This is a genomic window from Lysinibacillus antri (assembly GCF_003977595.1).
In the GTDB taxonomy this organism is placed as follows: domain Bacteria; phylum Bacillota; class Bacilli; order Bacillales_A; family Planococcaceae; genus Ureibacillus; species Ureibacillus antri.
Genome location: NZ_RYYR01000003.1, coordinates 57,672 through 173,014, shown reverse-complemented (window position 1 = coordinate 173,014; position 115,343 = coordinate 57,672). Strand labels below are relative to the sequence as shown.

The window sequence follows — 115,343 nt, the reverse complement described above, 5'->3', positions numbered from 1 at the left end:
CACGAAGGAGCATCTTCTAGATATTGCTTTAACAAATCCAGAACAATTAAGTAACAATGTAGTAACAAGACCGTTAATGCAAGAAATGACGATCCCTGTTTTAGCTTTTGTCGGTGGTCCAGGAGAGTTAGCATATTGGGCAACGTTAAAAAATGCATTTTCCGCTCTAAATTTACAGATGCCGATTTTAGCACCAAGACTTAATATTTCCCTTATGACAAGAAAAGTAGACCAATTACTAGCTGATTTCCAGTTGTCTATGTTACAGGTTATTGAAGGTGGCGCAACAGAACAAAAAGAGCAATTTATTAACAGTGTTCAAGATGTGGAAGCAAAAAACCAGATCGAGGCGATTCACGATTCGCTACAACAGCAATATGCAGAATTAATGACACACCTAGATGCCCAACAACTAAACTTAAAGTCAATCGTTGAAAAGAATAAGGGCTATCATAAAAAGCAGCTGGATTACTTAAGTAGTAAAATCGAACAACAAGTACGGATTAAACATGACAAGACAATTCGTCAGTTTAATACAATCAGCGCGGAACTTTATCCAAATGGAACGCTTCAAGAACGAGTGTATAATCCTTTCCAATATTTAAATTTATATGGTCCATCATTAATTGAGGATTTATGTGCATTACCAATGAAAATTGCAAATATCCATTATGTAGTTCGTTTGTAACGTTCTTTCGCGATTTTTCGAGTTATCTCTAAGGGATAGCTCTTTTTTTTATGCCTAATAACTTACCTGTTATTTACATATAAAGTACTATTTTCTCAAATTATAAAAATTGGGTTACAAAGTCTTTAAAACTGTGGAGGAAAGTGGGGGAATGTGGTACATTATTTACTAAAGTGGGGTGAGTAGCGTGTTCATGGGGGAATTTCAACATTCCGTTGATGCAAAAGGACGTCTCATTATTCCTTCAAAGTTCCGTGATGCATTAGGTCATACTTTTGTCATTACTCGCGGACTTGATAACTGTCTTTTTGGATATCCTATGGACGAGTGGCGAAAACTCGAAGAAAAATTGAAAGAATTGCCTATGACAAAAAAGGATGCTCGTGCTTTTGCGCGGTTCTTCTTTTCAGGGGCAACAGAAGTTGAATTGGACAAACAAGGTCGAATCAACATTCCAACTCCTTTGTCTACATACGCAAAACTTGAAAAAGAATGCGTTGTGATAGGGGTTTCAAGTAAAATTGAAATTTGGGCTAAAGACGCTTGGGAATCTTATTTCAATGAAGCAGAAGAATCTTTCAATGATATTGCAGAAAATTTAATTGGCTTTGACTTCTAGAAAAAGCACAAGAAGGAGAATGGTTTATGTTCGATCATACAACCGTGTTATTAAAAGAAACCGTTGATGGCTTGAACATCAATCCAAATGGGATTTACGTAGACTGTACTTTAGGTGGCGCTGGCCATAGTGAGTATTTAGTTTCACAATTATCACCAGAAGGACGATTGATTTGTTTCGATCAAGATATGATAGCGATAAACAATGCGAAAATTCGCCTAGAAAAATACCTAGACCGAGTAACATTTGTACATACAAACTTCCGTTATATAAAACAACAATTACAGCAAATAAATATTAATCAAATAGATGGTATTCTTTATGACCTAGGTGTTTCTTCGCCTCAACTCGACACACCAGAGCGTGGATTTAGTTATCATCATGATGCACCCCTTGATATGCGCATGGATCAAACAGCGAATTTAACTGCTTTTCATGTAGTGAACGAATGGGCATATGAAGATTTAGTGCGAATATTTTTCCGTTATGGAGAAGAAAAGTTCTCTAAACAGATTGCTCGTAAAATTGAAGAAGCAAGAAAACATGCCCCAATTGAGACTACAGGACAACTAGTAGAATTAATTAAAGAAGGCATACCAGCTGCTGCACGTAGAAAAGGCGGCCATCCAGCGAAAAGAGTGTTCCAAGCCATTCGAATTGCAGTAAATGATGAACTCGGTGCTGCTGAGGATTCATTAGTTGATGCAATCGAGATGTTAAAGGTCGGGGGAAGAATAAGTGTTATCACATTCCATTCATTAGAAGACCGTTTGACAAAAACAATTTTTAAAGAAGCTTCTTCGCTTCCGGATCTACCACCAGGTTTACCAGTGATTCCAGAAGAATTTAAGCCGACCCTAAAACTTATAACGAGAAAGCCAATACTTCCATCAGAAGAAGAACTTGAGGAAAATAATCGTTCTAGATCAGCAAAACTTAGAATTGCAGAGAAAATAAATGAAAAAGGACGTGGGTAAATGGCAGTTCGTGTTAGGCAACAATCATATATCCAACAACCTGTCGCTCCACCACAAACACCACCTTCAAAAAAACAAAAAAATAATAAACCTAATAAAATAATCACACTAAAAGAAAGACTTTTATATATCGCATTTGTCATAGTTGTTGCTCTAGTAGCAGTATCCATCCTACACAAACAAAGTACAATCCAACAAACAACGTACGAAATACAAAAAATTGAAACTGAAATTTCAGAGATTCAAAAACAAAATGTGGATTTAAAAGTTCAAGTGAGTGAGTTATCAACGTATGAAAGAATATGGGAAAAAGCAAAAGCACTCGGTTTGACTCTTAACGAGAAAAATGTAAAGGTAGTGCCGGGAGAATGAAAAAAAAGAAATTTCGATTCCAATGGGGAGCCTTTCTAATGTTATTACTATATGGAGGGCTCTTTTTTGCATTATTAATTAGGATTTTTTACATTCAAGCAACAGGTGTTGTGGATGGTCAAAAGTTAGAGGCAAAAGCAGCCGCCCTTTATGGAAAAGAGGCAGTATTAACGGCTGAGCGGGGGAAAATATTAGATCGCAATGGAAATGTGATTGCAGAAGATACGTTAAGTTATCGGTTAATAGCAGTAGTCAATCCTCAAGCAACAAAAAATTCAAAAGAACCAAGACATGTGGTAGATCCTGCAGAAACCGCAAAAGTTTTAGCTAAGCATATCCCAATGGAAGAAACGGAAATCTATAAAATTCTCACGAAAAAATTAAGCGATGGAAGACAACCATATCAAGTGGAGTTTGGTGTGGCAGGTCGCAGTATCAGTCATGACAAGATGGAAGCAATTAAAAAAGAAAAACTTTCTGGTATAACATTTGCAAGTGACACAAAACGATATTATCCAAATGGACCATTTGCATCTCACTTAATTGGCTTTGCTCAAAAGGAAAATCAAGATGATGGTACATTTCAGACAATTGGAAAAATGGGGTTAGAATCAATTTATAATAAAGAATTGTCTGGTAAAAATGGTACCTTAAAATACGAGAGTGATATATTTGGATATTTACTTCCAAATAGTGAGAAGATGGTGGAGCCAGCTGAAAATGGTGATGATATTTATTTAACATTGGATAAAACGATTCAAAATTTCTTAGAAGAATCGATGTCCAAAGTATACGAACAATATAATCCAGAATCGATTGTTGCAGTGGTAGCAAATCCGAAAACTGGTGAAATTTTAGCGATGTCACAAAGACCGACCTTTGATCCGGATACTAGAGTTGGACTTGAAAATGGCTGGTTAAATGAAGTGATCGAAAATGTAATTGAGCCAGGTTCTACTTTAAAAACGTTTACATTGGCTACAGCAATTGAAACTGGAAATTGGCATCCAAATGCAACATTCCAATCGGGTAGCTATACAATTTTAGATAGAACAATCCGTGACCATAACTATGTTGGGTGGGGGAAAATTAGTTACTTAGAAGGTTTCCAAAGATCTGCGAATACGTCAATGGCTTATTTATTGCAAATGATTGGTGATGAAACCTTTATTGACTATTTACAAAAGTTTGGTTTTGGTGATAAAACAGGCATTGATTTACCTGGAGAAGCAACGGGTACACTTTTAGCGACGTATCCGATTAACCGTGTTACGACTTCATTTGGACAAGGCTCTACAGTAACACCGATTCAACTTATTCAAGCAATGACAGCAATCGCAAATGACGGGAAGATGATGCAACCATATGTAATTAATAAAATTGTAGATGCCAATGGAAAAACGGTGAAGCAAACGGAACCTACTATGAAAGGTGAACCAATTTCTGCTGAAACGGCTAAACAAGTCCGTGAATTGTTAGCCTCTACGATTACTTCAGAAGTTGGTACTGCGAAACGATTTGCACTTGAAGGATATACAGTCGGAGGAAAAACGGGTACGGCCCAAATTGCTAGACCGGGTGGCGGGTATTTTTCAGGCAAAAATAATTATCTGTATTCTTTCTTAGGATTAGCTCCTGTTGAAGATCCACAATTAATTGTTTATGTGGCAGTGAAAAAGCCGCAGTTAGCAGTAACAGAAGGCGGATCAGAACCTGTTGCAGCAATTTTTAATACAGTCGTTCAAAATAGCTTAAAATATTTAAACATTAATCCAGAAAATGTGGCGCAAGTTGAAAAGACAAGTATGGGCGACTATATTGGGCACAATGTAGAAAGTGCTCAAGTTGAACTAACAAATCAAGGACTTACACCTATTGTCATCGGTGAAGGTGGTACCATCATTGATCAATATCCGGATAACAATCTAGCAATTACAAAAGGTAGTTTAGTATTTTTAAAGACAGATGGAGTGATTACACTACCTTCTTTTGATAAATGGTCCCTTCGAAATGTCCTTGTCTATAAGAGTATGTCAGGGTTGCCGATTGAAACTGTTGGAGAGGGGTATGTAGAAAGTCAGAGCGTATCACCTAATACGATCGTCGTCGATTCTTCGCCAATTGTTGTTAAACTAAAAACACCTGAGGAAATGTATACAGAACCACTAGAAGAAACAAGTGCAGAAGGTGAGATATTGCCACAAGATTAAACAACTGTTCGAATAGATGTCCACTTCAAATCATACTTTGTTAAAAACGAGGTGTGAATATCGAATGAAGTGGATATCTACCATTTCAAAAAAACGATTAAAACTAATTCTTTATGGTTTTATCCTTTTTGGAATAGCCGTTGTTCTACGATTATTTTATGTACAGGTTATACAGCATGATAAGTTAACAGAACTTGCAAAAGAAAATTGGGATAGAGAAATTCCCTTTGCTTCTGAGCGAGGGGAGATAACAGATCGTAAAGGAAATGTCATTGTGACAAATAAACTAGCTCCAACTCTCTATTTTATGCCTGCACAAAATGATAATGTCGAACTTGCCGCAAAACAAATCGCTCAAGTGTTAAAACTAGATGAGAAAAAGCTTTTTGAAAAGATGAACTCACGAAGCTATTTAGTAAAATTAGCACCGGAAGCAAAAAACATTTCCTATGAACAAGCAGTGCAAATTCAAGGTTTAAAAATCGACGGCTTATATAGTGGAGTTGATTACGTACGTCATTATCCGTATGGCAATTTATTATCACGATTCATTGGATTTACAGGATATGACACACAAGGGCTTGCAGGAATCGAATACCAATATGATAAAGTGTTAACCTCTAAAAGTGCGGCAATTCGTCTATTTACAGATGCGAAGGGCAATTCTTTACCTCACGTGGATGACGAATGGCGTGAAGGGGATCAAGGTGCAACCGTGGAACTAACCATTGATTTAGATGTTCAGCAAGTGGTAGAGAGAGAATTAACACAGGCAATGGAAAAATACGATGCCGACCAAGCTTTAGCTATTGCAATGAATGTCAATACTGGGGAAATATTAGCATTATCTTCTTATCCTACATATGACCCTTCTAACTTTGAGGATGTAGATTCTTCTATTTATAATCGGAATTTACCTGTTTGGATGACCTATGAACCTGGATCAACCTTTAAAATTATTACATTAAGTGCTGCTCTTGAAGAAGGGGTTGTCGACTTAGAGAAGGATACATTCCATGATAAAGGGTATACGATGGTAGAAGGAGCAAGACTTCGTTGTTGGAAACGTGAAGGACATGGTAGTGAAACCTTTTTACAAGTAGTTGAAAATTCTTGTAACCCTGGATTTATCGAATTAGGTCAACGTGTTGGACCGACAAAATTATTACAATATATTAAAAACTTTGGCTTTGGGGAAACAACTGGTTCGAATATCGCTGGGGAGGCTTCAGGAATTCTCTTCTCTGAAAAAGCGTTCGGACCCGTGGAACATGCTACAACCTCTTTTGGTCAAGGAATAGCGGTTACACCTATTCAACAAGTCCAAGCAGTAGCTGCAGCAGTAAACGGTGGGAAGTTATTTACTCCATATGTAGTATCCAAGGTTTATGACCCTGAATCAGGGAAGATCATATTAGAAAATAAACCAGAGTTAAAACGAACAGTTATTAGCGAAGATACTTCAAAGCAAGTTCGAGAAGCGTTGGAATCAGTAGTAGCGAATGGTTCAGGGCGTGCAGCCTTCCGAGATGGATTTCGCATTGGAGGGAAAACGGGTACCGCTCAAAAAGTTGAAAATGGTCGATATAAAGATGGCGATTATATCGTTTCATTTATCGGATTTGCCCCAGCAAATAACCCAGAAGTGGTTGTTTATGTGGCGGTGGATAATCCAAAGGGCTCTCTAGTATTTGGTAGTACAATCGCAGCACCAATTGTTGGACAAATTATTGAAGACATTGCACCAATCATTGGATTAGACGTAAACCGCGAAGGCCAATTAGAAAAACAATATCGATGGGGCGACCCTCTAACAGAACGTGTCCCAAATTTAGTCGGATACGAAAAAGATGAGATAATGAAATTACAATATCCATTTAAAATTGAGTTGCATGGGGAAGGGAATATTGTTACCGCACAATTACCGGAACCTGAAAACATCCTAGAACAAGATGGTACAATCCATTTGTATTTAGGAGATAACTAGTTCTTGATCAATGATGAAAAAACCTCTGTTAGTTCTCTTGCATGAACGGGTAGTCAGATTTCCACTTAAGAAGTGACTCGAAAATAGTGTGGAGGTCTACTGCCCGTCATAGCTGATTAGCTCGATTAATCATCAGAACGTTTCATAAAAAAACTTCTGATTGAAGAATTATTTTATGAGGTATCATTTTAGGAAGAACAAGACTTTAAAGGAGATTTAACATGACAATTACAACAACAATAACCATTCTAGTAGCTTCATTTTTAGCTTCAGTGGTTTTAGCTCCAATAGCAATTCCAATCTTACGTCGTATGAAATTTGGACAGAGTATACGGGAAGAAGGTCCACAATCTCATATGAAAAAGGCAGGTACCCCAACGATGGGTGGTATCATTTTTCTAATATCAATCATTGCTACGACGGTCATTGTTGGGAATATATATCATTTGTTTACAACGCAATCGGTTGTAATGATTCTTGTACTAGCTGGTTTTGGTCTAATTGGGTTTTTAGATGATGGCATTAAAGTAATCTTTAAACGTAATCTAGGATTAACTTCTTTGCAAAAGTTAATTGGGCAAATTATTATCTCAATTGCATCCTTCCTATTATTACGTTTAGGTTCATTTGATACTTCGATTAGCATACCGTATACAGATTGGTCAATTGACTTAGGGATTCTATATGTTGGCTTTTTAATTTTTTGGTTAGTTGGTTTTTCCAATGCCGTCAATTTAACAGACGGTTTGGATGGATTAGTAGCTGGTACAGCCTCGATTGCCTTTACTGCATTTGGCGTGATTGCTTTATTTAATGAACAATACGATGTGGCGTTATTTACCTTTGCAGTTACCGGCGCATTACTTGGATTTTTAATTTTCAATGCAAATCCAGCAAAAGTATTTATGGGTGATACTGGCTCACTTGCTTTAGGTGGTGCTCTTGCCCTTGTTTCTGTGTTAGTAAAAGCCGAATTATTACTTCTATTAATTGGACTTGTCTTTGTAATAGAAACATTATCGGTGATTTTACAGGTTGGTAGCTATAAATTACGGAAGAAGCGTATATTTAAAATGAGCCCAATTCATCACCATTTTGAATTATCAGGTTGGTCTGAGCGAAAAGTAGTCGGTGTCTTTTGGTCAACAGCATTATTTGTGGCGTTAATTGCAGTAGTAATGGAGGCATTAATATGATTGAATTTACAAAACTACAACATAAAAAGGTATTAGTATTAGGATTGGCTAAAAGTGGTGTTGCAGCTGCGGAGCTACTTCATCAGCTAGGAGCTTTCGTAACGGTTAATGATTCAAAGCCCTTTGATGAAAATCCTCAGGCGCAAATGCTACTTCAAAAGGGCATTACAGTGATCTGTGGGCGTCATCCAGAAGATTTGTTAGATGAAGGTTTTGAATTAATTGTGAAAAATCCAGGAATTCCTTATTCTAATCAAATTATAGCGGATGCTATTAATCGAGGCTTGCCAGTAATTACAGAAGTTGAACTTGCTTATTTAATTAGTGAGGCGCCAATTATCGGCATTACGGGAACAAATGGCAAGACAACAACAACGACATTAATTTTTGAAATGCTTCAAAATAGTAAAAAACAACCTTTAATTGCAGGGAACATTGGAACGGTTGCTTGTGGAGTAGCTGCTGAAGCGAAAAAAGAGAATATTATTGTAACAGAGCTATCATCTTTCCAATTAATGGGGACAGTGGAGTTTAAACCGCATATTGCGATTTTAACAAATTTATTTGATGCGCATCTTGATTATCATGGCACTTTCGAGGAGTACGCGGAAGCAAAATTTAATATTACAAAAAATCAAGATGAACAGGACTGGTTCATTTATAATGCAGACCAAGAATTTGTAGCAAAATTTGCGGAGCGTTCAAAGGCGAAGAAAATTCCTTTTAGTTCAAGTGGACGAACAGAAGAGGGGATTAGTGCCGATGAAGAGACAATCTATTGGCAGGGTAAGCCTTATTTAAGTCGAGCAAACATTGCATTACCTGGAAAACATAATTTAGAAAACATTTTGGCGGCTCTTGCTACTTGTATTTTATTTGATTGTGACAAAGCATCGGTAGAAGAAGTTCTAAAGACTTTTACTGGTGTTCGTCATCGTACTCAATTTGTACGAGAATGGAATGGTCGGAAAATATACAACGATTCAAAAGCAACGAATTGTTTAGCAACAAAAGTGGCATTGAATGCATTTAAAGAACCAATTGTATTAATTGCAGGCGGTCTTGATCGTGGTCATTCCTTTGAAGATTTACGAGATTCCATGCAAAATGTGAGAGCGGTAGTTGCTTATGGCCAAACAGGTGAACGTTTCATCGAATTTGCGAAATCCTGTGGTATTGAAATAACAGTTCTTGCTCAAAATGTTGAAGATGCAGTAAAGCAAGCAGCACCGATTTCAAACAGTGGAGACGTGATTTTATTGTCACCAGCTTGTGCTAGTTGGGATCAATATAAAAGTTTTGAAGTACGTGGCGATCTGTTTATCGATGCTGCAAATCAACTCTAACTTTATTAAAGTGCTTAGGATTATTGCTTAAGCTTCTAAGCACATTCCTTTAAATGTTAGATGGTATTCGTATGTTTTAGTTTGAACTGTCACTAGCTCGAGCAATTTTTCTTATTTAATAAGTTCTTATGAAAGGATGCCTTAACTGAAGTTTACTTATAAAAGGCTTTTCATTATCTCTGCGTTCCTTTTATCAATGGTAGGTATTATTTTTATTTATTCCGCTGGTACATATTGGAGTTCCATTCATTACGAAGGACAACTACCCTTTTATATAAAGCAATTAGTGTACTTGGTATTAGCGATTGCCGTATTTATGTTTGTAGCGAATATGCCTCTATTCACATTAGAAAAAACGTGGATTACTCTATATGTATTTTCGTTATTATTGCTTGTATTGGTGCTTGTTCCAGGGATTGGACTAGTGCGAAATGGTTCGCAAAGTTGGATTGGTTTAGGGCCACTCACAATTCAACCAGCGGAATTAGCGAAAATCACAACATTAATGTATTTAAGCTTCCTGTTAAGTAAGGTGCGAAATGATGAACGTGTTGTACAAATAAAGCATTTTGTGATCATTCTTCTTCCATGTGCTTTAATTATGTTACAGCCTGACTTTGGTTCTGTGTTTATTCTCGTTGTTTCCGCATTTATCTTGTTATTTATTGCGAAATACCCAATTAAGTTATATGTTGGATTTATTGTGCTTGGTGTAGTTGGATTAGTCGCTTTAATTGCTTCTGCTCCGTACCGTCTAAAGCGTATTGAGGCATTCATCAATCCATGGGCAGATGCTTTAGGAAGTGGCTTCCAAGCGGTGCAATCATTACTTGCTATTGGACCAGCTGGACTGTTGGGACATGGCTTCCAAGAAAGTCGACAGAAATTTCTTTATTTACCTGAACCACAAAATGACTTTATTTTTTCAATAATTTTAGAGGAAATTGGTTTTTTAGGTGGCTGTGTTGTTTTAGTTTTATTTGGGTTATTCATTTATTCAGGCTGTGGATTAGCTATTCAATCTTTAAAAAGTTCAGATTTTTATGCAATCTCAGCTTTAGTTGGCATGGTAGGTTTCCAAGCGGCATTAAATATTGGCGTAGTCATCGGATTAATACCAGTAACAGGGGTTACATTACCTTTTATTAGTTATGGTGGTACATCCTTAATGATTATTTGGTTTGTCGTAGCAATCGTCGTAAGTATTTCAAACCGAACCGAAAATGTATAGTTTACGAAAGGAAGGAGGAGTAAAAATTATGGACAAAGTAATTGACATTGAAGATCGTATACCAACATTAAGAGAAAAAAGAAGAAGAAGAACTAATTTTAAATTTACCGTATTAATCTTTTTGTTTTTCATTACATTATTTTTACTCCTTTATTTCCAATCGCCATTTAGTGATATAAAAAAGATTAACATATCTGGGGCAGAGCTTGTCGATAATGAAGAATACATAAACTATTCTGGTTTGCAAACTGGAGATTCAATGTGGGGTTTCCGTGAAGGAGAAGTGGAGAAAAGTATAAAAGAACAGCATTGGGTGAAAGATGTACAAGTTAAAAGAAAATGGTTAACGACGGTTGAAATAAAAGTAGATGAATGGCAAAAAGTCGCTTATATTTCAAAAGACAATGTATTTTATCCAATGTTAGAAAATGGTGATGTTTTTAAGGAACCAAGTACGATGGAGCCAATTGATGCACCATTATTCTTACAGTTTGAGGATGAAAAGTTAAGAAAACGTCTATTAAAAGAGTTAGCTAAGTTGGATACTACAGTTTTGGCATTAATATCCCAAATTAATGCAACTCCTTCTAGTGCGGATCCTTACTCTATCACGTTGTATATGAATGATGGGTATGAAGTAAGAGCAGAAATAACTACATTGGCCAAAAAATTAAATTATTATCCATCCATTGTTGCACAAATTGAAAATACGGGTGATTTTGAAAAAGGGATTATTGATATCGAAGTCGGTTCCTATTACAGATCTTATAACGACGAGTATACACAGCTTAATCTGAATTTTGAAGAAGTAGAAGCAGAAAGTGAAGGACAGGAAGTGTTGGTTGATGAAGAAGAAACCATTACACAATAAAAAAAACAAATTTACAAGAAAACAGTTCATCGTACTAATTGTATGCATCGCAACCGGATTTATGATTGGATATTCCTATAAACTTACAAAAGATGAAGTTAAAGTGAATACGTCATACCTGGAACAAGAAGAGTCCTATCGGGAAGATTTAATTTCTCAAAAAGAGCGTAATAAAGAATTAATTGAAGAATTAATTGCTTTGCAAACAAAGCGTAGGGAATATGAAAAAACATTTGCAGAAAACGAGGAAGACTATGACCACTTACTTCAAGAAGCAGATAAGTTACGCTTATTACTAGGTGAGATTCCAGCTTATGGAGAGGGAATTAGGGTGATTTTAAAGGATAGTGAATATGATCCAAATTCACCAAACCCGAATGATTATATCGTTCATGAAAGTCATGTGTTTGCTGTCATCAACGAGTTGAAAATTTCCGGCGCCGAAGCAATTACAGTGAACGGGCAAAGAATTAAAACCGATTCCTTCATTCGCTGTAATGGTCCGGTCATAACGATAGATGGCAAACAATTTCCCGCACCTTTTGTGATTGAAGCAGTTGGAGATGCTAAGGCACTTCATACGTCTTTAAAAATAGTAGGTGGCGTGTTTGATCAATTATTAAATGACCGAATTGTTGTTACAATTGAAGAAAGTAGCTTAATTGAAATGCCATCAATAAATGATAATGATGAAGGTGTAAGTTAGTTACTTTAGTACATGGTTTTTTTCGCAGCTGAATGAGCCACTTACGCATTTCTATGAAAGGAGGATTTGTGAGTGGATAAGAAAGTTATTACCAGAATTACGGTAGTGTCATTTATTGTAGGGGTCATGATTGCAGTTCAATATAATACAGTACAAATGCCAACAACAAGAGATACACGTGATATTTGGGAAATACGCCAAGAATTATCAGAAGAAAAAAAACGTCACTCCGAATTGCTCTCAGAAATTGCAACATTGAGCTCTGTAGTTGAGGAATATGAAAATAATGATACGGAAAGTCAAGCGCAAATATTAAAAGATACTGTAGAGGAATTAAAACAAAGGGCCGGTTTAAGTAGTATAACAGGTCCAGGAGTTGTATTAAACATTGTTCCAGCAGCTGAATTGCTTGAAATGGGATTTCAAATTGAGCCTATATCGCCTAATTTATTAATTCGATTAGTGAATGAGATTTACCGATATAATGGTCACTTTATTGAAATCGATGGACAAAGGCTCGTTCATACGTCAGCAATTCGTGATATAAATGGAAAGACCACTGTTAATGGTGTTCCAATCGATAGTACAAATATTGATATATACATTATTACGGAAAATTTTGAAAAAGCAGAAAAACTATATAGTTACTTATTTGCCTCTGCATTTCGTGATGATTTTTATCTCGATAATTTAAGTTTAGTCATTAATGAAGCACAACCAAGTATTACGGTAAGTGCGTATGATGGTAATTTATCCAATACTTATTTAGTTGAAAATGACAAAGGGGAATAGAATATGTGGTTACCATTTCTTGGTTTACTTTTAGGACTAGCTTTAGGTTTACTTACCGATATTCATATTCCTGCAGTATACGAAAACTACTTATCAATTGCTGTTCTTGCTGCCCTTGATACGCTTTTTGGTGGTATAAGGGCAAACTTGCAACAAGTATACGACGATAAAGTGTTTCTTTCGGGGTTTTTCTTCAATATTGCTTTAGCTGCAGGGTTAGCATTTTTAGGTGTTCACTTAGGCGTTGACTTATATTTAGCTGCCATTTTTGCCTTTGGTGTCCGACTATTCCAAAATATTGCAGTCATTCGACGAATTTTGATAACAAAATGGGAAGAGAGACATATAAAAAAAGATGAAAATGCAGTATAATAGCTATAAAATTGTATGGGGTACTTGAATTTATTTAGACAATGCATTTGAATTACAATAGAATGAACATAGCACAGTAATCGAAGGAGGTGCGGTAGGTGAATCACCAAGATATTTATATTTCACTAGATATTGGTTCAACTTCTATTAAAGTCTTGATAGGAGATATTACAGATAATCAACTACATGTTATTGGTGTAGGTAACGCTAAATCTAATGGAATTCGTAAAGGCACGATTGTTGATATAGATGCAACGGTACAATCCATTAAAAAAGCAGTAGACCAAGCGGAGCGAATGACAGGGATAAAAATAGATGAAGTAGTGCTCGGTATACCTGCAAACCAAACAACTCTCCAACCAGTTAAAGGTGTTGTCGCAGTCAATAGTGAAAATCGTGAAATAACTGATGATGATTTAGAGAGAGTTATTGAATCCGCACAAGTAATGTCGATTCCACCTGAGCGAGAGCTTGTAAATTTAATCCCACGTCAATTTATTGTGGATAATTTAGATGAAATTAAAGATCCTCGTGGTATGATTGGTATTCGTTTAGAAATGGATGCAACAATGATTACAACTTCTAAAACTTTAGTTCATAATGTTTTACGTTGCGTAGAACGAGCTGGTTTAAGAATAAGAGAAATTTATTTGCAACCTTTAGCAGCGGGCTACTTCTCTTTAACGGAGGATGAAAAAAACCAAGGTACTGCCTTTATTGATCTAGGTGGTGGATCTACAACGATTGCAGTTTTTGAAGATGGATTATTAACACGAACAGGAGTTATCCCTGTTGGTGGCGAACATATAACTAAGGATTTATCAATAGTACTAAAAACCCCTACTGAACAAGCTGAATTAATAAAAAAACAGTTTGGACATGCGTTTTATGATGATGCATCCGATGACGAGATTTTTGAAGTCCCTGTTTCAGGAACTGATGCAACAGATCAATATAGTCAAAAATTTATCTCTGAAATTATTGGTGTACGTCTAGAAGAAATGTTTGAACTTGTTTTAGACGAACTAGTAAGATTAGGGGTACGTGATTTACCTGGTGGAATAGTTCTTACAGGTGGCGTTGCCCAGTTAGAGGGTATTGCACAACTAGCAAGACAGATTATGCAAACACGTGTAAGAATTTATACGCCAGATTATATTGGTGTGCGTGAACCATCATACACAACTGCAGTCGGATTAATCAGATATGCACACTTAGAGGATGATTTTTACGGTAGAAGCCCGAGTGAAACACCTGTTTATGCAACAGCTGGAGCAGGTTCAACTCCTCCTAAGAAACAAGCGAATACATCTGAAAAAGAGAGCAACCAGAATAAAACAAGCGTAATTAACAAAGCGAAGAAACTATTTGATAAGTTTTTTGAGTAATTTCTGAAAGACTAGTGTGGCAGGAGGAGAAACGATGTTAGAATTTGATACGAGTATAGACCAACTAGCTAACATAAAAGTAATTGGCGTTGGCGGTGGCGGAAATAATGCAGTAAATAGGATGATTGAACACGGTGTTCAAGGTGTTGACTTTATTGCAGTAAATACGGATGCACAAGCTTTAAATCTATCAAAAGCAGAGTATAGATTGCAAATTGGTAATAAATTAACTAGAGGACTAGGTGCGGGGGCAAACCCAGAAGTAGGGAAGAAAGCCGCAGAAGAAAGTCGTGAACAAATTGAGGAAGTTCTACGTGGAGCAGACATGGTCTTCGTTACTGCTGGTATGGGCGGAGGAACAGGTACAGGAGCTGCCCCAGTTATAGCGTCAATCGCACGTGATTTAGGAGCCTTAACAGTTGGTGTTGTAACGCGTCCGTTCTCGTTCGAAGGTCGTAAACGTCAAACACAAGCAATCGGCGGTATTTCATCAATGAAAGATGCAGTCGACACACTAATTGTTATACCAAATGATAAATTACTTCAAATTGTTGATAAAAGTACGCCAATGCTTGAAGCTTTCCGTGAAGCAGATAATGTTTTACGTCAAGGTGTTCAAGGGATTTCAGATTTAATTGCAACACCAGGTCTTATTAACTTAGACTTTGCAGACGTAAAAACAATTATGTCTGATAAAGGTTCAGCATTAATGGGGATCGGGATTGCGACTGGTGAAAACCGTGCAACAGAGGCTGCGAAAAAAGCCATTTCAAGTCCATTACTTGAAACATCTATTGACGGAGCAAAAGGTGTAATTATGAACATCACAGGTGGATCGAACTTAAGTTTATTCGAAGTTCAAGAAGCGGCTGATATCGTTGCTTCTGCATCTGATGAAGAAGTAAATATGATTTTCGGTTCGGTAATTAACGAAAATTTAAATGATGAAATAATCGTAACAGTTATTGCTACAGGTTTCTCTGACGACATTGTGGAACAACAACGTCAAAATACACGTCCGATGGGTACAATTCGTGGTGGTAGTCAAACTTCTCAACCACAACAACAAGCACCAAGTCGTGAGCGTGTTCAAGAACAGCCTGTCCAACAACCAGAACCGACACGTCAAGTTCAACAACAGGATGATTTTTTAGAAATTCCTACATTCTTACGCAATCGACGTAATCGTGGATAAGTATTTGAATATTCGACAAAAGAAGCTTCTCACTCTATAGGTGGGGGGCTTTTTTATGGGATTTAGAGACTGAAAAGTTATTAATATAGCTTTTTAGTCTTTTTTTATTTCACTTAAATGAAGCGGTTTGATAATGAGTGATGCTTATTTCGTAGGTTAACCTACGAAATTAATTAATTTGCTAAGAAAAATGATGATTGTAACAATATGTCAAAATATTTAGATTTCTAGAATATAATGTCTAAATTATTTTTGTGTTTACTACGACGGTTTGACATTTTCTACATCAAGCTAGTGTTAATCTTTTAACTAGGAGGACGCAAAAATGATTGGAGAATTACTCGTACTATACAATACGTTGTTTAACTATTTTTTATTAAAGTTTACACAAGAAATAACGGGATTGTATGTAAAAAGGAGTAGATTACTTCTAAGTGCGTTTTGTAGTGGATTAATTGCATCTATATTTTATCAATCCTTGTTCGGTGCATTCGTTAGTTTTATCGTTTTAATTGGACTAGCTTTTTCATTTCGTTTCCAGTCGTTGTTAAAACAAGGAACAGTCCTTTTTCTCACTACGTTCTTCCTCGGTGGCGTTTTAACAAGTTTACTACCCTTTTTACTTAACCAATCCGAACTATTATTTTTTATTTTATGTACAGCGATTGCCTTTTTGAGTTTAACAACAATTCACGCTAAATGGAGACAGATGAGTAAAGCGAAAATACAGCAATCTTTTGTGGTACATTGTGAGCTTGAATTGTTCAAACAGAATTATGAACTAAAGGGTTTTATTGATACGGGCAATGAATGTATAGAACCGATGAGCGGGAAGCCAGTACATTTTCTTTCATACAATGCGGTTAAAGAGGCATTACCAAAAAATTTTAACGATGCATTATTAGCATGGGATGAGAAAAATCCGTATCAATTAAATATGTTTCCTTCAAACGTTTTTCCAAAAATCCGAATTTTGACATTGTCCACTGTGCAACAGGATAAGTCGACAGTTCTTGCATTCCGATTCGATCGGTTAAAAATTATTGGAACTACCGAGAAGGAGATCTTTGAGCAATATGTCGTGTTTACTAGACAAGATGCAAGGTATCCACAAGAAGCGCAAATGATTCTTCACGTTTTAGCGTTATGAAAATTACGCATAAAGGGGGAAAATGATTGTTTAATAGATTAATCAACCTATTTAGAAAAATTTGGAGTAAGTTTCGTACTAAAGGAACATACTATATAGGAGGGCACGATTCATTGCCAGTACCATTGACTAGAGAAGAAGAAACGACAGTTATTGAAGCCTTTATGAATGGTGATTTAAGAGCACGTGACACACTAATTGAAAGAAACTTACGTCTTGTTGTATATATAGCTAGACGTTTTGATAACACAGGTACACCGATTGAAGATTTGATTAGTATCGGTTCCATTGGCTTAATTAAAGCAATCGAAACATTTAATACTGAAAAAAATATTAAATTAGCCACATATGCATCACGTTGTATTGAAAATGAGATTTTAATGCACTTAAGAAAGACAAGCCGTATGAAAGGTGAAGTGTCATTAGATGAGCCTTTAAACTCTGACCCAGATGGTAATGAATTATTACTATCAGATATTTTAGGGACAGAAGAACAGATTATTATGAATGATGTAGAAAAGAAAATTGAACGCGCAACAATGTTCCAAGCCATTAACGGATTAAGTGAGCGTGAGCGATATATAATGGAGTGTCGTTTTGGTTTAAATGGCAAACAGGAAATGACACAAAAAGAAGTGGCCGATCATTTAGGAATTTCACAATCCTATATTTCGCGACTTGAAAAGAAAATTATTTTAGATTTACGTGAACATTTAAATCAACCCATTTCTTAAGGAATTGGATGAAATTGGACGAATAATTTGTGCATACTCTTCTTTTTTCCGGACAAACTGAAAAAACAGTTCAGAGACAAAAAACTAGTTCGGAGGAAAAGAAGATGGTTCGTACTAAAGTAGAACTTTGTGGTGTAGATACTGCTTCTTTGCCAGTTCTAAAACATGAAGAGATGAGAGAGCTGTTCGTTCGCCTACAATCTGGAGAAGAGTGGGTAAGAGATGAACTAGTCATTTGCAATTTACGACTTGTATTAAGTATTGTTGGTAGATTTTCTTACCGTGGTGAACAGGCGGATGATTTGTTCCAAGTGGGATGTATTGGTTTATTAAAGGCTATTGATCACTTTGATTTGAAACATAATGTTCGATTTTCAACGTATGCAGTACCAATGATAATTGGTGAGATCAGAAGACATTTGCGTGACCATCATGCATTACGTGTCTCACGATCATTGCGAGACATCGCCTACAAAGCGATGCAGGCAAAGGAAGCATTTATTTCAGAAAATTTATATGAGCCAACAATTGAGCAACTGGCAGAAGCAATTGAAATGAAGAAAGAAGACGTTTTATATGCTTTAGATGCAATTCAGGATCCTCTATCTCTTCAAGAACCAATCTATTCAGATGGTGGAGATGCAGTCTATATCATGGATCAATTAAGAGATGATGATGTATCAGAAGATCAATGGGTTGCGTATGTTAGTGTAAAAGAGAGCATGCAAAAATTAGATGAAAGACAGCAAATGATTCTTTCCAAACGATTCTATTATGGTGAAACACAAACTGAAATTGCAAAATCACTAGGCATTTCTCAAGCGCAAATTTCACGTTTAGAAAAGAATGCAATTGAGACAATGCAAAAGGACTATAAATTAGGATAATGACTGAGCGCACTTTTTTTAAGTGCGTTTTTATTTTGCGAAGTATAAAATTACAAATTTAGCACAGTGACTAATTTCAGCACCAAGCCTCTTTGAAACTTCAACTTTCTCCTATACATGTTAAACTCACTTGTTAGAACTCCCCAGTTTTTTTCGGGGCTGTCCAAAAAGTAAATAAATTCACCCATTAGTATCAAAAGACTAATTATTTTTGCTATACAAATTTGTTAATTGTAATGGAAATCAACAATAAGAGAACGATTATTAAATTACGAAACGCTTAGGAAGCTAACTTAAGTTAGAAAACGCGGCCTACCACTGTAAGCCGCGCACGAAATTATGAAGGATAAGTTGAAGTTATCCTATGTGAGTGGACCTTACACAAAGCATGAAGACAAGTCGTAAAGACATACACAACATGGCTTTGCGGCTTGTGTGCTAAGTCCGCTCACTAAGTAATACTTTTTTGAATTACTAATAACAATAATGAAAGTAGTTTTTTTATGTTTCATTTGTCTACCTAATTGGGAACATGCCACTTATTAAGCAGCCACTTTCTTATGAAAAGTTTTTAGTAATCGGAATTCTTTCAACATATATATGATATAAAAATGTATTTTTGAGAATTTATTATAGAAAGGAGATTTTATGCGCTTTTCAGCTGTGCAACAAAAGGAGATTATCGAAGCGGGTAATGGTCGATTTATTGGATATATTATTGATGCAGAAGTTTGTGAAAAAACGGGGAATATTATTGCCTTTCTAGTAGCAGAGCCAAAAAAGTTTATGTCGTTTTTGCAAAGTGATGAACATGTGAGAAAAGTCCTGATTAGTGATATTTTAGTAGTAGGTAAAGATGTCATTCTTGTGAGAGAGCTTTCTTAATAGGAAATAAGTATAAATTTTTAGAAGGTTGAATAGTGTCTAGCTAGAGGCGCTAGCTCCTTTCGAAAAAATTTTTGTAGCTGAGCGAGCGCCTTTCGCTTTTCTAATTAGGTCGTGCTATTCATTGAAAATTACTATACAGATTGATACAATGAAGGAAACTATTGATGTAAAGTTGGGAATAACGTGACAAAGATTATTCATAATTTGGAAAGTATTAACGAAAAAATTAATGAAGCGAAAAAAAGAGCACAAGTAACACAAGATGTGAAAATTATTGCAGTAACAAAACAAGTGTCGATTGAACGAACTTCTGAAGCAATCGAAGCAGGTTTAATTCATCTTGGAGAAAATCGTCCAGAAGGATTATTAACAAAAAAGGGCGAATTTAATAATCAAGCAAAATGGCATTATATCGGCAGTCTACAAACAAGAAAAGTAAAACAAGTGATCAATGAAATAGACTATCTTCACTCCTTAGACAGATTAAGTTTAGCAGAGGAAATAAATAAACGAGCAATCAATCCAGTTAATTGCTTTATTCAAGCCAATGTTTCAGGTGAAGAGTCAAAGCATGGACTTAGTACAGAGGAAGTTATTCCATTTATTAAAAGCCTACAACAATACGATAAGATTCGTATTATTGGTTTAATGACCATGGCACCAAATACAGACGATGAAACGGTAATACGTAAAGTTTTCCGGGATTTAAAAAATCTACAACAAGAAGTTGTTAAGTTAAGTTTACCTTTTGCACCTTGTGAGGAACTTTCCATGGGGATGTCAAATGACTTCGAAATAGCAGTTGAAGAAGGCGCAACATTTGTAAGAATTGGAACAGCTCTTGTTGGATAGAAAAGAGGGGATCGAGATTGAGTATGAAAAACAAAATTAAAAATTTCTTTTACCTTGAAGAAGAGGAAGAAGTACAAGAAGTTGAAACCTCAAATCAGCCAATTAATATCGTAAAAGAGCAACCGATCGTTAAGTCTCGACCAAAAAAGGAACGAAAAGTTGTGGAAATTGAAACGAATCATCAACATCACAATGTCGTGAGTTTACAAGCGGCTAATTCGACTAATTCATTAAAACAATCAAAAGTTGTCATTGTCGAACCCCGTGTTTATGCAGAAGCGCAAGATATTTCAGACCATTTAAAAAGTAAACGTGCGATTATCGTAAATTTACAAAGAATTGATCGTGAAGCAGGAATACGTATTATCGACTTTTTAAGTGGAACTGTTTATGCACTGGGTGGAGATATCCAACGAATCGGAAATGATATTTTCTTATGCACACCTGATAATGTTGAAGTTTCAGGCGAAATATCAAATTATTTATATGACGATCATTAACTTCATTTCTGTTAAGGATGAAGTTAGCTTCTAAATTATATGTTTTGGACATGTAATATAAAAAAGAAGCTAAATTAAAAGTAAAGAGGGTAATTTATTTTTATGGCATTTGTATCTATTCTTAATATCATTTCAATGGCCTTTTCAATCTATTCTTTTATGCTAATTATTTACATTCTTATGTCTTGGGTACCGGCAGCACAAGAGTCATCATTTGGCCGACTGCTGGGTAAGTTATGTGAACCATATTTAGGCTTCTTTAGAAAATTTATTCCGCCAATTGGCATGATTGATATTTCACCGATTGTTGCAATTTTTTTATTAAACTTTATCGAACGCGGTGTAAGAATTGTTGTGTTAAACTTATATAATATGTTCTAACATCTCCCCTACAAAAGTGGGGGTTTTTTTACATTAAAGATTTGGTAGAATGAGCCAATAGACTGCACATTTCTTATAATTTATTCTATTTGGGAAATAATATAATACATTGTATAAAAGAGAGCTGACAAAATGGAACATGTAATACAACATTTTCGCAAAGAAGAACAACCTTTTATTGAAAAAGTGATTGGGTGGCAACGAGAGGTAGAAGATCGATTTTCACCAAAATTATGTGATTTTTTAGATCCACGGGAACGGTTTATTGTGCATTCGATTATTGGGCAAAGTGGTGAGCTCCTAGTAAAATCGGAAGGTGGATTTTTGGAAGCGGAACGACAACGACTGTTAATCTATCCAAATTATTTCGAACCTACTTTTGAAGATTATCAAATTACAATATGTTCAATTCATTATCCTTCTAAATTTATTCAATTAAAACATCCGGATGTATTAGGAGCTTTGCTATCTATAGGTTTAGGGCGTAGTAAATTTGGGGATATCCATATTGATGGTGAAACAATCCAATTTGCAGTAGCAAAAGAAGTGGAAGAATACGTTAAAGTAAATCTTACGAGTATTGGTAAAGCGAAAGTAAGAGTAGAGTCAATAAAAGATGCGTCAAATCTAATTCAAATGGTCGAAGAATGGGTAGATAAATCCTATACTGTTGCTTCTATGCGTTTAGACGTAATCCTCGCTACTGTTATGAATCTTTCAAGACAAAAATCTCAAGCATTAATATTAGCAGGCAAGGTGAAAGTGAACTGGTCTGTTCGTGAAGACACTTCTTTTGAAATTCAAGAAGGGGATATCATTTCAGCAAGAGGGTTTGGAAGATTGAAAGTTCTTATGACAGAAGGACGAACAAAAAAAGATAAAATTCGACTTCAAATAGGACGTTTAGAGCAAAAATAATCAATTAAAGTAAAAAAATACGAATTTTTGATGTCATCTGTTAGTTACCGAGTTATAATATGGTTATCTAGTTTAAACGAGAAAAGGAGTGTTGACAAATGCCATTATCACCTCTTGATATACATAATAAAGAGTTTACTCGAGGTTTTCGCGGTTATGCTGAAGACGAAGTAAATGAATTTCTTGATCAGATAATAAAAGATTATGAAATCATATTGCGTGAGAAAAAAGAGCTCGAAGAAAAGGTAAAATCGATGTCCGAGCAGATGAGTCGTTACAATACATTAGAAGAGACACTGCAAAAGTCAATTGTCGTTGCACAAGAGGCAGCAGAAGAAGTTCGACGTAACTCACAACAAGAATCCAAATTAATTATTAAAGAAGCCGAAAAGAATGCGGACCGTATTGTGAACGATGCATTAGGAAAAGCACGTAAAATCGCAATTGAAATTGACGAGCTAAAAAAACAATCAAAAGTATTCCGTAATCGTTTTAAAATGTTAGTAGAGGCTCAACTTGATTTATTAAACACGGATGATTGGGATCATTTAATGGAGTATGATGTAAGTTTAACAAACATTCAAAACCATCATCGAAACGAAGATGAAGATGGATTTGAAGTATCAAAAGATGAGTTAAGTAATCTTTTATAATTTTTTAGAAAAGTGTCAAGCTTCAGGTGCTAGCCCCTTCGCTTTTCTGATTGTCTAGCTGCGAACGCTAGCTCCTCGAAAACTTCGGTGCTATCTGCAAGGGCAAAAGGCGCCCTCTTGCCAGCCCCTCCAGTTTTTTTCGGAGCTGAACGAGCGTTCTTCGCTTTTCTTTATACTTGACTGATTTTGTCGATTTCCATATACTGATATTCAAGTATGGATTTTTATATATTTCAATAGTATTGATGGAGACAGTATTTTTGAAAGTGGATTTTAGCGATTCGAGGGTGGTGAAAGCTCGAACGAAGCATTCAAAAAGAAAATCACTCCTGAACTAAATTACTGAAAAATAAATGCGTTCAGTAAGTAATTTCGTCTAACACGACGTTATAGTGTCTAAGAGGTAATTTCGATCGTTTTTTGCTACGTCGATTTTGCAAATTAGGGTGGTACCACGAGTAATAGTTTCTCGTCCCTTTTTGGGATGGGGAACTTTTTTTAATTCAATTTAATTTAGGAGGATATTGGAATGGTAGAGTATAAAGACACGTTATTAATGCCAAAGACAGATTTCCCAATGCGCGGAAATTTACCAGCAAATGAACCAAAAATGCAAGAAAAATGGAACGAGATGGATATTAACACACTCGTAAATGAACGCACAAAGGATCGCCCTCATTTCGTTTTACATGACGGTCCTCCGTATGCCAATGGAGATATCCATATCGGTCACGCGTTAAACAAAGTCATTAAAGACATGATCACTCGTCATCGTTCTATGACAGGTTATCATGTACCTTATGTTCCTGGTTGGGATACGCATGGTTTACCAATCGAGCAAGCTTTAACGAATAAAGGTGTAAAGCGTAAAGAATTAACTGTTGCAGAATTCCGTGAGCTTTGTGAAAAATATGCTTACGAACAAATCGAAAATCAAAAAGCTCAATTTAGACGTTTAGGCGTGCGCGGCGATTGGGAAAATCCATACATCACGTTAAAACCAGAATTCGAATCACGCCAAATTGAAGTGTTCGGTAAAATGGCGGAAAAAGGCTATATCTACAAAGGATTAAAACCAGTATATTGGTCACCGTCATCTGAATCGGCTTTAGCAGAAGCTGAAATTGAATATAAAGATATTAAATCACCATCGATTTATGTAAGTTTTGAAATCAAGGATGCAAAAGGGGTAGTGCCAGAAGATGCAAAATTCATCATTTGGACGACAACACCTTGGACAATTCCAGCTAACTTAGGGATTTCATTAAATCCAGAAATTACGTATGTAGTAGTTGCAGTGAATGACAAAAAATTCATTATTGCCAAAGACTTATTACAATCCGTTTCTGAGACGTTAGAATGGGAAAATCCAGAAGTTGTTCAAGAAGTAAAAGGCGAACAATTAGAATATGTCGTGGCAAAACATCCGATTTATGACCGTGACTCACTGATCATGGTTGGTGATCATGTAACAACGGAAGCAGGTACTGGATGTGTTCATACGGCACCTGGTCACGGGGAAGACGACTTCATGGTTAGTAAAAAATATGGCTTAGAAGTATTAAGTCCAGTAAATGACCAAGGTTGCTATACACATGAAGCACCAGGATTTGAAGGGTTATTCTACGATGATGCAAATAAAGTGATCACAGAAAAATTAAATGAAGTAGGCGCACTCGAAAAATTATCTTTCTTCACGCACTCATACCCACATGACTGGCGTACGAAAAAACCGGTTATTTATCGTGCGACGCCACAATGGTTCTGTTCTGTAGAGGCATTCCGTGGAGAGCTATTAAAAGCGGTAGAAGATACAACATTTACTCCAGCATGGGGTGAAACTCGACTGTATAACATGATTCGTGACCGTGGTGACTGGTGTATTTCTCGTCAACGTGCATGGGGTGTTCCAATTCCTGTGTTCTATGCAGAAAGTGGAGAAGAAATTATTACACCAGAAACGATTGCTCACGTTTCAAAGTTATTCCGTGAGCACGGTTCAAATATTTGGTTCCAACGTGAGGCGAAAGATTTATTACCAGAAGGCTTCACACACCCAGGTAGTCCAAATGGTAAGTTCTCAAAAGAAAATGACATTATGGACGTATGGTTCGATTCTGGCTCATCTCACCAAGGTGTGCTTGTAGAACGTGGCATGAAATACCCAGCGGATCTATATCTTGAAGGTTCTGACCAACACCGTGGATGGTTCAACTCTTCATTAATCACTTCTGTTGCGATTAATGGATATGCTCCATATAAAGGGCTTTTAACGCACGGATTCGTTCTTGATGGGGACGGCCGTAAAATGAGTAAATCTTTAGGAAATGTTATCATTCCTGAGAAAGTAATGAACCAATACGGAGCAGACATTCTTCGTCTATGGGTTGCTTCTGTGGATTATACAGGCGATGTACGTATTTCTATGGATATGCTAAAACAAATTTCGGAAGTATATCGTAAAATTCGTAATACGCTTCGTTTCCTACACGGGAACGTTTCGGATTTCAATCCTGAAACAAATCGTGTAGCTTATGAAGAGTTACGCGAAATGGATCAATACATGTATATGCGCTTGCAGGATGTATTGAAACAAGTGCGCAATGCTTATGATCGATATGAGTTTGCATCTGTTTACCATACGATTAATAACTTTGTGGCAGTGGAATTATCTGCATTGTATTTAGATGTTGCAAAAGATGTTGTATATATCGAGGCAGTAGATAGTAAAGAGCGTCGTGCAATGCAAACAGTAATGTACGATACACTGTTAACTTTATTAAAAGTGTTAACACCAATTTTACCGCATACAACAGATGAATTATGGTCTTACCTAAATGCAGAAGAAGCATCCGTACAATTAACGGATTTCCCAAAAGTTGACGAACGTAGTAACTTCCCAGAATTACGCACGAAATGGGAAAACGTAATTGAGCTTCGTGACGAAGTGTTAAAAGCATTAGAGGAAGCGCGTAATGCCAAAACAATTGGTAAGTCATTAGAAGCAAAAGTGACGATTTACGCAAATCCAGATGTGGCACAGTTATTAAATGATGCATCTGTTAACTTTGCACAAAGCTGTATCGTTTCACAATTAGTTGTAGTTGGATCAAAAGAGAGTGCACCAGAAAATGCCCTTATCTTAGAGCAAACTGCAATTGTTGTTGAAAAAGCAGAAGGTGAAAAATGTGAACGTTGCTGGTCATACTCAGAAACAGTAGGCTCACACGAAGCACATTCCTCATTATGTAGCCGTTGTGCAGATGTTGTAGAAAAACATTATGCATAATTAATAAAAAGTTAGTGGTCTTAACGGATCACTAACTTTTTTTGTGCTTTATAAAGAAACGAGTCTCTCTAATCCACATAAATAAAAATAACAATGTGTAATCTTGTGAGATGTTGTGGAATATATTGAATTACTAAAACTGAAGTTGGTGGTAAATTGTCACTTTCATTTGAAGAAAGAAAAAAAGTAATTTTAGACCTATTAGAATTAAATGGAAAAGTTAAAGTAAGTGATGCAGAATCTATTTTAAAAGTTTCGGGGGAAACCATTCGTCGAGATATGGAACGATTGGAAAAGGAGGGGTACTTGCACAAAGTTTATGGCGGTGCAGTGAAGGTGAAAAATCAGTTTGAACAATCGTTTGAACAAAAGGTCATGATTAATAATTTAGAAAAGCGGCTAATATGTAAAGCCGCTGCAAGTATGGTTGAAGATGGTGAAGTGATTTTTATCGGTTATGGTTCCACAGCCTATGAAATGGTTCGTTTTTTAACGGATAAAAAAAACGTAACAATCATTACAAATTCACTCCCTGTTTTACTATTGGCAACGGAATGTTTTCCAGGAAAAATACTTTTTTCAGGAGGTGAATATGAAAAAGAGCAAAAATTTACAGGTGGTCCTTTAGGAGAATTATTTTTTAATCAAATACGAGCTTCAAAAGCATTTATTGCTGCTGGAGGAATCTCATTGAATGATGGGATAACAGATTATGAAATTCCTGGTGCCAGTATTTCTAAAAAAATGATTGAGCGAGCAGATAACGTCATTATTTTAGGAGACCATACAAAGTTTGGCATTTCTACTTTTGCGAAAATTTGTGACTTAAAAGATGCATCCATGATTATTACAGACAAAAACTGTTCTATTCAATGGCAAGAAAAATTATCCAATTTACAAATTGATCTTTTAATTGCTAGTGAAAAATATGAAAATCTCATCATATAAGGGTGGCGAACGAAATGAATTTTTTCGAAAATAAAAAGGATATCTTACAAAAATCAATTAATTGGTGGAACCCAGGGAAAACAAAACAGTGGCAAGAAGATGGAATTGATCTCGTAATTGGCAAAAGAGAAGGATATTACTTCTATGATATGGATGGAAAAAAACTAATGAATGTTCATTTAAACGGTGGCACGTTCAACTTAGGACACCGAAATCCTGAATTAATTGAAGCATTACTTGAGGCAACGAATTATTTTGATATTGGGAATCATCATTTCCCATCCATTACAAGGGCACAACTTGCTGAACAACTAGCGCAATGTACGCCAGAGGGTTTAAAGTATACGATTTTCTCAAGTGGTGGTAGTGAAGCAATTGATGTGGCGTTAAAGTGTGCGCGGTATGCAACGAAACGTAAAAAATTTATATCCATTAAGAATGGCTATCATGGCCATACAGGGTTAGCTGTCTCATTAGGAAACGAACGTTATTCGAAAGTTTTCCTTAGTGAAGGGGATCCCAATGAATTTGTTCATGTACCATTTAACGATTTATCTGCAATGGAACAAGAACTTTCAAAAGGGGATGTAGCGGGTGTCATCATTGAAACAATCCCAGCAACGTATGGATTTCCACTACCATTACAAAATTACTTAGCAACGGTCAAAGCAATGTGTGAGCGCTATGGTTCCGTATATATAGCAGATGAAGTACAAACTGGGTTAATGCGAACGGGCAAGCTATGGGGAATAGAACATTATGGTGTAAAACCGGATATTTTAGTTACTGCAAAAGGTCTTGGTGGCGGCATCTATCCAATTGCGGCAACAGTGGTAAATGAACGCGCCGGTGGATGGATGAATGAGGATGGACTAGCACATATCTCTACATTTGGTGGTGCTGAACTAGGATGTGTCGTCGCAAGTAAAGTATTAGAAATTTCCCAACGTCCACAAGTAGTTAAAAATGTTGATTATGTAGCTAGATATTTAAGATCAGGACTAGAACGTATTCAACAACAATATCCAGATTTCTTTGTTGGCATAAGACAACTAGGTGTCGTAATGGGGCTTGAATTTGATCATCCAGAAGGTGCTAAATATGTGATGAGTTCTTTATACAAACATGGAGTATGGGCAATTTATTCAATGCTCGACAATCGAGTTTTGCAATTTAAACCTGGTCTATTGTGTAATAAAGCATATTGTGATGAACTACTTGAAAAATGTGAAGCAGGTATAAAAGAAGCGAGTCAACAAATAAAATATAGTTTCACACGCTAAGTCGAAAAGAGAGATAGAAACTAAAACAGGGGGATGTTTCTATGGAACAATTGAACAATATTGCTTTAGATGGGGTGTTACAAACATTTCATGATGTAGCAAAGGAATCAGTGAAAAGATATCATTTTTTAAACGGTGCACATGTAAAAATGATTGATTACTCAGAAAACGCTACGTATTTAATTCAAAAAGAAAAAGAGAAATATATATTGCGTGTGAATCGTCCAAATTATCATAGCAAAGAAGAAATAGAAGCGGAAATTAACTGGTTGTTAACATTACATGATGAATCCGCAATTGAAGTATCGTTACCGATCAAGGCCGATGATGCTACGTTTGTGAACTCGGTGGAAATACACGGTATTACTTATCATAGTTCCCTATTTACATTTGTTGATGGGAAAGCGCCGGATGAGGACAAAGAAGAAGATTTAGTAAGGCAATTTGAAACGATTGGTAAAATTTCAGCAACGTTTCATAAATATATAATTGAAAACCATGATCAATATAAAAATTATAAACGAATGACTTGGGATTGCGAAACAATATTAGGGGAAAATCCGAAATGGGGCAAATGGCAAGATGGGTTAGGATTTACGCCTGAAAGAATTGCTTTATATAACCGCGCTTCCAAAACAATTAAGCGAAAGCTAGAGAAATTTGGAAAGGATAAGACTCGTTATGGCTTGATTCATTCGGATTTACGATTAGCAAATCTACTACTAGATGGAGAGAAAATTAAAGTCATTGATTTTGATGATTGTGGGTTTTCATGGTACCTTCATGATTTAGCTTCGTCATTAAGCTTTATTGAACATAAGCCCTATGTAAAGGATCTTATACAGTCCTGGCTAAAGGGATACTCAACAATAAGAACCCTTACAGATGAGGAAATTGAAATGATTCCAACATTTATTTTAATGAGACGATTGCAGTTAATCTCTTGGATTGGAAGCCGTGATAATGATACGGCGAGATATTTTGGCGAAGAATACACGATTCAAAGTGATCCACTCGTTTTAGATTATTTAGCAAAGTTTGAAAAGAAATAAATGAAAAAATGGAAATGGGGGATTCAATGTCATCAAAAAAAGAGACAGTTTCATTAAAGAAAGCGTTAACACCTATTCATTTATGGACAATTGGCGTTGGAATAGTGATTTCAGGGAACTATTTTGGCTGGAACTTCGGACTTCTTGAATCGGGTTATTTAGGTATGATTATCGCGACCGTAATTATGGCAATTATGTATTTAACTATGACATTAGGGATTTCTGAATTAGCGACCGCATTACCTTATGCAGGTGGACCCTATTCCTTTGCAAGAAGGGCGATGGGGAAATATTTCGGATTCATCACAGGTGTCGGTGTCGTTTTACAATACGTCATTGCAGCACCGATCATTGCAATTGGAATTGGTGGATACATTAGTTTCTTATTTCCGGCTGTATCAACTGTAGCTGCTGCCGCCATTATGTATATCTTTTTCATGATTATTCACATTGTCGGAATTAAAGAGTATGCAACGCTTGAAATGATATTAGTATTTATCGCCTTAGGATTACTCGCTTTAATGTATTTTGTCGGATTACCTCAAATTCAAATGGAAAATTTATTCTCAAGTGACTCCGCATTAATTCCTGGTGGATTTGCAGGGGTATGGTCGGCATTACCTTATGCTATGTGGTTATTTTTAGCAATTGAAATGTTGCCGATGTTGTCAGAAGAGACACGAGATGTACAAAGGGATATGCCAAAAGGGTTAATTTCAGGCATGATTACATTGTTAATTTTATCCGTATTGACAACAACTGTAGCAATTGGTTTAGCAGGGATTGATGTGTTAGCAACAGCCGAAGATCCACTTCCTGCCGCATTAGCAGCAGCTTTTGGTGATACGTATTGGTTAGCTCAAATATTAGCATCCATTGGTTTAGTTGGTTTAATTGCAAGTTTTTCTGGTGTAATATTAGCCTATTCCCGTCAAGTATACGCGTTATCAAGAGCAGGCTATTTACCAAGTTTCCTATCGCTTATGCATAAAAAACGTCAAACACCATATATGGCCATTATTTTACCAGGCTTTATTGGGCTAGCATTAGTAATTTTATTTAATCCTGATGATTTAATTTTAGTTTCAACATTTGGTGCACTAATATCCTATATTACAATGAATTTATCGGTACTCATTTTAAGAAAAACAGAACCAAACTTAAACAGAACTTTTCGAACTCCTTTTTATCCATTCACGCCGATCATCTCACTCATATTAGCAATCATCGCAATCTTTGCTAGCTTCTTTGCAAATATAACGTTCTTCTTTGTATGTATCATCGTCTTTGCGCTTGCTAGTCTTTATTACTATCTATGGGCAAGACATCATATTAATGAAGATGCGCCAGAAGAACGCTTTAGTAAAGAACAAAACTCTTCAACTATCACACCAAATGATTAATCCGAATCATAACGAAAATAAAACTTTATAGGAGAAAAACTATGCCAAATGACAAATGGGTATTTTTTGACAAAGATGGTACGCTCATCGATTTGTTCAGTATTTGGATACCCTGGAGTAAATCTGTCTATTTGTATATCACAAATTCATTGGAAGAACCATTTCCGCTATCTGAAAGAGAATTTATTATGAAACTTGGCGTAAATGAGGATGAAATGTCTATTGATATTACTAGTCCGTTAGCAATTGGAAGTATTCTTGAATCGCAAATTATTACAGCCTTTATCCTCTATGAGAACGGCATTCGTTGGGATCAAGCTATGACCATTGCAAAAGGTGCTATGGACTTTGCTAATGAACAAAAAAAGGTATTAGAAGTAAAATTGCTACCTGGAGTATATGAACTTTTGCGACAGTTAAAAGCAAATGGAATAAAGATGGGTGTCGTAACAGCTGATATTACATCGAATGCAGTGTATATGTTGGAAAAAGTACAACTAAGTCACTTCTTTGATTTTATTTATGGAAGTGACTTGGTGGAAAATAGTAAGCCATCACCAGATTTAGCCTACTTAGCAGCAGAACGACATCATATTAATCTATCGAAGGTCATAATGATTGGCGATTCCAATGCGGATATGCGTTTTGCGAAAAATGCTAGGTTATTACAGGGTATTTGCATAAATTGCAATGGTCAAAATCATTCTAACAATTTCCCTGATGCTGATGTAATCATTGAAAAATATGATCATAAACTAGTTAATAGAATTTTGGGAAATGAGGGGTAAAATGGATCAACAATTAATTGCTAAAATTACAGAGCTTGTCATTTCTAAATTAACAGCAGAAATGAATGGGAATCAAAATATAAACGGTAGTAGCTTGTCAGAGAGGGAATTACAAGATTGGCAAGCGAATAATTTATTGGGAAATGGTGAGGCAAGCCAATTCTCATCAAATAAAACATATAATTTACAGTCTCTTTCACAAGAAGAGTTGAATGATTGGCAATCGTTAAATGTTTATCATTTTTCCTCGGATCAAACGAAGGAATTTCAACAAAGTACGTTAATAAAATTTAGAAAATTCAATTAACGAGAAGAGCTCGTGATAAATAACGGGATTGAAGTAGAGATGCATTCACCTGTTGGAGAAAATATTAATTCCACAATAGTTACAAGAGTAGTAGAAAAATGGAATGCTTAGAGGAGGAATTTTAAGTGGGTGTTGAAATTAACGGAGCTTTAGGAATGATTGAAACTCGCGGTTTAATTGGTTCAATTGAGGCGGCAGATGCGATGGTAAAAGCGGCGAATGTAAATATAGTTGGAAAGGTTCATGTAGGAGGAGGAATTGTCACGGTTTTAGTAACAGGGGATGTCGGTGCGGTAAAGGCTGCTACGGAGGCAGGTTCAGAAGCAGCAAGACGAGTAGGAGAGTTGCTTTCTGTCCACGTCATTCCTCGTCCCCATTCGGAATTACTGGCGATTCTACCAAAATAATTGTTGAAAGGAAGTTTAGGTGAACATTTGTCATTACGATGATGGGAACACGGAAATTCCAATTGCAGTATCTGCGCGCCATTGTCATCTAAGCGAAAAAGACTTTCATCGTTTATTTGGAGAAGGTTGCAAACTAGAAAAATGGAAGGATTTATCGCAACCTGGCCAATATGCAACACATCAGTTGATTACGATTAAGGGACTAAATGGGAAAATTGAAAACGTTCGGGTACTAGGCCCATTTCGTAATGAGACACAAATAGAAATCAGTCAAACAGATTCGATTAAGCTAGGGGTATCACCACCGATTCGATTATCGGGAGAATTAGAAGATTCGGCGCCAATTACATTAATCGGTCCTACTGGTGTCTTGCATAAACGACAAGGGCTAATCATTGCACAAGCCCATATCCATATGTCTTTTGAAGATGCACACCGTTTTCAAGTGAGTGATGGCGATGTTGTTGGAGTAGAAGTGGTTACATGCCGACCTATCCATTTTCTCAATGTAGTCGTACGTGTTTCGGAGAACTTTGTGCTTGAAATGCATATTGATACGGATGAAGCAAATGCAGCTTCTGTTGCCTCGAACATAAAGGGCAAACTTTTAAAATTGGTGTGATGAAGATGGACTATGCACAGTTAGAAAAAATGATTTCCCAAACCGTTAAGAAAGTAGTAGCAAACTATGTGTTCCATGAAACAAAGTTATTAGTCATTCATCCCAACTCTTTAACATCTAGAAATAAAATAGAACGATTACGAAAGTCATTTCATATTCATGAATGGCAAGGTGAACCGATAGATGAATTACTAGATTGCTATGACTTCATCGTGTTTTTAGAAGTCGACCAATCATTTATTGTGAACAGTGCACAAGGAATTATTCATACATCGGAAACTAAATTACTCTCACAATTTATCATTAGGGATGTGGCAACGGTGCTCGTTCCTAATGATGAGTTTTTAACTTATGTAATTCGAAGTACGTCCAATCGTCCTTATATATCTATGCTTCGAGGATATGTAGAAAATTTACGACAATATGGCTGCACTATTTGTGAATTTTCAAATGTGAAAAATCTCACTCACCGTAACCCTTCAATAAATGAAAAGGAATTAATTACGGAATCGACCATAAAAGAGTACAAAAATTCTATTTTAACTATCTCTGAAAATACTATTATTACACCACTTGCCCTAGATACCGCAAAACAAAAAGGGATTACGATTAAGCATGAATGAACAAAAACTTATTAAAATCCAGATGCAATTATGCCAAAATGGGGTAATTGATTGGGGTGCTATGAATGACACAAGCAATTGGAATGATTGAAACAAAAGGGTTGGCAATCTCCATTGTTGTTGCAGATAGTATGTTAAAAGCGGCAGATGTAAAGATCGTCAGGCAAGAAACGATTGATTTGGCTTTGGTAACGATCGCGATTGAAGGAGATTTAGAAGCAGTGCATGAAGCCATTCATGTTGGTCTTAAAATAGCAAAACAATTTAATAAATTCATTTCATACAATATTGTTCCGCGTCCTGATGACCCTGTTGTGAAGTTAGTTCGAGAAATTTCGAAAAAACCAACTTAATAAGGAGGGTGCTTGATGAAAGTAGATTTAACGGGAAAAGTTGTCATTGTAACAGGTGGTAGTAAAGGAATTGGAAAAGGAATTGCTACCGTATTTGCAAAACAAGGAGCACATGTGGTAATTGCTGCAAGAGGACTTGAATCCGCGCAACATGTTGCAGAAGCGTTAGAAAAACAAGGTTATTCTGCTTCGGCTATTTCTGTTGATGTCGAAAGCTACGATTCTGTTGAACAAATGGCAAAAAATGTGGCGCTTGAATACGGGGCAATCGATATTCTTTGCTCGAATGCGGGTATTTTCCCATCAGCAAAATTAGAGGATATGACAATAGCGGATTGGGACCATGTTATGAACACGAATACAAGAGGGACAATGTTTTCAGTAAAAGCATGTCTTCCTTATTTGAAAAAAGCAGAAAACGGACGAATTATTATTACGTCTTCTATTACTGGACCTATTACCGGATATGCTGGTTGGACACATTATGGGGCAAGTAAAGCTGCACAACTCGGTTTTATGAAGACGGCAGCGTTAGAATTAGCGCCATACAATATTACGATTAACGCAGTAATGCCTGGTAATATCGCGACAGAAGGATTAGAAGGGTTAGGGGAAGACTACTTAAAGAAAATGGCAAGTGCAATTCCTTTTAAAAGACTAGGAAAAGTTGAGGATATTGGTTATGCAGCTTTATTTTTAAGTAGCAAAGAAGCAGGGTTTATTACTGGGCAAACCATTGTAGTCGATGGCGGTCAAACTTTACCGGAAGATGCAGAAGCATTTTAACAAAGGTTAGTATGATTGAAACAACGAATTGTACTAGCCATTATATATGTAAATGAAGGTACGAATTGAATAGAATTTATTTTGTTAATCGATCATTTATTGGATATGCCCAATTAAAGTGGTCGATTTTTTATTTTTAGGCAATTTTAAAATATTGAGTGGTGGATAATACTTTAGAATTGCAAATAATTATTCTAATAAAGTATTTCTTGGTGAGCGGACTAAGCACACAAGCCGCAAAGCCATGTTGTACATGTCTTTACGACTTGTCTTAGTGCTTTGTGTAAGGTCCGCTCACATAAAATAATATCTACTAAGCGTTCCGTATTCATTTCGCAGCTTACAGTGGTAGGCTGCGTTATTCAAAGTTGGGTATGCTACTGTATCTTTAGCAAAGGATCTTATTTAACCAATTTTTATACATAGATTGGGACAAAACGATGAGTTCTCTTTTTCAATACAGCACTTCATATGTTAGAATGGGAAAGATTATAGACAAACGGGGGAATACTGTGTATAAGTATTATGGATTAGCAGCAATAGTTGTGCTATTAGATCAATGGACAAAATGGTTAATCGTTAAAAATATGGAACTTGGTGAGCGCAGTATCCTTTGGGATCCGTGGTTTGCAATCCTTTCGCATAGAAACCGTGGAGCTGCATGGGGAATGTTGCAGGGGCAGATGTGGATTTTCACAATCGTCACAATCGTTGTAATCGCTGGTATTATTTATTACTTTCACAAAGAAGCAAAAGGAAAGCCGTTATTTAGTATTAGTTTGATGATACTATTAGGTGGTGCTTTAGGGAATTTTATCGACCGAATTTTCCGTGGGGAAGTAGTAGATTTTGCCGATGTATTAATACCAATTATTAATTATGAATTTCCGATCTTCAATATTGCAGATGCAGCACTAACAATATCTGTTGTTATGTTAATTATTGTAATTTTGAAAGAAGAACGAGAAGAAAAGAAAAAGGTGAAACAATGACAGTTGTTACAATTACAATCGTAGCAGATAATGCGGGCGATCGTATCGATAAAGCATTATCCACAATAAATGAAGAATGGTCACGCTCTCAAATTGCAAGTTGGATTGCTGATGGGATTGTTAAAGTTAATGGAGAAGATGTAAAAGCGAAGTATAAGGTAAAAGAAGGGGACGTCATTGACATTGATGTTCCAGAACCACAAGTGTTAGAAGTCATTCCAGAAGAGTTGAATCTGGACATTATTTATGAAGATTCCGATGTATTAGTTGTCAATAAACCTAAAGGAATGGTTGTCCATCCTGCACCTGGCCATATGACAGGGACTCTAGTGAATGGTTTAATGCATCATTGTAAAGATTTATCAGGAATTAACGGTGTGTTAAGACCTGGTATTGTGCACCGTATTGATAAAGACACTTCCGGGTTATTAATGGTCGCAAAAAATGATCACGCCCACCATGCTTTAGTAGATCAATTAGTAAATAAAACGGTAACGCGAAAATATACTGCTTTGGTACATGGTCATATTGCGCATGATAAAGGAACAATCGATGCGCCAATAGGTCGAGATACAAAAGACCGCCAAAAGCAAGCTATTGTTGATAATGGTAAACATGCCGTAACGCATTTTCATGTGAAAGAACGTATCGGAAACTTTACTCTTGTTGAATGCCGTCTTGAGACAGGACGCACCCATCAAATTCGTGTGCATATGAATTATATTGGATTCCCATTAGTAGGTGACCCAAAATACGGACCGAAGAAAACAATTGATTTTGGTGGACAAGTTCTACATGCCGGTGTCCTTGGCTTTATTCATCCAACTTCAAAGGAATATTTAGAATTTGAAGTGCCACTACCTGACGATTTTGTGGCATTAGTAGAACAACTACGTGAAGAATTTAAACTTTCTTAAATTTTTTTAAAAACTTTGTTGACGCATGACAAGATTAGGACTATACTGACAACAGTAAATGAATTGATCTCACGAGATGGGACAACATTTCTTTAGAAGTTAAATTAAATAATTCACCTTTAATGGCAGTCCAGAGAGGCTGAGAAGGTATATGATGAAATGTGATGAAGTAACGAAATATTCTTTTGTGAACGTAGATCGTCTTGTACGATTTTTGTCGAATCACAGAAGGTATTGTCTAACTCAATGGGGTGGACTATGACTTCATAACAGACTCTTTCAACATGTATATCCCAACCTCTTAAGCTGGTGCTTAGGAGGTTTTTTATTGTTACTTAAAGACGGTAACACTCTCATTCGACTGTTAAGAAGTGGAACGAAACAATAGGGAGGAGGAACACAAAATGTCTCAAATAACAGAATTATTAGATGGACCGGCATTGAACCGAGCTCTAACAAGAATTGCCCATGAAATTATCGAACGTAATAAAGGAATTGACGAATGTATTTTAGTAGGAATTAAAACGCGTGGTGCTTTTTTAGCTAAAAGATTAGCAGAAAAGATTGAAAAAATTGAAGGGAAGCCAATTCGTACTGGAGAACTTGACATTACATTATATCGCGATGATTTATCCAGTAAAAATGAAAGTGGCGAAGCATTAGTTCAACAAGTTGATATTGATTATGTCGTGAAAGATCAAAAAATTGTACTTGTCGATGATGTGTTATACACAGGTAGAACGGTAAGAGCTGGATTGGATGCAGTAATGGATTTAGGTAGACCTTCTCAAATACAACTTGCAGTACTAGTTGACAGAGGTCATAGAGAATTGCCAATTCGAGCAGATTATGTAGGGAAAAATATCCCAACATCTGGTTCGGAAAAGATTGTCGTAAAATTATCTGAAGTAGACGGAGAAGATAACGTAACACTTCATAAATCAGAATGATCATAGATTGAGAGGGAACCCCATCATGTCAAAAGCAGTGTTAGACATCAATGACAAACCATCAGCTGGACAATTGATTACATTAAGTTTTCAGCATATGTTCGCGATGTTTGGGTCAACAATTTTAGTACCACAACTAGTCGGATTAAGTCCATCCATCGCATTATTAACAAGTGGTATTGCAACAATCGTTTTTTTACTAATTACTCAATTTAAAGTGCCAGCTTATTTAGGGTCATCCTTTGCCTTTATCGCACCCATTTTATTAGCAGCAGGTGGGCTAAATGAAAATGGACAAAGTGTAAACCCAGGGAACGCCATGATTGGAGCGATGGCGGTTGGGCTTGTGTACGGCATTGTTTCCCTACTCATATGGAAAACAGGCTATAAATGGTTAATGAGCTTATTACCACCAATCGTAGTTGCACCAGTCATTATGGTAATCGGATTAGGATTATCAGGAACAGCAGTAAATATGGCAATGAATGTAAATGGTGAATATAGTTTTCTACATTTTACCGCTGCATTAGTTACACTGTTCGCAGCAATTATCTTTAATGTTTACTTTAAAAACGTATTAAGCACAATGCCAATTCTTTTAGGCTTAATCGTTGGATACATATACTCAGCAATTGTAGGAATTGTAGACTTCTCACCAGTAAAAGAAGCTGCTTGGTTTGCTTCACCAGAGTTTTTAATACCAGGTGTGCATTACGAATTCAAAGTAACATCGGCCATTTTACTAGCAATGGTTCCAATTGTCATTGTAACGATTTCAGAACATATCGGACACCAATTAGTTTTAGGGAAAGTAGTAAACCGTAACTACATTAAAGATCCAGGTTTACATCGGTCATTATTAGGTGATGGATTAGGAACATTAGTAAGTGCGTTCATTGGTGGACCGCCAAAAACTACATATGGCGAAAACATTGGTGTACTAGCAATAACAAGAGTTTTCTCAGTGTATGTCATTTTAGGTGCTGCAGTACTAGCAATTCTCTTCTCTTTCTTTGGAAAAGCAATGGCTTTAGTTCAAACAATTCCAACTGCTGTGCTAGGTGGTATTTCAATTCTATTATTCGGGATTATCGCATCAAGTGGATTAAGAATGCTAGTTGAAAGCAAAATCGATTTTGGTAACAACCGTAACATGGTAATCTCATCCGTTATTTTAGTCGTAGGAATCGGTGGAGCAGCTTTAAGATTCAATGAGACATTTTCAATCGAAGGAATGGCTTTAGCTGCCATCGTAGGGGTAGTACTAAACCTAGTCTTACCTGGTAGAGATAAAGAAGTAAAAGATTTAGATGAATAACAAGATTCAATGACCTTTTAATAATTGTCCAGAGAGGCAAAAAAGGGGAAATATGACAAATGTACGTGAAATCGTGCATTGTACTGTCATACCCTCCTACGCCTCGTGAATTCACGAGGCGTTTTTTCTTACAAACCGATGTTTAGGAGGAAGAGGCAATGAGAAACTTACTTTCAATGGAACATTTAACAAACGATGAAATCATGTTAATTCTTGAACGGGCTGCAGGATTTGAGGCAGGTGAAATCAGTAATCTACCACGTTCTTACAATGTAGCAAACTTATTTTTTGAGCCAAGTACACGGACAAAAACAAGTTTCGAAATGGCAGAAAGAAAAATAGGATGTACAGTTATCCCGTTTGATGCAGGTTTTTCAAGTGCATTAAAAGGCGAGACAATGTACGACACAGTAAAAACATTAGAAATGATTGGGATGGATGCTGTCGTAATTCGTGCAAAAGAAGATGAATACTATAATGAATTACTCGAAGGAATTAATGTGGCAGTGATTAATGCAGGTGACGGTGCTGGACAACATCCTTCACAAAGCCTGTTAGATCTATACACAATTTACAAAGAATTCGGATCATTTGAAGGGTTAAATGTAACGATTGTAGGGGACATTTCGCACAGTCGTGTTGCTAAATCTAATGCAACATCGTTAAAAAAACTAGGTGTAAATGTTCGATTCCTCTGTCCTCCTGAATGGGCTGGAAATTTTGAAGCACACCATTCATGGGATGAGCTATTAGAAGATAGTGATGTAGTTATGTTACTAAGAATCCAACATGAACGTCATGTAATCAATAAAAGCTTTTCAAAAGAAAGCTATCATGAACAATACGGACTAACATTTGAACGGGAGGCAAGGATGAAAGAAGGAGCCATTATTATGCATCCAGCTCCAGTTAATCGAGATGTAGAGATAGTATCAGAATTAGTAGAATGTGAGCGTTCGAGGATATTTGATCAAGTACGAAATGGCGTTTTTGTTCGAATGGCGATACTTGAAACGATTTTGAAGGAGAGATAAACATGGCGAAATATATACACAATATTAAAATACTTAACGAAAATAGTGAGCTGATTGATTCTTCAGTGACAATTGCAGACGGAAAGATCGTCGCAATTGGTCAATCACAACCGGACGTGGCGGAAGTGATTGATGGAAAAGGCAACTTACTTGCTCCAGGATTTGTTGATTTACATGTCCATTTACGTGAACCAGGTTTTGAACATAAAGAAACGATTGAAACGGGTTCTCGTTCGGCAGCTAAAGGTGGTTTTACAACAATTTGTGCAATGCCAAATACAAAGCCAGTGCCAGATTCAGCTGAAAATATGAAATTAATTCAAGGGTTAATTGAAGAGAGTGCAGTGGTGCGCGTGTTACCTTATGGGTCATTAACCGTTGCAGAAGCTGGAGAAGAACGGACAAATATCGAAGAATTAAAAGAATTGGGTGCAGTTGCATTTTCTGATGATGGGGTAGGAATTCAACTAGCCTCTACAATGTATGAGCAAATGCAGGCGGCCGCAAAAATTGACGCAGTAGTCGTTGCACATTGTGAAGATAACTCACTCATTTACGATGGTGTGATGCATGAAGGAATACGCAATAAAGAACTAGGATTACCCGGTATCCCATCTATTTGTGAATCAGTTCAAATTGCACGAGATGTATTATTAGCAGAGGCAGCGGGTGCGCGGTATCATGTATGTCACGTATCAACAAAAGAATCCGTTCGCGCAGTAAGAGATGCAAAAGCGGCAGGAATTCGCGTTACTGCGGAGGTTTGTCCACACCACTTATTACTAGAAGAAATGGATATTCCAAGTGATGATGCAAATTGGAAAATGAACCCACCTTTACGAGCAAGTGACGACAAAGATTCATTGCATCAAGCATTACTTGATGGAACGATTGATTGTATCGCAACAGATCATGCACCTCACACAGTAGAAGAAAAATGTTGTGGCATGGTTGGAGCACCCTTTGGAATTGTTGGATTTGAAACAGCATTCCCACTTTTATATACACAATTCGTAGAAACAGGTAAATGGACATTAAAACAATTGATTGATTGGATGACTGTAAAGCCTGCTCAAATTTTCGACTTACCATACGGAACGATGGAAGTTGGTGCTTCAGCGGATTTAATCTTAATTGATTTAAATAAAGAGCAAACAATTCAAGCTGAAGAATTTGTAACAAAAGGACGTAATACACCGTTTAATGGCTGGGCTGCAAAAGGTTGGCCAGTAATGACAATTTTTGAAGGCAATATCGTCTATGAGGAGGCACAATAATGAAAAAAAGACAATTAATTTTAGAAGATGGCACAGTATTTAACGGGATTGCATTTGGTAGTGAACGCGAATCGCAAGGTGAAGTCGTATTTACAACAGGGATGACAGGTTATCAAGAAACATTATCAGATCCATCATTTTATGGACAAATCGTTACTTTCACATACCCACTAATCGGAAACTACGGAATTAACCGTGATGACTTTGAATCAATTACACCTGCAATTCGTGGAGTAGTTTGTCGTGAGCTTGCAAAAGAACCATCAAATTTCCGTTCAGATCTTTCATTAAATGATTATTTAGTAGCACAAGATATACCTGGTATCGAAGGCATTGATACACGAAAATTAACAAGAATTATCCGTTCAAAAGGTGCGGTAAAAGCGATTTTAACTGCAGCAGATGAAGAAGTAAACGTAGAGGAAGTCGTTACGAAATTAATCGAAACACCGCTTATTACAAATCACGTAAGAGAAGTTTCACCAAAAGCGGCATATCCAAGTCCAGGACGTGGAAAGCGTGTCGTATTAATTGATTTCGGAATGAAACATGGTATTTTACGAGAACTAAATAAACGTGACTGTGATGTATTAGTTGTTCCTTACAACACATCAGCAGAGCAAATTTTAGCATGGCATCCAGATGGCATTATGCTTTCAAATGGCCCTGGGAACCCAGCAGACGTAACGGAAGGAATTGAAACAATTCGTAATCTAATTGGAAAAGTTCCAATTTTCGGTATTTGCTTAGGACACCAATTATTTGCATTAGCATGTGGTGCAACAAGCTTTAAACTACCATTTGGACATCGTGGAGGAAACCACCCCGTAAAAGATTTACGTACTGGTCGCACGGAATTAACTTCGCAAAACCATGGTTATGCAGTTGATGGAGATTCCTTAGAAGGAACAGATTTAGAAATCACTCATATTGCATTAAATGACGGTACTGTTGAAGGTTTACGTCATACAAAATATCCAGTATTCACCGTACAATATCACCCAGAAGCTTCACCAGGACCAGAAGATTCAAATCACTTGTTTGATGAATTCATTGAATTAATGGAAAAAGAAGCAGCAAAGGAGAAACAACATGCCTAAACGTACAGATATAGAAACTATTTTAGTAATCGGATCCGGTCCAATTGTTATTGGCCAAGCAGCAGAATTTGACTATGCAGGAACACAAGCTTGTTTATCTTTAAAAGAGGAAGGCTACCGAGTAATCTTAATTAACTCAAACCCTGCAACAATTATGACAGATACAGAAATTGCAGATAAAGTTTACATCGAGCCAATTTCTTTAGAATTTGTTTCTCGTATTTTACGAAAAGAACGTCCAGATGCCATCCTTCCAACATTAGGTGGTCAAACTGGTTTAAATATGGCAATTGAATTACAAGAATCAGGAATTTTAGATGAATTAAATATCGAAATTTTAGGAACAAAATTAGATGCAATTCATAAAGCGGAAGACCGTGATTTATTCCGTAACTTAATGTATGAACTAGGAGCTCCAGTACCTGAATCAGATATTATCCATTCGATTACAGAAGCTAAAGCATTTGTTGAAAGAATCGGATATCCAGTAATCGTGCGTCCTGCCTTCACACTAGGTGGAACGGGTGGCGGTATTTGTAACAACGAGCAAGAACTAGAAGAAATCGTCGCAAGTGGATTAAAATATAGCCCTGTAACACAATGTTTACTTGAAAAATCAATTGCGGGTTACAAAGAGATTGAATATGAAGTAATGCGTGACTCGATTGATAATGCAATCGTAGTTTGTAACATGGAAAACTTTGACCCAGTAGGTATTCATACAGGGGACTCAATCGTAGTAGCACCATCACAAACGTTATCAGACCGTGAATATCAAATGTTACGTAACATTTCATTAGATATTATTCGTGCACTAAAAATTGAAGGTGGATGTAACGTGCAATTAGCGCTTGATCCACATAGCTTCAATTATTATGTCATCGAAGTAAACCCACGTGTATCACGTTCGTCAGCACTTGCTTCGAAAGCAACGGGTTATCCAATTGCAAAATTAGCAGCAAAAATCGCGGTAGGTTTGACATTAGATGAAATTAAAAACCCAGTAACTGGTTCTACGTATGCAGACTTTGAGCCAGCACTTGACTATGTAGTAGCTAAAATTCCACGTTGGCCATTTGACAAGTTCGAATCGGCAAAACGTAACCTTGGAACACAAATGAAAGCAACAGGGGAAGTAATGGCTCTAGGACGCACATTTGAAGAAGCGATTCTTAAAGCAGTTCGCTCCCTTGAAACAGGTCAAATCCATATCGAATTAAAACATGCAGACGACAACTCAGACAATTGGATTGAAAAACGTATTAAAAAAGCGGGAGATGAACGTTTATTCTTTATCGCTGAAGCATTACGTCGTGGTGTAACAATCGAACAAATCCATGAATGGTCTGAAATCGATCTTTGGTTCTTAAATAAATTACAAAACATCATTAACATGGAAACAACTTTAGCGGATAACGTAAATGATGTAGATGTATTACGCCAAGCAAAACGTATGGGCTTCGCTGATAAAAAGATTGCTGAGCTTTGGAATAAAGCGGAAAAAGAAATTTACGAATATCGTAAAGAGCAAGGAATCGTTCCTGTTTATAAAATGGTTGATACATGTGCAGCTGAATTTGAATCAACAACACCATACTTCTACGGTACGTATGAAGATGAAAATGAATCAATCGTCTCTGACAAGCCTTCTGTGGTGGTATTAGGTTCAGGGCCAATTCGTATCGGTCAAGGGGTAGAGTTCGATTACGCAACAGTACACTCTGTATGGGCGATTCAAGAAGCTGGTTATGAAGCAATTATTATTAACTCAAATCCAGAAACTGTATCAACAGACTTCTCGATTTCAGATAAGCTTTACTTTGAGCCATTAACAATTGAAGATGTAATGCACATTATCGACTTAGAAAAACCGATTGGTGTGGTTGTACAGTTCGGTGGACAAACGGCGATTAACTTAGCAGACAAATTAGCAGCAAACGGTGTGAAAATTTTAGGTACAAGTTTGGAAGATATCGACCGTGCAGAAAACCGTGATAAATTCGAACAAGCTTTACATCAAATCGACATTCCACAACCAGCTGGTGAAACGGCAGTATCAACAGAAGAAGCACTAGCAATCGGTAAAAAATTAGGATTCCCAGTACTTGTTCGTCCTTCTTACGTACTTGGTGGACGCGCAATGGAAATCGTTTATAACGAACAAGAATTAGAACATTATATGGAAAATGCAGTGGAAGCTTCTCCAGATCACCCAGTACTAGTAGACCGTTACTTAACAGGTCAAGAAATTGAAGTAGATGCAATTTGCGATGGTGAAAATGTGTTAATTCCAGGGATTATGGAACACGTTGAACGTGCAGGTGTTCACTCTGGTGACTCGATCTCTGTCTACCCACCACAAAAATTAACGGATGAGCAAAAAGCAACTTTAGTGGATTACACAACACGTTTAGCAAAAGGTCTAAACATTGTTGGATTAATGAACATCCAATATGTACTGTCACAAGGGCAAATTTACGTTATTGAAGTAAACCCACGTTCAAGTCGTACAGTACCGTTCTTAAGTAAAATTACAAATATTCCAATGGCAAACATTGCGACAAAAGCGATTCTTGGTCAATCTATTGTCGAACAAGGTTATCCAACTGGACTTGCAAAAGAACAAAAAGGTGTATTTGTAAAAGTACCAGTATTCAGTTTTGCAAAATTACGCCGAGTAGACATTACATTAGGACCTGAAATGAAATCAACAGGTGAAGTAATGGGGAAAGATGCAACATTCGAAAAAGCTTTATACAAAGGCTTTGTTGCAGCAGGAATGGAAATTAAAACACACGGAACTGTACTGTTCACGGTTTCAGATAAAGATAAAGAAGAGGCAATTAGTTTAGCGAAACGTTTTAATACAGTAGGATACCGCATTATGGCAACAGAAGGTACTGCGAAAAGCTTTGCTGAAGCAGGTATTCAAGCTGATGTTGTAGGGAAAATCGGATCAAAAGAAAAGACATTAATTGATGTAATCCAAAACGGAGAAGCACAACTGGTAATCAACACATTAACAAAAGGTAAACAACCTGCTCGTGATGGATTCCGTATCCGTCGTGAATCTGTAGAAAATGGTGTGCCATGTATGACATCTCTTGATACAGCAGAAGCAATGTTAGAAGTCATTGAATCGATGACATTTAATGCAGAAGAAATGCCAAAAGCGGAGGTATTTCACTAATGATTCAACAAGAACGAATGACCGTCGTTCGTCAAAGTGAAATTGCTCATCATATTTTCGAATTAACACTTCAAGGCCAAATTGTTCAGGAAATGACTCCTGGACAATTTGTCCATATCCGTGTATCAGATTCATTCGAGCCACTTCTTAGACGACCAATCAGTATTGCGAATATCGACAAAGAGTCTGGTGAAGTTACAGTGATTTACCGTGCGGAAGGAAGAGGTACAACTATTTTGTCCGGCAAACAAGTAGGGGATGAAGTAGATGTGCTTGGGCCATTAGGAAATGGTTTCCCAGTGGATGCTACTCCTGAAGGCGGTACTGCACTTTTAGTAGGTGGGGGCATTGGGGTACCACCTTTATATGAATTATCAAAACAACTAAATGCCCGCGGAGTCCGTACGATTCATGTGTTTGGTTTTGCTACAGAAAATGTAACATTTTATGAAGATCAATTTTCGACATTAGGTGATACACATTTTGTAACCGTGGATGGAACAAAAGGAACGAAAGGGTTTGTAACAGACTTATTAGAAGAAATGCAGCCGGAGTTTGATGTGTTCTACTCCTGTGGACCGCTGCCAATGTTACGTGCTTTAGAACATTTCTATCCGAATAAGCCTGGATTCTTATCCTTTGAAGAACGAATGGGTTGTGGAATTGGTGCATGTTTTGCTTGTATTTGCAAAACAACAGAAGACAACGAAAAAGATTATGTAAAAGTTTGTTCGGATGGACCAGTATTCCCGAAAGGAGTGGTTCAACTATGAGCAAATTAAGTATCCAATTACCAGGTCTTGATTTAAAAAACCCAATTATGCCTGCATCTGGTTGTTTCGGTTTTGGTCGTGAATATGCACAACTGTACGATTTATCAAAACTAGGTGCCATTATGATTAAGGCAACGACGGTTGAAAAGCGCTTAGGAAACCCAACACCTCGCGTAGCAGAAACACCTGCAGGGATGTTAAACGCAATTGGATTACAAAACCCTGGTTTAGATAAAGTAATGGGTGAAGAACTTCCTTATTTAGAGCGTTTTGATGTGCCGATTATTGCCAATGTCGCAGGTACATTAACAGAAGATTACGTGGAAGTTGCTCGTCGTATTTCCACTGCGCCAAATGTGAAGGCATTGGAATTAAATATTTCATGTCCAAACGTTAAACATGGTGGGATTACATTCGGTACCGATCCAGTCATAGCTCGAGAATTAGTTGAAGCGGTTAAAGCTGTTTCTAAAGTTCCTGTCTATGTGAAACTTTCACCTAATGTTACAAACATTGTTGAAATTGCTCAAGCCGTAGAAATTGGTGGCGCTGACGGTATTACGATGATTAATACATTAGTTGGAATGCGCTTAGATGAACGAACGGGTAAACCTGTTATCGCTAATGGAACGGGTGGTTTATCAGGTCCTGCAGTAAAACCTGTAGCGATTCGTATGGTGTATGAAGTATACAAAGCAGTAGAAATCCCAATTATCGGAATGGGCGGCGTAACGAACGCACAGGATGTTATTGACTTTATGTCAGCAGGGGCATCCGCGGTTGCAGTAGGAACAGCAAACTTTGTTGATCCTTTTGTATGTCCAAACATTATTGAAGAATTACCAGGGAAATTAAAAGAATTAGGTGTCACTCATATTAAAGAGATTATTGGAAGGAGCCACCGATAAATGAACAGAAAACCAATCATTGCACTAGATTTTCCTAGTGAAATCGAAGTATTCAATTTTTTAAACAAATTTAGCGAACCACTATTCGTTAAAATTGGCATGGAGCTTTATATGCAGGAAGGTCCAGATATCGTGCGCAAAATAAAGGAGCAAGGTCACGACATTTTCTTAGATTTAAAACTTCATGACATTCCGAATACTGTCAAATCTGCAATGAAAGGGTTAGCTCGACTAGGCGTAGATTTAGTCAATGTTCATGCAGTAGGTGGTATTAACATGATGGCTGGTGCTCTTGAAGGATTAGAAGCAGGAACACCAGCTGGAAATGAGAGACCAGCATTAATCGCAGTCACACAGCTCACTTCAACAACAGAAGAACAGATGCAAAAGGAACAAAAAATTAATTTATCTTTAATGGAATCCGTCCTGCATTATGCAACGCTTACGAAGCAAGCAGGATTGGATGGTGTCGTCTGTTCTGTTCATGAAGCAGGAGCAATTAGTGAAGCTTGTGGTGAAGATTTCTTGCGTGTAACACCTGGGATTCGTTTAGCGGGTGGGGAAGTCCATGATCAAAAACGTATCGCCACACCGGATGGAGCACGTAAAGATGGTTCGTCATTAATTGTTGTAGGTCGCGCAATCACAAACGCGCAAGACCCTGTTTCAGCGTATCAAATCGTCAGCGAATTATGGGAGGGCAAGTAGATGTCATTACAAAAATCAATTGCACAAGGCATGTTACAAGTTGGAGCTGTGGAATTAAACCCAACGAATTTATTTACGTGGGCTTCAGGAATTAAATCACCCATTTACTGTGACACACGTTTAACAATTTCAGATCCTGTTGTTCGTAAACAAATTGCTAACGGTCTTGCACAAAATATTAAAGAATTTTTCCCAGATACTGAAGTCGTAGCAGGTACTGCCACAGCAGGTATTCCACATGCTGCATGGGTATCGGATGTTTTACAATTGCCAATGGTTTACGTTCGTTCAAAAGCAAAAGAACATGGACGAGGCAATCAGATTGAAGGGAAAATTCAACAAGGTCAAAAAGTAGTGGTTGTAGAAGATATCGTGTCAACAGGTGGTTCTTCGATCACAGCAGTAGAAGCATTGCGTGCAGCAGGTTGTGAAGTAGTCGGCGTTGTCTGCGTGTATACATACAACTTACCAAGAGCGGAACAAGCATTTGAAGACGCTGGCGTTAAATATGTAAGCCTAACAAACTTCGATTATTTAATTGAAGCAGCAACAGAATCCGGAGCAATCAATGAACAGGATATTCCGTTCCTAAAAGAGTGGCATGCAAAATTGAAAGCGGGAGAATTATAAATCCTCGAGCATAACTATTTTCGGTGATAATTATTTTATCTTAAAGGAAAGCTGTGGCGAAAGCTTGCGACAGCCACACCGCAGACCTTAAGGCGGGGAGATTATAATTCCTAAAGGAGAATATTTGCGGTGAATTTCACTGTATTTTTAAGAAGAGCTGCGACGAAAGCTTGCGACAGTCGCACTGAGCAATCCGTAATAATAAACGAATAATCGGTTAGATTAATAATGGAGAGTCTTAGTTTTTACTAAGATTCTTTTTTTGTAATTTCTATTTAAAAAAACTAGTAAAATAAATTAATTACATATATAATCTACAAGTATTTTAATTACATTTAGTAGGGATTAGTGAAATAAGTGGAAATGATTCAATATTCAACATAGATTCTTTTCTTTATTTAATACTAATACTTAATAAATAGTACTATCTAAAGGAGGGGAGACAGTTGACGAATATATCGTATAAAGATCAGCTATTAGGTGTGGATGAAGTTGCACCATTTTTTCATCTATTAAAAGAAAATATTGCTCGTTCTCGTTTAGCAATGACCGTCGTTTTTTTGAAGAATTTTCCTGTTAGTGATAGTGAAAATAATGATTTGTATTTAGAAATTGAACAACATGCACAACATTATTTCATTTCAAAAATCCGTGAAACTGACCTACTTTTTAAATTGAATGAACCGAATCAATGGGGAATTATTTTAATGCAAAGTGGAGAAAGGGATGCAACGGCTTTTTTAGATCGGATCTTTCATGAGAAAAATGGCAATGATCCCTCCTTTGTTACTAATTACCAATACGCATTCTGTGCAATGGTTGCAGAAATAAAAACAAATCAAGTTAATTTTTATGAATTATTAGATGATACAAATGAAGTATTTCATGAAAAGCTATCGCCTTGGGAAGTAAAGATAAACACGAAATATAATATTCCACAACGACAAAATCTAAAAGTAAGTATCATTGAAAATAACGAAATTTTTAGAGGTATTTTGAAATCAACCATTCAAAAAATTCAAACAAAGCATTTTACGTTGGACATACAAGATTTTGTAGATGGATATGACTTTATAGAATCAGGATGGCATTTGTCAAGTCACCCTCATATCGTTATTATGAATGATATTTTACCAAGGAAAAATGGTTTGGAAGTATTGGATACATTAAGAAGCTTACCTAATCAAAAGAAATTTATCATTTATATGATGACAAGGCGAAATTCCCAAACGGATATTATTAGTGCCTATGAAAGTGGTGTAGATGAATACTTAATAAAACCCTTTGATTTACGACTATTTAAGGCCCAATTACTTCGAACATTAGAGAGATTACAACAATGATTAGCATAACAGTTGAAATTTTATTGTGGATCATAATGGTATTATTATTAGTCTGTTTCGTCTGCATCGTTTATATCATGATGCAACGAGGAAGAGTAGATCAACAAAATAAACGAGCAAAACGTTATTTAGAAAAAACAAAAACATTATGGGAAAGTTACTTGTTGGAAGATGGTTTCTTTAGTGTCGTATTAATTCCTAGAGGTAAAAGTGAGATTGTGGCGGTAGAATCGTTATTTTTATCGTATATTCATAATATGTATAACGAAGAAGTGGAAGAGAAAGTTAGGGAGTTTTCAAAAAAATATTTACTCAAACATTATGAAAAGGAACTAAAAGATAAAAATTGGGGTAAAAGGATGAATGCGCTCTATAAAATTATTGATTTTCATCTTGTAGAGCTGGTGCCAATTTATGAAAGTCTAAATCGAGAAATGAAAACGAAAGAGGAACAGTTTGTACTTTTAAAAATATATTCAGTATTTGATAAAGAAAAGTTTTTTACTATCATATTTTCTAATAAATATACTTTTTCAGAGATTGAATATAAACAAATTTTCTCGTTGTTAGATGAAGACATTCTTTTACAGCTAATTGAACAAATTGAAGAACTACATCTAAATGCGCAATATGCTTTAATTGATACGGTTTCGTTTAAAGGAAATATTGAAATTATTAAAATGCTAGAAAACTTATTAACAAGTAGCGATTCAGAAATCCGTATTCGATCTTTAAAGGGAATTGATAAAATGGGATTAGTAAAAAATTTCGAATTGTATATTCCTTTTGTTACCTCTCCTTTATGGGAGGAGAGGTTAATGGTTGCAAAAGTTTTCCTCCATGTACCATTAAAATTTACCTACGCCTATTTAATGGATTTGTTAGAAGATACGAATTGGCGAGTTCAAACACAGGCGGCCAATACGATTTCAGAATTTCCAGATGGCGTACAAGTGTTAAATGAATTTATTTTAACTTCAGTAAAGGAAGATGCTGTAAAAATTGCTGAAGAAATGTTAACGAAAAGGTTCAATTTACAATGATGAAGAATTTTATTGATATTTTTATGTGGTTTTTCGGTGGAACAATAATCATATATATGATTATTGTTACGGTAATTTATGGACTTATGTATTTATTTGCACTTTTAAAGGTTCGAAAAGAGTATAGGCTAGATAAAACAATTTTTGACGAAACACATATCGATTCGTTTTACTCAAAACCTACCTCAATTATTGTACCTGCTTATAATGAGGAAGTTGGTGTAATCGATAGCGTCCGCTCTTTGTTAAGCCTTCGATATCCTGAATTTGAAATTATTATTGTGAACGACGGATCAACCGATCGTACGCAGGAAGTCATCATCGAACAATTTAAGATGAAGCCCATTCATAAAAAGATTCACGAAGAATTGAAAACACGGAAGGTCATCCAAGTATATCAATCCGAAATACATCCGCATTGTATACTTATTGAAAAAGAAAACGGAGGTAAGGCTGATGCTTTAAATGTTGGCATTAATTATTCTAAATTTCCTTACTTTTGTTCGATTGATGGGGATTCTATTTTAGAAGAATCCTCTCTCTTACGTGTTATGAAACCAATTATATTATCTGATGAAGAAGTGATAGCTGTCGGTGGGAATGTGCGTATTGCCAATGGGATTCATATGCAATTAGGTACTGTATTTGATATGAAACTGTCTAAAAATTATTTAGTGCTTATGCAGGTAATTGAATATTTACGTGCCTTTTTAATGGGTCGTATTGCACTAAGCCAATTTAATCTAGTGTTAATTATTTCGGGTGCCTTTAGTGTATTTTCTAAAAGGTGGGTGATCGAGGCAGGGGGATATGCTACTGGAACAATTGGGGAGGACATGGAGCTCATTGTAAAGCTGCATCGACTCATTTTAGAGCGTAAAGCAAAGAAAAGAATTGAATTTGTCCCAGATCCTGTTTGCTGGACAGAAGCTCCTCAAACAATGTCTGTATTACGAAGACAACGAAGAAGATGGCATCAAGGATTGTTAGAAAGCTTATGGAAGCATAAAAAGATGACATTAAACCCTACGTATGGAGGAATTGGATTCATTGCATTCCCATACTTTTGGGTGATTGAATGTTTAGGACCTGTGATTGAACTAAGTGGCTATGTTTACCTAGTTATAGCCTTTTTCTTAGGTAGTATTTATTATGAAATGGCTCTTTTACTATTATTACTATTTGTCATCAATGGAGTTATTTTTTCCATTAGTGCTGTAATATTCGAAGCTTGGGGTTTAAAACGCTATCCTAAAAATTCGGATACTTTACGAATGGTCCTTTTATCGTTTACGGAAATATTTTGGTATCGTCCCATTACACTTTTTTGGCGCTGCGAAGGAATTTTGAATTTTTTACGGAAAAAAAGTGAATGGGGAAAAATGGAACGTGTCGGTCTATCTACTAAGGAGCAAGAAAAATGAAACGTATTTATATAGCAGTAGTCGTCCTATTATCAATCGCCGTATTCCCGATTATTTTATGGTTTGTTGCGCCTAAACAACCATTAAGCATAGCTATAATAGATAAAACAGTACCGGATGAATCTTATAGAGAGCATCAAGGGCTTATTTGGGCACTTAACCATTTAAAATATAGAAAATCCAATACTGAAGAATACAATGTAACAGATTACTATGGAACGAATCCAATAAGTAAAGAAGTTGAATCTATTCCACTACCAGAAGATTATTCTAAATTTGATGTGATCTACTTAGCTGATACTTATGGCGTTTTTAAAGATGACATGAAGGACGATTCTTCAGACCGAATGGGTGCACATTCCGAAAAGATTGTTGGCGGCTTAGAAATTAACGAGTGGAATCAACTAATGGATCGACTCATGAGTGAAAAAGAAAGTTTGTTTATAGCAGAGTATAATTCCTTTGCTTCTCCAACATCCCAAGAAGTTCGGAATGCCATGTTGGAGTATTTAGAGCTCGATTGGAATGGATGGGTCGGTCGTTATTTTAATGAGCTTAGTTATAAAAAAAATAAAGAAATTCCCCAATGGATTGTGGATCAGTTCCAAGAAAGTTGGAAGTATGAAGGTGGGGGATTTGTCCTTGTCAATGATTTTACTAACGAGGTTGTTGTGTTGGAATTAGATAAACATGTTAGTGATGCCGGGATACGTCTAGACTACACAAAAGAAGGACAGGTCCTATTTGGTAAATCGCCAAATGCCAATTATGAATATTGGTTTGATATCGTAACAGCCAATAACGATGAGAACGTATTAGCGAACTACCAATGGAACTTGACGAAAGACGGTGAAAAACTACTTACTGAAAAGGGCATTCCACTTTCATTCGCTGCTGTTACGCAGAATCATCGTAAAAATGCGAAAACGTATTATTTTGCCGGTGACTACAATGATGTAAGTAGAGTACCGAAGTTTTACCAAGCAAAGGGTCTAGGTGAGTTTTATAAAATTGCTCAAATGTTTTCAGATGATGCCTTTTATTGGTCGGCTTACCTACCGATGATGAAATCGATTTTACAAGATTTTGAAACGCCTAAAGTTAAAGAGGAAGAGAAAAGTGAGTCAAATCTTGGCTATAATGCCCGTGTGAATGGAGAAAAATTTGAAATCTTGCAGGACGGGAAGTGGGAATCCATCACCTTTAAAGGGGTTAATATGGGGATGGGGAAACCGGGTTATTTCCCAGGAGAAGCAGCCATTACTGAAAATGAATATTATCGATGGTTTGAGCAAATCGGGGAAATGAATGCCAATACAATCCGTGTTTATACGTTACATCCACCTGGCTTTTATAAGGCTTTAGCAAGATATAATAAAAATGCTAAAAACCCACTATATGTTTTACACGGGGTATGGATTGAAGAAGAAGGTTTAGAGGAAACGTTAGATGCCTATGATCCTGAGACATTAAAAAAATTCCGTGAAGAAATGAAAATTATTGTGGACGTAATACATGGAAATAAACTTGTAGAACCAAAAGTAGGCCATGCTTCTGGGTTATATGATGTAGACGTCTCTCAATATATCATTGGATGGGTAATTGGAATTGAGTGGTATCCTTTCATGGTGCAAAATACGAATGAAATCCATAAAGACATCGGTCAATATAAAGGGGAATATTTTGAAACAAAGAATGCCTCACCTTTTGAATACTGGCTCGCAGAACAAATGGATTTCTTAACGCAATATGAACAGGAGAATTACGAATGGATACGACCGATGAGCTTTACCAATTGGGTAACAACGGACTTATTAGATCATCCGTCAGAGCCGAGTGAAGAAGAAGATTTAGTCGGTGTCAATCCGAATGTGATCTATACAAAAGGATTAGCGGAACAGACAGGGCAATTTGCATCCTACCATGTGTACCCATACTATCCGGATTTCTTAAATTATGATGAAACGTATTTGAATTATGTTGATCATCGAGGAGAGAAAAATAGTTATGCTGGATATTTAGCGGATTTACGGGCCGCGCATCAGATGCCGGTACTCATTGCCGAATTTGGTATACCAGGATCTCGTGGGCTAACCCATGATAATCCATTTGGTTGGACACAAGGATTTGTTACGGAACAACAGCAGGGAGAGTTTTTAACCCACCTGTTTGAAGATATTATAGAAGAAGATTACTTGGGTGGTCTTGTTTTCACTTGGCAAGATGAGTGGTTTAAACGAACATGGAATACAATGGACTATGATAATCCAGAGCGACGTCCTTATTGGTCAAATGCTCAAACTAATGAACAGCAATTTGGATTATTAAGCTTCGACCAACATAAAGTACAAGTCGATGGGGATTTAGCGGAGTGGGAAGGCACTGAAATATATAAAGAGCGTGAAGACTTGGATATCGTGATCGATCATGATGAACGCTATTTATACATTCAGTTAAAAGGAGAGCTATTGAAAAAAAGCTCACCACGCATATTACTGGATGTTGTACCGAATCAGGGAAAAACCTCTTCTTCTAAAATTCCAGAAGTGACTTTCGCTAATGGTGTTGAATTTATCGTGGAATTAAATAAAGAGGATAACTCGCGCATTGTCATTGATCCATACTATGACTTACATCACTATTTATATGGTCATCAATTACGATTAATAGAAACAGAAACTGTACAAGAGAAAAAAGAATCGAATGTCTTCCAACCAATTTTATATGCATTAAATAAAAAATTAACGTTGCCTGAAACTGGGGAAGTTCTTCCATTTAAAAGCTATGAGACAGGGAAGTTAATAAAAGGAAATGGCAACCCAGAATCAGATCAATACAACTCATTAGCTGATTATGCTTGGACGGAAGATGGTGTAATCGAATTAAGAATTCCTTGGTTATTAATCCAATCAAAAGATCCAAGTCGTAAAGAATTTATGGGAGATCTTTATTCAGATGGTATCGAGGCATCTAAATTTGTAGAGAATATTTCGTTAGGTTTCCTATTTGTAAATTCGAATGGGAAAATCGAAAATGCATTGCCAACGATTGAAAATGGGGTCATGCAAAAGTTCGATACGTATACATGGGAAAATTGGGAGTTGCCTGTGAATACAGAAAGATTAAAAACATCCTACGATATTATGCGAAAAACCTTTAGTCAATACGAATAGTATAAGTAATGAAAAAACCAAGAATGCTCATGGCTGAACATTCTTGGTTTTATATTACACTTTAAACTGTTTAATCAATTGTTGTAAACCAACCGATTTATCTGCCAATTCAACGGCTACATTATTTACGCCTACCATCGTTGCGGTTTGTTCCTCAACTGCAGCTGCAATGGTTTGTGTATGATCAGATGCTAGGACTGCGCTATTTGATATTTCTTGTACAGAGGCTGATACTTCTTCTGCACTTGCTGAAATTTGCTGGGAAGCGGCAGAAATGTCCTCAATTTGTTCATTCATAATGTGTATTGCACGTTGAATCGAGCTAAAGGCTTCTCCTGATAAATTGATGATCTCCACTCCTTCACTGACAGAATGGAGTGAATTACTCACTGCTTTTTCTACGTTTTCCGTATCTGCTTTTATAACATTTGTTAATTCTACAATCTTAGTTGCGGATACTTTAGACTCTTCTGCAAGTTTACGAACTTCATCAGCTACCACTGCAAAACCTTTACCGTGTTCACCAGCTCTTGCTGCTTCAATGGCCGCATTTAGTGCTAATAAATTTGTTTGATCTGTAATATTTGTTATGACTTGTGTAATATGCCCGATTTCTTCTGATTGCTTGCTTAATTTTTGTACTAGGTCATTTACGAGTGTTGTGGAGTCTTTAATATGATGCATTTGGTTTTTTGCCCGATCTACTGTACTGCTACCTTGTTTTGCTGTTTCGGCTGTGTCTAATGCATTTTGATTTAGCACTTGTGTTGATTCTGCAATTTTTTGTACACCTGTTGCTGTTTCGTCCATAGCGCGTGCACTTTCATTTGCTGAAGCAGCTGAAGTTTGAGCGATTTCCGCCGTTTCGCTCACACGACTTGCCATATCTTCAGATGTAGCAGTCATTTCTTCTGTACTAGCGGAAAGTTCTTCTGCTGCAATTGTTAAATGTTCTGTACTTTCTTGGACATTTTTTAGTAGCGTTTGTAAGTTGCCCTTCATTTTATTAAAGGCAGTTGAAAGTTGGCCAATTTCATCCTGCGATTTAATACGAAGTGGTTCTTGTGTTAAATCTCCGTCTGCAATAATATTTGCCGCATCCACAACATCAACTAAAGGTTTTGTTATGGTACGTCGAACATATGCAATGATGAAGAGTCCAATTAATATACCTATAATGATTGCAGCAAAAGTAATCGTTCTTGTGAGTGAAACGGAATCTTTTGCGTTATCTGCAACTTGATCCAATTTCTCAACTTGATAGTTTGCTATCTTCTCTGAAAATTCTAAAATACCAATGTTTGCTACTTTTGCTTTTTCCAAAACAATTTCAAGGGCTTTTTCTTTGTTTCCTGCATTTAAGTAGGACCACATTTCTTCCACTGCAGAATTAAAATTATTATTAAAGACGTTGATTTCATCTGCATAGCCCTTTAATTCACCTTCCGTAGCTATAGAAGTTAGTTCTAAAATTTTATCATCTAGGAATTTTTGGTATTTAGACAAGTTTTCTCTTGTTTCAGGAGTATCATCAATCATCACTCCACGAATATATAGACCTTGCATGGCCATGCTAAATTTAATATCATCTGCTAATCTTACTTGTACGACTTGTTCATCCATAGCTTGTTTTACCTGTTTATTAACGTTATTTATTTGCACGAGGATAATACCAAGTGAAATAACTAATACAATAATAATCGTAAAAAAGCCTATGCCTATTTTTTTGCCAATTGACATAAATTCCCTCCTAGTGTACTAAAAAAATTTACTATTTTGTTCTAATAATATCATTACTTTATTCCTATCACTTTAGGTGGTCAATAATCGGAAAGTGAATTGAAAGAAATTTGTCATTTTTCAAGGTATTTTAATTATTAGCGAGTAAGTGAGAATTTTTATAGAAAAAAGCAAAAAACGCCCTAATTTCGGACGTTTTTAATAAAGTCTATTTTTTTAGTTTTAAGACGATATCTTCTTCTGGTGTCACATAAAGCGTCTTTTGTTCAAAGTAAATGACAAAGCCTGGTTTAGCGCCGCTTGGTTTTTTCACTTGACGAATTTCGGTATAGTCAACCGGAACAGAAGATGAATCTCGTGCTTTACTAAAGTAGGCGCTTAATGTGGCTGCTTCTAATAAAGTTGTTTCATCCGGCTCGCTTGAATGAATGACAACATGAGAACCCGGGATATCTTTTGTATGTAACCAAATTTCAGATCTTTTGGCTAATTTAAATGTTAAATAATCATTTTGTTTATTATTTTTTCCAACAGATATTTGAATACCAGATGAAGAAACATATTGCTCTGGAGACGGTTTAGTAGGTTTTTTCTTCTTTTTGCTACTGCGTAAACGAAGATAACCTTGTTCTGCTAGTTCTTCTCGGATTTCCTCAATGTCGGCTGGGGATGCTTGCTCTACTTGCGCCAATAACATTTCGAAATATTGTACATCACTATTTGTTTTTTCGATTTGTTCATTCACCATAATAAGGGCGTTTTTCGCTTTATTGTATTTTGTATAGTAGCTTTGTGCGTTTTCAACAGGAGTTTTTCTTTCGCTAATCGGAATGGTTATTTGTTCGCCTTGATCGCTATAGTAATTGGTAACTGTAACTTCCTTCATTTCTTTTTCAAATTGATAAAGATTTGCCATTAATAACTCACCGTATAATTGATACTTATCAAGTTTTGATGCATTATCTAAATCTTTTTGAAGTTTTTTTAATTTTAACTTTAATTTATTTAGTTCAGTTTGTAGCCATCGTTCTAAATCACCGGCTTGTTGTTTTACACGATCCCGTTCCGCCCGCGCGTAAAAAACACGATCCAGTAAAGAGCTTAAGCTGTCAAAAGTCATTTGCTGCCCTGTTATATGCGTAATCGTAGCAGGTGAGAAGTACGTTTTTCGTTCGACTTCTAAATAAGTCGGATGTGCACTTGTAATGATTTCATCGACAAACTGGTGAAACACTTGGGCAACATCATCTGCGTTATTTATCCGATGAAGTAGTTCTGTAGCATGAATTGGTGAAAACCCTTTGAACGTTTCCACAATTTCTTTTTCTGTTTGTTTATTTGCAAAAAAGTGCTGTATTTCATCGTCTCCAATTTGAGTTGGATTTATTTTGTCTTGTGGTGGTGGTGTTATATACGTCTGGCCTGGTAAAACTGTACGATAGCTATTGATCGATGGTGGAAGATGTTTTAAACTATCAATGATTTTATCGGTCTGACTATCTAATAAAATTAAATTACTATGTCTTCCCATTATTTCAATGGTAAGTTTTCGAAATACCGTATCACCAATCTCATTTTTACTTTCGATTCCAAATGATATCACACGTTCAAAAGCATCGGTTTGAATCGCATGAATAAATCCGCCTTCAATATGTTTTCGTAATAACATACAAAACATTGGTGGTTCTGCTGGATTATCAATGGTATGTTCTGTTAAATGAACACGTGCATAAGATGGGTGGATGGAAAAAAGTAATTTATAATTTTCGCCATTCGCACGGATATGTAAAATTACTTCAAGTGAATTTGGTTGGTGAATTTTTGTAATACGACCGGTTACAAGCTTATTTAATTCTTTTGCCATAGCAAAGGTAAATAATCCATCAAAAGCCATTGTGGTACCTCTTTTCTATCTAATCAGTAACTTCTTTGCGTGTACTTGCGCTTTCTTTATTATACATCAGTTTAGGGTGGTTGCCTCTAACATACACTTTTTCTTTACTTGTTTCATTAATATTATTAAACTTTATGTTATAATTGGTAATATTGCAAAGAAAGGTGTGACGAACCTTGGTACGTAGTATGACTGGTTTTGGCAGGGGTGTCACAAATACGGAAAACTATCAATTAACTGTAGAAATTCGTTCGGTTAATCATCGTTTTCTAGAAATATACACTAAATTTCCAAAAGAATGGTTAGAAGTTGAAAGTTTAGCCAAAAAAATAGTAGCTGAATATGTACAACGTGGGAAATTAGATGTAGTTGTCAATTTGAAATCGGGTGGAAATGAAGCAACTACTTTCCAAATAAATTGGCCGTTAATTGAGGCTTATAAGAAAGTGAAAGAACAACTTCGTGAAGTAGTACCGTTAGAAGAAAAATGGACAATGAATGAAATTTTTTCATTAGAGAACGCATTATCCTATGAAAAAGAACCATTACCGTTAGAAGAACTTCAAATCGGGATAGCTCAGGCGATTAGACAAGCTGCTGAACAATTGTTAGATATGCGTAAGCAAGAAGGAATCCAATTAAAAAATGCTTTACTACTATATAAAGAGCAATTACATGAACAAGTGGAGCTTATTCGACAACAATCAACCGAAGCAGTTAAAAAGTATAGAGAAAAATTGATTGAAAGAATAACGGACATTGCTACAGTAGACGTATTGGATGATCGAATCCTTGCCGAAGTAGCTATTTTTGCAGAAAGAGTGGATATTTCAGAAGAACTCGATCGCTTGGTTAGTCATTTTAAGCAGCTCGAAGGAACCCTAGAAGAATCGGTATCAGTAGGTAGAAAATTAGATTTCTTAATGCAGGAAATGCACCGTGAAATTAATACAATTGGTTCCAAAAACCAATCTACAGAAGTATCGATTGCTGTTGTTCAATCGAAAACGATTTTAGAAAAAATGCGAGAGCAAGTACAAAATATTGAATAATTTGTTTACGCTACTATAATTAGCTGAATAATACTGTTATAAGTAGTGAGTAAGGGAGAAGTTGAGAACAATGAGAAAAGAACGAGGTTTATTAATTGTTCTATCAGGCCCATCTGGTGTCGGTAAAGGAACAGTACGAAAAGAACTCTTTTCAAAGGCCGGCACGAACTATGAATATTCGATTTCAATGACAACACGTGCACCACGCGCGGGTGAAGTGGATGGGGTCGATTATTTTTTCAAATCACGAGAAGAATTTGAAGCATTAATAGAAGAAGGCGGGCTATTAGAACATGCTGAATTTGTTGGCAATTATTATGGTACGCCACTAGCATATGTAAATGAAACACTTGATGCAGGTCGAGATGTCTTCTTAGAAATTGAAGTACAAGGTGCAGCACAAATTCGTGAAAAAGCACCTGAAGCTCTGTTTATATTTTTAGCCCCTCCAAGTATTTCTGAACTACAAAGTCGATTAGTTGGAAGAGGAACTGAAACAGAAGAAATTATTACAAAACGAATTGCAACGGCTCGCGAAGAACTTGAAATGATGAGTTTATATGATTACGTTGTAGAAAATGATGAAATCCAAAATGCTTGTGATAAAATTAATGCAATCATTGTCGCGGAACATTGCCGACGTGAACGTGTTGAAAAACAATATTTGTCTATGTTGAGAGGAGAATAAAACATGTTATACCCATCTATTGACGCTTTAAAAAATAAAATTGATTCAAAATATTCGTTAGTGAGTCTTGCATCTAAGCGTGCTCGCCAAATGCAAGAACAAGGTGACGAAAAATTACAAGTTTATGTATCATATAAATCTGTAGGAAAAGCATTAGAAGAAGTAGCTGCTGGTGTATTAAAGAAAGAAAAACAAGACGAATCGACTGTATACGAAGACGAAGTATAATGTTCTAACAGATTATTTTTCAATAGTGTCAGCTTAAATGCTTGGCTTCTTAGTAGCTCCCGAAGAATTTTTTTCTTTGGGAGCTTATCATTTGAAAGGATGAATTCATCGTGAAAAAAAATATTTTATTATGCGTTTCTGGCGGAATAGCTGTTTATAAAGCAGTGGCTCTTGTAAGTAAGTTAACACAAGCAAATTTTAATGTGAAAGTCATCATGACTGAATCTGCTCGTCAGTTTGTTAATCCATTAAGTTTTCAAGTGATGTCAAAAAATGATGTCTACTATGACACGTTTGATGAAAAAGAATCGCAAAAAATTGCTCATATTGATTTAGCAGACTGGGCTGATTTGATTCTCGTTGCACCTGCTACAGCAAACGTCATCGGAAAACTGGCAAATGGTATTGCAGACGATATGGTTACGACGACACTTCTTGCTGCTACATGTCCCGTTTGGCTCGCACCAGCAATGAATGTTCATATGTATGATCATCCTGCAGTGAAAAGAAATATTGCCCGCCTTCACGAAGATGGATGCTCTTTTATTGAACCATCAGAAGGTTTTTTAGCATGTGGCTATGTAGGGAAGGGTCGTTTAGAGGAACCGGAAAAAATTACGGATATTATTGTGCATTATTTTAAAGGGGAAGCAACAACGAAATGATAGGCTTAGTGGCGGAAATCATTGTCGATGTAGCTGCTTATCCTGTAGACCGGCCCTTTGACTATGCAGTGCCTCTTCCGATGGTCCCATTAATAGAAAATGGTAGTCGAGTTAAAGTTCCATTTGGCCCACGTAACGTACTTGGGTTTGTTGTCAATTTAAAAAATCATACAGAGGTACCTGCGGATAAAATTAAACCTATCAGTCAATTGCTTGATATTGAACCTGTATTAACACCAGAAATGCTTGAACTTGCCAAATGGCTCAAAAATGAAACGATCTGTTATGAAATCGATGCCCTTCAAGTGATGTTACCTTCCGCTTTACGAGCAAAATATGAAAAAATAATTACTTTACAAAATTCGATTGAACAGTTGCCGCAACCACTACAACCTTTTTTTATCCGCTCTAATAAAATAAATTATAAAGAGTTTGAAAAGAGCGGTCTGTTGCATGAATTAAAACTGGCATTAAATGAAAAATTAGTCATCATCGAATATGTCGTAAAACAAAAAGGGAAAGTGAAGGAAGTTCGAAAAGTTCAAGTGACGGACGATTTAGAAAAAATAAATAAAATAGCAAATGAACTTTCCAATCGAGCGAAAAAACAAAAACAACTGATTGAGTGGATGAAAGAGCATCCGGGGGAAATTATGGATCCGGAAACACTTTATTCGGAAACAAATACGTCCCAACAAGTATTACAGGCTTTAATTGATCAAGGTGCCGCAAAATTTATTCAAGAAGAAATATTTCGCGATCCGTTTTCGAAAGAAGTCGAAAAAACATCCTTTTTAAATTTAACGGAAGAACAAGCGATCGCACTTCATAAAATAAGCAATTCGATTGAACAACAACAATCCGAAACCTTCTTATTACATGGAATTACAGGAAGTGGAAAAACGGAAGTGTATTTGCAAGCTATTGCACAATGTTTAAAGAAAGGGAAAGAAGCAATCGTCCTTGTGCCTGAGATTTCCCTGACACCGCAAATGACGGAACGATTCCGCTCTCGATTCGGTGAACTTGTAGCCGTGATGCATAGTGGATTATCTGTTGGGGAGAAGTATGATGAGTGGCGCAAAGTACACCAAGGGAAAGTGAAGGTTGTTGTCGGAGCTAGATCAGCCATCTTTGCACCCTTTGAAAATGTGGGGATTATTATTTTGGATGAAGAACACGAATCCACCTACAAACAAGAAGATACTCCTAGATATCATGCGCGAGATGTGGCCATTTGGCGTGGGAACTATCACAATTGTCCAATTGTATTAGGAAGCGCGACCCCTTCGTTAGAATCTTTTGCTCGTGCGAAAAAGAATGTCTATTCGCTGTTAACTTTACAAAAAAGAGCCTTAAAGCAGTCTTTACCTACAGTTCAAATAGTAGATATGCGAGATGAGTTGAAAAAAGGCAACCGTTCGATGTTTTCGCAACAATTAGTGCAATCCATTGAAACTCGTCTGGAGAAGAATGAGCAAATTGTCCTGTTCTTAAATCGACGAGGCTATTCTTCTTTTGTGTTATGTCGTGATTGTGGGACGGTTTTACAATGTCAAAACTGTGATATTTCCCTCACATACCACCGCTCAACGGAAAAATGTAAATGTCATTATTGTGGTTATGAAGAGCGAGTACCACAAACATGTCCACAATGCCAAAGTGAGCATATTCGTTTTTTCGGAACAGGCACGCAAAAAGTAGAAGAAGAATTGGCAAAACTTTTCCCCGAGGCTCGCGTACTTCGAATGGATGTAGATACGACAAAAACAAAAGGGTCTCACGAACAGATTTTGACGTCTTTCGGTAACGGGGAAGCAGATATATTACTGGGGACACAAATGATTGCAAAAGGATTGGATTATCCAAATATTACATTAGTAGGTGTTTTGAGTGCAGATACATCCTTACATTTACCTGATTTCCGCGCAGCAGAAAAAACCTTTCAATTGCTTACTCAAGTAAGTGGTCGGGCGGGTCGCCATGAAAAGCCGGGTGAGGTCGTGATTCAAACTTATACACCGGAGCATTATGCCATTGAATTATCGAAGGCGCAACATTATGAACCCTTCTATGAAAGAGAAATGTTAATGCGTCATCAGGCCGGATATCCTCCGTACTATTACTTAGCTCTTATTCAAATATCTCATACAGATGTGATGCAAGCAGCAGAGTATGCCCATAAAGCAGTAGAATGGTTACGTGCAAAGCTGTCCTTTAATGTCTCGATTATTGGACCAACCGCTTCAGGCATTAGCCGTCTCCAAAATAGATATCGCTACCAATGTTTGATAAAATACAAAATAGAACCAGATTTGATTCCAACGCTAATGCAGCTTATAAAACTGTATCGTTCGGATTGGATTAAAAAAGGAATACTTTTAACCGTTGATTTAGAACCAACGATGATATAGAAGTGTAGAAAGAGGTAAACTAGATGGCAATTAAAGAAGTAATTAAGCACCCTGCAAAAGTACTTACAGAAAAATGTACTGAAGTAACAGAAATTAATGAAGAAATTATTACACTTCTAGATGATTTATATGACACAATGATCGAGCATGACGGCGTTGGGATTGCAGCTCCTCAAATTAATGTTCCATTACGTGTAGCAATTGTTGAAATTGGTGAGGAACGTGCAATATTAGAAATGATTAATCCGATTGTACTTGAGACGGATGGAGCTGAGGTGGATATAGAAGGTTGCCTTAGCTTCCCAAATCTTTTTGGTGAAGTAGAAAGACCTACATATGTAAAAATCGAAGCATGTGATCGCGAAGGGCGTGTTTATGAATTAGAAGCGGGTGGATTTGATGCTCGTGCAATTCTCCATGAAATCGATCATTTAGAAGGCGTATTATTTGATTCAAAGTTGATTCGAATTGTAACGGAAGAAGAGTTAGCCCAAATGTATGGTGAGGAGGAGTAATCTTGACGAAAGTTGTTTTTATGGGTACACCCGATTTTAGCGTTCCTATTTTACGAATGATTCATGAAGAAGGTTACGAAGTGTTAGCGGTTGTGACACAGCCAGATCGTCCAGTTGGTCGTAAGAGAGTACTAACGCCTCCTCCGGTGAAAGCAGAGGCGTTACGTTTAGGATTACCGGTTATTCAGCCTGAGAGATTGCGTGGATCCCAAGAACTAGAAGAAATCATTGCATTAGCTCCAGATATAATTATTACAGCAGCTTATGGACAAATCTTACCGAAAGTTTTACTTGACGCCCCACCTTTAGGCTGCATTAATGTGCATGCCTCACTACTACCAAAGTATCGAGGTGGCGCACCAATCCACCAAGCAATTTTAGATGGTGAAAAAACAACAGGTGTAACGATTATGTACATGGCGGAAAAATTAGATGCTGGTGATATTATTTCACAACGAGAAATTGCCATAGAAGAATCAGATAATACGGGCATTCTTTTTGATAAATTAAGTACAATAGGAAGAGATTTATTAAAAGAAACCCTTCCTGCTATTATCGCTGGTACAAATGAGCGCATTATACAAGACGAGGAACAAGTAACTTTTGCGCATAATATTTCAAGGGACCAAGAACGGATTCATTGGGAAAAAGATGCTCGAGCTGTATTTAATCAAGTGCGCGGCTTATCACCTTGGCCAGTAGCGTATACAACATTACAAGGTGAAAACGTGAAAATATGGTCTGCAAAAATGGGGAATACTTCTTCTAATGGAGAACCTGGTCAAGTCGTAAACATTAATAAAACTAGTTTTGAAGTTTCAACAGGAAATGGAACAATTGAAATTTTAGATCTACAGCCTGCTGGAAAAAAACGTATGACTGCTGAAGAATATTTACGAGGAACAGGTTCGAAACTATCGATAGGGGACCAATTTGAATGACAAAAAAGAAAGCAATCATTTGGGATGGAAATGTTCGCGATGCAGCACTAACCATTCTATTAGCAGTTGATAAAAACCAGGCGTACAGTAATTTGTTATTAAATCAAACGATTAATAAGTATAAGATTGAAGCAAAGGATCGCGCGTTATTAACTGAAATTACTTATGGTACATTGCAACATAAATATACACTCGATTTCTATTTAGAACCTTTTATTCGTGGGAAAATCGATCTTTGGGTTAGATGGCTTCTGCGACTTTCTGTATACCAAATTGTTTATTTAAATCGCGTACCAGACCATGCTGCGGTGAATGAAGCAGTGGAAATCGCAAAACGAAGAGGTCATAAAGGCATCGCATCAACGGTTAACGGCATTCTACGTTCGATACTGCGACAAGGAATTCCTTCAATTGATGAGATTACTGACCCGATTAAACGTTTAGCTATTAAAACAAGTCATCCAGAATGGTTAGTTCAGCGTTTTATTGAAGCTTATGGTGTTGAAAAAACGACAGAAATGTTGCATGAAAATAATATGCCACCAATTCAAACGGTTCGTGTCAATACAACAAAAGCAACTGTTAATGAAGTGCTTGCATTATTAGAAAAGGAACATATTGAGGCAAAACAAAGTAATGTGATGCCAGAATGTATCCATTTAATTAATGGGCAAGCTTCTAGAACACAAGCGTTCAAAGATGGCTATATAACAATTCAAGATGAGAGCTCTATGATGCCTGCTAATGTGCTGCATCCACAAAAAGGCTGGCGTATATTAGATATGTGTGCAGCACCTGGTGGCAAAACAACTCATATAGCCGAAAAGATGGGCAATGAGGGATCTATTTTAGCCACAGATATTCATCCACATAAATTGGATTTAATTGATGAAAATAGTGCAAGACTAGGTTTAAATATTATCGAAACCGCGCCAGTCGATGGAAGAAAAGCAGCACAAGTTTTGCCTGCGGAATCCTTTGATGCAATATTAGTCGATGCACCTTGCTCAGGACTTGGCGTGATGCGTCGTAAACCAGATATTAAATATACAAAACGTGAAGAAGACTTCGAAAGCCTTCATAAAATTCAACTCGAGCTATTAGATAATGCCGTTCAAGTACTTAAGCCAGGTGGACGTCTCGTTTATAGTACTTGTACAATCGATCGCGAGGAAAATGAAGGAACAGTCAAAGCCTTTTTAGCGTCTCACCCTGAGATGGAATTAGCGGATATTGAAAATTTACCGACAGCTTTATTAAACAAAGGACAAGGTGGAATGCTTCAAGTTTTTCCACAAGACTTTGGCAGCGATGGATTTTTTGTGGCAGCATTTCGCAAAAAACTACTTAGATAAACTAAAGGAGAATCCTAAACTCAAATGGATGAAAATAAATTTAATGAACGTATACAAGATTTAGTAGAAGAGGCAGAACAAACGCCTCGTCGTCGTGAGAAGAAAGAAAAGCAGCAACTGAAAGAATCGATTTATTCATTGCGTTTAGATCAGTTAAAAGATTGGTTAAGTGAAAACGGAGAAAAACCATTTAGAGCAGGTCAAATTTACGAATGGTTATATGATAAACGTGTCAAAACCTTTGAAGAAATGTCGAATCTTTCGAAAGCATTACGTGAAAAATTAGAAGCGAATTTTGCTCTAACAACGCTCTCTACAATTATTAAACAAGAATCGAAAGACGGAACGATTAAATTTTTGTTCCAATTACAAGATGGCTATTCGATTGAAACGGTGTTAATGCGCCATGAATATGGAAATTCTGTTTGTGTCACAACGCAAGTAGGTTGTCGTATTGGTTGTACATTTTGTGCTTCCACATTAGGTGGGTTAAAACGCCATTTATTAGCTGGAGAAATCGTCGAACAAGTCGTAAAAGTACAGCAAGCTTTAGATGAAGTAGATGAGCGTGTTTCCCATGTTGTGATTATGGGGATTGGCGAACCATTTGATAACTATGATGCGATGATGAACTTCTTAAAAGTCATTAATGATGATAAAGGGTTAAATATCGGAGCACGTCACATTACGGTTTCGACATCGGGCATTATTCCAAAAATCTATCAATTTGCGGATGAACAATTGCAAATTAATTTTGCCTTGTCATTACATGCACCTAACCAGGAATTACGTCAAAAACTAATGCCAATTGCCCGAGCATATAAAATTGAAGACTTAATGGAAGCGATCCGATACTATACAAATAAAACTGGGCGTCGCGTAAGTTTTGAGTATGGATTATTTGGTGGCGAAAATGATTCAGTTGAACAAGCAGAAGAATTATCGAAATTAATAAAAGGAATTAAATGTCATGTCAACTTAATTCCTGTTAACTATGTACCAGAAAGAGATTACGTAAGAACACCAAGAAATCAAATTTTTGCCTTTGAAAAGACGTTAAAAAAGAATGGAATTAATGTAACAATTCGTCGAGAACACGGATCGGACATTGACGCAGCTTGCGGTCAATTACGAGCGAAAGAGAGAGCTCAAGAGACGAGGTGACTACTGTGAAGTATACAGTCGAAAGTGATATAGGACGTAAACGAAAAGTGAATGAGGATCGGGTTGCTTTTTTTGAGCATCCTGATCACTTTAAACTCGCCATATTAGCAGATGGTATGGGCGGTCATAATGCAGGGGACGTTGCCAGTGAAATGGCCATTGAAGAAATGAAATCTCATTTTTTACAGGTAGATCAAGCTCAACTAGAAACACCTGATGCGAAAAAAGCGTGGTTAGATGATGTTATTTCAACTATAAATAATAAAATTTATCAACATTCCTTATCACATGAAGGCTGTAATGGGATGGGGACCACTTTAATTGCTGTACTGATTGATGAACAGGATTGTGTCGTGGCACATATTGGCGATAGTCGAGTTTATTATTTTACTTCTGAGCACGTAGCACTTATTACAAGGGATCATTCGTATGTCAATGTTTTATTAGATCATGGTGAAATAAGTGAAGAGGAAGCAGAAAACCATCCACAAAAAAACTTTATCGTAAAGTCACTAGGAACTGAGTCAACAATCGACCCAGATTTTTATAACTTCACCTTAGAACAATCATCTTATCTATTAATTTGTTCAGATGGTTTGAGCAATAAAATTACAACGGATGAAATGGCAGCGATTTTAGCATTGCCAATGTCCATTAATGAAAAAGGAAAGAAGCTTATCCAATTAGCAAATGATTCAGGTGGAGAAGATAATATTTCCGTTATTTTACTATCTCTAAATGATGGGGAGGTGTAACGATGCTGATAGGTAAAAGAATAAATGACCGTTATAAAATTTTACAGCTAATTGGTGGCGGAGGAATGTCGAACGTCTATTTAGCGCATGACATGATCTTAAACCGTGAAGTAGCCGTAAAAATATTACGCTATGATGCTTTAAATGAAGAAGAATTTCATCGTCGTTTCCAACGTGAAGCATTATCTGCAACGAGTCTTCTACATCCTAATATTGTGAGCATTTATGATGTTGGTGAAGATGGAGATATGCATTATATTGTCATGGAGTACATTAAAGGAAAAACATTAAAGCAGTACATTAATGAGTCATTGCCTTTGTCTCCAGCCCGTAGTGTTCAAATTATGAAACAACTAACGTCGGCAATTGCTCATGCTCATGAGAATCAAATAATCCATCGTGATATCAAACCACAAAATATTTTAGTAGATCATGACGGAAATATTAAAGTAACAGACTTCGGTATTGCGACATCATTAAGTGCTACTAGCTATACAAAAACAAATTCAGTAATAGGTACAGTACATTACATATCACCCGAGCAAGCAAGAGGTGGTACTGCCACAAAAAAATCGGATATTTATGCACTGGGAATTGTGCTATATGAGCTGTTAACGGGAGAGCTTCCTTTCTCTGGGGAGTCTGCTGTATCGATCGCATTAAAGCATTTGCAGACAGAAACACCATCCGTTCGTTCTTTTGATGGCACGATACCACAAAGTCTAGAAAATGTTGTGTTGAAAGCAACAGCTAAAAACCCATCTCATCGTTATTCGTCCGTTGAAGAAATGGAAGAAGATTTGTCAACCGTACTCTCGCCAAATCGTTTACATGAGCCAAAGTTTTCACCACCTATTGATGATGATGAAACAAAAGCGATCCCAATCATTAAAGATCGTATGCCGGTCACGGAAATAGGGAATACGAAAGTGTTACCACAGGAAAAAGAGCATCCTGCATTAGAAGAGAAAAAAACGACGACAAAAAAACCTCTCAAAAAGAAAAAGGGTAAAGTAGTCAGTATTGTTATCGCTTTTATTGCGATTATCATTCTCGCTGGGATTTTATTAATGAATCTACTAAAACCTTCGAAAATAGAAATACCGGATGTTGCAAATATGGAGATTGAAGAAGCAAAAGAACTATTAGAAGAAGCTGGTTTTGTCATTGGAGAAGAAAGAGAGAAAAACTCCGAAGACATTGAAGAAGGTCTCGTAATGGAAACGAACCCAAAAGCAGGTTTAAACCGTGAAAAAGGAACCGAAATTGATTTAATTATTAGTATCGGGAATGAAAAAATTGAAATGAAAGACTATGTAGGTCAACAAATTTCACAAGTTTCCTCTATTCTAGAAAATGCTGGTTTTAAAGACGTTGATTTTAAAGAAGTGAATTCCAATGAATCAGTTGGAACAATTTTAGAACAAAGTCCGGATGCAGGCGAAGAAATAGACCCGAAAGATACAACGGTTACATTTACGATTAGCAAAGGCAAAAGTTATGTAACAGTATCGAATTTAGCAGGATATAACGATGCGGCATTGAAGGAATATGAACGTAGCTCAGGGCTAAGGGTTAAGGTGAAGAGCCAGGAACATTCTGAAAATGTTCCAGCAGGAGAAGTGATCTCACAAACTCCAAAAGCGAATGCACAAGTCGAAGCGGGTGCAACGATACAAGTTGTGATTTCAAAGGGGCCAGCTGCGAAAAGTGTAAAGGTCTATTATAAAGAAATTACGATTCCATATGAGCCTGTGATCATTGGGGAAGAACAACGAATTCGTATTTTTATTCAAGATAAGAACAAAACGATGGGAGAAGCTTTTGACGAATTTTCAATAATGGAAGACCATAGCTATCGAATTCCATTAGAAATAGAAGAAGGGTCGAAAGCGATTTATCGAATTGAGCGAGACTCCATCAATATTGTAGAAGAAACAATCACATATGAAGATGCAAGTTAGGGGTGAAAGGATGGCGCAAGGCCAAATTCGTAAAGCGTTAAGTGGGTACTATTATGTTTTTCAAGATGGTGAGCTAATACAATGTCGAGGAAGAGGTGTTTTTCGCAATCGCGGGGAATCCCCTCTTGTAGGAGATATTGTCGATTATACGAAGGAAGGTGAATCGGATGGATATATTATGAAAATCCATCCGAGAAAAAATGAACTAATTCGTCCACCAATCGCGAATATTGATCAAGCACTTTTAGTCTTTTCTGTAAAAGAACCTGACTTTAATACAATTTTATTAGATCGATTTTTAGTTGTCCTAGAATCATTTCAAGTGAAGCCGATTATCTGTTTAACTAAAATGGATTTATTAACAGAAGCGACACAACAACAATTGCAAAATTATGTTACGCAATACAAAGAAATTGGTTATGAAATTATCGAAACCTATAAAGATGATCAAACGCTTTTAGATCGACTAAAGCCAATTTTAGAAGGAAAAACTTCCGTATTGGCGGGGCAATCAGGTGTTGGCAAATCAACGTTATTGAATACTTTATTACCAAATTTAAATTTGCAAACTGGAGTAATTTCTCAAAGTCTTGGGCGAGGAAAGCATACGACACGACATGTAGAATTAATCGAAGTGTGTGGAGGATTATTGGCAGATACGCCTGGTTTTAGTTCTTTTGATTTCGATACAATTGAAAAAGAAGAATTAACAAGCTGTTTTCCTGAATTTGCGCGAATAAGTGAAGATTGTAAATTTCGAGGCTGTCTTCACATGAAAGAACCGAAATGCGCAGTAAAGTCCGCACTCGAAACTGGGGAAATCCAATCATATCGTTATGAACATTATCAACAGTTTTTACAAGAAATACTAGATCGAAAGCCGAGGTACTAATTATGATAAAAATTGCACCATCAATCCTATCAGCAAATTTTGCTAAATTAGGGGAAGAAGTAAAAGAAGTAGAAGCAGCAGGGGCTGAGCTTATTCATATAGATGTAATGGATGGCCATTTTGTTCCAAATATTACAATGGGCCCAATTGTTGTGGAAGCATTGCGCCCTATAACAGATTTACCTTTGGATGTTCATTTAATGATTGAAAATCCGGATGCCTATATCGAACAGTTTGCAAAAGCAGGTGCAGATTTAATTTCAGTCCATGTAGAAGCATGCAGACATTTGCACCGAACAATTCAATTAATTCGTTCATTTGGCGTAAAACCAGGTGTTGTTTTAAATCCGCACACACCGATTGAATCTATCCAACATATTTTAGAGGATGTAGACTTTGTATTATTTATGACGGTAAACCCAGGCTTCGGTGGTCAAAAGTTTATTGAATCAGTTGTTCCTAAAATTGCTGCATTGTCTAAAATTATAAAAGAACGTAACTTAAATGTAGAAATTGAAATTGATGGTGGCATTACAGCTCAAACAATTGGAGTATGTGCTAAAGCAGGTGCCACAATGTTTGTAGCAGGTTCAGCAATCTATAATCAAGAAAATCGAGCAAATGCTCTACAACAAATTAAGGCTGCAGGTTTGGCTGCAATCCAATAATGACAATCGCTGTAATTTGTTCAGGTGGCCCACAAAACGAACTATGTTCATTTAGCCAATTTAAAACTATAGATGATGTGATTTTTATTGGTGCGGATCGTGGTGCGCTCTACTTATTAAAAGAAGGTATTGTACCAACTGAAATTATAGGTGATTTTGATTCGTTGTCAGAGGAAGAATGGGCCTTTGTAACGAATACAGTCAAAAATATTAAAAAAGCAAACGCAGAAAAAGATGAAACGGATACAGACTTAGCTTTATTAAGGGCGCTCACATACCAACCAACTGAGATCTTTTTAACGGGCGTGACAGGTGGGCGTTTAGATCATTTTGAAGCAGCTGTACGTTCAATTTATAGATTGCAAATAGTCAACCCTCAAATTCCAATAAAAATTATTAACGCGCATAATGAAATTCGCATACTATTGGCTGGCAAACATAGTATATTACGAGATGAAAAGTTTCGATATATTTCATTCTTTGCATATGATAAAGCAGTAGAGAATGTAACATTACGTGGAGTAAAATACGAGACTACTGAAGAAACAATTGAAATAGGTACATCTAGATTTACTAGCAACGAATTGATTTCGAAGCTTGGGTATATCTCTTTTTCCTCAGGCATATGTTTAATGATAAGAAGCAGTGACTAAAAAGGAGGGCTCGAGTTTGCGAGTTTATACATTTCAATTACCAAAGTTTGTTAGTAGTCTTACACGTAGTTGCATCAATTTATTTACAGGCGGCGGCAAGAAAAAGAATCGTAAGGAATAATTATAATTTTTATTCGTTCATTCATAACGCCTTTAAGTTAAATTGGGTGCGTAAGCCGTTATACTTCACTGTTAAAGGAGGCGTCTCAGCATTTTGAGACCGCCTCCTCTTCTTTTTATGTATAAAAAAACATCGATTTTTACATAGCTGTAAACATCGATGTTTTTTAATAAAGAGAAACACGAATTATACGCGTTCTACTTTACCTGATTTTAGAGCACGAGCAGAAACCCATACACGTTTTGGTTTACCGTTAACTAAGATACGAACTTTTTGTAAGTTTGCACCCCAAGTACGTTTGTTAGCGTTCATAGCGTGTGAACGAGTGTTGCCTGCACGAGCTTTACGGCCTGTAATAACACATTGTTTAGGCATGTATATTCCCTCCTTACAGATGAATCTGAAAGCTTGTTTTTCAGTTCGTTATTTCACATACTTTAATAATTTAACATAGCTCTTCATTCTATGCAAGATATTTCACAAAACCTTTCAAGAAAATTTACTTTACACATATGGAAATTGTTTTAGAAATAAGGGAATAATAAAGAGAACGAAGAAGAAAAACTCCATCCATTATAGTAGTACATACTTGCAAAATGACTACTAATAATTGCACAATAAGTAGACGAATACCAACGTTTTCTTTTATAATCGTTTTTTATGTAGTACAATAATAGTTAGTGAAAAAGAGCCAAGGAGGCAATAGTTATGTCAGTAGAAATTAAAAATGATTTCGGCCAAATTGATATATCAAATGATGTCATTGCACAAATTGCTGGTGGTGCAGCAATCGAATGTTACGGAATAGTCGGCATGGCATCGAAACATCAAATTCGAGATGGTTTGACAGATATTTTACGAAAAGAAAACTTTGCCAAGGGTGTACTGATCCGACAAACTGGACAAGACCTTCACATTGATATGTATATCATCGTTAGCTATGGTACAAAAATTTCTGAAGTAGCTTATCAAGTACAATCAAAAGTAAAATATACGATAAATAAAACATTAGGTATGAGCGTAAAATCAGTTAACATATTTGTTCAAGGCGTTCGTGTTATGAATGTGTAAGAGGAGGATTTAAGACAGATGAAGTCATTAGACGGAATCAAGTTTGCAGAAATGGTCCAAATGGGTGCGCACCATTTATCCCAAAACGCAAATTTTGTAGATTCATTAAACGTATTCCCAGTACCAGACGGTGATACTGGAACGAATATGAACTTATCCATGACATCAGGTGCAAAGGAAACCGAAAGCAATAAGGATCAACATATCGGTAAAACAGCACAAAGCTTATCAAAAGGATTACTAATGGGAGCGCGCGGAAATTCGGGGGTTATTTTATCTCAATTATTTCGTGGTTTTGGTAAGTCTATTGAAAAAGAGCATGAAGTCGATGCACAACAATTTGCAAGTGCCTTCCAAGCTGGGGTAGATACGGCTTATAAAGCAGTAATGAAACCGGTTGAGGGAACAATCTTAACAGTTGCACGTGAAGCAGCAGCAAAGGCTGTACAAGTTGCTGAAGCAGAACAAGATATTATAAAAATTATGGAAGCGGTTGTAGAAGAAGGACAACAATCATTAAATCGTACGCCTGATCTACTACCAGTTTTAAAAGAAGTTGGTGTAGTAGATAGTGGTGGTCAAGGTTTACTATTTATCTATGAAGGGTTTCTTGCGGCTTTAAAAGGTGAAGCTCTTCCAGCAAAAAATGATGCTTCTTTAGATGACTTAATCAATGCTGAACATCACCGTGCACAAGATTTTATGAGTACAGAAGAAATTGAATTTGGGTATTGTACTGAAATTATGGTTCGTCTAGAAGCAGATAAAGAACCTTTTGATGAAGGGAAATTCCGTGAAGAGTTAAATGTAATGGGCGACTCTTTATTAGTTGTTTCTGATGACGAAATTGCAAAAGTACATATTCACTCAGAAACACCAGGTGCAGTACTGGCAGCGGGTCAAAAATATGGTAGTTTAATTAAAATAAAAGTAGATAATATGCGTGAACAACATTCTGCTATAGTGAATGATCAGCCAAAAACAGAGAGTAAAGCGACAAAGAGTGTTGAAAAACATCCTTATGCAGTTGTAACGATTGCAATGGGTGAAGGAATTTCAAATCTTCTACGTAGTATTGGCGCTTCATATGTCATTGAAGGCGGTCAAACGATGAACCCTTCAACGGAAGATATTGTGAAGGCGGTAAAAGAAGTTGGCGCAGAACGTGTTCTAATCTTACCGAACAATAAAAATATTGTAATGGCTGCAGAACAGGCTGTTGAATTATTAGAGATTGAAGCAGCAGTTGTGCCTACCAAAACAATCCCACAAGGTATGGCGGCTATTTTGGCCTTTAACCCAGAGACTTCTGTGGAAGAGAATAAGGAAAATATGATGGATGCATATGCCCATGTTAAAACGGGGCAAGTAACATATGCGGTTCGTGATACATCGATTGACGGAGTTGAAATCCGAAAAGATGACTACATGGCACTAGCTGAAGGGAAAATTATCCTATCCACGCCAAATAAAATGGATGCAGTACAAAAAGTGTTAACAGAATTAGTGGATGAAGATTCAGAAATTATCACAATTCTGTACGGAGAAGATGCTACTGTAGATGAAGCGAATACGCTAGCGGAGTTTATCGAAGAAAACTACCCAGATGCGGAAGTTGAAATTGTGGATGGCAAACAATCCTTATATCCATTCATTTTATCAGTTGAATAGTTAATGACAGGCAGTTCTTGGATTATTTTGGTCCTTGAGCTGTCTTTATTTTTTGAATATATATATTTTGTATGACGAAGAAAATTCATGATACACTTGTCTTAAAATATAGTATTTTATATAGGTTTATATTATTTATTAAAGGGGGAACTGGGTTGAAATTTACATCTGTTTTTGACATTATCGGACCGGTTATGATTGGACCGTCCTCTTCTCATACTGCTGGGGCAGCTCGGATCGGTCGAGTTGCGAGAGATTTGTTTGGACGTTCGCCAAAATGGGTGAAAATCCACCTATATGGTTCCTTTGCGGAAACATATAAAGGGCACGGCACCGATGTAGCGATTATCGGTGGGTTATTAGATTTTGATACGTTTGATGAACGCATTAAAACGGCATTTGATCATGCGAAGAAAGCGGAGTTAGCGTTTGAAATCATCCCTGAAACGGCTAATAAAGAACATCCAAATACTGCGCGAATTGTAATGGGTGATGAAGCCGGAGAAATGTCAGTGGAGGGAATTTCCATTGGTGGAGGTAAAATCGAAATAAGTGAAGTAAACGGTTTCAAATTGCGTTTAACTGGTGGAATGCCGGCGTTACTTGTTGTTCATGATGATCGGGCAGGATGTATTGCCAATGTAGCCAATTGTTTAGCTATGCACAGCATAAATATTGGTCATATGGAAGTTTCCCGAATTGAACGAGGTTTAACGGCCTTAATGGTTATTGAAATTGATCAAAATGTTGAAGATCGTGTATTGCAACAAATTTCACTAATACCAAATATAACAAAAGTTTCGAAAATAAATAATTAGGAGTGAGCACGATGGACGTATTATTTCATAATGTTCGAGAGTTAGTTGAACTTGCAGAAAAGGAAAATAAGCTCATTTCTGAAATCATGATCGAACAGGAAATTAAAATTAGTGGCCGCACACGTGAAGAAATATTTGAACAAATGGATAAAAACCTTGAAATCATGGAGCAAGCTGTTGAACGAGGGTTAAAGGGTGTTCAATCGGTCTCAGGACTAACTGGTGGCGATGCGGTGTTATTGCAAAATTATATGGCAAAAGGCAATAGCTTGTCTGGCAATTTATTATTAGATGCAGTGAGTAAAGCGGTTGCGACAAATGAAGTAAACGCTGCAATGGGAACGATTTGTGCGACACCAACAGCAGGGTCAGCGGGTGTTGTGCCTGGCACTTTATTTGCGGTGAAAAATAAGCTGAATCCAACGCGTGAACAAATGGTACGCTATCTATTTACATCAGGGGCATTTGGTTTTGTTGTGGCTAATAATGCATCGATTTCAGGTGCAGCGGGCGGGTGCCAAGCAGAAGTTGGTTCTGCTGCAGGAATGGCTGCTGCTGCAATTGTTGAAATGGCTGGTGGAACACCTGCTCAGTGTGCAGAAGGATTTGCTATTACGTTAAAAAACATGCTCGGTTTAGTGTGTGACCCTGTCGCTGGTTTAGTGGAAGTACCATGTGTTAAACGAAATGCAATGGGTGCCGCGAACGCTCTCGTTGCTGCAGATATGGCATTAGCAGGTATTACAAGTCGAATTCCTTGTGATGAAGTTATTGGTGCGATGTTTAGAATTGGGCAGTCGATGAATCCAAACTTAAAAGAAACGGCTCGAGGTGGTTTAGCTGCAACACCGACTGGTAGAGCCATTGCCGAGAAGATCTTTGGAAGTGCATTAAAAGTTGACTAATGTACTTGCAGACTCTGTAACTTCTTTAAAAGGAATTGGAAAAGAAACAGCCGAACATTTGACGGAAATGGGTATTTATACGGTCCAAGATTTAATATGGACTTTTCCTTATCGACATGAAGACCAGCGATTAAAGGACTTAGCAGAAACACCACACAACGAAAAAGTGACGATTGAAGCAAGAGTAGAATCTGTTCCGTCCGTATTGTACCTTGGGAAAAATAAATCAAGAATCCAATTCACTGTGTTAGCGGGGCGACACTTAGTAAAAGTCGTCTTTTTTAACCAAAATTATTTACGCACAAAATTGGTTCCTGAAATGATTGTAACGGTATCAGGGAAATGGGATCGTGGAAGGCAAGTAATTAATGGCACGTCCATTAAATTTGGACCAAAAACGGATAATACGGACTTTGAACCTGTTTATAGTTTAAAAGGTTCGATTCACCAAAATAAATTTAGAAAATATATGCGACAAGCGCTTAATATTGTGGGAGAAGATTTTATTGAGACGCTCCCGCAATATCTTCTTGAGCAATACAAACTTTTACCGATTGTCGATGCCCTTGAAGGAGTTCATTTTCCAAAAGATGCAAACCATGCAAAACAGGCAAGAAGACGTTTTGTTTATGAAGAACTTCTTCATTTTCAATTGCGCATTCAAGCATTAAGAAAAATGCGGAAGGATCAGGATAAAGGGACAATTATACAATATGATCTACAAAAGCTTCGCGACTTTATTGCAACAATTCCTTTTCAATTAACGAATGCACAAAAACGAGTTGTCAATGAAATATGTAAGGACTTAAAAGAACCTCATCGAATGAATCGTTTGTTACAGGGGGATGTTGGTTCAGGTAAAACCATTGTTGCTGCAATTGGTTTATATGCAGCAGTTTCAGCGGGTTTCCAAGGTGCTTTAATGGCTCCAACTGAAATATTAGCCGAACAACATGCCCAAGTTTTAATGGATTGGTTTACACCTATTGGGATCCGTGTTGCTTTACTATCAGGTTCAACCAAAACGAAAGAACGCAAGCAATTATTAGAACAATTACATAATGGGGAAATTGATATTCTTATTGGGACCCATGCGTTAATTCAGCCGGATGTCATCTTCTCCAACTTAGGATTTGTTATTACGGATGAGCAACATCGCTTTGGTGTGGAACAAAGACGGATTTTACGAGATAAAGGCATGAATCCAGATGTGTTGTTCATGACTGCAACACCGATTCCACGTACACTTGCCATCACTGCATTTGGTGAAATGGATGTTTCCATTATTGATGAATTACCAGCAGGTCGAAAAGAAATCGAAACCCATTGGCTAAAAAAAGAACAGCTAAATTCAGTGCTATCTAAAATGGATTTAGAATTAAAGAAAGGGAGACAAGCCTATGTCATTTGCCCACTTATTGAAGAATCGGAAAAACTGGATGTTCAAAATGCAGTAGAAGTATTTGAACAATTGGCCACAATTTTTCACGGGCGTTATAAGGTAGGGTTAATGCATGGTCGATTACACCCGGATGAAAAAGAAAGCGTGATGCGGGCATTTACAGAAGGGAAAATCGATGTTTTAGTCTCGACAACGGTTGTTGAAGTCGGAGTAAACGTTCCGAATGCATCGTTTATGGCCATTTATGATGCCGATCGATTTGGACTGGCTCAATTACATCAGTTGCGCGGTCGTGTTGGACGTGGTGAGCATCAATCCTATTGTATATTGCTAGCAGACCCAAAGAGTGATGAAGGCAAAGAACGAATGATCTCCATGACTGAAACGAATGACGGATTCCGATTAGCCGAAAAAGATTTAGAGTTAAGAGGTCCAGGTGACTTCTTCGGAAAAAAACAAAGTGGATTACCTGATTTCAAAATGGCAGATTTAGTACATGACTATCGCACGTTAGAAGTAGCTAGACAAGATGCGGAAAAGCTAATCTATGATGATGCTTTTTGGCAACATGAAGACTATCGCTACTTACGAGAAATGCTTGAAGAGTCGGGCGTGTTAAATGGAGAGCGGATTGATTAAACTATGAATTTTTGAAGTTTGAACAGTGTCTAGTTGCGAATGCCAGCTCCTCGACAACTTCGAAAACCCCTGCGAGGACAAAAAGCGTCTTCTTGTGGTTTTCTCCAGTTGTTGTCGGAGCTAAACGGGCGTTCTCCACTTTTCTAACAGAACGTAACTTTTATGTTGCGTTCTTTTTTTTGTAAATGTATACTGGTATTAGTACCAAGTGCTAATAAAATTGGAAGTAGGTGACGAGTGATGAGAAAAACAAAAAAAGAGAGACAACAACTCTTAACTGAAACAATTCAGGATAATCCATTCATCACAGATGAACAATTAGCCTCCCAATTTGGTGTTAGTGTACAAACGATTCGTCTTGACCGAATGGAATTAGCCATTCCGGAATTGCGCGAACGAATAAAAGACGTTGCAGCAAAAAATTATGAAAACGAAGTGAAATCACTACCAATTGATGAAGTAATTGGAGAAATTGTTGATATTGAATTAGATCAGCGGGCAATCTCTATTTTTGACGTTGGACAAGAGCATGTTTTTCAACGGAATGGAATTGCTAGAGGTCATCATTTATTTGCACAGGCCAACTCTTTAGCTGTTGCCGTTATTAATGATGAACTCGCTTTAACAGTAAAAGCTTCTGTCTCTTTTGTGAAACCTGTAAAAGCAGGCAACCGTGTGATTACAAAGGCAATTGTACGCGGACAACATAGTGAAAAAAATCGAACTTATATAGATGTCGTATCAACTGTAAATACTGAAACGGTATTTAAAGGTGAATTTGAGATGTATCGCACGAAAGGTAGTGGCAATCATGAAATTGGCAATTGACGGAATGGGTGGAGACAATGCACCGAAAGCCATTGTAGAAGGTGTACTCCTTGCTTTAGAGGATTTTCCGACATTAGACATACAGCTCTATGGAAAACAACAAGAATTACAACCGTTTTTAAAAGAACATCCACGTCTGCAAGTTATTCATTGTGAAGAGGTTGTCGAATCAGAAGATGACCCAGCACGTGCTGTTCGCCGAAAAAAAGATTCATCTATGGCCAAAATGTTAGAAGCCGTGAAGGAAGGTACAGCAGATGCATGTCTATCTGCAGGGAATACAGGTGCGTTAATGGCAGGTGGTTTATTTAAAGTGGGTCGTATTGACGGTGTATTACGCCCGGCGTTAGCCACTACATTACCGACGATTGATGGGCAGGGCTTTTTAATGCTAGATCTTGGGGCCAATGCGGAGGCGAAACCTGAAAATATCGTTCAATATGCCATCATGGGTAATATTTATGCACAAAAAGTTCGTGGTATAAAAAATCCCCGTGTAGGCCTACTGAATATTGGGACTGAAGATATAAAAGGGAACGAACTGACAAAGGCGGTATTTGGTTTATTAAAAGAACAAACAGACTTAAATTTCGTAGGCAATGTAGAAGCGCGTGATCTATTAGAAAATGTAGCAGATGTTGTCGTTACAGATGGGTTTACTGGAAATATGGTTTTAAAATCAATAGAAGGTACAGCAGGTGCGATGATGGCAATGTTAAAAGAGGCATTTATGGCATCTGGGAAAACGAAATTTAGTGCGATTTTAATGAAAAGTGAATTGAAAAATTTAAAGGCAAAATTAGATTATTCCGAACACGGTGGTGCTGCGTTATTTGGATTACAGGCTCCTGTCGTAAAAGCGCATGGTTCCTCCAACGCACGCGCAATTTATAGTGCCATCCGTCAAGCATCCACAATGGTTGAACATAATGTAACAGATGTTATGAAATCGACAATTGCTAAAAGTCAAGCACAATAAATGATTTAGAAAAAGGGGATACACATGACGAAAATAGCATTTATCTTTCCGGGACAAGGCTCTCAGCAAGTTGGAATGGGGGCAGAATTTGTCCAAAACAATGACGAGAGTAAAGCATTTTATGAAAAGGCAGACGAAGTGTTAGGTTTCTCTCTATCTAAATTAATGTTAGAAGGACCTCAGGAAGAATTGACTTTAACATATAATGCACAACCGGCGTTACTAACAACGGGGGTAATGGTCGCATCTAAGTTATCACAAGCAGGTATTGTCCCAGATTATACTGCTGGACATTCTCTAGGGGAATACAGTGCATTAGTAGCCTCACAATCATTAAGTTTTGAAGATGCAGTACAAATCGTTCATAAGCGTGGTTTATTTATGGAAGAAGCTGTTCCTGCGGGGCAAGGTGCGATGGCTGCTATTTTAAGTATGGATGCAGATGCTTTACGTGAAGTGACGGACAAAGTGACATCTGCTGGCGACCTAGTGCAAATTGCCAATTTAAATTGCCCAGGTCAAATCGTAATTTCAGGGACAAAAGCAGGAGTTGACAAAGCTTGTGTGGAAGCTAAAGAGGCTGGAGCAAAACGGGCTATTCCTTTAGTTGTAAGTGGTCCCTTCCACTCAGAATTAATGCGTGAGGCGGCTGATAAGTTAGGCGCAGAGCTTAAAGAAATTGAAATTGCAGCGCCAAAAGTCCCTGTTATTGGTAACGTTCGTGCTGATGAATTAGTCGATGTTACTACTATTCAACATGAACTAGTAGAGCAAGTGTACTCTCCGGTGCAATGGGAAAATTCAGTCCGTTATATGATTGAACAAGGTGTCACAACTTTCATTGAATGTGGTCCAGGAAAAGTACTTTCTGGCTTAGTAAAAAAAATCGACCGTTCAGTAAAAACGTATTGTGTATACGACGAAGCATCATTAAACGAAGTGATTGAAAGTTTAAAGGGGTGACCAAGTTGGGTAAATTAGATGGCAAAACCGCAGTTGTTACAGGTGCATCAAGAGGAATTGGACGCGCAATCGCATTACAACTAGCAATCGAAGGTGCAAATGTAGTAGTTAACTATAGTGGGAGTGAGAAAAAAGCGCTAGAAGTTGTAGAGGAAATTAAATCCCTTGGGTCAAATGCGATTGCTGTTCAAGCAAACGTATCTGATAGTGACTCCGTTCAAAATTTAATGTCAGCTGCACTTGAACAATTCGGTACAATCGATATTTTAGTGAATAATGCGGGCATTACACGAGACAATCTACTTATGCGCATGAAAGAAGACGAATGGGATGAAGTCATCAATACAAACTTAAAAGGCGTATTCCTTTGTACAAAAGCAGTAACGCGTCAAATGATGAAGCAACGTGCTGGTCGTATCATTAATATTTCATCAATTGTTGGGACAATCGGTAATGCTGGACAAGCAAATTATGTGGCTGCAAAAGCAGGGGTTATTGGCTTAACGAAAACGACTGCAAGAGAGCTAGCATCGCGTAATATCCTAGTAAACGCGATTGCACCAGGCTTCATTACAACTGAAATGACAGATGCTTTACCAGAAGATATTAAAAATGCTATGTTAACACAGATTCCATTAGCAAGTCTTGGGCAACCTGAACATATTGCAAAAGCGGTAATCTTTTTAGCATCAGATGATTCAAGCTATATGACAGGTCAAACATTGCACATTGATGGCGGAATGTTTATGTAATTCCTATAGATTACGAGATTTACTATTAAACGAATAATATTATGTTGTACAATTGTCAGTTTTATGTATACTATTTGAGGGGAGGTGACCAACTTGACTACAGTATTAGAACGTGTAACAAAAGTAATCGTTGACCGTTTAGGCGTTGACGAAAGCGAAGTAAAAGTAGAAGCTTCTTTCCGTGAAGATTTAGGCGCAGACTCATTAGACGTTGTTGAATTAGTAATGGAACTTGAAGATGAGTTTGATATGGAAATTTCAGACGAAGATGCTGAAAAAATCGGAACTGTTGGCGATGCGATCAGTTACATTGAAGGTAAAATAAGCTAATGATTAAGAGGCACAATTTGCATCTCCTAATGATGTAAAAATGTGTCTCTTTTATATTTGTGTTCACGTTACAAAGGCGAGTTTCTTTTTATTACAAAGAAAAGTTGAATTTCTATGATGGAACAAGGTAAACTAAACGTTAGAATCTATTAGGAAGGCAGAAAAGTTCATGACAATTAGAAAAAAAAGTAGTACTCAAAAAGTAGGTGTTTTGCCAGAGAAAGTAAAACATCAATTTGAGTTTTTACAAGAAGAATTAAATATTTATTTTCGTAATAAAAGTTTATTATATCAAGCTTTTACACATTCATCTTATGTGAATGAGCATCGTCGAAAACTATTTACCGACAATGAACGACTAGAGTTTTTGGGAGACGCTGTACTTGAACTATCTGTTTCTAAATATCTTTTTGAACGCTATCCACATATGAGCGAGGGCGAATTAACAAAACTTCGTGCATCAATTGTATGTGAGCCGTCCCTTGTTATATTTGCCAATGAATTAAATTTTGGGAAATATGTTTTATTAGGGAAAGGTGAAGAACTTACTGGTGGCCGTGAACGTCCTGCGTTACTTGCAGACGTGTTCGAATCATTTATTGGTGCTTTGTATTTAGATCAAGCTTTAGACAGTGTTGTAGAGTTTTTAGAAAGAATCGTGTTCCCTAAGGTAGAAGTCGGTGCTTTTTCGCATGTGATGGATTTTAAAAGCCAATTGCAAGAGATGGTACAACAGTCAAATAACGGTGTACTGCATTATGAAATTGTGGACGAAAAAGGACCAGCCCATAATCGTACATTTGTGTCACGAGTATTATTGAACGATCAAGAACTAGGTATTGGGCGAGGTAAATCAAAAAAAGAGGCTGAACAACAAGCTGCACAAAATGCAATGATTTCTTTAAATCAGTCTAGGGCTAAGGAGGAATAGTATGTTCCTTAAACGACTTGAAGTTATCGGCTTTAAATCGTTTGCTGATCGCATTTCGATTGATTTTGTGCCAGGTGTTACAGCAGTTGTTGGCCCAAACGGTAGTGGGAAAAGTAATGTTACCGATGCGATCCGATGGGTATTAGGGGAACAATCAGCGAAGAGTTTACGCGGTTCAAAAATGGAAGATGTTATTTTTGCTGGTAGTGATTCAAGAAAGCCTCTTAATTTTGCCGAAGTAACGTTAGTGTTAAATAATGAAGACGAAAAAATAGCGATCCCGTTCACAGAAATTAGCGTGACAAGACGTGTGTACCGTTCTGGGGATAGTGAATATTTATTAAACAATCAGCAATGCCGGTTAAAGGATATTACTGATTTATTTTTAGATTCAGGTTTAGGTAAGGAAGCGTTTTCCATCATTTCTCAAGGCCGTGTCGATGAAATTTTAAATAGTCGTCCAGATGACCGTCGCACAATTTTTGAAGAAGCAGCTGGCGTTCTAAAATATAAAATTCGAAAGAAGAAGGCCGAACACAAATTAGTGGAGACAGATGAAAACTTACATCGAGTTCTTGATATTTTACATGAACTTGATAGTCGGTTAGAGCCATTACAAATCCAAGCATCTAGTGCGAAGGATTATGTTCGCATGGCAGATGAACTTAGAGAAATTGATATTGCATTGATGGTAACTGATTTAACGACCTATGTTAATCAGTTACAGACTGTAAACGTTGAATACGAAAAACTAAAACAAACAGAACAACAACAAGCATTAAAGATTTCTACTCTTGAAGGTCAAGTTGGAGACGTTCGCGATCAGTTAAAACAAATTGATGTCACTCTTGATACAGCTCAGGAACAGTTAGTTGAAGCAAGCTCTGAAGTGGAACGTTGGGAAGGCCGTAAAGCGTTAATGAGGGAGAAACGCTTAAATGCACAAAAGCAGCTTGATCAACTGCACCTTTCATTAAAACAGTTAACGGAAGAACAAGAAGAGCTGCAAGTTAGTGAAGATGAGAAAAAAAGCCAGTTTGCAGAAAAACAAAAAGAAGTGCAAAAACTTAAAAATGAAATTAAGCAATTGGACTTAACGTTAAACACGTCAGCCGTTGAAATTGAACAAGAAATCGAGCAATCAAAGGATCAATACATTGATTTTTTAAACGAAGAAGCAACAGTAAAAAATGAATTAAAGCACATTGAACAGCAATTAATGCAACAACAAGAAACACAAGAACGAATGAGTGATCGCTCAATTGAAATGGTCCAAAGGTTAGAACAAGTTACTGCGTTAAAACTGCAAATTCAAGATCAATTGCAAAAAGTAGAGGCGAAACTAAAAGATAAGTTAGGACAGCATGACTTAATGCAAAGCAAGTTAAAAGCTATTGCGACTTCTTTTGATGAAAAGCAAAAGCTCCTCTATCAAGCCTACCAACACCAACAACAACTTAAAGCGCGTAAAGACACACTTGCTGAACTAGAATCAGATTTTTCAGGTTTCTTCCAAGGAGTTAAAGAAATTTTACTTGCTCGTGATCGTAATGAACTTTCGGGTATTGAAGGTGCAGTAGCAGAGTTAATTCAAGTTGAAGGAAAATACTCAAAGGCTATTGAAACCGCATTAGGTGCAGCATCGCAACATATCGTAACAGAAAATGAACACCATGCACAAAAGGCAATTGGTTGGCTAAAAATGAAACGTGCAGGACGCGCTACATTTTTACCTAAAACTGTCATGAAATCACGTAAGCTTCATTCGTCACAGCTTTCTAATGCGCTGGACCATCCTGCATATATTAGTTTTGCATATGAACTAGTGAGCTTTGATGAATCAAACCGAACAATTGTTGAGAACTTACTAGGAAATGTCCTTGTCGCATCGAATCTTGAAGGGGCAAGCGAAATTGCAAGAGCATGTGGATTTAAATATCGAGTTGTTACGGTTGATGGTGACATTATTAATGCTGGTGGTTCTTTAACTGGTGGTGCATCGAAGCAACAATCATCCTTATTTTCTCGGAAAGCAGAGCTAGACGAATTAGTTTCTAAACTTCATCAAATGGAAGCATCTATTGCGCAAGCGGAAAAATCGGTTTCAGCTGAAAAAGATGCAGTAGCTGTGTTGCGGGAACAAATTGAAGCAATCAAACTTGAAGGTGAAGAACTTCGAAAAGAAGAGATGGAACACCGCACAAAATTGTTAGAAGTGGAAGTAGAAGAAAAAAGTTTAAAAACTACGGTTAATGTTGCAACTTCAGAACAATCTACGGCTTCATCAAGAAAGAGTTCTCTTTTACAACAAAAAGAAGAGGCAATCAATCGTCTTGAACAATTAAAAATTGAACTTCATGCAGTGAATGAAAAAGTAGAACAACTAACACAATTGAAGTCTCAAAGTGAAACGGAAAAAGATGCTTTACGTGAACAGTCTGCTAAGAAACGTTCCGAACTAGCGGTAATCCAAGAACAAGTTAGTCAACTACAAATTGCAACCGCAGAGCTTGCATTGAAACGAACGAAAGCAAACCAACAAGTGGAGGCATTAACACAAGAAATTCAGTGGCTCCAAAATGACGATTTAAATGGCCCTTCTGAAGAGGAAATTGAAGAAACAGTTAAACAATGGTCAAAAGAAAAAAATGCCCTAACAACAAAAATTCAAACAAATCGTACGGCTCGCTCAGATTATCAGCAATCATTAATGACGTTAGAAGAACAACTAAAAGAGATGCAACGAGTTCATAAAGGATTTTTAGAGAGTATTCGATCTGTTGACGTAAACAGAAGTCGCATCGAGTTTGAAATCAATCGTTTACATACACAATTAGAAGAGCAGTATGAACTAGAGTTTGAAGAAGCCAAGGCTCAAGCAATTGAAATAGAAGATGTGAACCAAATTCGTCGTAAAGTAAAGCTTTTAAAGCAATCAATCGAAGAACTTGGCCCAGTAAATTTAACGGCGATTGAAGAGTATGAGCGCGTGCTAGAGCGTCATACATTTTTAACTGAGCAACGGAATGACTTACTTGAAGCCCAAGAGACGTTACATGAAGCAATTAAAGAAATGGACGAAGAAATGTCGATTCGATTTGGTGAAACATTCGCTATGATTCAAGCGCAATTTAAAGTCGTTTTCCGCGAATTATTTGGTGGTGGACAAGCTGATTTAGTTTTACTTGATCCGACTAATTTATTGGAAACAGGAATTGAAATTGTGGCACAACCACCTGGGAAAAAGCTTCAAAGTTTAAGCTTATTATCGGGTGGCGAACGAGCATTAACAGCGATTGCATTATTATTTGCGATTTTAAATACTCGTCCAGTACCATTTGTTATATTGGATGAAGTAGAAGCTGCCCTAGATGAAGCGAATGTACAGCGCTATAGTGAATATTTAAGAAAGCTAAGTAGTGATACACAGTTCATCGTCATTACCCATCGTAAAGGGACAATGGAAGGTGCAGATGTATTGTATGGTATTACAATGCAAGAGTCGGGAGTTTCGAAACTCGTTTCTGTCAAGCTAGAAGAAGAAGCTATAATGGGCAGATAAATAGTATTACGTTTCTATAAGGACAAAAGGAGCGAAAGTAAATGAGCTTTTTTAAACGTTTAAAAGAAAAGTTAATGGGAAGTACAGAAGAAGAGAAATTAAAAGAAGCTGAACAGGAACATGAACTTCCTGAAGAGGATGAATCCGAACTAAAAATAGAGGATTCTTCAGCCGTTTCTGTTGAAGAAGAGAAAATTGAAGAAGTGGAAGTCACTGAAGAAGAAGCAATTGAAGAAATTGAAACAGTGATTGAAGAAGATGTGGACTCTAAAGAAGCGGATGTTCTAGAGAATGTTCCTGCCGCTATTGAGGCAGAACCTGAAAAGAAACCTTCTGCATGGTCAATTACCCAAAAATTTAAAATTGGGCTTGCGAAAACTCGTGATTCTTTCACTTCCAAAGTAAATGATCTAGTGGCACGTTATCGTAAAGTGGATGAAGATTTCTTTGAAGAATTAGAAGAAGTTTTATTACAGGCGGATGTTGGCTTTGAAACGGTTATGGAATTAATGGATAAGTTACGTTTTGAAGTACAACGAAAAAACATAAAAGATACAGAAGGCATACAAGCAATTATTTCAGAAAAACTAGTTGAAATTTACGAGGCTGGGGAAGAGGATATTGCTACGTTAAATATCCAACCGGCTGGCGAGTTAACGGTTATTCTCTTTGTGGGAGTAAACGGTGTAGGTAAAACAACGACAATTGGTAAATTAGCGCATCGTCTAAAATCGGAAGGGAAATCGGTTATTCTTGCGGCGGGTGATACGTTCCGTGCGGGAGCTATCGATCAATTACAAGTTTGGGGAGATCGTGTTGGTTGTGAAGTAATTAAGCAATCAGAAGGCTCTGACCCTGCAGCAGTTATTTATGATGCCATTGCTGCTGCGAAAAAGCGCGGTGCTGATGTATTAATTTGTGATACAGCGGGACGTTTACAAAATAAAGTAAACTTAATGAAAGAGCTTGAAAAGGTTCACCGTGTAATTTCGCGTGAGATTCCAAATGCTCCACATGAAGTGTTACTAGCGTTAGATGCTACGACAGGCCAAAATGCGTTAGTTCAAGCGCAAACATTCAAAGAAGCAACAAATGTTACAGGAATTGTTTTAACAAAATTAGACGGTACAGCGAAAGGCGGAATTGTTTTAGCCATTCGCAACAAACTGCATATTCCAGTTAAGTTTGTTGGGCTTGGTGAGAAAATGGATGACTTGCAACCATTTGATGCTGAACGCTATGTATACGGATTATTTGCAGAGGGCTTAGAAAAAGAGCTAAAACAAATAGAAGATTAACAATCAAACTATTTCAGTTATAAGGAATCCTTTTAGCTGAAATAGTTTTTTCTAATTGTTTTACAATAAAGACATTTGGACAAGGAAATTACCTTGACAGTAACTTAGAAAATATATATGATACAATAGACAAATTATGATTGGAGAGATATTTAATGCTACTTGAAAAAACAACACGCATGAACTTTCTCTTCGACTTTTATCAAGCATTATTAACAGATAAACAACGCAGTTATATGGAACTTTATTATTTAGATGATCTTTCACTAGGAGAGATTGCGGAAAGTTATAAAGTTTCACGTCAAGCTGTTTACGATAATATTCGTCGGACAGAGGCGATGCTTGAAGAATATGAAGATAAATTAAGGTTATTCGAGAAATTTGGGGAACGCCAACAAATTCTAAAAAAATTAACGACTGCAATTAAAGATGACTCTTTGACAAAAGAAGAGCAACTTACATTACTTTCGCAATTAAAGGAAACGGATTAGGAGGCTAAACATGGCATTTGAAGGATTAGCAGAACGACTCCAAGGAACAATCCAAAAGATTAAAGGAAAAGGGAAAGTTTCTGAACAAGACGTTAAAGAAATGATGCGAGAGGTTCGACTTGCATTAATCGAGGCCGATGTTAACTTAAAGGTAGTTAAAGAGTTTGTAAAAAAAGTAAGTGAACGTGCAATTGGTGTTGAGGTCATGAAAAGTTTAACGCCAGGGCAACAGGTTATTAAAATTGTACAAGATGAGTTAGTGGCATTAATGGGTGGCGAACAAAGCCCTATTAATTTCAATACGAAACCACCAACTGTCATTATGATGGTAGGTTTACAAGGTGCTGGTAAAACTACTACTACTGGTAAGTTAGCCAATGTAATGCGAAAAAAATACAACCGTAAACCATTGCTTGTAGCAGCCGATATTTATCGTCCTGCAGCCATTCAACAACTTCAAACATTAGGGAAACAACTTTCAATTCCTGTTTTTGCCCTTGGTAATGACGTTTCTCCTGTAGAAATCGCTCGCCAAGCTATTGAACATGCAAAAGAGGAACATCATGATGTTGTAATTATCGATACAGCTGGTCGCTTACATATCGATGAAGAACTAATGGATGAGCTAAAAAATATTAAGCAATTAAAAGAACCAGATGAAGTATTTTTAGTTGTTGATGCGATGACGGGTCAGGATGCTGTAAATGTTGCGCAAAGCTTTAACGAAACAATTGGCATTTCAGGTGTTGTATTAACAAAACTAGATGGTGATACGCGTGGTGGTGCGGCATTATCCATTCGTGCAGTAACGGAAAAACCGATTAAGTATGTCGGGATGGGCGAAAAAATGGATGCGTTAGAACCATTCCATCCAGATCGTATGGCATCACGTATTTTAGGTATGGGTGATGTTCTTTCGTTAATTGAAAAAGCACAGGCAAATGTCGATATGGAGAAGGCGAAAGAACTTGAAGAAAAGTTCATGTCCCAAAGCTTCACATTCGATGATTTTGTTGAACAATTACAAGCGTTGAAAAAAATGGGGCCTTTAGATGAACTATTAAAGATGCTACCAGGTGCGAATAAAATTAAAGGGTTAGACAATGTAAAAGTAGATGAAAAGCAAATGGGGCGTATTGAAGCGATTATTTATTCCATGACGCCTGCAGAAAAAACAAATCCAGAAATCATTAACTCTAGCCGTAAAAAACGGATTGCGACAGGGTCTGGTACAACAATTCAAGAAGTAAACCGACTATTGAAGCAATTTGAAGATATGAAAAAAATGATGAAACAAATGACCGGTATGACCCAAGGAAAAGGGAAGAAAAAAATGAAATTACCTGGGCTAGATTCATTGTTTAAATAAAAAAATTATGTTAAATTATTAGGTGTTAAGAAAAAACACTTTACAAACAACAAGAAACAAGATAATATACTATCTTGTGTGAAACTTATTCGGAGGTGCAAATAAACATGGCAGTTAAAATTCGTTTAAAACGTATGGGAGCTAAAAAATCTCCTTTCTATCGTATCGTAGTAGCTGACTCTCGTTCACCACGTGACGGACGTCAAATCGAAACAGTAGGTACTTACAACCCACTAACTTCACCTGCTACATTAAATATCGATGAAGAGAAAGCTCTTCAATGGTTAGCTAATGGTGCGAAACCATCTGATACAGTACGTAACCTTTTCTCAGAAAAAGGAATCATGGAAAAATTCCACAACCAAAAATTCAGTAAATAATCGGAGGTGCCACTATGCATTCGCTGATTGAAACAATCGTAAAACCACTAGTCGATTTTCCAGAAGAAGTTCGTGTCGAAACGGACGAAAATTCAAGTCGAATTGTTTATAAGCTTTCTGTCCATCCGCAAGATCGAGGGAAAGTGATTGGTAAGCAAGGTCGTGTTGCAAAGGCAATACGTACAATTGTTTATTCAGCTGCTGGTGGACACCATAAGAAAAAGACATACGTCGATATATTGGATTAATTAAAAGGAGGGTGCCTAAACTATGGTTACCCTTCTTTTTTTATATTCTTTTTAGTATGATAATGACGACACAAGTGAAAATAAAGGTGGAATCTATATATGGAATGGTTTAATGTAGGTCGAATTGTCAATACACATGGTATTCGTGGTGAAGTGCGTGTGCTCTCTTCAACAGACTTTGAAGACGTTCGTTTTGCAAAAGGGAGTAAGTTAGCTGTTTTTAAAAAGGACGACAAAAAACCAATCTGGGTCGTTGTAGAAAATGCACGACGCCACAAAAACTTTATCTTATTAACTTTTGAAGGATACAATAACATCAACTTAGTAGAACCGTTTAAAGAGGGGTTATTAAAAGTTACAAAAGATCAATTAGAAGAAGATGAATTACAAGAAAATGAATTTTACTATTATGAAATTATTGGCTGCGAAGTGTTCTCAGAAGAAGGGGAAAGCATCGGTACAGTTACAGAAATTTTAGAAACAGGTGCCAATGATGTTTGGGAAGTAAAGGCGAGCAACGGTAAAAAACATTACATTCCGTATATTGAAGATGTTGTGAAGGACATTAATGTGGAAGATAAGAAAATTATCATTCACGTGATGGAAGGATTATTGTAATGAATATTCATGTTTTAAGTCTTTTTCCAGATATGTTTACAGGCGTATTTGGTTATTCCATTTTAAGAAAAGCCCAAGATAAAGGATTGGTATCATTAAATGTTTCCGATATTCGAGAATTTAGTGATAATAAACATAAACAAGTAGATGATTATCCGTATGGTGGTGGAGCGGGAATGGTATTAAAACCTGAACCAATGTTCCAAGCCGTTGAAACCATTACAGAAGGACGTAAACCGCGCATTATTTTGATGTGTCCTCAAGGGGAACGGTTTACACAGAAAAAAGCAGAGGAACTTTCGAAAGAAGAAGAACTCATTTTTTTATGTGGACATTATGAAGGATATGATGAACGAATTCGCGAGTATCTTGTAACGGATGAAATATCGATTGGTGACTTTGTACTAACAGGTGGAGAACTCCCTGCCATGACGGTTATAGATGCGGTTGTAAGGCTAATTCCGGGCGTATTAGGACAAGAAGATTCCCACATCCATGATTCATTTTCAACTGGATTACTCGAACATCCCCATTATACGCGGCCTTTTGATTACCGTGGAATGACAGTGCCTGATGTATTGATATCCGGTAATCATGCAAAAATCGAACAGTGGCGTGAAGAACAGTCATTGAAACGTACTTTTGAAAGAAGACCGGATTTATTAGAGCATATGGAATTAACGGATAAACAATTAAAATATATCGAAAGTTTAAAGCAAGAAAAATAATGCTGTGAACGACTTGCAAAAAGTAATAACTTTGTGGTATTATTCATTTTGTGCTTCTATGAGAAGTGCTCATATTACGGTGTTCCGCTGTAGCCAAATAGGACTATAAGAGCATCTGTTAAGAGGAGAGAAATTTATGTCAAACATTATTGCAGAAATTACAAAAGAACAACTTCGTTCAGACCTACCATCTTTCCGTCCTGGTGATACTGTAAAGGTACACGTGAAAGTTGTAGAGGGTACTCGTGAGCGTATCCAAGTTTATGAAGGTGTTGTTATTAAACGTCGTGGTGGCGGAATTAGCGAAACTTTCACAGTTCGTAAAATTTCTTATGGCGTTGGTGTTGAACGTACATTCCCTGTACACACTCCAAAAATCGCTAATTTAGAAGTTGTACGTCGTGGTAAAGTACGTCGTGCGAAACTTTACTACTTACGTAACCTACGTGGTAAAGCAGCTCGTATTAAAGAAATTCGATAATACTTTTTTAGAAAGGGGGCTTGGGTGGCAAGCTCCCTTTCTTTTTGACAGATTTTAACAAGAAAGAACGATTAATATAAAAAGTGAAAGCGATATAAACTAACAATAGAGCAGGTTTACTTTAATGAATAAGTGTGGAATTTTAAGTTAGAATAATGTCTAGCTTCAGCGCCCTAGCCCCTTTCGAAACTTCAACTTCCTCCTACGCATGCAAGTATGCGTAGGAGGAAGCTTCCGAAGTACACGGATGTACAAGTGCCGACAATGCCACAAAGACACTTTGCGACGAGTAATCGCAGGAGCACCGATGTGGCGTTCTTGGCGGCCAGTTTCTTTCGGAGCTGAGTGAGGGCGCTTGCGCTTTTCTTATCACTTGCCAAAGAGAATTAGTTTACAATAAAATGGGGATTATGGGGAGGTTTCTCTCGTGGAACAAACAAAAAAAGAAAAAAATGAATTTTGGGAATGGACGAAAGCACTTCTAATTGCGTTTGCAATTGCCGTACTTATTCGATATTTTTTATTTACGCCAATTGTAGTGGATGGCGATTCGATGATGCCAACTTTAGTTGATGGGGATCGTATGATTGTAAATAAAATTGGTTACACAATTGGTGAGCCAGATCGCTTTGATATTGTTGTTTTTCATGCGCCTGAGGGAAAAGATTATATTAAGCGAGTAATCGGTCTTCCAGGTGATACAGTTGAATATAAAGACGATCAATTATATATTAACGGGAAACCATACGATGAACCGTATTTAGATCAGTATAAATCTGAATTAACAGAGGGTACGTTAACGCAAGACTTTACGTTACAAGATGTTGATCCCACTTTAGAAGTAATTCCAGAGGGGTACGTATTCGTAATGGGGGATAATCGTCGTTATAGTAAAGATAGTCGCCATATTGGTATTGTTAGCGAAGAGGAAATTATCGGAAGTACAAGTATCGTATTCTGGCCGATTAGTGAAATGAAGATTGTAAAATAATATGTCAATTTTCTAAGGAGGTTTTAAAGAATCTCCTTTTCTTTATTTAAAGAACAAGCGTTGTGAAGTGTGGTGTTTGTTAGTTTCATTTGGAGCATTCGAGAGCCACTTCCGTTTTACATAATATACACCAAGGAGGACAAGTAGTATGACAATTCAATGGTTTCCGGGACATATGGCGAAAGCTAGACGGGAAGTATCAGAAAAGCTAAAATTAGTTGATATTGTTTTTGAATTAATCGATGCCCGCCTTCCTTTATCGTCAAGAAATCCAATGATCGATGAAGTGATTCACCAAAAGGCAAGGCTATTAATATTAAATAAAGCAGATATGGCAGATGACGCTGAAACAAATAAATGGGTGAAATATTTTGCTGATAAAGGGCAAATAGCGGTTGCGATAAACTCCCTTGACGGAAAAGGACTACAGCGTGTTACAAAAGCGGCACAAGAAATCTTAGCACCGAAATGGGAACGTATGAGATCACGTGGGATGAAACCTCGTGCAATCCGTGCCATGATTGTTGGGATACCAAACGTAGGGAAATCAACATTAATAAATCGATTAGCAAAGAAAAATATTGCGAAGACAGGAAATACACCAGGTGTGACTAAGTCTCAACAGTGGATTAAAGTAGGGAAAGATTTAGAACTACTTGATACACCGGGGATTCTATGGCCAAAATTTGAAGACCAGGAAGTTGGTTTAAAGTTAGCTTTAACGGGAGCAATTAAAGATACAATCATTAATATGGAAGACTTAGCGGTGTACGGATTGCGTTTCCTTTCGATCCATTATCCAAATCGTATGGAAGAGCGGTATGGTTTATCTTTTGTCCATGAGGAGATTGTTGAAACCTTTGATCACATTGGAAAACTACGAAAAGTATACGGACAAGGTGGAGAAATTGACTATGATCAAGTGGCCTATATTATTGTCCGAGATATACGAACGCAAAATTTCGGTCCTTTAACCTTTGATATGGTTGATGAACAATTAGAAAAAGAAGCAATCACTGAAAATTAATGCAGGGAGATACCAATAAATCGATTTGGTATCTCTTTTTTTACAGAGGAACTGTTTAAAAAGTAAATAAGTTTACTCATTAGTGTCAAAAGACTAGCTATTTCTTGCGTTATAAATTTGTTGATTGTAATTGAAATCCACAACAGGAAAACGAATAGTAAATTGCGTAACGCTTAGGAAGTCAACTAAAATTAGAAAATGCGGCCTACCACTGTAAGCCGCGCACTACGCAACACTTTTTTGAATTACTAATAAAAATAATAAAATTAGTTTTTTATTATATCATCTGTCTACCTAATTGAGAGCATGTTACTTATTAGACAGCCGTATTTTGAACAGTAATTATTTATAAAAAATGACTTTGTTATGAAGTTTACCTTTTATGCCATTAGGAACAGCCGATATATAGAGTAGATGAAAATAGGGAAGTGTAATAAATGGTTAAAACAATCAAAGAAATCACAGATGAATTAAATAAAGTGATGCAATATGAAGAGTGGATGGATGAATTAAAAAAGGATACACGAGCTGGAGTTCAGAAAGCACTGAAAACATGGGAAAATAAAATGAAAAAAGTACAGAAAATAAAAAAAGAACACGATGAGAAAGTACAATTTGATCATTCATTTTTACCATTTGAATCAGCATTGATAGCAGGGCTTGACGAGGCTGGGCGTGGACCTTTAGCAGGGCCAGTTGTAACAGCTGCCGTAATATTGCCTAAAGATTGTGAAGTGTTTACTGGGATCAATGACTCGAAGCAATTAACACGACAAGCAAGAGAAACTTATGCACAAATTATTAAAGAAAATGCAATTGCCTATTCTATTCATTTTCAAGGTGTGGAAGAAATTGATCGATTAAACATATTAGAAGCAACAAAACAATCGATGAAAAAATGCATTGAAGCATTAGACACTTGTCCAGACCTTTGTATTGTAGACGCACTAGAATTGCCAATAGTTATACCACAACAATCCATTATTAAAGGGGATGCTAAAAGTCTAGCGATTGCAGCCGCGTCAATTTTAGCAAAAAGTGCCCGTGATGAGTTCATGGACCAGCTTCATGAGCAATATCCAGTGTATGGTTTTGATCAAAATGCAGGCTATGGTACAAAGCAACATTTAGAAGCTTTAGAACAGTATGGTCCCATTTCTGAACATCGCAAAAGTTTTGAACCAATTAAATCTATGGTTTTCAGTAAGGAGGAATTGCTCCTATGACATCCACATCTTTTAACCCAATCCAACTACAACAAACTACTATGCAGTCACAACAACCTTTAAGTTTAAAACAAGGCCAGGTTTTTCATGGAACAATAAAAAAGCTATATCCAGATCAGATGGCTGAGATTCAGGTAGGAAATCAAAAATTGTTTGCCAAGCTTGAAACGCCATTAAAAGCGGGAGATTCGCATTTTTTTCAAGTGACAACCATTAATCCTCAAGCTGAAATAAAAGTAGTATCAGGACCTATGCAGCCCACACAACCGATGCTCACACAAATCAATCAGTTAATGGAATCTATGAACTTACCGAAATCCACAGAAATGCAAACATTATTAGCTCATTTTATTAAAAATCAATTACCTATTACAAAAGAAACATTAATTCAAGCAGAGAATCTTTTAAAAAGTATGCCAAAAGAATTTCAAACGCAAGAAGCGGCAGTTGCTATACAAAAAATGGTAGAAGCTAAAATGCCTTTTACGAAAGAAGTATTTCACGGATTATTATATGGGGCGAAAACAAATGGAATTGCAGGAGAAATTTCAAATTTAACAAAACTAATTATGAATGATTCTACAATCCTGCCCGAAGCAAAGACGAACTTAGTGCAAACGTTACAATCAATTATAAAGCCATTTCAACATGAAGTTGGAGGGGCAATCTTATCTAAAGCGATCCAATCAATGATGAATCAGAATGAAACAGCCTCCAATCGTTTAGAGGCATTAAATTTATTAAAGGAATCAAATATTTTGCCACAAAATGCGACACTTTCAAATTGGATGTCACTAAGTTTTGCAAAAGTTTCTTCAACTACTAATCCTGACTTTTCTAGTCCTGCACTAAATGCTGTAGTGCAAAATATTGCCGCAACAAATGTTGAAGAATTACCTAGAATGCTTCAACAATTAAAAACTTTAGTTGACGAGGATTCTGTCTTAAGTGAACAACAAAAACAACAAATTTTACAATTAGTGAATCGATTTGAGGCTTTACCTAAGACAGAAGCGACGATTACCCTCTTTGCGAAACAGTTTCATGAACAATTAATAAAAGCTTTCTCAGAACAAGGAACAAAGATGTTTGAAGTCGATCAACAGGGGTATTCTAAGAAAGATCAATTGTTATACCTATTAAAACCAGAAGCGATCACAAGTTTAAATGCTACACATGTGAACATTGCAAAGAATGCCGATAACTCAACAGTGCCATTTATTCAAAATTTAATCAGCCAAGCAGATGGACAGGTTCAAGCTGCAATTGATAGTAAAGCGATGGAGCATGCGATAAAAACAGTTTTGAGAAGTTTAGGGCTAAGCTATGAAGCGACATTCCATTCGAAGACAGATAATATTCAAGAAAATATCCAGTCATTAAAACCGCAGCTCTTATCATTACTCCAAGACATGAACACTTCTTCTACAGTAAGAGAGGGAGCAGAACATATTTTATCACGCTTAAATGGCATGCAGCTCCATTCTGGTGAAAATGGTGTTCAACATCAATTAGTCATGCAAATTCCTTTACACTTCTTCGGAAAAAATACAGATGCAACGGTTCAATGGAATGGGCGCATGAAAGAGAATGGGAAGATTGATTCAAACTATGCTCGAATATTATTCTATTTAGACATGGAAAACCTAAATGAAACGATGATTGATATGCAAGTACAAAATCGCATCGTGACAATTAATGTGTATAACGAACACAATAATCTTGAAATTTTGGCAAATCCGTTAAAACAAACTTTAAAGGATGGACTTTTAGAAAAAGATTATCAACTTTCAGGACTATTCTTCAAACAATTCGAAAGGGATATACCTCAAACAGTCATTGCAAAATCGAAACATAATCAGGATCAAAATAAAAAGAGTGGAGTAGATTTCCGTATATGAATGAAAAAAAGTTTGTGAGAAAAGAAGCAATCGCATTAACGTATAACCCACAACAAAATAATAGTCCTACAGTTGTGGCAAAGGGAAAAGGGAAAATTGCGGAGAATATCTTAGAACAAGCTTCAATCCATAATGTACCAATTTATGAAGATCACAATTTAATTGAATTACTAGGAAATTTAGATTTAAATCAGTCGATCCCAGAAGAATTATATCAAGCTGTAGCGGAAGTCTTTGCCTTTATTTACAGATTGGATCGTAGTTATAGTACAGAAAAAATTGAAAAATAGTATTGTATAACAATATTATTTATTAAGTATTTTTGGTTGTTGTAGAGAGAAATGTAATAAAAGGTGTAAAAAGGAACATTTGATACAATGATAGACTTTGTCAGAAAATTTGTATAGAATGGAATATGTTAATAAAATAATTTCCAAATGGCAGAATTGGAGGATTTATCATGAATATCCATGAATATCAAGGAAAAGAAATCTTGAGAAAATATGGTGTAGCTGTTCCAAATGGAAGAGTTGCTTTTTCACCAGAGGATGCAGTGAAAGTCGCAAAGGAACTTGGTTCAAATGTGACGGTTGTAAAAGCGCAAATTCATGCTGGTGGGCGCGGTAAAGCAGGAGGCGTAAAAATCGCGAAAAACCTTGAAGAGGTGCGTTCTTACGCGAAAGAATTACTAGGGAAAATTTTAGTAACACATCAAACTGGTCCTGAAGGCAAGGAAGTAAAACGCCTTTATATTGAAGAGGGATCAGATATTAAAAAAGAATATTACTTAAGCTTTGTTTTAGATAGAGCAACTTCTAGAGTGACGTTAATGGGCTCAGAAGAAGGTGGTATGGATATTGAAGAGGTAGCCGAAACAAATCCAGAAAAAATCTTTAAAGAAGTAATTGATCCTGTAACAGGTTTATTACCATTCCAAGCGCGTCGTATGGCGTTTAATATGAATATCCCATCGAAGTTAGTGAATAAAGCAGCAAAATTAATGCTTGGTTTATATCAAGCATTTGTTGAAAAGGATGCTTCGATTGTTGAAATTAACCCTTTAGTAGTAACGGGTAATGATGAAGTAATGGCTCTTGATGCGAAATTTAATTTTGATTCAAATGCGTTATATCGTCATAAAGATATTGTCGAATTAAGAGATTTCGACGAGGAAGATCCAAAAGAAATTGAAGCGTCTAAATATGACTTAAGTTACATTTCACTTGATGGAAATATTGGCTGTATGGTAAACGGTGCGGGTCTTGCTATGGCAACGATGGATACAATTAGTTACTATGGTGGACAACCTGCAAACTTCCTAGACGTTGGGGGCGGTGCAACAACAGAGAAAGTAACAGAAGCGTTTAAAATTATTTTATCTGACCCACAAGTAAAAGGGATCTTTGTCAACATTTTCGGAGGAATTATGAAATGTGACGTTATTGCTGAAGGTGTTATTGCAGCAGCAAAACAAATTGGGTTAGAAGTACCTCTTGTCGTACGTTTAGAAGGAACGAACGTTGAAAGAGGGAAAGAATTATTAAATGAATCTGGTCTAAATATTGTCGCAGCAGACTCAATGGCAGACGGTGCCGAAAAAATAGTGAAACTTGTAGGCTAAGGAAGGCAGGGAGATTTCATGAGTGTTTATATTAATGCAGATACAAAAGTAATCGTTCAAGGGATAACTGGTGAAACAGCTTTATTCCATACGAAACAAATGCTAGAATATGGTACAAAAATCGTAGCGGGTGTGACACCGGGTAAAGGTGGACAACTTATCGAAGGCGTACCGGTTTTTAATACGGTTCAAGAGGCAGTAAATGAAACAGGTGCTAATGTTTCAGTAATCTATGTTCCAGCTCCATTCGCAGCAGATGCAATTATGGAAGCAGTTGATGCCGAACTAGATTTAACCATTTGTATTACTGAACATATTCCAGTGTTGGATATGGTAAAAGTTAAGAAGTATATGGAAGGGAAAAAAACGCGTCTAGTTGGTCCAAACTGTCCAGGGGTTATTAGTGCTGATGAATGTAAAATCGGAATTATGCCAGGATATATCCATAAAAAAGGTCATGTAGGGGTAGTGTCTCGTTCTGGTACACTAACTTATGAAGCAGTACTTCAACTTACTCAAGCGGGTATTGGTCAAACGACAGCAGTTGGTATTGGGGGCGACCCAGTAAATGGTACGAATTTCATTGACGTACTAGATGCATTTAACAATGATCCAGAAACGTATGCTGTTGTTATGATCGGTGAAATTGGTGGTACAGCAGAAGAAGAAGCGGCAGAGTGGATTAAGGCAAATATGACGAAACCTGTCGTAGGCTTTATCGGTGGACAAACTGCACCTCCAGGAAAACGTATGGGTCACGCAGGTGCCATTATTTCTGGTGGTAAAGGTACTGCGAGTGAGAAAATTAAGGCAATGAATGAAGCAGGTATAGAAGTTGCACCAACTCCTTCTGTTATTGGTGAGACATTAATAAAAGTAATTAAAGAAAAAGGTCTATACGAAAAGTGTAAGACCCATTAAAATAAAAGGTGTTAACGCTACAATTGCGTTACACCTTTTCATTTTTTATTGCGGTCACGTCTCGAAAACTACAGAGGGGTGATAATATGAAAAATTTGCAAGAACTTCTTGCTCTCCATTACGTTTATCCTCTCACTTTTAATAAATTCCAACAACTAGAAGGTCAAGTAGGATCAATTCAAAATATAATTCATTTGTCATCGATAAACTTAGCTAAAATATTATCGGTTTCGACAAAAAATGCAGAAAAAATTTTATACAATTATAAACATTTAATGAAAGTTAATTTAAAAGAAGCATATAATTCTGCTAATATAAATGTTATTCCTTATTTTAGTGAATATTATCCTAAAAAACTATTAGAAATAAATAATGCGCCAACAATGCTTTATGCAAAGGGGGACATCGCTTTATTAAAGTGTCCTCTAAAATTGGCGATAATTGGATCGAGGAAAGCAACAAATTATTCGCGGTTAGCAATGGATTATATTGTGCCGCCATTAATTGAACAAAACTGTGTCATTGTAAGCGGTTTAGCTAAAGGAGCAGATAGTTTGGCTCATACATCCACCATAAAGTATGGAGGAAAAACAATTGCAGTTTTGGGACATGGATTGTTTCATATTTATCCTAAGGAAAATAAACAATTAGCAGAAGAAATTGCAGAAAATCATTTATTATTAACAGAATATCCTCCATATGTTGGTGTTCAGAAATGGCATTTCCCCAGTAGAAATCGTATTATAAGCGGTATTAGTGATGCACTGATTGTAACGGAAGCTGCATTAAAAAGCGGGACACTTATTACAACAGAGCTTGCACTAGAAAGTGGAAAAGATGTGTTTGCAGTACCTGGACCCATCCATTCTCAACAGTCAATGGGGACGAACAGTTTAATTAAGGAAGGGGCTATACCAATTTGGAATGGCCACCAAATAATAGAAGAAATGAAAATGTTTTTTCGTAAATAAAGTAGTGTACGTGTTATCGATCCTTGCAAGGAGGTAACATCGATTTGTCTTATTATTAGTGACAAATCGTGATTTTCTAAGGTAAATATTGAAAAAAAGTTGCATTATCGTAAAAACTGTTATACATTTTGCAACAGATATTTATTTTTAACTATTATGAAAATAGTGGGACAATTTCTAAGATTTTGTATTCCGCTAAACAAGATATTGGGGTATAGGGGAAACCTAACTATTAAATGTTTTACTTTAATAACAATTTACCTCTATAAGGGGGAAGAATAAATGGCAGATTATTTAGTGATTGTAGAGTCACCAGCAAAGGCAAAAACAATTGAAAGATACTTAGGGAAAAAATATAAAGTAAAAGCTTCGATTGGACATGTTCGTGATTTACCACGAAGTCAAACAGGTATAGATACAGAAAACAACTATGAACCGAAGTATATTACTATTCGTGGTAAAGGACCTGTGCTTCAAGACTTAAAATCAGCTGCAAAAAAAGCGAAGAAAATTTATCTCGCAGCCGATCCTGACCGTGAAGGAGAAGCAATTGCATGGCATTTAGCAACGGCTTTAAATATTGATACGAATTCAGATTGTAGAGTGGTGTTTAATGAAATTACAAAAGATGCAATACTAGAGTCATTTAAACATCCAAGACCAATTGACATGGATTTAGTAGATGCCCAACAAGCTAGAAGAATTTTAGATCGACTAGTAGGCTACAATATTAGTCCAATTCTTTGGAAAAAGGTAAAAAAAGGACTGTCAGCTGGACGAGTGCAGTCGGTTGCATTGCGATTGATTATTGATCGGGAAGAAGAGATTAAAAACTTTGTACCAGAAGAGTATTGGTCAATTGAAGGTTTATTCGAAAAAGGAAAAAAACAGTTTGATGCTTTGTTCTATGGTGTTGGAAAAGAGAAAGTAAAGTTATCAAATGAAGGACAGGTTAAAGAAATTTTAAGTGGAGTAAATGGTGAGGACTTTAAAGTTACAAATATTGTAAAAAAAGAACGTAAACGTAACGCTGCACCAGCTTTCACGACGTCTTCCTTACAACAAGAAGCAGCGCGTAAGTTAAATTTCCGTGCGAAGAAAACGATGATGTTAGCCCAGCAATTATATGAAGGGATTGATATCGGTAAAAAAGAAGGTACAGTGGGTTTAATCACATACATGCGTACCGATTCAACTCGTATTTCTGATACTGCTAAGAGTGAAGCGTCATCCTATATTCTTGAAAAATACGGAAAAGACTATGTCGTGAACGAAGAAAAGAAATCCAAAAAGGCAACAAATGCTCAAGATGCCCATGAAGCCATTCGACCAACAAGTGTGATGCGTACACCAGATGAGTTAAAAGAGGTTTTAAGCCGCGATCAATTACGCTTATATCGTCTAATTTGGGAACGCTTCATCGCGAGTCAAATGTCTTCGGCAATTTTAGATACAGTTGCAGTAGATTTAGTTAACGGTGATGTACAATTCCGTGCAAATGGTTCCCATGTTAAATTCCCAGGATTTATGAAGTTGTATATTGAGGGAACAGATGACCAAAATGAAGAAGAAACAACGAAACTTCTACCAGAAATGGAAGTTGGGGATGTTGTGAAATCATTAGAAATTGAACCGAAACAACATTTTACACAGCCTCCACCTCGTTATACAGAAGCTCGCCTTGTAAAAGAATTAGAAGAACGAGGAATAGGAAGACCATCCACATACGCACCAACATTAGATGTTATTCAAAAGCGTGGTTATGTACAATTGGATTCGAAGCGTTTTGTCCCAGCAGAACTTGGAGAAATCGTGCATCAAGCAATGTTAGAATTTTTCCCTGACATTATCAATATTGAGTTCACAGCCAAAATGGAACAAGATCTTGATAAAATTGAAGAGGGGCAAACGAACTGGGTAAAAATTATTGATGAATTTTATAAAGATTTCGAAAAACATGTAAAACATGCTGATGAAGTAATGGAAAAAATCGAAATTAAAGACGAACCTGCAGGAGAAGATTGTGAAAAATGTGGATCTCCTATGGTCTATAAATTAGGTCGTTTCGGTAAATTTATGGCTTGCTCTAATTTCCCAGATTGTCGAAATACAAAAGCCATTATGAAACCAATTGGTGTAAAATGTCCAAGTTGTGAAACTGGTGAAATCGTTGAAAGAAAAAGCAAAACGAAGCGATTATTTTACGGTTGTAACACTTACCCAGAATGCGAATTTGTATCGTGGGATAAGCCAATTAGTAGACCTTGTCCGAAATGTAATGCATTATTAGTAGAGAAGAAGATTAAAAAAGGTGTTCAAATTCAATGTACAAAATGTGACTATGAGGAAGCACCTTCACAATGATTGAGAAAGATGGTAGTAAAATGACAGAACAAATTGTAAACGTTATTGGAGCTGGTCTTGCTGGTAGTGAGGCTGCGTGGCAAATTGCAAAGCGAGGCGTAAAGGTACGTCTTTATGAAATGCGCCCAGTGAAACAAACTCCAGCACATCATACCGATAAATTTGCTGAGTTAGTGTGCTCGAATTCATTACGTGCAAACACTTTAACCAATGCAGTTGGTGTGATTAAAGAAGAAATGCGTATTTTAGACTCGGTAATTTTAAAAGCTGCGGATAATGCATCAGTACCGGCTGGAGGGGCTCTTGCAGTTGACCGCCATGAATTCGCTGGATACGTTACAGAAACAGTGAAAAATCATCCACTAGTTGAGATCGTGAATGAAGAAGTAACTGAAATTCCAGCTGGGATCACAGTAATTGCAACAGGTCCACTAACTTCTCCTGCATTGGCAGAGAAAGTAAAAGAACTAACTGGTCAAGAATATTTATATTTCTATGACGCAGCAGCTCCAATCGTTGAAAAAGATAGTATCAATATGGATAAGGTATATTTAAAATCACGCTATGATAAAGGTGAGGCGGCATACTTAAATTGTCCAATGACAAAAGAAGAGTTCGATGCTTTTCGTGAAGCGTTAATTACTGCAGAATGCGCACCATTAAAAGAATTCGAAAAAGAAAAATATTTTGAAGGGTGTATGCCGATTGAAGTGATGGCGTCGCGCGGAGAAAAAACAATGCTGTTTGGACCGATGAAACCAGTTGGATTAGAAGATCCGAAAACGGGAAAAAGACCTTATGCTGTCGTTCAACTTCGTCAAGATGATGCAGCTGGAACACTTTATAATATTGTTGGTTTCCAAACGCATTTAAAATGGGGAGAACAAAAACGCGTATTCTCGATGATTCCAGGTTTAGAAAATGTTGAAATCGTGCGCTATGGTGTCATGCATCGAAATACGTTTATTAACTCACCAACTGTTTTAACAAAAACGTATCAATTAAAAGCAAATACGAACATTTTCTTTGCAGGACAAATGACGGGTGTTGAAGGCTATGTTGAATCAGCAGGTAGTGGCCTAATTGCAGGAATCAATGCTGCAAGATTAGCGCAAGGGAAAGAACCAATCGAATTCCCGTTTGAAACAGCTCTTGGAAGTATGGCACGTTATATTACAGAAGCAGATGCGAAAAACTTCCAACCAATGAATGTAAACTTCGGGATTTTCCCTGAGCTAGGAGAAAGAATTCGATCAAAACAAGAACGAGCAGAACGACATGCAGAACGAGCATTAACGACAATTCGGAATTTTGTGAATTCTCAAACAATATAATTGATTTATGCCTCATTAAATTGATATAATTTATGAGGCATTTTCTTTTGCTAAAAAGTCAAAATTATCGAGGTTTGAATCGAGTGTAACAAACAGATAATTGCACAAAGGAACTTTACACTTGTCCGTTGTTTTTGAACAAATTGTTGACAATTTACACGAAGTTTACAAAAGATATTAATTTATTGCTTGATAATTTTCCAATATAGGTATAGTGTCATAATGGATGTTTTCTAATGAAGAAATTATGTAGAATAATGCCTTTCTTACTAATCCAAATGCCAAATATTTTGCAAGGATCCAAACAATCAATTTAGCCTTCGCTTTATTGTAACTATTTTCCGTTCTTAGTTGTGCTGTTTTCTTTGAATGAAGAAGAACAAAACCAGTTCTTATAGGGAAAATGAATAGGAGGATAAAGCATTGCAAATCGATCCACAGAGCGCCTTAGAGCATTTCATTCGCTATATACAACTTGAAAAAAACTTCTCTGTACATACGGTTCGAGAGTATGAATTTGATATTAAAGAATTTCTTACATTTCTATTTTCTGAAGGTACGACAAATTTGAAGGATGTCGAATATATTCATGCGAGGAATTATGCGACGAAGTTATATGATGAAAAGAAAGCAAGAACATCTATTTCAAGGAAAATTTCCTCCATTCGAACGTTTTTTAATTATTTAAATCGAGAGTTTAACCTAGATGACTCGGCTTTTCGCTCACTTTATCACCCTAAAAAAGAAAAACGTCTTCCTAATTTTTTTTACGAAGAGGAACTTTCTCAGTTATTTGAACGTAATGTTGGAGAGGATCCAAAATCCATTCGGAATATTGCGTTATTGGAACTGTTATATGCAACTGGAATACGTGTAAGCGAATGTACGTCAATTGAGTTGGAAGATATAGATTTTAACTATTCAATTGTAAGAGTAATGGGGAAAGGTCGAAAGGAAAGAATCGTACCCTTTGGACAATATGCACATGAGGCTTTAACAAAATATATGAATGAAGTTCGTCCTAAATTGATGAAAAATAGCCATCACAAAAAATTATTTGTAAATATGCGTGGTGGGCAACTTACAACACGTGGGGTAAGTTATATTTTGGAAGAAATGATCCAAAATGCAGCTTTAAATACAAAAATTTATCCTCATATGTTAAGACATACTTTTGCAACTCATTTGTTAAATAATGGTGCAGACATTCGAACTGTCCAAGAATTATTAGGTCATGCGAGTTTGTCTTCTACCCAAACCTATACCCATGTGACAAAAGAGCACCTTCGTAATACTTATATGAGTGCGCATCCAAGAGCGTAATTGTAAGGAGGAAGATAAATGGAACAATTTCATGCGACGACCATTTTTGCCATTCATCATAAAGGGAATTGTGCAATGGCAGGAGATGGGCAGGTTACCTTAGGGAATTCGGTTGTAATGAAGCATACTGCTAAAAAAGTTCGTAAACTATTCAACGGAAAAGTGTTGGCAGGTTTTGCGGGTTCAGTTGCTGACGCGTTTACATTGTTTGAAATGTTTGAAACAAAGCTAAATGAGTATGGCGGAAACTTACAACGCGCGGCTGTCGAAGTAGCAAAGCAGTGGCGTGGAGATAAAATGTTGCGTCAACTAGAAGCGCTTTTACTTGTAATGGATCAAAATACGCTACTGCTCGTTTCAGGTACTGGTGAAGTCATTGAACCAGATGATGGAATATTAGCAATTGGTTCAGGTGGAAATTATGCATTGGCTGCAGGTAGAGCCCTAAAACAACACGCAAATAATTTAACGGCAAAAGAAATTGCGAAAGCAGCGTTGACGACTGCTGCAGATATTTGTGTTTTTACAAATCATAACATTATCGTGGAGGCGCTTGAAGAATGACACAATTAAATTTAACGCCAAGACAAATTACAGAACAGTTAAACCGTCATATTGTTGGGCAAAATAATGCTAAGCGTGCAGTTGCGATTGCTTTAAGAAACAGATACCGTAGATCGTTATTAAGTGAAGAGTTAAAAAACGAAATTATCCCTAAAAATATTTTAATGATTGGGCCGACTGGTGTTGGTAAAACGGAGATTGCACGTAGAATTGCAAAACTGACAAATGCCCCATTCATTAAAGTAGAAGCTACAAAGTTTACGGAAGTCGGTTATGTAGGTAGAGATGTAGAATCCATGGTTCGTGATCTTGTAGAAGCGTCTAGAAGGTTAGTGAAGGATGAAATGACGGAAGCAGTAAAGGATCAAGCTGAACAAAATGCAAATGAAGCATTAGTAAAATTACTCGTGCCATCCAAAATTAAGGGGAAAATGGCACAAAATCCTTTCGAGATGTTATTTGGTCAAAAAGATGATAAACCTATAGATGATACTACTCAGGACGAAATAGAAATTCGAAGCAAACGTTCACAAATTGCAGGAGATCTAAAGGCTGGAAAGCTAGAAGAGCAATTTGTCACTGTAGAAGTAACAGAACAAAATGCCCCATTTCTTGAACTAATGCCTGGAATGGGTATGGATATGGGTTCTTCGGGTATGCAAGACATGTTGTCGAATTTAATGCCGAAAAAAATGAAGAAACGTAAAATGAAGGTTAAGGATGCAAGACGTGTTTTAATTATAGAGGAAGCAAATAAATTGATCGATGCTGATGAATTAGCAGGAGAAGCGATTCGCCGCGCCGAACAGTCAGGAATCATTTTTATTGATGAAATTGATAAAATTGCAAGTCGTAATACAAATTCAGCTGATGTATCCCGTGAAGGTGTACAAAGAGACATCCTACCTATTGTAGAAGGATCGACAGTCACGACGAAGTATGGTCCTGTAAAAACAGATTTTATGCTTTTTATTGCCGCTGGTGCCTTTCATATGTCAAAGCCGAGTGATTTAATTCCTGAGTTACAAGGTCGCTTCCCGATCCGAGTGGAGTTAGACAAATTAACGAAAGAAGATTTTGTTCGTATTTTACAAGAACCAGATCAATCTTTAATTCTACAATACAAAGCATTGTTAGAAACTGAAGGAGTTACGATTAACTTTACTGAGGAAGCGATTGAACGGATAGCAGAAATCGCGACAGATGTAAACCGGGAGACAGATAATATTGGTGCTAGACGATTACACACAATATTAGAACGCTTACTAGAAGAGCTTTCTTTTGAAGCATCAGAAATTGCACCTGCACATATTGAAATTACGCCGACATATGTCGACAAAAAACTTGGAGAAATATCGAAAAACAAAGATTTGTCACAATTTATCTTATAATTTAAGCATAATTAGTTACAATAAATTGTAGAAACCTTTAGAATATTAAGAGAATTATTATTAGCCTTATTAGGAGGATTTTTTTAAAAATGAATTTACTATCAAAAACAAGAAAAATTAACTCAATGTTACAAGCATCTGCAGGAAAACCTGTAAACTTCAAAGAAATGGCAGATACACTTGGTGATATTATAGATAGCAATGTCTTTATTGTAAGTCGTAAAGGAAAGCTTCTTGGTATTTCAATCCATCAACAAATTGAAAATCCTCGAATGAAAAAAATGTTTGAAGAACGTCAATTCCCTGAAGATTATTCAGATCATTTATTTGAAATTACTGAAACATCGCCAAACCTTGATATTGATAATGAACATACAATTTTCCCAATTGAGAACCGTGATTTATTCAAAAATGGTTTGACGACTATTGTACCAATTATCGGTGGTGGTGAACGATTAGGAACATTAATTTTAGGTCGTCTTACTGCAACGTTTGAAGATGATGATTTGATTTTAGCGGAATATGGTGCGACAGTAGTAGGGATGGAAATCTTACGTGAAAAATCCGAAGAAATTGAAGAAGAAGCTCGTAGTAAAGCAGTTGTTCAAATGGCAATTAATTCTTTATCATATAGTGAACTTGAAGCAATCGAGCATATTTTTGAAGAACTAGATGGTAATGAAGGATTATTAGTTGCATCAAAAATTGCAGATCGAGTTGGAATTACTCGTTCAGTGATTGTAAATGCATTACGTAAATTAGAATCTGCAGGTGTTATTGAATCTCGTTCATTAGGAATGAAGGGGACGTATATTAAAGTATTAAATGATAAATTTTTAGCTGCACTTGCTGAAATAAAAATGAAATAAATGTTATACTATATTGGTTCCGTCTTATTGGAAGGCGGAATCTTTTTTTGGCTAATTTTTTCACTAATTACATAAATTACAAAAAAATAGTTACTTTTTTAGTAGGGTATGTTTAAAATTTATTATAATGTCTTTGAAAGCCTATAAGAACAATGATTATCGTATTGAAATAGGATTATTGAATAAGGAATTGTGAATTTTTTGGAGTGATTTTAGCGAAAAAATGGTATGAATAGACTATTAAAAAACGACAAAAGGCGATAGACACTAGACAATAACATACTTTAAAATTAAATTATTGTTTTGAAACATATTGTAATGAAAATTTAAAAATAGAGGTGAATGGTTTGAACTTATTTGGTGGAACAATCAGTAGCCTAGAAAACGGATTAAATTATGCATCGCTTAAAAATAAAACAATCGCTCAAAATATAGCAAATGTCGACACGCCGAATTATAAAGCGAAAGATGTTAGTTTTGAAAAAATGTTAAGCGAGGCGCGTAATTCGACAATCAATGCAAATAAAACTGATATTCGACATTATGATTTTACAATTAAACAATCAACACCAGGTGTCTTTAGTTATGAAAACTATCAATATAGAAGTAATGGAAATGGTGTTGATATGGACGCACAACAAGCTAGTTTAGCAGAGAATACTATTTACTATAATGCTTTAATAGATCGTATTTCTGGAAAGTTAAACACTTTAAATACTGTTATTAAAGGAGGTAGATGATCGTGTCTATATTTACTAGTATGAATACAACAGCGTCGGCTCTTACAGCTCAACGTCTTAGAATGGATGTTATTTCTTCCAATATCGCAAATGTTGATACAACAAGAGCAAAGCAAGTAAATGGAGAATGGGAGCCTTATAGAAGAAAGTCAGTGACATTGACAGAAGACCAAGGACAATTTTCAAGCTTCTTAAATAAAGCAATGAATCAGAAAGAAACAGGTGGAAATGGTGTCAGAGTAACAGCGATTAACGATGATAATCAAACACCTTTTAAACTTGTTTATAATCCAACTCACCCTGATGCAAATCAAGAAGGTTATGTACAAATGCCTAACGTTGATTTATTAACAGAAATGGTTGATTTAGTATCTGCTACTAGATCGTATGAAGCAAATGTAACTGTGTTTAATGCAAGTAAATCGATGTTGACAAAAGCACTAGAAATAGGAAAATAAATTAGGTAGAAAGGATGAGTCGGAATGGCTATAAATCCAGTATCATTAATGATGCCTACACAAGGTGTAAATCAGACTAATAATATTGCAACAAAAGTTACACCCTATGAAGCACAACAAACTTTTGCTGATACATTAAAAAATGCAATCTCATCTGTCAATGATCAGCAAATTACATCAGATAAATTAACTCAGAAATTAATAAATGGTGAAAATGTTGAATTACATGAAGTAATGATTCAATCTCAAAAGGCGAGTATTACATTAAATGCAACGATGGAAGTTCGAAATAAAGCAATCGAAGCTTACCAGGAGATTATGCGAATGAGTGTATAAACTAACGGTTTGACACAACTATAAATTGTTGTGTATCCACTATAATCGGGGGACACATAATGAATGAAAGACTAACGAAAGTAAAAACGGACTCGACCCAGTTTTGGAGGAGTCGAACGAAAGGCCAAAAAGGAGCAATAATTGGAACTTTATTAGGAGTTATTGCTTTAGCAGGAATTCTTACATATTTTTCTACTAGAACAACAATGGTGCCTCTGTTTACTGAACTTTCTGCTCAAGAAGCCGGTGAAATAGCGGAAGTATTAGGTGCGCAAGGTGTTACATATGAAATTGCGCCTGGAGGGACGAATATACTAGTTCCAGAAGAACAAGTGGATTCGTTAACAGTATCACTAGCTTCACAAGGTTACCCTGAATCAGGTGAAATTAATAATTCATTTTTCACATCAAATGCCGGATTCGGTATGACGGATAATGAATTCAATGTCATCAAATTAGCAGCAACTCAAACAGAATTGGCTAATCTTATTCGTAAAATTGAAGGTGTTAAAGATGCCAATGTGATGATTACGATGCCAGAACAAGGTGTGTTTTTAAGTGATGCTGCTCAAGAGGCAAGTGCAGCAATTGTGTTAAATACTGAACCTGGTCATAAGTTTTCGGATGAGCAAATAAAAACCCTTTATAACCTAGTTTCAAAAAGTATACCAAATCTGAGCACTGATAATATTGTTATATCAAATCAACACTCAGAGTACTACGATTTAGCATCGGCATCATCAAATTCTAATTCAATTGATTCGGTTGAAGGTCAAATGCAAGTAAAGAAAACAATTGAACGCGATCTTCAACGTCAAGTTCAACAAATGCTAGGTACAATGATGGGGAAAGATAAAGTCGTTGTATCGGTTACAACGGATGTTGATTTTAAACAAGAAAATCGAGAAGAAAATTTAGTTCAACCTGTTGATGAAGAAAACATGGAAGGTATTGAGATTAGTGCTCAAAGAATAACTGAAACTTACACTGGTACAGATGCAGCAACAGGCACACCGGAAGCAGAAAATATTACGGATAACTTCGTTGATTACCAAGGTGGTAATAACGGCAATGGAAACTTTGAACGAGTTGAAGAAACAATTAATAATGATGTGAACCGTATCAGAAAGGACATTCAAGAAAGTCCTTATAAAATCCGTGATATCGGAATTCAAGTTATGGTAGAGCCACCGGTGCCAGATGATCCTGCTTCATTATCAGATGACGTACAAGCGGATATTGAACAAATTTTATCAACGATTGTTCGAACATCTATTGATAAAGAGGCTGCAGGTGAATTAACTGAAGACCAAATTAATGAAAAAATCGTTGTATCGGTACAACAGTTCTTCGGTAATGAAGTCGCTACTCCGGAAGAAACACCAGTAGTTCCTTGGTGGGTTTGGGTAGTTGGTGGAATACTACTTGCTGTAATTGTACTATTAGTGTTCTTCATTCTTCGTGCTAATAAGCGCAAAAAAGAAGAGGAAGAATTAACGGTAATTGAAGAACAGGAAGATCTGTTTGTTGATGATATTAACGATGAAAAGGAAACAGAAAGTACAGTACGCCGTAAACAACTTGAAAAAATGGCGAAAGATAAACCAGAGGACTTTGCAAAATTATTGCGAAGTTGGATTACTGAAGATTAATGGGGGGTTCGACTGTGTCCAAGAAAGAAAAAGAATTGACAGGAAAACAAAAAGCAGCTTTACTGTTAATTTCTCTAGGACCTGAAGTTTCAGCTTCTGTTTATAAACATTTAAATGAAGAAGAAATCGAACGTCTTACGTTAGAAATTTCGAGCGTTAAAAAAGTTGAGCCAAATATAAAAGAAGACATTATAGAGGAATTCCATAATATTGCCCTTGCGCAAGATTATATTTCACAGGGTGGTATTGGATACGCAAAAACGGTATTAGAAAAAGCGTTAGGACAAGATCAAGCACAGGCAATTATTAATCGCTTGACGTCTTCCCTACAAGTAAGACCGTTTGATTTTGCTCGAAAAGCTGATCCAGCACAAATTTTTAACTTTATTCAAAATGAACATCCACAAACGATTGCGTTAATTTTATCTTACTTAGACCCAGGACAAGCGGGGGTAATCTTATCCTCGCTACCGCAAGAGGTCCAGGCGGATATTGCAAAACGTATTGCAGTAATGGACTCTACCTCACCTGAAGTAATTAGTGAAATCGAGTCTGTATTAGAACGTAAATTATCTTCTACAGTGACGCAAGACTACACTGAGACAGGTGGCGTTGATGCAGTCGTTGAGGTATTAAATGGTGTAGATCGTCAAACGGAAAAAACAATTCTCGATGCGCTTGAAATTCAAGATCCAGAACTGGCAGAAGAAATTAAAAAGCGCATGTTTGTATTCGAGGATATTGTTACATTGGACAACCGCTCCATTCAACGTGTTATTCGTGACTGTGAAAACGAAGACTTATTACTATCAATGAAGGTAAGTAGTGAGGAAGTTAAAGATATCATTTTCCGAAATATGTCTCAACGTATGGCAGATACATTTAAAGAAGAGATGGAAATTATGGGTCCTGTTCGTCTTCGTGATGTTGAAGAAGCCCAATCTAGAATTGTTGCAGTCATTAGACGACTAGAAGATGCAGGTGAAATTATTATTGCTCGTGGCGGAGGAGATGACGTCATTGTCTAGAATCATCCGATCCAGTTATGCAAAACAAGAAGAAGAAAAAAGAGTCGAAATACAACTTCGAAATTTATTTGTAGAAGAATTTGATGAAGAGGTTGTGGAAACGAAAGAACCCACTATTTCTAAAGAAGAGTTATATGCAGAACGTGATAAGCTTTTAGCGGAAGCAAACCGTGAAATTCAATTACAAAAAGAAGAATTTGAACAATACCGAAATGAACAATTAGAAATGATTGAACATCTAAAGCAATTGTGGGAAGAAGAAAAGCTTGTTCTCGAACAAAAAGCATATGATCAAGGATTTCAACAAGGCTATGAAGAAGGCGTAAATAAAGCGCAGGCAGATATGATGGACAATTTGAAAATGGCAAATGAAATTGTGGAGAATTCCCATCAAAATGCACGTAGTTACATTGAAGAACAAGAACAAGTGCTTTTGGAATTGTCGATTGTAGCAGCAGAACGCATTATTGGGGCATCCCTAGATCGAGATGATGAATTATTTATATCCATCATTAAGCGCGGGCTAAAAGAAGCACGTGAGATGAAAGAAATTAAAATATATGTCTCGCCTATGTATCATAAAATTGTTTCGGAATACCGTAATGAATTAGCGGAGATGTTCCCAGCGGACGTGCCATTATTAATTTTTGTTAATGAAGATTTTACATCTACCGAAAGCTATATTGAAACAAATCATGGAAGAATTGTTGTATCGATAGACGAACAATTAAATGAACTACGATTAAAATTAAACGAAATTTTAACGAGTAAGGACTGATACGATGAAAGCGGCTCAATTAATTGAAAAAATTGCTAATGTTGAGACACTGAAAAAATATGGTAAAGTGAATCGAGTTGTAGGCTTAATGATTGAGTCGCAAGGTCCAGAAAGTTCAATT

At 36.7% G+C, this 115,343-nt stretch carries 110 protein-coding genes, 1 pseudogene and 1 other annotated feature (2 of these 112 cut by a window edge); of the genes and pseudogenes, 108 read left to right on the top strand and 3 right to left on the bottom strand.

Going from position 1 to position 115,343, the window contains the following annotated elements; translation table 11 throughout:
• From bshC to EK386_RS03340, 52 genes are all read left to right on the top strand, one after another.
• A protein-coding gene (gene bshC, locus EK386_RS03595; protein ID WP_126657660.1) for a bacillithiol biosynthesis cysteine-adding enzyme BshC crosses the window boundary here: on the top strand, positions 1-688 show its 3' portion. The gene continues 929 nt to the left of window position 1, outside the view; the window shows 688 of its 1,617 coding nt (coding positions 930-1,617); its start codon lies beyond the left edge, outside the window; it ends in the stop codon at positions 686-688.
• Positions 689-875: 187 nt separating this feature from the next.
• A complete protein-coding gene (gene mraZ / locus EK386_RS03590; RefSeq protein ID WP_126657659.1) occupies positions 876-1,307 on the top strand; it encodes a division/cell wall cluster transcriptional repressor MraZ in 432 nt (143 codons plus the stop codon).
• 26 nt (positions 1,308-1,333) lie between these two features.
• Complete coding sequence (gene rsmH / locus EK386_RS03585) at positions 1,334-2,284, top strand: 16S rRNA (cytosine(1402)-N(4))-methyltransferase RsmH (protein ID WP_126657658.1); 951 nt, start codon at positions 1,334-1,336, stop codon at positions 2,282-2,284.
• Positions 2,285-2,656, top strand: a complete 372-nt coding sequence (gene ftsL / locus EK386_RS03580; RefSeq protein ID WP_126657657.1) for a cell division protein FtsL — start codon at positions 2,285-2,287, stop codon at positions 2,654-2,656.
• A complete protein-coding gene (locus EK386_RS03575) occupies positions 2,653-4,866 on the top strand; it encodes a penicillin-binding protein (RefSeq protein WP_179965989.1) in 2,214 nt (737 codons plus the stop codon). The genes ftsL and EK386_RS03575 overlap by 4 nt, the downstream gene beginning before the upstream one ends.
• Positions 4,867-4,930: 64 nt before the next feature.
• Positions 4,931-6,853: a penicillin-binding transpeptidase domain-containing protein gene (locus EK386_RS03570; RefSeq protein ID WP_126657655.1), complete on the top strand. Its 1,923-nt coding sequence runs from the start codon at positions 4,931-4,933 to the stop codon at positions 6,851-6,853.
• Between the two features lie 221 nt (positions 6,854-7,074).
• A complete protein-coding gene (mraY, locus tag EK386_RS03565) occupies positions 7,075-8,049 on the top strand; it encodes a phospho-N-acetylmuramoyl-pentapeptide-transferase (protein ID WP_126657654.1) in 975 nt (324 codons plus the stop codon).
• On the top strand, positions 8,046-9,395 hold the full coding sequence (gene murD, locus EK386_RS03560; protein ID WP_126657653.1) for a UDP-N-acetylmuramoyl-L-alanine--D-glutamate ligase: 1,350 nt from the start codon (positions 8,046-8,048) through the stop codon (positions 9,393-9,395). Before mraY ends, murD begins: the two co-directional genes overlap by 4 nt.
• A 145-nt stretch (positions 9,396-9,540) precedes the next feature.
• Positions 9,541-10,626, top strand: a complete 1,086-nt coding sequence (locus EK386_RS03555; RefSeq protein ID WP_255507882.1) for an FtsW/RodA/SpoVE family cell cycle protein — start codon at positions 9,541-9,543, stop codon at positions 10,624-10,626.
• Between the two features lie 28 nt (positions 10,627-10,654).
• The gene (locus EK386_RS03550; RefSeq protein WP_126657651.1) at positions 10,655-11,497 is read left to right on the top strand and encodes a cell division protein FtsQ/DivIB; all 843 of its coding nucleotides are present in this window, start codon (positions 10,655-10,657) and stop codon (positions 11,495-11,497) included.
• A complete protein-coding gene (locus tag EK386_RS03545; RefSeq protein WP_126657650.1) occupies positions 11,472-12,203 on the top strand; it encodes a DUF881 domain-containing protein in 732 nt (243 codons plus the stop codon). Before EK386_RS03550 ends, EK386_RS03545 begins: the two co-directional genes overlap by 26 nt.
• A gap of 72 nt (positions 12,204-12,275) precedes the next feature.
• Positions 12,276-12,995 carry a DUF881 domain-containing protein gene (locus EK386_RS03540; RefSeq protein WP_126657649.1) on the top strand — a complete coding sequence of 240 codons (720 nt, stop codon included), beginning with the start codon at positions 12,276-12,278 and terminating at the stop codon, positions 12,993-12,995.
• 3 nt (positions 12,996-12,998) lie between these two features.
• Positions 12,999-13,367, top strand: coding sequence for a small basic family protein (locus EK386_RS03535; RefSeq protein ID WP_126657648.1), 369 nt, complete (start codon positions 12,999-13,001; stop codon positions 13,365-13,367).
• A 98-nt stretch (positions 13,368-13,465) separates the two neighbouring features.
• Positions 13,466-14,755: a cell division protein FtsA gene (ftsA, locus tag EK386_RS03530; protein ID WP_126657647.1), complete on the top strand. Its 1,290-nt coding sequence runs from the start codon at positions 13,466-13,468 to the stop codon at positions 14,753-14,755.
• Positions 14,756-14,789: 34 nt separating this feature from the next.
• Complete coding sequence (gene ftsZ / locus EK386_RS03525; RefSeq protein WP_126657646.1) at positions 14,790-15,950, top strand: cell division protein FtsZ; 1,161 nt, start codon at positions 14,790-14,792, stop codon at positions 15,948-15,950.
• Positions 15,951-16,275: 325 nt separating this feature from the next.
• Positions 16,276-17,100 (top strand): sigma-E processing peptidase SpoIIGA, encoded by an 825-nt coding sequence (locus EK386_RS03520; protein WP_126657645.1) that lies wholly within the window; start codon positions 16,276-16,278, stop codon positions 17,098-17,100.
• A gap of 26 nt (positions 17,101-17,126) precedes the next feature.
• Positions 17,127-17,834 carry an RNA polymerase sporulation sigma factor SigE gene (gene sigE / locus EK386_RS03515; protein WP_126657644.1) on the top strand — a complete coding sequence of 236 codons (708 nt, stop codon included), beginning with the start codon at positions 17,127-17,129 and terminating at the stop codon, positions 17,832-17,834.
• Between the two features lie 104 nt (positions 17,835-17,938).
• Entirely contained in the window at positions 17,939-18,721 is a 783-nt protein-coding gene (gene sigG / locus EK386_RS03510) for an RNA polymerase sporulation sigma factor SigG (RefSeq protein ID WP_126657643.1), read from the top strand.
• Between the two features lie 648 nt (positions 18,722-19,369).
• The gene (locus EK386_RS03505) at positions 19,370-19,606 is read left to right on the top strand and encodes a PRC-barrel domain-containing protein (RefSeq protein ID WP_126657642.1); all 237 of its coding nucleotides are present in this window, start codon (positions 19,370-19,372) and stop codon (positions 19,604-19,606) included.
• Positions 19,607-19,792: 186 nt separating this feature from the next.
• A complete protein-coding gene (locus EK386_RS03500; RefSeq protein WP_126657641.1) occupies positions 19,793-20,461 on the top strand; it encodes a YggS family pyridoxal phosphate-dependent enzyme in 669 nt (222 codons plus the stop codon).
• 17 nt (positions 20,462-20,478) lie between these two features.
• Positions 20,479-20,961, top strand: a complete 483-nt coding sequence (locus EK386_RS03495) for a cell division protein SepF (RefSeq protein WP_126657640.1) — start codon at positions 20,479-20,481, stop codon at positions 20,959-20,961.
• 102 nt (positions 20,962-21,063) lie between these two features.
• Entirely contained in the window at positions 21,064-21,342 is a 279-nt protein-coding gene (locus EK386_RS03490) for a YggT family protein (RefSeq protein ID WP_126657639.1), read from the top strand.
• Positions 21,343-21,474: 132 nt separating this feature from the next.
• Positions 21,475-22,260, top strand: coding sequence for a YlmH family RNA-binding protein (locus EK386_RS03485; protein ID WP_126657638.1), 786 nt, complete (start codon positions 21,475-21,477; stop codon positions 22,258-22,260).
• Between the two features lie 98 nt (positions 22,261-22,358).
• Positions 22,359-22,913 carry a DivIVA domain-containing protein gene (locus EK386_RS03480; RefSeq protein WP_126657637.1) on the top strand — a complete coding sequence of 185 codons (555 nt, stop codon included), beginning with the start codon at positions 22,359-22,361 and terminating at the stop codon, positions 22,911-22,913.
• Positions 22,914-23,146: 233 nt separating this feature from the next.
• Positions 23,147-23,393: a binding site (T-box leader), on the top strand.
• 49 nt (positions 23,394-23,442) lie between these two features.
• Positions 23,443-26,202, top strand: a complete 2,760-nt coding sequence (gene ileS / locus EK386_RS03475; protein WP_126657636.1) for an isoleucine--tRNA ligase — start codon at positions 23,443-23,445, stop codon at positions 26,200-26,202.
• Positions 26,203-26,358: 156 nt separating this feature from the next.
• Positions 26,359-27,150, top strand: a complete 792-nt coding sequence (locus tag EK386_RS03470) for a DeoR/GlpR family DNA-binding transcription regulator (RefSeq protein ID WP_126657635.1) — start codon at positions 26,359-26,361, stop codon at positions 27,148-27,150.
• Between the two features lie 14 nt (positions 27,151-27,164).
• Positions 27,165-28,433: a class-III pyridoxal-phosphate-dependent aminotransferase gene (locus EK386_RS03465; protein ID WP_126657634.1), complete on the top strand. Its 1,269-nt coding sequence runs from the start codon at positions 27,165-27,167 to the stop codon at positions 28,431-28,433.
• A gap of 41 nt (positions 28,434-28,474) precedes the next feature.
• The gene (locus tag EK386_RS03460; RefSeq protein WP_126657633.1) at positions 28,475-29,485 is read left to right on the top strand and encodes a phosphotransferase enzyme family protein; all 1,011 of its coding nucleotides are present in this window, start codon (positions 28,475-28,477) and stop codon (positions 29,483-29,485) included.
• Positions 29,486-29,511: 26 nt separating this feature from the next.
• Complete coding sequence (gene eat / locus EK386_RS03455) at positions 29,512-30,888, top strand: ethanolamine permease (RefSeq protein ID WP_126657632.1); 1,377 nt, start codon at positions 29,512-29,514, stop codon at positions 30,886-30,888.
• A gap of 41 nt (positions 30,889-30,929) precedes the next feature.
• A complete protein-coding gene (locus tag EK386_RS03450; RefSeq protein ID WP_126657631.1) occupies positions 30,930-31,676 on the top strand; it encodes an HAD family hydrolase in 747 nt (248 codons plus the stop codon).
• A 1-nt stretch (position 31,677) separates the two neighbouring features.
• On the top strand, positions 31,678-31,983 hold the full coding sequence (locus tag EK386_RS03445) for a hypothetical protein (RefSeq protein ID WP_126657630.1): 306 nt from the start codon (positions 31,678-31,680) through the stop codon (positions 31,981-31,983).
• A 155-nt stretch (positions 31,984-32,138) separates the two neighbouring features.
• Positions 32,139-32,390: a BMC domain-containing protein gene (locus EK386_RS03440; protein ID WP_126657703.1), complete on the top strand. Its 252-nt coding sequence runs from the start codon at positions 32,139-32,141 to the stop codon at positions 32,388-32,390.
• Between the two features lie 19 nt (positions 32,391-32,409).
• On the top strand, positions 32,410-33,012 hold the full coding sequence (gene pduL / locus EK386_RS03435) for a phosphate propanoyltransferase (RefSeq protein ID WP_126657629.1): 603 nt from the start codon (positions 32,410-32,412) through the stop codon (positions 33,010-33,012).
• A 5-nt stretch (positions 33,013-33,017) separates the two neighbouring features.
• Complete coding sequence (locus tag EK386_RS03430) at positions 33,018-33,635, top strand: hypothetical protein (RefSeq protein WP_126657628.1); 618 nt, start codon at positions 33,018-33,020, stop codon at positions 33,633-33,635.
• Between the two features lie 65 nt (positions 33,636-33,700).
• Entirely contained in the window at positions 33,701-33,988 is a 288-nt protein-coding gene (locus EK386_RS03425; RefSeq protein WP_126657627.1) for a BMC domain-containing protein, read from the top strand.
• Between the two features lie 15 nt (positions 33,989-34,003).
• Positions 34,004-34,774: a 3-oxoacyl-ACP reductase FabG gene (fabG, locus tag EK386_RS03420; RefSeq protein WP_126657626.1), complete on the top strand. Its 771-nt coding sequence runs from the start codon at positions 34,004-34,006 to the stop codon at positions 34,772-34,774.
• Positions 34,775-35,286: 512 nt separating this feature from the next.
• A complete protein-coding gene (gene lspA / locus EK386_RS03415) occupies positions 35,287-35,766 on the top strand; it encodes a signal peptidase II (protein WP_126657625.1) in 480 nt (159 codons plus the stop codon).
• Complete coding sequence (locus tag EK386_RS03410) at positions 35,763-36,683, top strand: RluA family pseudouridine synthase (protein ID WP_126657624.1); 921 nt, start codon at positions 35,763-35,765, stop codon at positions 36,681-36,683. The genes lspA and EK386_RS03410 overlap by 4 nt, the downstream gene beginning before the upstream one ends.
• Before the next feature lie 371 nt (positions 36,684-37,054).
• The gene (gene pyrR, locus EK386_RS03405) at positions 37,055-37,633 is read left to right on the top strand and encodes a bifunctional pyr operon transcriptional regulator/uracil phosphoribosyltransferase PyrR (protein WP_255507880.1); all 579 of its coding nucleotides are present in this window, start codon (positions 37,055-37,057) and stop codon (positions 37,631-37,633) included.
• 25 nt (positions 37,634-37,658) lie between these two features.
• A complete protein-coding gene (locus EK386_RS03400) occupies positions 37,659-38,951 on the top strand; it encodes a uracil-xanthine permease family protein (protein ID WP_126657622.1) in 1,293 nt (430 codons plus the stop codon).
• 158 nt (positions 38,952-39,109) lie between these two features.
• On the top strand, positions 39,110-39,985 hold the full coding sequence (locus EK386_RS03395) for an aspartate carbamoyltransferase catalytic subunit (protein WP_126657621.1): 876 nt from the start codon (positions 39,110-39,112) through the stop codon (positions 39,983-39,985).
• A gap of 2 nt (positions 39,986-39,987) precedes the next feature.
• Positions 39,988-41,262, top strand: a complete 1,275-nt coding sequence (gene pyrC, locus EK386_RS03390) for a dihydroorotase (protein ID WP_126657620.1) — start codon at positions 39,988-39,990, stop codon at positions 41,260-41,262.
• The gene (locus tag EK386_RS03385) at positions 41,262-42,362 is read left to right on the top strand and encodes a carbamoyl phosphate synthase small subunit (protein WP_126657619.1); all 1,101 of its coding nucleotides are present in this window, start codon (positions 41,262-41,264) and stop codon (positions 42,360-42,362) included. Before pyrC ends, EK386_RS03385 begins: the two co-directional genes overlap by 1 nt.
• Positions 42,355-45,552, top strand: coding sequence for a carbamoyl-phosphate synthase large subunit (carB, locus tag EK386_RS03380; protein ID WP_126657618.1), 3,198 nt, complete (start codon positions 42,355-42,357; stop codon positions 45,550-45,552). Before EK386_RS03385 ends, carB begins: the two co-directional genes overlap by 8 nt.
• Positions 45,552-46,325 (top strand): dihydroorotate dehydrogenase electron transfer subunit, encoded by a 774-nt coding sequence (locus EK386_RS03375; RefSeq protein WP_126657617.1) that lies wholly within the window; start codon positions 45,552-45,554, stop codon positions 46,323-46,325. Before carB ends, EK386_RS03375 begins: the two co-directional genes overlap by 1 nt.
• Positions 46,322-47,233: a dihydroorotate dehydrogenase gene (locus EK386_RS03370; RefSeq protein WP_126657616.1), complete on the top strand. Its 912-nt coding sequence runs from the start codon at positions 46,322-46,324 to the stop codon at positions 47,231-47,233. Before EK386_RS03375 ends, EK386_RS03370 begins: the two co-directional genes overlap by 4 nt.
• Positions 47,234-47,941, top strand: a complete 708-nt coding sequence (gene pyrF / locus EK386_RS03365) for an orotidine-5'-phosphate decarboxylase (RefSeq protein WP_126657615.1) — start codon at positions 47,234-47,236, stop codon at positions 47,939-47,941.
• Entirely contained in the window at positions 47,942-48,571 is a 630-nt protein-coding gene (pyrE, locus tag EK386_RS03360) for an orotate phosphoribosyltransferase (RefSeq protein ID WP_126657614.1), read from the top strand.
• Between the two features lie 446 nt (positions 48,572-49,017).
• Positions 49,018-49,914, top strand: coding sequence for a response regulator (locus EK386_RS03355; protein WP_126657613.1), 897 nt, complete (start codon positions 49,018-49,020; stop codon positions 49,912-49,914).
• A complete protein-coding gene (locus EK386_RS03350; protein WP_126657612.1) occupies positions 49,911-50,957 on the top strand; it encodes a HEAT repeat domain-containing protein in 1,047 nt (348 codons plus the stop codon). The genes EK386_RS03355 and EK386_RS03350 overlap by 4 nt, the downstream gene beginning before the upstream one ends.
• Positions 50,957-52,381, top strand: coding sequence for a glycosyltransferase family 2 protein (locus tag EK386_RS03345; protein ID WP_126657702.1), 1,425 nt, complete (start codon positions 50,957-50,959; stop codon positions 52,379-52,381). Before EK386_RS03350 ends, EK386_RS03345 begins: the two co-directional genes overlap by 1 nt.
• Positions 52,378-55,554, top strand: a complete 3,177-nt coding sequence (locus tag EK386_RS03340) for a hypothetical protein (protein ID WP_126657611.1) — start codon at positions 52,378-52,380, stop codon at positions 55,552-55,554. The genes EK386_RS03345 and EK386_RS03340 overlap by 4 nt, the downstream gene beginning before the upstream one ends.
• A gap of 54 nt (positions 55,555-55,608) precedes the next feature.
• Here EK386_RS03340 and EK386_RS03335 read toward each other — a convergent pair whose 3' ends face one another.
• Together EK386_RS03335 and EK386_RS03330 are read right to left on the bottom strand one after the other, a co-directional pair.
• Positions 55,609-57,294 (bottom strand): methyl-accepting chemotaxis protein, encoded by a 1,686-nt coding sequence (locus EK386_RS03335; RefSeq protein ID WP_126657610.1) that lies wholly within the window; start codon positions 57,292-57,294, stop codon positions 55,609-55,611.
• A gap of 208 nt (positions 57,295-57,502) precedes the next feature.
• Positions 57,503-59,188 carry an Rqc2 family fibronectin-binding protein gene (locus tag EK386_RS03330; RefSeq protein ID WP_126657609.1) on the bottom strand — a complete coding sequence of 562 codons (1,686 nt, stop codon included), beginning with the start codon at positions 59,186-59,188 and terminating at the stop codon, positions 57,503-57,505.
• A gap of 176 nt (positions 59,189-59,364) precedes the next feature.
• Here EK386_RS03330 and EK386_RS03325 point away from each other — a divergent pair, with 176 nt between their 5' ends.
• The 15 genes and pseudogenes from EK386_RS03325 (at position 59,365) to spoVM (ending at position 73,263) form a co-directional block, all read left to right on the top strand.
• A complete protein-coding gene (locus tag EK386_RS03325) occupies positions 59,365-60,240 on the top strand; it encodes a YicC/YloC family endoribonuclease (RefSeq protein WP_126657608.1) in 876 nt (291 codons plus the stop codon).
• A gap of 70 nt (positions 60,241-60,310) precedes the next feature.
• On the top strand, positions 60,311-60,928 hold the full coding sequence (gmk, locus tag EK386_RS03320; RefSeq protein ID WP_126657607.1) for a guanylate kinase: 618 nt from the start codon (positions 60,311-60,313) through the stop codon (positions 60,926-60,928).
• 3 nt (positions 60,929-60,931) lie between these two features.
• Positions 60,932-61,156 (top strand): DNA-directed RNA polymerase subunit omega, encoded by a 225-nt coding sequence (gene rpoZ / locus EK386_RS03315; RefSeq protein ID WP_126657606.1) that lies wholly within the window; start codon positions 60,932-60,934, stop codon positions 61,154-61,156.
• A gap of 110 nt (positions 61,157-61,266) precedes the next feature.
• Positions 61,267-61,797: pseudogene (gene coaBC / locus EK386_RS03310) on the top strand (bifunctional phosphopantothenoylcysteine decarboxylase/phosphopantothenate--cysteine ligase CoaBC); the annotation flags it as partial.
• A 20-nt stretch (positions 61,798-61,817) separates the two neighbouring features.
• A complete protein-coding gene (gene priA / locus EK386_RS03305) occupies positions 61,818-64,235 on the top strand; it encodes a primosomal protein N' (RefSeq protein WP_126657604.1) in 2,418 nt (805 codons plus the stop codon).
• 23 nt (positions 64,236-64,258) lie between these two features.
• Positions 64,259-64,750: a peptide deformylase gene (def, locus tag EK386_RS03300; protein WP_126657603.1), complete on the top strand. Its 492-nt coding sequence runs from the start codon at positions 64,259-64,261 to the stop codon at positions 64,748-64,750.
• A gap of 2 nt (positions 64,751-64,752) precedes the next feature.
• Positions 64,753-65,691, top strand: a complete 939-nt coding sequence (fmt, locus tag EK386_RS03295) for a methionyl-tRNA formyltransferase (RefSeq protein WP_126657602.1) — start codon at positions 64,753-64,755, stop codon at positions 65,689-65,691.
• Positions 65,688-67,046 (top strand): 16S rRNA (cytosine(967)-C(5))-methyltransferase RsmB, encoded by a 1,359-nt coding sequence (gene rsmB, locus EK386_RS03290; RefSeq protein ID WP_126657601.1) that lies wholly within the window; start codon positions 65,688-65,690, stop codon positions 67,044-67,046. The genes fmt and rsmB overlap by 4 nt, the downstream gene beginning before the upstream one ends.
• A gap of 24 nt (positions 67,047-67,070) precedes the next feature.
• Positions 67,071-68,210 carry a dual-specificity RNA methyltransferase RlmN gene (gene rlmN / locus EK386_RS03285; RefSeq protein ID WP_126657600.1) on the top strand — a complete coding sequence of 380 codons (1,140 nt, stop codon included), beginning with the start codon at positions 67,071-67,073 and terminating at the stop codon, positions 68,208-68,210.
• Between the two features lie 5 nt (positions 68,211-68,215).
• Complete coding sequence (locus EK386_RS03280; protein WP_126657599.1) at positions 68,216-68,965, top strand: Stp1/IreP family PP2C-type Ser/Thr phosphatase; 750 nt, start codon at positions 68,216-68,218, stop codon at positions 68,963-68,965.
• 2 nt (positions 68,966-68,967) lie between these two features.
• Positions 68,968-70,929: a Stk1 family PASTA domain-containing Ser/Thr kinase gene (gene pknB, locus EK386_RS03275; RefSeq protein WP_126657598.1), complete on the top strand. Its 1,962-nt coding sequence runs from the start codon at positions 68,968-68,970 to the stop codon at positions 70,927-70,929.
• Positions 70,930-70,939: 10 nt separating this feature from the next.
• A complete protein-coding gene (gene rsgA, locus EK386_RS03270) occupies positions 70,940-71,821 on the top strand; it encodes a ribosome small subunit-dependent GTPase A (RefSeq protein ID WP_126657597.1) in 882 nt (293 codons plus the stop codon).
• 2 nt (positions 71,822-71,823) lie between these two features.
• Positions 71,824-72,489 (top strand): ribulose-phosphate 3-epimerase, encoded by a 666-nt coding sequence (gene rpe / locus EK386_RS03265; RefSeq protein WP_126657596.1) that lies wholly within the window; start codon positions 71,824-71,826, stop codon positions 72,487-72,489.
• Positions 72,489-73,142, top strand: coding sequence for a thiamine diphosphokinase (locus tag EK386_RS03260; protein ID WP_126657595.1), 654 nt, complete (start codon positions 72,489-72,491; stop codon positions 73,140-73,142). The genes rpe and EK386_RS03260 overlap by 1 nt, the downstream gene beginning before the upstream one ends.
• A gap of 16 nt (positions 73,143-73,158) precedes the next feature.
• A complete protein-coding gene (gene spoVM / locus EK386_RS03255) occupies positions 73,159-73,263 on the top strand; it encodes a stage V sporulation protein SpoVM (protein WP_126657594.1) in 105 nt (34 codons plus the stop codon).
• Between the two features lie 186 nt (positions 73,264-73,449).
• Here the strand turns inward: spoVM and rpmB are convergent, their stop codons facing one another.
• Positions 73,450-73,638, bottom strand: coding sequence for a 50S ribosomal protein L28 (gene rpmB, locus EK386_RS03250; RefSeq protein ID WP_126657593.1), 189 nt, complete (start codon positions 73,636-73,638; stop codon positions 73,450-73,452).
• A 333-nt stretch (positions 73,639-73,971) separates the two neighbouring features.
• Here rpmB and EK386_RS03245 point away from each other — a divergent pair, with 333 nt between their 5' ends.
• The 41 genes from EK386_RS03245 to fliI all read left to right on the top strand — a co-directional run.
• Positions 73,972-74,334 (top strand): Asp23/Gls24 family envelope stress response protein, encoded by a 363-nt coding sequence (locus EK386_RS03245; RefSeq protein WP_126657592.1) that lies wholly within the window; start codon positions 73,972-73,974, stop codon positions 74,332-74,334.
• Between the two features lie 18 nt (positions 74,335-74,352).
• A complete protein-coding gene (locus EK386_RS03240) occupies positions 74,353-76,005 on the top strand; it encodes a DAK2 domain-containing protein (RefSeq protein ID WP_126657591.1) in 1,653 nt (550 codons plus the stop codon).
• Positions 76,006-76,160: 155 nt separating this feature from the next.
• Entirely contained in the window at positions 76,161-76,823 is a 663-nt protein-coding gene (gene sdaAB / locus EK386_RS03235) for an L-serine ammonia-lyase, iron-sulfur-dependent subunit beta (protein ID WP_126657590.1), read from the top strand.
• 11 nt (positions 76,824-76,834) lie between these two features.
• The gene (sdaAA, locus tag EK386_RS03230) at positions 76,835-77,728 is read left to right on the top strand and encodes an L-serine ammonia-lyase, iron-sulfur-dependent, subunit alpha (RefSeq protein WP_126657589.1); all 894 of its coding nucleotides are present in this window, start codon (positions 76,835-76,837) and stop codon (positions 77,726-77,728) included.
• A complete protein-coding gene (gene recG, locus EK386_RS03225; protein ID WP_126657588.1) occupies positions 77,721-79,769 on the top strand; it encodes an ATP-dependent DNA helicase RecG in 2,049 nt (682 codons plus the stop codon). The genes sdaAA and recG overlap by 8 nt, the downstream gene beginning before the upstream one ends.
• A gap of 240 nt (positions 79,770-80,009) precedes the next feature.
• Entirely contained in the window at positions 80,010-80,597 is a 588-nt protein-coding gene (gene fapR, locus EK386_RS03220; protein WP_126657587.1) for a transcription factor FapR, read from the top strand.
• Positions 80,581-81,576: a phosphate acyltransferase PlsX gene (plsX, locus tag EK386_RS03215; protein WP_126657586.1), complete on the top strand. Its 996-nt coding sequence runs from the start codon at positions 80,581-80,583 to the stop codon at positions 81,574-81,576. The genes fapR and plsX overlap by 17 nt, the downstream gene beginning before the upstream one ends.
• Positions 81,577-81,600: 24 nt before the next feature.
• Positions 81,601-82,539 (top strand): ACP S-malonyltransferase, encoded by a 939-nt coding sequence (gene fabD / locus EK386_RS03210; protein ID WP_126657585.1) that lies wholly within the window; start codon positions 81,601-81,603, stop codon positions 82,537-82,539.
• Between the two features lie 5 nt (positions 82,540-82,544).
• Positions 82,545-83,291 (top strand): 3-oxoacyl-[acyl-carrier-protein] reductase, encoded by a 747-nt coding sequence (fabG, locus tag EK386_RS03205; RefSeq protein ID WP_126657584.1) that lies wholly within the window; start codon positions 82,545-82,547, stop codon positions 83,289-83,291.
• Between the two features lie 93 nt (positions 83,292-83,384).
• On the top strand, positions 83,385-83,621 hold the full coding sequence (acpP, locus tag EK386_RS03200) for an acyl carrier protein (RefSeq protein ID WP_126657583.1): 237 nt from the start codon (positions 83,385-83,387) through the stop codon (positions 83,619-83,621).
• 169 nt (positions 83,622-83,790) lie between these two features.
• Positions 83,791-84,552 (top strand): ribonuclease III, encoded by a 762-nt coding sequence (gene rnc, locus EK386_RS03195; RefSeq protein ID WP_126657582.1) that lies wholly within the window; start codon positions 83,791-83,793, stop codon positions 84,550-84,552.
• 1 nt (position 84,553) lies between these two features.
• Entirely contained in the window at positions 84,554-88,114 is a 3,561-nt protein-coding gene (gene smc, locus EK386_RS03190) for a chromosome segregation protein SMC (protein WP_126657581.1), read from the top strand.
• A gap of 41 nt (positions 88,115-88,155) precedes the next feature.
• A complete protein-coding gene (gene ftsY, locus EK386_RS03185; RefSeq protein ID WP_126657580.1) occupies positions 88,156-89,412 on the top strand; it encodes a signal recognition particle-docking protein FtsY in 1,257 nt (418 codons plus the stop codon).
• Between the two features lie 155 nt (positions 89,413-89,567).
• Positions 89,568-89,903 carry a putative DNA-binding protein gene (locus EK386_RS03180; protein ID WP_126657579.1) on the top strand — a complete coding sequence of 112 codons (336 nt, stop codon included), beginning with the start codon at positions 89,568-89,570 and terminating at the stop codon, positions 89,901-89,903.
• 10 nt (positions 89,904-89,913) lie between these two features.
• Positions 89,914-91,272, top strand: coding sequence for a signal recognition particle protein (ffh, locus tag EK386_RS03175; protein WP_126657578.1), 1,359 nt, complete (start codon positions 89,914-89,916; stop codon positions 91,270-91,272).
• Between the two features lie 107 nt (positions 91,273-91,379).
• Positions 91,380-91,652, top strand: a complete 273-nt coding sequence (gene rpsP, locus EK386_RS03170; protein ID WP_126657577.1) for a 30S ribosomal protein S16 — start codon at positions 91,380-91,382, stop codon at positions 91,650-91,652.
• Between the two features lie 14 nt (positions 91,653-91,666).
• Positions 91,667-91,900 (top strand): KH domain-containing protein, encoded by a 234-nt coding sequence (locus tag EK386_RS03165; protein WP_126657576.1) that lies wholly within the window; start codon positions 91,667-91,669, stop codon positions 91,898-91,900.
• 99 nt (positions 91,901-91,999) lie between these two features.
• Entirely contained in the window at positions 92,000-92,518 is a 519-nt protein-coding gene (gene rimM, locus EK386_RS03160; protein WP_126657575.1) for a ribosome maturation factor RimM, read from the top strand.
• Complete coding sequence (gene trmD / locus EK386_RS03155; RefSeq protein WP_126657574.1) at positions 92,518-93,246, top strand: tRNA (guanosine(37)-N1)-methyltransferase TrmD; 729 nt, start codon at positions 92,518-92,520, stop codon at positions 93,244-93,246. The genes rimM and trmD overlap by 1 nt, the downstream gene beginning before the upstream one ends.
• Before the next feature lie 136 nt (positions 93,247-93,382).
• Positions 93,383-93,727, top strand: coding sequence for a 50S ribosomal protein L19 (gene rplS, locus EK386_RS03150; RefSeq protein ID WP_126657573.1), 345 nt, complete (start codon positions 93,383-93,385; stop codon positions 93,725-93,727).
• A 427-nt stretch (positions 93,728-94,154) separates the two neighbouring features.
• Positions 94,155-94,718 (top strand): signal peptidase I, encoded by a 564-nt coding sequence (gene lepB / locus EK386_RS03145; protein WP_126657572.1) that lies wholly within the window; start codon positions 94,155-94,157, stop codon positions 94,716-94,718.
• A gap of 148 nt (positions 94,719-94,866) precedes the next feature.
• Complete coding sequence (ylqF, locus tag EK386_RS03140; protein ID WP_126657571.1) at positions 94,867-95,745, top strand: ribosome biogenesis GTPase YlqF; 879 nt, start codon at positions 94,867-94,869, stop codon at positions 95,743-95,745.
• 437 nt (positions 95,746-96,182) lie between these two features.
• The gene (rnhB, locus tag EK386_RS03135; RefSeq protein WP_126657570.1) at positions 96,183-96,971 is read left to right on the top strand and encodes a ribonuclease HII; all 789 of its coding nucleotides are present in this window, start codon (positions 96,183-96,185) and stop codon (positions 96,969-96,971) included.
• The gene (locus EK386_RS03130; protein WP_126657569.1) at positions 96,968-98,872 is read left to right on the top strand and encodes a TP0910 N-terminal domain-containing protein; all 1,905 of its coding nucleotides are present in this window, start codon (positions 96,968-96,970) and stop codon (positions 98,870-98,872) included. The genes rnhB and EK386_RS03130 overlap by 4 nt, the downstream gene beginning before the upstream one ends.
• Positions 98,869-99,162 carry an EscU/YscU/HrcU family type III secretion system export apparatus switch protein gene (locus EK386_RS03125; RefSeq protein ID WP_126657568.1) on the top strand — a complete coding sequence of 98 codons (294 nt, stop codon included), beginning with the start codon at positions 98,869-98,871 and terminating at the stop codon, positions 99,160-99,162. The genes EK386_RS03130 and EK386_RS03125 overlap by 4 nt, the downstream gene beginning before the upstream one ends.
• Positions 99,163-99,332: 170 nt before the next feature.
• Positions 99,333-100,493: an ADP-forming succinate--CoA ligase subunit beta gene (gene sucC, locus EK386_RS03120; RefSeq protein ID WP_126657567.1), complete on the top strand. Its 1,161-nt coding sequence runs from the start codon at positions 99,333-99,335 to the stop codon at positions 100,491-100,493.
• 18 nt (positions 100,494-100,511) lie between these two features.
• The gene (gene sucD, locus EK386_RS03115; RefSeq protein ID WP_126657566.1) at positions 100,512-101,414 is read left to right on the top strand and encodes a succinate--CoA ligase subunit alpha; all 903 of its coding nucleotides are present in this window, start codon (positions 100,512-100,514) and stop codon (positions 101,412-101,414) included.
• Between the two features lie 86 nt (positions 101,415-101,500).
• The gene (gene dprA / locus EK386_RS03110; protein WP_126657565.1) at positions 101,501-102,385 is read left to right on the top strand and encodes a DNA-processing protein DprA; all 885 of its coding nucleotides are present in this window, start codon (positions 101,501-101,503) and stop codon (positions 102,383-102,385) included.
• Between the two features lie 282 nt (positions 102,386-102,667).
• On the top strand, positions 102,668-104,749 hold the full coding sequence (topA, locus tag EK386_RS03105) for a type I DNA topoisomerase (RefSeq protein WP_126657564.1): 2,082 nt from the start codon (positions 102,668-102,670) through the stop codon (positions 104,747-104,749).
• A gap of 20 nt (positions 104,750-104,769) precedes the next feature.
• Positions 104,770-106,083 carry an FADH(2)-oxidizing methylenetetrahydrofolate--tRNA-(uracil(54)-C(5))-methyltransferase TrmFO gene (gene trmFO, locus EK386_RS03100; RefSeq protein WP_126657701.1) on the top strand — a complete coding sequence of 438 codons (1,314 nt, stop codon included), beginning with the start codon at positions 104,770-104,772 and terminating at the stop codon, positions 106,081-106,083.
• 429 nt (positions 106,084-106,512) lie between these two features.
• Positions 106,513-107,406: a tyrosine recombinase XerC gene (gene xerC / locus EK386_RS03095; RefSeq protein WP_439331223.1), complete on the top strand. Its 894-nt coding sequence runs from the start codon at positions 106,513-106,515 to the stop codon at positions 107,404-107,406.
• An 18-nt stretch (positions 107,407-107,424) separates the two neighbouring features.
• Complete coding sequence (gene hslV, locus EK386_RS03090; RefSeq protein WP_126657562.1) at positions 107,425-107,970, top strand: ATP-dependent protease subunit HslV; 546 nt, start codon at positions 107,425-107,427, stop codon at positions 107,968-107,970.
• Positions 107,967-109,361 (top strand): ATP-dependent protease ATPase subunit HslU, encoded by a 1,395-nt coding sequence (gene hslU / locus EK386_RS03085; RefSeq protein ID WP_126657561.1) that lies wholly within the window; start codon positions 107,967-107,969, stop codon positions 109,359-109,361. The genes hslV and hslU overlap by 4 nt, the downstream gene beginning before the upstream one ends.
• 89 nt (positions 109,362-109,450) lie before the next feature.
• A complete protein-coding gene (gene codY / locus EK386_RS03080) occupies positions 109,451-110,230 on the top strand; it encodes a GTP-sensing pleiotropic transcriptional regulator CodY (RefSeq protein WP_126657560.1) in 780 nt (259 codons plus the stop codon).
• A gap of 347 nt (positions 110,231-110,577) precedes the next feature.
• Positions 110,578-110,970 (top strand): flagellar basal body rod protein FlgB, encoded by a 393-nt coding sequence (gene flgB, locus EK386_RS03075; RefSeq protein ID WP_126657559.1) that lies wholly within the window; start codon positions 110,578-110,580, stop codon positions 110,968-110,970.
• A gap of 2 nt (positions 110,971-110,972) precedes the next feature.
• Entirely contained in the window at positions 110,973-111,428 is a 456-nt protein-coding gene (flgC, locus tag EK386_RS03070) for a flagellar basal body rod protein FlgC (RefSeq protein WP_126657558.1), read from the top strand.
• Between the two features lie 24 nt (positions 111,429-111,452).
• Entirely contained in the window at positions 111,453-111,764 is a 312-nt protein-coding gene (gene fliE / locus EK386_RS03065) for a flagellar hook-basal body complex protein FliE (RefSeq protein WP_126657557.1), read from the top strand.
• A gap of 59 nt (positions 111,765-111,823) precedes the next feature.
• A complete protein-coding gene (gene fliF, locus EK386_RS03060; protein ID WP_126657556.1) occupies positions 111,824-113,416 on the top strand; it encodes a flagellar basal-body MS-ring/collar protein FliF in 1,593 nt (530 codons plus the stop codon).
• Positions 113,417-113,430: 14 nt separating this feature from the next.
• On the top strand, positions 113,431-114,444 hold the full coding sequence (gene fliG, locus EK386_RS03055) for a flagellar motor switch protein FliG (RefSeq protein WP_126657555.1): 1,014 nt from the start codon (positions 113,431-113,433) through the stop codon (positions 114,442-114,444).
• Positions 114,428-115,222, top strand: a complete 795-nt coding sequence (fliH, locus tag EK386_RS03050) for a flagellar assembly protein FliH (protein ID WP_342774242.1) — start codon at positions 114,428-114,430, stop codon at positions 115,220-115,222. Before fliG ends, fliH begins: the two co-directional genes overlap by 17 nt.
• Before the next feature lie 4 nt (positions 115,223-115,226).
• A protein-coding gene (fliI, locus tag EK386_RS03045; protein WP_126657553.1) for a flagellar protein export ATPase FliI crosses the window boundary here: on the top strand, positions 115,227-115,343 show its beginning. It continues 1,209 nt past the right edge of the window; only the first 117 of its 1,326 coding nucleotides appear in the window; it begins with the start codon at positions 115,227-115,229; its stop codon lies beyond the right edge, outside the window.

Bases quoted from the DNA above. Each gene is read 5' to 3' on its own strand.
- EK386_RS03260 (WP_126657595.1), top strand. From the start codon at position 72,489: ATGACAATCGCTGTAATTTGTTCAGGTGGCCCACAAAACGAACTATGT.
- rsgA (WP_126657597.1), top strand. From the start codon at position 70,940: ATGGCGCAAGGCCAAATTCGTAAAGCGTTAAGTGGGTACTATTATGTT.
- ftsY (WP_126657580.1), top strand. From the start codon at position 88,156: ATGAGCTTTTTTAAACGTTTAAAAGAAAAGTTAATGGGAAGTACAGAA.
- rsmB (WP_126657601.1), top strand. From the start codon at position 65,688: ATGACAAAAAAGAAAGCAATCATTTGGGATGGAAATGTTCGCGATGCA.
- pyrF (WP_126657615.1), top strand. From the start codon at position 47,234: ATGAACAGAAAACCAATCATTGCACTAGATTTTCCTAGTGAAATCGAA.
- fliH (WP_342774242.1), top strand. From the start codon at position 114,428: ATGACGTCATTGTCTAGAATCATCCGATCCAGTTATGCAAAACAAGAA.
- priA (WP_126657604.1), top strand. From the start codon at position 61,818: ATGATAGGCTTAGTGGCGGAAATCATTGTCGATGTAGCTGCTTATCCT.
- topA (WP_126657564.1), top strand. From the start codon at position 102,668: ATGGCAGATTATTTAGTGATTGTAGAGTCACCAGCAAAGGCAAAAACA.
- EK386_RS03240 (WP_126657591.1), top strand. From the start codon at position 74,353: ATGAAGTCATTAGACGGAATCAAGTTTGCAGAAATGGTCCAAATGGGT.
- rpe (WP_126657596.1), top strand. From the start codon at position 71,824: ATGATAAAAATTGCACCATCAATCCTATCAGCAAATTTTGCTAAATTA.
- EK386_RS03440 (WP_126657703.1), top strand. From the start codon at position 32,139: ATGATTGAAACTCGCGGTTTAATTGGTTCAATTGAGGCGGCAGATGCG.
- eat (WP_126657632.1), top strand. From the start codon at position 29,512: ATGTCATCAAAAAAAGAGACAGTTTCATTAAAGAAAGCGTTAACACCT.
- def (WP_126657603.1), top strand. From the start codon at position 64,259: ATGGCAATTAAAGAAGTAATTAAGCACCCTGCAAAAGTACTTACAGAA.
- fabG (WP_126657626.1), top strand. From the start codon at position 34,004: ATGAAAGTAGATTTAACGGGAAAAGTTGTCATTGTAACAGGTGGTAGT.
- rsmH (WP_126657658.1), top strand. From the start codon at position 1,334: ATGTTCGATCATACAACCGTGTTATTAAAAGAAACCGTTGATGGCTTG.
- EK386_RS03505 (WP_126657642.1), top strand. From the start codon at position 19,370: ATGCGCTTTTCAGCTGTGCAACAAAAGGAGATTATCGAAGCGGGTAAT.
- fapR (WP_126657587.1), top strand. From the start codon at position 80,010: ATGAGAAAAACAAAAAAAGAGAGACAACAACTCTTAACTGAAACAATT.
- sigG (WP_126657643.1), top strand. From the start codon at position 17,939: ATGGTTCGTACTAAAGTAGAACTTTGTGGTGTAGATACTGCTTCTTTG.
- ylqF (WP_126657571.1), top strand. From the start codon at position 94,867: ATGACAATTCAATGGTTTCCGGGACATATGGCGAAAGCTAGACGGGAA.
- ftsZ (WP_126657646.1), top strand. From the start codon at position 14,790: ATGTTAGAATTTGATACGAGTATAGACCAACTAGCTAACATAAAAGTA.
- EK386_RS03570 (WP_126657655.1), top strand. From the start codon at position 4,931: ATGAAGTGGATATCTACCATTTCAAAAAAACGATTAAAACTAATTCTT.
- rpoZ (WP_126657606.1), top strand. From the start codon at position 60,932: ATGTTATACCCATCTATTGACGCTTTAAAAAATAAAATTGATTCAAAA.
- fabD (WP_126657585.1), top strand. From the start codon at position 81,601: ATGACGAAAATAGCATTTATCTTTCCGGGACAAGGCTCTCAGCAAGTT.
- rnc (WP_126657582.1), top strand. From the start codon at position 83,791: ATGACAATTAGAAAAAAAAGTAGTACTCAAAAAGTAGGTGTTTTGCCA.
- mraY (WP_126657654.1), top strand. From the start codon at position 7,075: ATGACAATTACAACAACAATAACCATTCTAGTAGCTTCATTTTTAGCT.
- EK386_RS03165 (WP_126657576.1), top strand. From the start codon at position 91,667: ATGCATTCGCTGATTGAAACAATCGTAAAACCACTAGTCGATTTTCCA.
- trmD (WP_126657574.1), top strand. From the start codon at position 92,518: ATGAATATTCATGTTTTAAGTCTTTTTCCAGATATGTTTACAGGCGTA.
- ftsL (WP_126657657.1), top strand. From the start codon at position 2,285: ATGGCAGTTCGTGTTAGGCAACAATCATATATCCAACAACCTGTCGCT.
- EK386_RS03410 (WP_126657624.1), top strand. From the start codon at position 35,763: ATGACAGTTGTTACAATTACAATCGTAGCAGATAATGCGGGCGATCGT.
- EK386_RS03460 (WP_126657633.1), top strand. From the start codon at position 28,475: ATGGAACAATTGAACAATATTGCTTTAGATGGGGTGTTACAAACATTT.
- EK386_RS03425 (WP_126657627.1), top strand. From the start codon at position 33,701: ATGACACAAGCAATTGGAATGATTGAAACAAAAGGGTTGGCAATCTCC.
- murD (WP_126657653.1), top strand. From the start codon at position 8,046: ATGATTGAATTTACAAAACTACAACATAAAAAGGTATTAGTATTAGGA.
- EK386_RS03375 (WP_126657617.1), top strand. From the start codon at position 45,552: ATGATTCAACAAGAACGAATGACCGTCGTTCGTCAAAGTGAAATTGCT.
- sucC (WP_126657567.1), top strand. From the start codon at position 99,333: ATGAATATCCATGAATATCAAGGAAAAGAAATCTTGAGAAAATATGGT.
- EK386_RS03575 (WP_179965989.1), top strand. From the start codon at position 2,653: ATGAAAAAAAAGAAATTTCGATTCCAATGGGGAGCCTTTCTAATGTTA.
- fliE (WP_126657557.1), top strand. From the start codon at position 111,453: ATGGCTATAAATCCAGTATCATTAATGATGCCTACACAAGGTGTAAAT.
- EK386_RS03400 (WP_126657622.1), top strand. From the start codon at position 37,659: ATGTCAAAAGCAGTGTTAGACATCAATGACAAACCATCAGCTGGACAA.
- EK386_RS03545 (WP_126657650.1), top strand. From the start codon at position 11,472: ATGAAGAAGAAACCATTACACAATAAAAAAAACAAATTTACAAGAAAA.
- carB (WP_126657618.1), top strand. From the start codon at position 42,355: ATGCCTAAACGTACAGATATAGAAACTATTTTAGTAATCGGATCCGGT.
- hslU (WP_126657561.1), top strand. From the start codon at position 107,967: ATGACACAATTAAATTTAACGCCAAGACAAATTACAGAACAGTTAAAC.
- dprA (WP_126657565.1), top strand. From the start codon at position 101,501: ATGAAAAATTTGCAAGAACTTCTTGCTCTCCATTACGTTTATCCTCTC.
- pyrC (WP_126657620.1), top strand. From the start codon at position 39,988: ATGGCGAAATATATACACAATATTAAAATACTTAACGAAAATAGTGAG.
- hslV (WP_126657562.1), top strand. From the start codon at position 107,425: ATGGAACAATTTCATGCGACGACCATTTTTGCCATTCATCATAAAGGG.
- sucD (WP_126657566.1), top strand. From the start codon at position 100,512: ATGAGTGTTTATATTAATGCAGATACAAAAGTAATCGTTCAAGGGATA.
- EK386_RS03550 (WP_126657651.1), top strand. From the start codon at position 10,655: ATGGACAAAGTAATTGACATTGAAGATCGTATACCAACATTAAGAGAA.
- EK386_RS03445 (WP_126657630.1), top strand. From the start codon at position 31,678: ATGGATCAACAATTAATTGCTAAAATTACAGAGCTTGTCATTTCTAAA.
- EK386_RS03340 (WP_126657611.1), top strand. From the start codon at position 52,378: ATGAAACGTATTTATATAGCAGTAGTCGTCCTATTATCAATCGCCGTA.
- EK386_RS03345 (WP_126657702.1), top strand. From the start codon at position 50,957: ATGAAGAATTTTATTGATATTTTTATGTGGTTTTTCGGTGGAACAATA.
- EK386_RS03395 (WP_126657621.1), top strand. From the start codon at position 39,110: ATGAGAAACTTACTTTCAATGGAACATTTAACAAACGATGAAATCATG.
- ffh (WP_126657578.1), top strand. From the start codon at position 89,914: ATGGCATTTGAAGGATTAGCAGAACGACTCCAAGGAACAATCCAAAAG.
- fliF (WP_126657556.1), top strand. From the start codon at position 111,824: ATGAATGAAAGACTAACGAAAGTAAAAACGGACTCGACCCAGTTTTGG.
- EK386_RS03330 (WP_126657609.1), bottom strand. From the start codon at position 59,188: ATGGCTTTTGATGGATTATTTACCTTTGCTATGGCAAAAGAATTAAAT.
- EK386_RS03465 (WP_126657634.1), top strand. From the start codon at position 27,165: ATGAATTTTTTCGAAAATAAAAAGGATATCTTACAAAAATCAATTAAT.
- EK386_RS03480 (WP_126657637.1), top strand. From the start codon at position 22,359: ATGCCATTATCACCTCTTGATATACATAATAAAGAGTTTACTCGAGGT.
- EK386_RS03370 (WP_126657616.1), top strand. From the start codon at position 46,322: ATGAGCAAATTAAGTATCCAATTACCAGGTCTTGATTTAAAAAACCCA.
- rplS (WP_126657573.1), top strand. From the start codon at position 93,383: ATGTCAAACATTATTGCAGAAATTACAAAAGAACAACTTCGTTCAGAC.
- EK386_RS03490 (WP_126657639.1), top strand. From the start codon at position 21,064: ATGGCATTTGTATCTATTCTTAATATCATTTCAATGGCCTTTTCAATC.
- EK386_RS03535 (WP_126657648.1), top strand. From the start codon at position 12,999: ATGTGGTTACCATTTCTTGGTTTACTTTTAGGACTAGCTTTAGGTTTA.
- EK386_RS03430 (WP_126657628.1), top strand. From the start codon at position 33,018: ATGGACTATGCACAGTTAGAAAAAATGATTTCCCAAACCGTTAAGAAA.
- EK386_RS03130 (WP_126657569.1), top strand. From the start codon at position 96,968: ATGACATCCACATCTTTTAACCCAATCCAACTACAACAAACTACTATG.
- rimM (WP_126657575.1), top strand. From the start codon at position 92,000: ATGGAATGGTTTAATGTAGGTCGAATTGTCAATACACATGGTATTCGT.
- trmFO (WP_126657701.1), top strand. From the start codon at position 104,770: ATGACAGAACAAATTGTAAACGTTATTGGAGCTGGTCTTGCTGGTAGT.
- EK386_RS03485 (WP_126657638.1), top strand. From the start codon at position 21,475: ATGGAACATGTAATACAACATTTTCGCAAAGAAGAACAACCTTTTATT.
- codY (WP_126657560.1), top strand. From the start codon at position 109,451: ATGAATTTACTATCAAAAACAAGAAAAATTAACTCAATGTTACAAGCA.
- sdaAA (WP_126657589.1), top strand. From the start codon at position 76,835: ATGGACGTATTATTTCATAATGTTCGAGAGTTAGTTGAACTTGCAGAA.
- rnhB (WP_126657570.1), top strand. From the start codon at position 96,183: ATGGTTAAAACAATCAAAGAAATCACAGATGAATTAAATAAAGTGATG.
- EK386_RS03335 (WP_126657610.1), bottom strand. From the start codon at position 57,294: ATGTCAATTGGCAAAAAAATAGGCATAGGCTTTTTTACGATTATTATT.
- EK386_RS03245 (WP_126657592.1), top strand. From the start codon at position 73,972: ATGTCAGTAGAAATTAAAAATGATTTCGGCCAAATTGATATATCAAAT.
- smc (WP_126657581.1), top strand. From the start codon at position 84,554: ATGTTCCTTAAACGACTTGAAGTTATCGGCTTTAAATCGTTTGCTGAT.
- rlmN (WP_126657600.1), top strand. From the start codon at position 67,071: ATGGATGAAAATAAATTTAATGAACGTATACAAGATTTAGTAGAAGAG.
- ileS (WP_126657636.1), top strand. From the start codon at position 23,443: ATGGTAGAGTATAAAGACACGTTATTAATGCCAAAGACAGATTTCCCA.
- EK386_RS03385 (WP_126657619.1), top strand. From the start codon at position 41,262: ATGAAAAAAAGACAATTAATTTTAGAAGATGGCACAGTATTTAACGGG.
- gmk (WP_126657607.1), top strand. From the start codon at position 60,311: ATGAGAAAAGAACGAGGTTTATTAATTGTTCTATCAGGCCCATCTGGT.
- rpsP (WP_126657577.1), top strand. From the start codon at position 91,380: ATGGCAGTTAAAATTCGTTTAAAACGTATGGGAGCTAAAAAATCTCCT.
- EK386_RS03180 (WP_126657579.1), top strand. From the start codon at position 89,568: ATGCTACTTGAAAAAACAACACGCATGAACTTTCTCTTCGACTTTTAT.
- EK386_RS03125 (WP_126657568.1), top strand. From the start codon at position 98,869: ATGAATGAAAAAAAGTTTGTGAGAAAAGAAGCAATCGCATTAACGTAT.
- EK386_RS03350 (WP_126657612.1), top strand. From the start codon at position 49,911: ATGATTAGCATAACAGTTGAAATTTTATTGTGGATCATAATGGTATTA.
- EK386_RS03450 (WP_126657631.1), top strand. From the start codon at position 30,930: ATGCCAAATGACAAATGGGTATTTTTTGACAAAGATGGTACGCTCATC.
- pknB (WP_126657598.1), top strand. From the start codon at position 68,968: ATGCTGATAGGTAAAAGAATAAATGACCGTTATAAAATTTTACAGCTA.
- pyrE (WP_126657614.1), top strand. From the start codon at position 47,942: ATGTCATTACAAAAATCAATTGCACAAGGCATGTTACAAGTTGGAGCT.
- rpmB (WP_126657593.1), bottom strand. From the start codon at position 73,638: ATGCCTAAACAATGTGTTATTACAGGCCGTAAAGCTCGTGCAGGCAAC.
- plsX (WP_126657586.1), top strand. From the start codon at position 80,581: ATGAAATTGGCAATTGACGGAATGGGTGGAGACAATGCACCGAAAGCC.
- EK386_RS03520 (WP_126657645.1), top strand. From the start codon at position 16,276: ATGATTGGAGAATTACTCGTACTATACAATACGTTGTTTAACTATTTT.